This is a genomic window from Chitinophaga sp. 01L420 (assembly GCF_056399985.1).
Map to the genome: position 1 here is coordinate 1 of NZ_JBFTSK010000030.1, position 115,343 is coordinate 115,343.

94 protein-coding genes, 2 tRNA genes and 2 riboswitches (1 of these 98 running past the window's edge) are annotated in these 115,343 nt (G+C 44.9%); of the genes, 52 read left to right on the forward strand and 44 right to left on the reverse strand.

Annotated elements, in window-relative coordinates; all coding sequences use genetic code 11:
- Positions 1-456: 456 nt before the first annotated feature.
- From AC1DP6_RS24160 to AC1DP6_RS24170, 3 genes are read left to right on the forward strand one after another with little or no spacing between them, the layout of a single operon-like run.
- Complete coding sequence (locus AC1DP6_RS24160) at positions 457-1,557, forward strand: carboxylate-amine ligase (protein ID WP_477057140.1); 1,101 nt, start codon at positions 457-459, stop codon at positions 1,555-1,557.
- A gap of 26 nt (positions 1,558-1,583) precedes the next feature.
- Positions 1,584-2,480, forward strand: coding sequence for a type 1 glutamine amidotransferase (locus tag AC1DP6_RS24165; protein ID WP_477025343.1), 897 nt, complete (start codon positions 1,584-1,586; stop codon positions 2,478-2,480).
- A 12-nt stretch (positions 2,481-2,492) separates the two neighbouring features.
- Positions 2,493-3,701 carry a hypothetical protein gene (locus AC1DP6_RS24170; protein WP_477057141.1) on the forward strand — a complete coding sequence of 403 codons (1,209 nt, stop codon included), beginning with the start codon at positions 2,493-2,495 and terminating at the stop codon, positions 3,699-3,701.
- 90 nt (positions 3,702-3,791) lie between these two features.
- On the opposite strand, the gene AC1DP6_RS24175 is transcribed toward AC1DP6_RS24170, so the two are convergent.
- Complete coding sequence (locus AC1DP6_RS24175) at positions 3,792-4,289, reverse strand: hypothetical protein (RefSeq protein ID WP_477057142.1); 498 nt, start codon at positions 4,287-4,289, stop codon at positions 3,792-3,794.
- 174 nt (positions 4,290-4,463) lie between these two features.
- Here AC1DP6_RS24175 and AC1DP6_RS24180 point away from each other — a divergent pair, with 174 nt between their 5' ends.
- Together AC1DP6_RS24180 and AC1DP6_RS24185 are read left to right on the forward strand one after the other, a co-directional pair.
- Positions 4,464-5,654, forward strand: coding sequence for a hypothetical protein (locus tag AC1DP6_RS24180; protein ID WP_477057143.1), 1,191 nt, complete (start codon positions 4,464-4,466; stop codon positions 5,652-5,654).
- 49 nt (positions 5,655-5,703) lie between these two features.
- Positions 5,704-6,096, forward strand: a complete 393-nt coding sequence (locus AC1DP6_RS24185; protein ID WP_441574454.1) for a RidA family protein — start codon at positions 5,704-5,706, stop codon at positions 6,094-6,096.
- 103 nt (positions 6,097-6,199) lie between these two features.
- Here AC1DP6_RS24185 and AC1DP6_RS24190 read toward each other — a convergent pair whose 3' ends face one another.
- The 4 genes from AC1DP6_RS24190 to AC1DP6_RS24205 all read right to left on the reverse strand — a co-directional run bounded on the left by AC1DP6_RS24190 (position 6,200) and on the right by AC1DP6_RS24205 (position 8,872).
- On the reverse strand, positions 6,200-6,505 hold the full coding sequence (locus AC1DP6_RS24190) for a rhodanese-like domain-containing protein (RefSeq protein ID WP_441574455.1): 306 nt from the start codon (positions 6,503-6,505) through the stop codon (positions 6,200-6,202).
- A gap of 39 nt (positions 6,506-6,544) precedes the next feature.
- A complete protein-coding gene (locus AC1DP6_RS24195) occupies positions 6,545-7,363 on the reverse strand; it encodes a PASTA domain-containing protein (protein WP_477057144.1) in 819 nt (272 codons plus the stop codon).
- A gap of 26 nt (positions 7,364-7,389) precedes the next feature.
- A complete protein-coding gene (locus AC1DP6_RS24200) occupies positions 7,390-8,376 on the reverse strand; it encodes a D-alanine--D-alanine ligase (RefSeq protein WP_477057145.1) in 987 nt (328 codons plus the stop codon).
- Positions 8,377-8,524: 148 nt separating this feature from the next.
- Positions 8,525-8,872, reverse strand: a complete 348-nt coding sequence (locus tag AC1DP6_RS24205) for a 4Fe-4S dicluster domain-containing protein (protein WP_441574458.1) — start codon at positions 8,870-8,872, stop codon at positions 8,525-8,527.
- A 95-nt stretch (positions 8,873-8,967) separates the two neighbouring features.
- Between AC1DP6_RS24205 and AC1DP6_RS24210 the strand changes: the two genes are divergently transcribed.
- Together AC1DP6_RS24210 and AC1DP6_RS24215 are read left to right on the forward strand one after the other, a co-directional pair.
- Positions 8,968-9,966 (forward strand): acyl-CoA reductase, encoded by a 999-nt coding sequence (locus tag AC1DP6_RS24210; protein WP_477057146.1) that lies wholly within the window; start codon positions 8,968-8,970, stop codon positions 9,964-9,966.
- 309 nt (positions 9,967-10,275) lie between these two features.
- Positions 10,276-11,850 carry a trypsin-like peptidase domain-containing protein gene (locus AC1DP6_RS24215; protein WP_477057147.1) on the forward strand — a complete coding sequence of 525 codons (1,575 nt, stop codon included), beginning with the start codon at positions 10,276-10,278 and terminating at the stop codon, positions 11,848-11,850.
- Between the two features lie 393 nt (positions 11,851-12,243).
- On the opposite strand, the gene AC1DP6_RS24220 is transcribed toward AC1DP6_RS24215, so the two are convergent.
- From AC1DP6_RS24220 to proS, 3 genes are all read right to left on the reverse strand, one after another.
- Positions 12,244-13,005: a LytR/AlgR family response regulator transcription factor gene (locus AC1DP6_RS24220; RefSeq protein ID WP_441574461.1), complete on the reverse strand. Its 762-nt coding sequence runs from the start codon at positions 13,003-13,005 to the stop codon at positions 12,244-12,246.
- A complete protein-coding gene (locus AC1DP6_RS24225; RefSeq protein WP_477057148.1) occupies positions 13,002-15,929 on the reverse strand; it encodes a sensor histidine kinase in 2,928 nt (975 codons plus the stop codon). Before AC1DP6_RS24225 ends, AC1DP6_RS24220 begins: the two co-directional genes overlap by 4 nt.
- 147 nt (positions 15,930-16,076) lie before the next feature.
- Positions 16,077-17,552, reverse strand: a complete 1,476-nt coding sequence (gene proS / locus AC1DP6_RS24230) for a proline--tRNA ligase (RefSeq protein ID WP_477057149.1) — start codon at positions 17,550-17,552, stop codon at positions 16,077-16,079.
- A 283-nt stretch (positions 17,553-17,835) separates the two neighbouring features.
- On the opposite strand from proS, the gene AC1DP6_RS24235 reads away from it, so the two are divergent.
- The gene (locus AC1DP6_RS24235) at positions 17,836-18,885 is read left to right on the forward strand and encodes a hypothetical protein (protein ID WP_477057150.1); all 1,050 of its coding nucleotides are present in this window, start codon (positions 17,836-17,838) and stop codon (positions 18,883-18,885) included.
- 158 nt (positions 18,886-19,043) lie between these two features.
- Positions 19,044-20,597 (forward strand): OmpP1/FadL family transporter, encoded by a 1,554-nt coding sequence (locus AC1DP6_RS24240; protein WP_477057151.1) that lies wholly within the window; start codon positions 19,044-19,046, stop codon positions 20,595-20,597.
- Positions 20,598-20,670: 73 nt separating this feature from the next.
- Here AC1DP6_RS24240 and AC1DP6_RS24245 read toward each other — a convergent pair whose 3' ends face one another.
- The 6 genes from AC1DP6_RS24245 to AC1DP6_RS24270 form a co-directional block, all read right to left on the reverse strand.
- A complete protein-coding gene (locus tag AC1DP6_RS24245) occupies positions 20,671-23,037 on the reverse strand; it encodes an ABC transporter permease (RefSeq protein ID WP_477057152.1) in 2,367 nt (788 codons plus the stop codon).
- A gap of 215 nt (positions 23,038-23,252) precedes the next feature.
- Positions 23,253-24,155, reverse strand: a complete 903-nt coding sequence (gene miaA, locus AC1DP6_RS24250) for a tRNA (adenosine(37)-N6)-dimethylallyltransferase MiaA (protein ID WP_477025330.1) — start codon at positions 24,153-24,155, stop codon at positions 23,253-23,255.
- A gap of 132 nt (positions 24,156-24,287) precedes the next feature.
- Positions 24,288-24,866, reverse strand: a complete 579-nt coding sequence (locus AC1DP6_RS24255; protein ID WP_477025329.1) for an IS1096 element passenger TnpR family protein — start codon at positions 24,864-24,866, stop codon at positions 24,288-24,290.
- A 102-nt stretch (positions 24,867-24,968) separates the two neighbouring features.
- Positions 24,969-26,405, reverse strand: a complete 1,437-nt coding sequence (locus AC1DP6_RS24260; RefSeq protein ID WP_477057153.1) for a CCA tRNA nucleotidyltransferase — start codon at positions 26,403-26,405, stop codon at positions 24,969-24,971.
- Positions 26,406-26,474: 69 nt separating this feature from the next.
- Positions 26,475-27,041: an L-threonylcarbamoyladenylate synthase gene (locus AC1DP6_RS24265; RefSeq protein WP_477025327.1), complete on the reverse strand. Its 567-nt coding sequence runs from the start codon at positions 27,039-27,041 to the stop codon at positions 26,475-26,477.
- A gap of 16 nt (positions 27,042-27,057) precedes the next feature.
- Complete coding sequence (locus tag AC1DP6_RS24270; protein WP_477057154.1) at positions 27,058-28,194, reverse strand: glycosyltransferase family 4 protein; 1,137 nt, start codon at positions 28,192-28,194, stop codon at positions 27,058-27,060.
- Positions 28,195-28,335: 141 nt separating this feature from the next.
- Here AC1DP6_RS24270 and AC1DP6_RS24275 point away from each other — a divergent pair, with 141 nt between their 5' ends.
- On the forward strand, positions 28,336-29,148 hold the full coding sequence (locus AC1DP6_RS24275) for a 2,3,4,5-tetrahydropyridine-2,6-dicarboxylate N-succinyltransferase (RefSeq protein WP_477025325.1): 813 nt from the start codon (positions 28,336-28,338) through the stop codon (positions 29,146-29,148).
- Positions 29,149-29,278: 130 nt separating this feature from the next.
- Positions 29,279-29,362 (forward strand) — tRNA-Leu (locus AC1DP6_RS24280).
- Between the two features lie 641 nt (positions 29,363-30,003).
- Here the strand turns inward: AC1DP6_RS24280 and AC1DP6_RS24285 are convergent.
- Positions 30,004-32,616 carry a DUF7133 domain-containing protein gene (locus AC1DP6_RS24285; protein WP_477057155.1) on the reverse strand — a complete coding sequence of 871 codons (2,613 nt, stop codon included), beginning with the start codon at positions 32,614-32,616 and terminating at the stop codon, positions 30,004-30,006.
- A 272-nt stretch (positions 32,617-32,888) separates the two neighbouring features.
- Between AC1DP6_RS24285 and AC1DP6_RS24290 the strand changes: the two genes are divergently transcribed.
- The 4 genes from AC1DP6_RS24290 (at position 32,889) to AC1DP6_RS24305 (ending at position 39,725) form a co-directional block, all read left to right on the forward strand.
- Positions 32,889-33,473 carry an RNA polymerase sigma-70 factor gene (locus AC1DP6_RS24290; protein WP_477057156.1) on the forward strand — a complete coding sequence of 195 codons (585 nt, stop codon included), beginning with the start codon at positions 32,889-32,891 and terminating at the stop codon, positions 33,471-33,473.
- Positions 33,473-34,480 (forward strand): FecR family protein, encoded by a 1,008-nt coding sequence (locus tag AC1DP6_RS24295; RefSeq protein ID WP_477057157.1) that lies wholly within the window; start codon positions 33,473-33,475, stop codon positions 34,478-34,480. The genes AC1DP6_RS24290 and AC1DP6_RS24295 overlap by 1 nt, the downstream gene beginning before the upstream one ends.
- Before the next feature lie 203 nt (positions 34,481-34,683).
- A complete protein-coding gene (locus tag AC1DP6_RS24300; protein WP_477057158.1) occupies positions 34,684-38,250 on the forward strand; it encodes a SusC/RagA family TonB-linked outer membrane protein in 3,567 nt (1,188 codons plus the stop codon).
- A 2-nt stretch (positions 38,251-38,252) separates the two neighbouring features.
- On the forward strand, positions 38,253-39,725 hold the full coding sequence (locus AC1DP6_RS24305) for a RagB/SusD family nutrient uptake outer membrane protein (RefSeq protein WP_477057159.1): 1,473 nt from the start codon (positions 38,253-38,255) through the stop codon (positions 39,723-39,725).
- A 109-nt stretch (positions 39,726-39,834) separates the two neighbouring features.
- Here the strand turns inward: AC1DP6_RS24305 and AC1DP6_RS24310 are convergent, their stop codons facing one another.
- From AC1DP6_RS24310 to AC1DP6_RS24365, 12 genes are all read right to left on the reverse strand, one after another.
- Positions 39,835-40,746, reverse strand: coding sequence for a DUF4302 domain-containing protein (locus AC1DP6_RS24310; protein ID WP_477057160.1), 912 nt, complete (start codon positions 40,744-40,746; stop codon positions 39,835-39,837).
- Positions 40,747-40,781: 35 nt separating this feature from the next.
- Positions 40,782-41,669 (reverse strand): substrate import-associated zinc metallohydrolase lipoprotein, encoded by an 888-nt coding sequence (locus tag AC1DP6_RS24315; protein WP_477057161.1) that lies wholly within the window; start codon positions 41,667-41,669, stop codon positions 40,782-40,784.
- Between the two features lie 77 nt (positions 41,670-41,746).
- Entirely contained in the window at positions 41,747-43,222 is a 1,476-nt protein-coding gene (locus tag AC1DP6_RS24320; protein WP_477057162.1) for a RagB/SusD family nutrient uptake outer membrane protein, read from the reverse strand.
- A 21-nt stretch (positions 43,223-43,243) separates the two neighbouring features.
- Positions 43,244-46,693, reverse strand: a complete 3,450-nt coding sequence (locus AC1DP6_RS24325; RefSeq protein ID WP_477057163.1) for a SusC/RagA family TonB-linked outer membrane protein — start codon at positions 46,691-46,693, stop codon at positions 43,244-43,246.
- 294 nt (positions 46,694-46,987) lie between these two features.
- Entirely contained in the window at positions 46,988-47,320 is a 333-nt protein-coding gene (locus tag AC1DP6_RS24330) for a hypothetical protein (protein ID WP_477057164.1), read from the reverse strand.
- Positions 47,321-47,615: 295 nt separating this feature from the next.
- Positions 47,616-48,377, reverse strand: coding sequence for a DUF72 domain-containing protein (locus AC1DP6_RS24335; RefSeq protein ID WP_477057165.1), 762 nt, complete (start codon positions 48,375-48,377; stop codon positions 47,616-47,618).
- A gap of 10 nt (positions 48,378-48,387) precedes the next feature.
- Positions 48,388-49,098, reverse strand: coding sequence for a LytR/AlgR family response regulator transcription factor (locus AC1DP6_RS24340; RefSeq protein ID WP_477057166.1), 711 nt, complete (start codon positions 49,096-49,098; stop codon positions 48,388-48,390).
- Complete coding sequence (locus AC1DP6_RS24345; protein WP_477057167.1) at positions 49,098-50,123, reverse strand: sensor histidine kinase; 1,026 nt, start codon at positions 50,121-50,123, stop codon at positions 49,098-49,100. The genes AC1DP6_RS24340 and AC1DP6_RS24345 overlap by 1 nt, the downstream gene beginning before the upstream one ends.
- Positions 50,124-50,148: 25 nt before the next feature.
- Positions 50,149-51,372 (reverse strand): acyltransferase family protein, encoded by a 1,224-nt coding sequence (locus AC1DP6_RS24350; protein ID WP_477057168.1) that lies wholly within the window; start codon positions 51,370-51,372, stop codon positions 50,149-50,151.
- 93 nt (positions 51,373-51,465) lie between these two features.
- Positions 51,466-52,371 carry an ADP-ribosylglycohydrolase family protein gene (locus AC1DP6_RS24355; RefSeq protein ID WP_477057169.1) on the reverse strand — a complete coding sequence of 302 codons (906 nt, stop codon included), beginning with the start codon at positions 52,369-52,371 and terminating at the stop codon, positions 51,466-51,468.
- 5 nt (positions 52,372-52,376) lie between these two features.
- Complete coding sequence (locus AC1DP6_RS24360; RefSeq protein ID WP_477057170.1) at positions 52,377-52,985, reverse strand: hypothetical protein; 609 nt, start codon at positions 52,983-52,985, stop codon at positions 52,377-52,379.
- A gap of 41 nt (positions 52,986-53,026) precedes the next feature.
- Positions 53,027-53,671, reverse strand: a complete 645-nt coding sequence (locus AC1DP6_RS24365; protein ID WP_477057171.1) for an NADPH-dependent F420 reductase — start codon at positions 53,669-53,671, stop codon at positions 53,027-53,029.
- Positions 53,672-53,910: 239 nt separating this feature from the next.
- On the opposite strand from AC1DP6_RS24365, the gene AC1DP6_RS24370 reads away from it, so the two are divergent.
- The 10 genes from AC1DP6_RS24370 (at position 53,911) to tsaA (ending at position 69,792) form a co-directional block, all read left to right on the forward strand.
- A complete protein-coding gene (locus tag AC1DP6_RS24370; RefSeq protein ID WP_477057172.1) occupies positions 53,911-57,975 on the forward strand; it encodes a hybrid sensor histidine kinase/response regulator transcription factor in 4,065 nt (1,354 codons plus the stop codon).
- Positions 57,976-58,250: 275 nt separating this feature from the next.
- A complete protein-coding gene (locus AC1DP6_RS24375; RefSeq protein WP_477057173.1) occupies positions 58,251-61,328 on the forward strand; it encodes a SusC/RagA family TonB-linked outer membrane protein in 3,078 nt (1,025 codons plus the stop codon).
- Positions 61,329-61,356: 28 nt separating this feature from the next.
- Positions 61,357-62,856: a RagB/SusD family nutrient uptake outer membrane protein gene (locus tag AC1DP6_RS24380; protein ID WP_477057174.1), complete on the forward strand. Its 1,500-nt coding sequence runs from the start codon at positions 61,357-61,359 to the stop codon at positions 62,854-62,856.
- 121 nt (positions 62,857-62,977) lie between these two features.
- Positions 62,978-64,027, forward strand: a complete 1,050-nt coding sequence (locus AC1DP6_RS24385) for a glycoside hydrolase family 130 protein (RefSeq protein WP_477057175.1) — start codon at positions 62,978-62,980, stop codon at positions 64,025-64,027.
- A gap of 5 nt (positions 64,028-64,032) precedes the next feature.
- On the forward strand, positions 64,033-65,295 hold the full coding sequence (locus tag AC1DP6_RS24390) for an MFS transporter (RefSeq protein WP_477057176.1): 1,263 nt from the start codon (positions 64,033-64,035) through the stop codon (positions 65,293-65,295).
- Positions 65,296-65,306: 11 nt separating this feature from the next.
- Positions 65,307-67,013: a hypothetical protein gene (locus tag AC1DP6_RS24395; RefSeq protein ID WP_477057177.1), complete on the forward strand. Its 1,707-nt coding sequence runs from the start codon at positions 65,307-65,309 to the stop codon at positions 67,011-67,013.
- Between the two features lie 202 nt (positions 67,014-67,215).
- Positions 67,216-67,680: a carboxymuconolactone decarboxylase family protein gene (locus tag AC1DP6_RS24400; protein WP_477057178.1), complete on the forward strand. Its 465-nt coding sequence runs from the start codon at positions 67,216-67,218 to the stop codon at positions 67,678-67,680.
- Between the two features lie 66 nt (positions 67,681-67,746).
- The gene (locus tag AC1DP6_RS24405) at positions 67,747-68,082 is read left to right on the forward strand and encodes a YciI family protein (RefSeq protein WP_441574497.1); all 336 of its coding nucleotides are present in this window, start codon (positions 67,747-67,749) and stop codon (positions 68,080-68,082) included.
- A 58-nt stretch (positions 68,083-68,140) separates the two neighbouring features.
- Positions 68,141-69,376, forward strand: a complete 1,236-nt coding sequence (locus AC1DP6_RS24410) for an RNA polymerase sigma factor (RefSeq protein WP_477057179.1) — start codon at positions 68,141-68,143, stop codon at positions 69,374-69,376.
- 17 nt (positions 69,377-69,393) lie between these two features.
- Positions 69,394-69,792: a tRNA (N6-threonylcarbamoyladenosine(37)-N6)-methyltransferase TrmO gene (gene tsaA / locus AC1DP6_RS24415; RefSeq protein WP_477057180.1), complete on the forward strand. Its 399-nt coding sequence runs from the start codon at positions 69,394-69,396 to the stop codon at positions 69,790-69,792.
- 51 nt (positions 69,793-69,843) lie between these two features.
- Here tsaA and AC1DP6_RS24420 read toward each other — a convergent pair whose 3' ends face one another.
- From AC1DP6_RS24420 to AC1DP6_RS24450, 7 genes are all read right to left on the reverse strand, one after another.
- Positions 69,844-70,137 (reverse strand): DUF1330 domain-containing protein, encoded by a 294-nt coding sequence (locus AC1DP6_RS24420; protein WP_477057181.1) that lies wholly within the window; start codon positions 70,135-70,137, stop codon positions 69,844-69,846.
- An 18-nt stretch (positions 70,138-70,155) separates the two neighbouring features.
- Complete coding sequence (locus AC1DP6_RS24425; RefSeq protein ID WP_477057182.1) at positions 70,156-70,563, reverse strand: DinB family protein; 408 nt, start codon at positions 70,561-70,563, stop codon at positions 70,156-70,158.
- A gap of 67 nt (positions 70,564-70,630) precedes the next feature.
- The gene (locus AC1DP6_RS24430) at positions 70,631-71,470 is read right to left on the reverse strand and encodes a helix-turn-helix domain-containing protein (protein ID WP_477057183.1); all 840 of its coding nucleotides are present in this window, start codon (positions 71,468-71,470) and stop codon (positions 70,631-70,633) included.
- Positions 71,471-71,583: 113 nt separating this feature from the next.
- Positions 71,584-71,712, reverse strand: coding sequence for a hypothetical protein (locus AC1DP6_RS24435; RefSeq protein ID WP_477057184.1), 129 nt, complete (start codon positions 71,710-71,712; stop codon positions 71,584-71,586).
- A gap of 8 nt (positions 71,713-71,720) precedes the next feature.
- Complete coding sequence (locus tag AC1DP6_RS24440) at positions 71,721-72,497, reverse strand: hypothetical protein (RefSeq protein WP_477057185.1); 777 nt, start codon at positions 72,495-72,497, stop codon at positions 71,721-71,723.
- Positions 72,497-72,895 (reverse strand): hypothetical protein, encoded by a 399-nt coding sequence (locus AC1DP6_RS24445; RefSeq protein WP_477057186.1) that lies wholly within the window; start codon positions 72,893-72,895, stop codon positions 72,497-72,499. Before AC1DP6_RS24445 ends, AC1DP6_RS24440 begins: the two co-directional genes overlap by 1 nt.
- Positions 72,896-73,083: 188 nt before the next feature.
- Positions 73,084-73,488, reverse strand: a complete 405-nt coding sequence (locus AC1DP6_RS24450) for a DoxX family protein (protein ID WP_477057187.1) — start codon at positions 73,486-73,488, stop codon at positions 73,084-73,086.
- A gap of 201 nt (positions 73,489-73,689) precedes the next feature.
- Between AC1DP6_RS24450 and AC1DP6_RS24455 the strand changes: the two genes are divergently transcribed.
- Complete coding sequence (locus AC1DP6_RS24455; protein WP_477057188.1) at positions 73,690-75,525, forward strand: AAA domain-containing protein; 1,836 nt, start codon at positions 73,690-73,692, stop codon at positions 75,523-75,525.
- Here the strand turns inward: AC1DP6_RS24455 and AC1DP6_RS24460 are convergent.
- Both AC1DP6_RS24460 and AC1DP6_RS24465 read right to left on the reverse strand, forming a co-directional pair.
- The gene (locus tag AC1DP6_RS24460) at positions 75,512-76,438 is read right to left on the reverse strand and encodes an alpha/beta fold hydrolase (RefSeq protein ID WP_477057189.1); all 927 of its coding nucleotides are present in this window, start codon (positions 76,436-76,438) and stop codon (positions 75,512-75,514) included. The genes AC1DP6_RS24455 and AC1DP6_RS24460 overlap by 14 nt on opposite strands.
- Positions 76,439-76,499: 61 nt before the next feature.
- Positions 76,500-77,057, reverse strand: coding sequence for an RNA polymerase sigma factor (locus tag AC1DP6_RS24465; RefSeq protein ID WP_477057190.1), 558 nt, complete (start codon positions 77,055-77,057; stop codon positions 76,500-76,502).
- Between the two features lie 135 nt (positions 77,058-77,192).
- Between AC1DP6_RS24465 and AC1DP6_RS24470 the strand changes: the two genes are divergently transcribed.
- The 5 genes from AC1DP6_RS24470 (at position 77,193) to AC1DP6_RS24490 (ending at position 80,724) form a co-directional block, all read left to right on the forward strand.
- Positions 77,193-78,155, forward strand: coding sequence for a FecR family protein (locus AC1DP6_RS24470; RefSeq protein WP_477057191.1), 963 nt, complete (start codon positions 77,193-77,195; stop codon positions 78,153-78,155).
- A 144-nt stretch (positions 78,156-78,299) separates the two neighbouring features.
- A complete protein-coding gene (locus tag AC1DP6_RS24475; protein ID WP_441574508.1) occupies positions 78,300-78,935 on the forward strand; it encodes a LysE family translocator in 636 nt (211 codons plus the stop codon).
- Positions 78,936-79,042: 107 nt separating this feature from the next.
- Positions 79,043-79,492: a KTSC domain-containing protein gene (locus tag AC1DP6_RS24480; RefSeq protein WP_441574509.1), complete on the forward strand. Its 450-nt coding sequence runs from the start codon at positions 79,043-79,045 to the stop codon at positions 79,490-79,492.
- A 131-nt stretch (positions 79,493-79,623) separates the two neighbouring features.
- Positions 79,624-79,707 (forward strand) — tRNA-Leu (locus AC1DP6_RS24485).
- Positions 79,708-79,980: 273 nt separating this feature from the next.
- Positions 79,981-80,724: a hypothetical protein gene (locus AC1DP6_RS24490; RefSeq protein WP_477057192.1), complete on the forward strand. Its 744-nt coding sequence runs from the start codon at positions 79,981-79,983 to the stop codon at positions 80,722-80,724.
- A 444-nt stretch (positions 80,725-81,168) separates the two neighbouring features.
- On the opposite strand, the gene AC1DP6_RS24495 is transcribed toward AC1DP6_RS24490, so the two are convergent.
- Positions 81,169-82,155 carry a GlxA family transcriptional regulator gene (locus AC1DP6_RS24495; protein ID WP_477057193.1) on the reverse strand — a complete coding sequence of 329 codons (987 nt, stop codon included), beginning with the start codon at positions 82,153-82,155 and terminating at the stop codon, positions 81,169-81,171.
- 127 nt (positions 82,156-82,282) lie between these two features.
- Between AC1DP6_RS24495 and AC1DP6_RS24500 the strand changes: the two genes are divergently transcribed.
- Complete coding sequence (locus AC1DP6_RS24500) at positions 82,283-82,732, forward strand: DUF1569 domain-containing protein (RefSeq protein WP_477057194.1); 450 nt, start codon at positions 82,283-82,285, stop codon at positions 82,730-82,732.
- Positions 82,733-82,764: 32 nt separating this feature from the next.
- On the opposite strand, the gene AC1DP6_RS24505 is transcribed toward AC1DP6_RS24500, so the two are convergent.
- Positions 82,765-83,826, reverse strand: coding sequence for an alpha/beta hydrolase (locus tag AC1DP6_RS24505; protein ID WP_477057195.1), 1,062 nt, complete (start codon positions 83,824-83,826; stop codon positions 82,765-82,767).
- Between the two features lie 206 nt (positions 83,827-84,032).
- On the opposite strand from AC1DP6_RS24505, the gene AC1DP6_RS24510 reads away from it, so the two are divergent.
- The 3 genes from AC1DP6_RS24510 (at position 84,033) to AC1DP6_RS24520 (ending at position 84,794) form a co-directional block, all read left to right on the forward strand.
- Positions 84,033-84,275, forward strand: a complete 243-nt coding sequence (locus AC1DP6_RS24510; protein ID WP_477057196.1) for a hypothetical protein — start codon at positions 84,033-84,035, stop codon at positions 84,273-84,275.
- 263 nt (positions 84,276-84,538) lie between these two features.
- Entirely contained in the window at positions 84,539-84,712 is a 174-nt protein-coding gene (locus AC1DP6_RS24515) for an agmatine deiminase family protein (RefSeq protein WP_477057252.1), read from the forward strand.
- Complete coding sequence (locus AC1DP6_RS24520) at positions 84,657-84,794, forward strand: agmatine deiminase family protein (protein ID WP_477057197.1); 138 nt, start codon at positions 84,657-84,659, stop codon at positions 84,792-84,794. Before AC1DP6_RS24515 ends, AC1DP6_RS24520 begins: the two co-directional genes overlap by 56 nt.
- Positions 84,795-84,885: 91 nt before the next feature.
- Here AC1DP6_RS24520 and AC1DP6_RS24525 read toward each other — a convergent pair whose 3' ends face one another.
- Entirely contained in the window at positions 84,886-86,331 is a 1,446-nt protein-coding gene (locus AC1DP6_RS24525; protein ID WP_477057198.1) for a hypothetical protein, read from the reverse strand.
- Positions 86,332-86,934: 603 nt separating this feature from the next.
- On the opposite strand from AC1DP6_RS24525, the gene AC1DP6_RS24530 reads away from it, so the two are divergent.
- The 3 genes from AC1DP6_RS24530 (at position 86,935) to AC1DP6_RS24540 (ending at position 89,992) form a co-directional block, all read left to right on the forward strand.
- Positions 86,935-88,320 carry a serine hydrolase domain-containing protein gene (locus AC1DP6_RS24530; RefSeq protein ID WP_477057199.1) on the forward strand — a complete coding sequence of 462 codons (1,386 nt, stop codon included), beginning with the start codon at positions 86,935-86,937 and terminating at the stop codon, positions 88,318-88,320.
- An 80-nt stretch (positions 88,321-88,400) separates the two neighbouring features.
- Positions 88,401-89,411, forward strand: a complete 1,011-nt coding sequence (locus AC1DP6_RS24535; protein WP_477057200.1) for an efflux RND transporter permease subunit — start codon at positions 88,401-88,403, stop codon at positions 89,409-89,411.
- A gap of 35 nt (positions 89,412-89,446) precedes the next feature.
- Positions 89,447-89,992: a MepB family protein gene (locus tag AC1DP6_RS24540; RefSeq protein WP_477057201.1), complete on the forward strand. Its 546-nt coding sequence runs from the start codon at positions 89,447-89,449 to the stop codon at positions 89,990-89,992.
- A 26-nt stretch (positions 89,993-90,018) separates the two neighbouring features.
- Here the strand turns inward: AC1DP6_RS24540 and AC1DP6_RS24545 are convergent, their stop codons facing one another.
- Together AC1DP6_RS24545 and AC1DP6_RS24550 are read right to left on the reverse strand one after the other, a co-directional pair.
- Positions 90,019-91,005, reverse strand: coding sequence for an SUMF1/EgtB/PvdO family nonheme iron enzyme (locus AC1DP6_RS24545; protein ID WP_477057202.1), 987 nt, complete (start codon positions 91,003-91,005; stop codon positions 90,019-90,021).
- Positions 91,006-91,123: 118 nt separating this feature from the next.
- Complete coding sequence (locus AC1DP6_RS24550; RefSeq protein WP_477057203.1) at positions 91,124-93,964, reverse strand: hypothetical protein; 2,841 nt, start codon at positions 93,962-93,964, stop codon at positions 91,124-91,126.
- 456 nt (positions 93,965-94,420) lie between these two features.
- Here AC1DP6_RS24550 and AC1DP6_RS24555 point away from each other — a divergent pair, with 456 nt between their 5' ends.
- From AC1DP6_RS24555 to AC1DP6_RS24575, 5 genes are all read left to right on the forward strand, one after another.
- Complete coding sequence (locus AC1DP6_RS24555) at positions 94,421-95,155, forward strand: class I SAM-dependent methyltransferase (protein WP_477057204.1); 735 nt, start codon at positions 94,421-94,423, stop codon at positions 95,153-95,155.
- 117 nt (positions 95,156-95,272) lie between these two features.
- Positions 95,273-95,857, forward strand: coding sequence for a TetR/AcrR family transcriptional regulator (locus AC1DP6_RS24560; RefSeq protein ID WP_477057205.1), 585 nt, complete (start codon positions 95,273-95,275; stop codon positions 95,855-95,857).
- Between the two features lie 53 nt (positions 95,858-95,910).
- A complete protein-coding gene (locus AC1DP6_RS24565; RefSeq protein ID WP_477057206.1) occupies positions 95,911-96,654 on the forward strand; it encodes an SDR family oxidoreductase in 744 nt (247 codons plus the stop codon).
- A gap of 46 nt (positions 96,655-96,700) precedes the next feature.
- Positions 96,701-98,239, forward strand: a complete 1,539-nt coding sequence (locus AC1DP6_RS24570; RefSeq protein ID WP_477057207.1) for a DHA2 family efflux MFS transporter permease subunit — start codon at positions 96,701-96,703, stop codon at positions 98,237-98,239.
- 71 nt (positions 98,240-98,310) lie between these two features.
- Positions 98,311-98,766 carry a nuclear transport factor 2 family protein gene (locus tag AC1DP6_RS24575; RefSeq protein WP_477057208.1) on the forward strand — a complete coding sequence of 152 codons (456 nt, stop codon included), beginning with the start codon at positions 98,311-98,313 and terminating at the stop codon, positions 98,764-98,766.
- A 40-nt stretch (positions 98,767-98,806) separates the two neighbouring features.
- Here the strand turns inward: AC1DP6_RS24575 and AC1DP6_RS24580 are convergent, their stop codons facing one another.
- Complete coding sequence (locus AC1DP6_RS24580) at positions 98,807-99,706, reverse strand: AraC family transcriptional regulator (protein WP_477057209.1); 900 nt, start codon at positions 99,704-99,706, stop codon at positions 98,807-98,809.
- Between the two features lie 350 nt (positions 99,707-100,056).
- Here AC1DP6_RS24580 and AC1DP6_RS24585 point away from each other — a divergent pair, with 350 nt between their 5' ends.
- The 7 genes from AC1DP6_RS24585 (at position 100,057) to AC1DP6_RS24615 (ending at position 110,488) form a co-directional block, all read left to right on the forward strand.
- Positions 100,057-103,188: a glycosyl hydrolase gene (locus AC1DP6_RS24585; protein WP_477057210.1), complete on the forward strand. Its 3,132-nt coding sequence runs from the start codon at positions 100,057-100,059 to the stop codon at positions 103,186-103,188.
- A gap of 13 nt (positions 103,189-103,201) precedes the next feature.
- Complete coding sequence (locus AC1DP6_RS24590; protein WP_477057211.1) at positions 103,202-104,623, forward strand: arabinose isomerase; 1,422 nt, start codon at positions 103,202-103,204, stop codon at positions 104,621-104,623.
- A 54-nt stretch (positions 104,624-104,677) separates the two neighbouring features.
- Positions 104,678-104,885, forward strand: a riboswitch (cobalamin riboswitch).
- A 123-nt stretch (positions 104,886-105,008) separates the two neighbouring features.
- Positions 105,009-107,039: a TonB-dependent receptor gene (locus tag AC1DP6_RS24595; protein WP_477057212.1), complete on the forward strand. Its 2,031-nt coding sequence runs from the start codon at positions 105,009-105,011 to the stop codon at positions 107,037-107,039.
- 11 nt (positions 107,040-107,050) lie between these two features.
- Entirely contained in the window at positions 107,051-108,202 is a 1,152-nt protein-coding gene (locus tag AC1DP6_RS24600; protein ID WP_477057213.1) for a YncE family protein, read from the forward strand.
- An 18-nt stretch (positions 108,203-108,220) separates the two neighbouring features.
- Complete coding sequence (locus AC1DP6_RS24605; protein WP_477057214.1) at positions 108,221-109,165, forward strand: hypothetical protein; 945 nt, start codon at positions 108,221-108,223, stop codon at positions 109,163-109,165.
- A 292-nt stretch (positions 109,166-109,457) separates the two neighbouring features.
- The gene (locus AC1DP6_RS24610; RefSeq protein WP_477057215.1) at positions 109,458-109,913 is read left to right on the forward strand and encodes an excisionase family DNA-binding protein; all 456 of its coding nucleotides are present in this window, start codon (positions 109,458-109,460) and stop codon (positions 109,911-109,913) included.
- Positions 109,913-110,488 carry a PIN domain-containing protein gene (locus AC1DP6_RS24615; RefSeq protein ID WP_477057216.1) on the forward strand — a complete coding sequence of 192 codons (576 nt, stop codon included), beginning with the start codon at positions 109,913-109,915 and terminating at the stop codon, positions 110,486-110,488. Before AC1DP6_RS24610 ends, AC1DP6_RS24615 begins: the two co-directional genes overlap by 1 nt.
- 57 nt (positions 110,489-110,545) lie before the next feature.
- Here the strand turns inward: AC1DP6_RS24615 and AC1DP6_RS24620 are convergent, their stop codons facing one another.
- Together AC1DP6_RS24620 and metE are read right to left on the reverse strand one after the other, a co-directional pair.
- Positions 110,546-110,932, reverse strand: a complete 387-nt coding sequence (locus AC1DP6_RS24620; protein ID WP_441574538.1) for an acyl-CoA thioesterase — start codon at positions 110,930-110,932, stop codon at positions 110,546-110,548.
- A 22-nt stretch (positions 110,933-110,954) separates the two neighbouring features.
- The gene (gene metE / locus AC1DP6_RS24625) at positions 110,955-113,387 is read right to left on the reverse strand and encodes a 5-methyltetrahydropteroyltriglutamate--homocysteine S-methyltransferase (protein ID WP_477057217.1); all 2,433 of its coding nucleotides are present in this window, start codon (positions 113,385-113,387) and stop codon (positions 110,955-110,957) included.
- A 97-nt stretch (positions 113,388-113,484) separates the two neighbouring features.
- Positions 113,485-113,688, reverse strand: a riboswitch (cobalamin riboswitch).
- 144 nt (positions 113,689-113,832) lie between these two features.
- On the opposite strand from metE, the gene AC1DP6_RS24630 reads away from it, so the two are divergent.
- Together AC1DP6_RS24630 and AC1DP6_RS24635 are read left to right on the forward strand one after the other, a co-directional pair.
- Positions 113,833-114,705, forward strand: coding sequence for an SDR family oxidoreductase (locus tag AC1DP6_RS24630; protein ID WP_477057218.1), 873 nt, complete (start codon positions 113,833-113,835; stop codon positions 114,703-114,705).
- Between the two features lie 97 nt (positions 114,706-114,802).
- On the forward strand, positions 114,803-115,343 hold the 5' portion of the coding sequence (locus AC1DP6_RS24635) for an RNA polymerase sigma factor (protein ID WP_477057219.1). The gene runs 203 nt beyond the window's last position; the window shows 541 of its 744 coding nt (coding positions 1-541); it begins with the start codon at positions 114,803-114,805; its stop codon lies beyond the right edge, outside the window.

Genomic DNA, 115,343 nt, shown 5'->3' on the forward strand with positions numbered 1-115,343 from the left:
GTGCAACGCAGTCCGGCCAAAGCAAAAGCGAAACCTGCTGCTGCCAACGAAAAAAAGAAAGCAGGCAACGAGAAAACAAAGAAATCCACACCTGAAAAGGAGAAGAAAGCACCAGCTAAAAAAAGCACTGCTAAAAAGCAACAAAAAGAAAAGTGAAACTGAACCAGCTATTAGCCTTTAGCTATTAGCTATTAGTAAATGCAGCGGAGAACAACATTTGATTATCTTCGCTGTATTAAACCGGCTGTTAGCCATAGGGGGTTAGCTAAACAAATATTATCTACACGCTAAGCTAGCTATTAGCCTTTAGCTATTAGCTGTTAGTAAACGCAGCGGAGACCAACATTTGATTATCTTCGTTGTATTAAACCGGCTGTTAGTCATAGGGTGTTAGCTAGACAAATATTATCTACGTACTAAGCTAATGGCTAACTGCTAAAAGCTAAAAATCACCATATGTTTAAGGCGTTTACGCTGGGGATCGAAGAAGAGTACATGGTAATAGATCCCGTTACCCGGGAACTCAGGTCACATGAACAAAAAATAGTAGAGCAGGCGCATAAAGTCATCAGCGACCAGGTAAAAGCCGAGTTTCACCAGGCGGTAGTAGAAGTAGGTACCCGCATCTGTGCCAATGTACACGAAGCCAGAGCAGATGTAGCATTACTCCGCCGTACCATTGCACAAATAGCCGGCGACCTGGGATTCAATATAGGTGCTTCCGGCACACATCCCTTCAGCAAATGGGAAAAACAACTCATCACTGACCATCCCCGCTACTTTGAGATAGTCAACGAAATGCAGGATGCTGCCCGTTCCAACCTGATCTTCGGGTTACACGTACACGTAGGCATGGAAAACAGGGAAATGGCGATTCATATAGCCAACTCCGTTAGATATTTTCTGCCACATATTTTTGCACTCAGCACCAATTCACCTTTTTGGGAAGGCCGTAATACCGGCTTCAAATCCTTTCGTACCAAGGTGTTCGATAAATTTCCCCGCACTGGTATTCCTGATTATTTTGCCAGCATTGAAGAGTATGATAATTATATCAAGCTGTTGGTAAAAACAAATTGTATTGACAATGCCAAAAAAGTATGGTGGGATTTAAGGGTACATCCGTTTTTTAATACGGTAGAATTCCGGGTATGTGATGTGCCGCTGACAATTGATGATACCATTATGCTGGCGGGTCTTTTTCAGGCAGTATGCGCCAAAATTTACAAGCTGCGCATGCAGAATCTCAATTTCATTATCTATAACCGCGCCCTGATCAATGAAAACAAATGGAGAGCCTCCCGCTATGGTATTGACGGCTATCTCATTGATTTTGGGAAAGAAATGGAAGTAAATACCCGCGCCCTCATCTTCGAACTACTGGACTTTATTGACGATGTAGTGGATGAACTGGGTAGCCGGGAAGTGATTGAGGCCACCACCCGCCTCATGGAAACAGGTACCGGCGCTGATAAGCAACTACAGGTATTTGCAGACACCAATGACCTCGTGGCGGTGACAGACTTTATACATGAACAGTTCCTACGGGGATGCTAATCCGCGAATTTCGTAATTTTGCCATTATGCATCCAATAAAAAAGAGCTGGAAGGTAGCTGTGCTGGATATGTACGAGGGTGTTCCCAACGAAGGGATGCGCTGTATTCGCGAAATATTGGCGAAATATGCCAGTATGCACGCACTGGACCTGCAATTTGATGAATTTGAAGTACGGCAACAGATACAGGTTCCTGATACTTCCTATGATATTTATATCTCCACCGGAGGCCCTGGCAGCCCGGTAGACAGTGAAGGCAGCGCCTGGGAAACAGCTTATTTTTCCCTCATCGATGAATTACTCGAATGGAACAGGATACAGGAAGTAAAAAAACCGGTATTCTTTATCTGCCACTCTTACCAGATCATGTGCCGGTATTACAAACTGGGCAACGTATGCAAACGTAAATCGCCTGCTTTCGGTGTTTTTCCTGTACATAAAACCGCCGCAGGCATGCAGGAGAAAGTATTCAGTGCCCTCCCCGATCCTTTTTATATAGTGGATAGCCGCGACTGGCAGGTGATAGAACTGGATTACGAAAACCTGCAGGCAATGGGGGGACATGTACTGGCTTTGGAAAAAGAAAGACCACATGTACCGCTGGAACGTGCCACCATGGCCATCCGGTTTAATGAACATTTCATTGGTACCCAGTTCCACCCCGAAGCTGATGCTGCCGGGATGCATATGTACCTGCAACAGGAAGAAAAGAAAAAACAGGTGGTGAATAACCACGGCATAGAAAAATATAACAGCATGATCAGCCAGCTCACTGATCCGGATAAGATTATGCTCACACACGATCGGTTCATTACCGCTTTCCTGGATTATGCCATTTATGGCGGACTGTCCGAGCGACTGGCCGCTATTGAACGCCTGGTACAGGTAGCCGCACATACAGATAATGAGCACTCGTTCTTTTAATTAAAAGACACCATGATCCCTGCTATCAGAACATCTTATAATCAGCAATTCACGCCTGCCCGATACCAGGCTTTTTTAGATGGTATTGCCGCAGATACCGGCGTGGCACCGGCTTTCCGCATTGCCGAAACGCCCGTTTTTGTGCCGGCTGCACTTGGCAACAAACTGGTGCAGGCCTGTGAAGAAATAGTGAATGTATTATTACGCCCCGACTTCAAAACCATTACCCAGGACGCTATTCCACCGGCGCTGAAAGTACCGCATGAAAATGAGCATCCGCATTTTATTGTCATTGATTTTGCCGTTTGCAAAGCAGAAGATGACTCCCTGATCCCTCAGCTCATTGAATTACAGGGCTTTCCCACCATGCTGGCTTTCCAGGAAGTAATGGCCCGCCGGTTTAAAACGCATTTTCATATACCCGCTTCTTTCAGCAACTTTTTCAACGGACTGGATGAAGATTCCTACTATCAGTTGTTGCGCGAAATGATTATCGGTCCTTATGCGCCGGAAGAAGTTGTACTGCTGGAAGTGAAGCCTGATGAGCAGAAAACCCGGATTGATTTTTACAGTACGGAAAAAAATCTCGGTATTAGTACCGTTTGTTTAACCGCATTGATACAGGAAGGTAAAAAATTATTTTACCTGAAAGATGGCGTTAAAACGCCCATTCAACGCATTTATAACCGCATCATTTTCGATGATTTGCAACGGCAGTCGGATACGCTTGGTGAACATGTAAACCTGTTCCAGGATCTTGATGTGGAGTGGATCACACATCCCAACTGGTTTTACCGTATCAGCAAATACATGATGCCTTTTATTCACAGTGAATATGTACCTAAAAGCTGGTTCCTGCATGAATTGCCGGTTGTACCTGCCGACCTGGAAAATTATGTGTTAAAGCCGCTCTTCTCCTTTGCAGGACAGGGTGTACTGATAGAYGTTACGGCTGCAGATATTGATAATATCAAAGATCCCGAAAACTGGATCCTGCAGCATAAGGTAAAATATGCGCCTGCCATAGAAACCCCTACCGGCCCCGCTATCTGCGAAATAAGAATGATTTATATCTGGCTGGATGGCGCTGCGCGCCCCATGCTGGTACACAATCTTGCCCGGATCAGTAAAGGAAAGATGATCGGTGTAGGATTTAACAGCAAAGATACCTGGGTGGGAGGTAGCTGCTGCTTCTTTGAAGAGCAGAAGGCAGAAAGCTAAAAGCAAAAAGCTATTGAAGCGAATGATCTCAGCGACAATTACCTGCTCTCTTCATTTGCTTCAATAGCTTTTTGCTTTCCGCCTTACGCTCTATTGCAACTCAAACTCATCGACCAATGGTCCGTGTTCGTATTCATTCTTACTTCCCACGCCAATAGCCAATTCTACGTTCTCGCTATTTTTTACAATCAGGAAAGGTTGCCCGTACTTTTGTTTACCGGCAAAAATAACTGCAATATCTGTACAGGAAAAAACGTCTGCTTTATGCAGGGTAATTTCTTTGTTATCATCCAATACATTTTCTGTTTTACGATTGTCTTTCCGGAGATGTAATTGTTTACCTACATACTGCCGCTTCAGCCATTCATAGTTGCCATTAATAATAACCGGCGTATTAGCCAGGTTTTCCGCAGGCACCTGGAAAAGCAGGAGTTTACGTTCCTCGTCGCGTAGCGTAAATAGAAAAGCAATGCTGCTGTCGTAAGCTATTAAAGTTGGCTTCTTCTCTGTGTCCCTGTACTTTATCTGTGCCGAGGCGCTGCAAGCGGCTACCATCGCGAAACACAGGGATAAATGTTTCAATTTCATATGATCAAAATATGCGCAAATATATAATGTATTAAATGTTTTTCTCTTTTCTGCAGCGATCTGCAGATATAATAAAACATAACGGTGAGTTCACAAATACATTGCGTAGTGACTCCCTAACTTGGTAATAATAACATATTTTTATGTATATATGTCAACTTAATACCTATCCTTATGTTTAGTAACCTGGCCATAGATGTGGCCCTTGGCCTTATTTTTATTTACCTGCTGTATAGTTTGCTGGCCTCTGTAGTACAGGAACTGGTGGCCAGAATTTTTAATTCCCGGGCACGTTTGCTAACCAAAGGTTTGCGCCGGATGCTGGAAGATGATGACCACAGTGAAGACCTCGGCTGGTTCGGAAAGTTTACCTTCTTTAACTGGTTCTATGAGCTGGGCTGGAGTGTTGTCTATTTTTTTGAGCCTTTCCGTAGAAGCCCTTTTCTTGAAAAATTCTATACCTCCCCTTCCATCCGTAACCTGGGGGAGAACAGCGCTGCTGCAAGGCCGGCGTACATCAGTCCGCAGATTTTTTCACAAACAATGGTGCACCTGTTACGGAACAGTTCAAGAACCCGGCAGACATTGCCCAAAGAACAGGCAGCTGCAAAACAAACATTGCCCGGTGACCTGCTGACAGAACAGGCTCCCAAACTCACCGATGCACAAGCCATCAAAGCTGCGCTGACCCACAACTACCTGCACCTGGCCCCTACAGTACAGGAACACCTGCTGCAGCTGTTTGAAGATGCCCGGCACGATGTCAAAGCATTCCGCATCAACATGGAAAGCTGGTTCAATGAAACCATGACCCGCGCCAGTGGCTGGTACCGCAAACAAACCCAAACCTGGCTTTTATGTATAGGCATCGGCATTGCGGCTTTATTCAATGTAGATTCCATTGCCATTGCGCGTATTCTGATGAAAGACAAAAATGTAAGAACAGAGATGGTGCAACTGGCCACCAGCCGTGCGCCTGCCTATACAGCTATAACGGATACGCTTATACGCAAAAATGTATTACATAAAGACAGTGCCTTTTATCGCACAGATACTTCACTTCGTGTATTCGTGAACGATACCTCGCTGATAGGTGTATACGCTATGCTGCGCAACGATGCCGGCGATGCCAGGAATGTGCTGGGCATCAGCAGGGCATGTGTCACTGACAGCAGCAGCGGACATAAAATAATGCGTTGTGGTTATACCCATCCTTTCCAGCAAAACGGTGGACTCATCTTTGCCGGCTGGTGTATTACAGCCCTCGCCATATCACTCGGCGCACCTTTTTGGTTTGATTTGCTGGGTAAACTGGTGAAGTTCAGAACGGCGGCACCGCCAAATGACAGCACCACCACGCACTAAAGCAATTGTTGTAGATTTGTACATCTCCTCATCTCTTTAAAAAATACGTATGAAACGCACCAATTATTCCTCCGGGGCCATGTGGGAAAGTAAAGTAGGCTATTCCCGGGCAGTGAGAGTGGGCAATATCATTGAAGTATCCGGCACCGTGGCAACAGACAACGACAAAGTGGTAGCAGAAGGCGATGCTTACGAACAAACCAGGTTTGCGCTGGCCAAAATAGAATCTGCACTCATCAATGCCGGCGCTACCCTGCATGATGTGGTACGCACCCGTATGTTTGTAACGGATATATCAAGATGGGAGGAATATGGCCGGGCACATGGAGAATTCTTCAAAAGCATTAAACCCGCCACCACCATGGTAGAAGTAAGTAAACTGATAGATCCACGCTACCTGGTGGAAATAGAAGCGACCGCTATTATAGAGCAGAAGGCATAAAGCATAAAGGATAAAGCTATTGAAGCGAATGATCACAACAACGTACTATCCGCTGTGATCATTCGCTTCAATAGCTTTATCCTTTGTGCCTTACGCTTTGCGCTTATTTATACAGTTCTGTCCATTTCAGCATACCACCTACCAGGTTTTTGGTATTGCTGAAGCCCATAGAGTCCAGCAACATACAAGCCTGACCACTGCGGTTACCACTGCGGCAATAAACAATAATTTCCTTTTCTTTCCACTCTTCAATTTCATCTACCTGCATCTGCTGTACAAAGCCCAATGGAATATGTGTACCGCCAATGTTGAATTCTGCACGCTCATGCGGCTCTCTCACATCTAATATATAAAGCTCTTCGCCGTTGTCTATACGCTGTTTCAGCTCTTCCGCCGTAATGTTTTGCATAGTTATAAAGAATTTAAAATCAAATTACATCATTTTCAGTTATTCCTGTTCAACAGGCTTGGGAGCGGCAGCCGTGCTGTCTGTTACCGGTTTGGTAGCAGATAGCCAGAAGTCTACGCTTTCTCCTGCTCTCACCATATTAAAGTCGCCAATCTCATTCCTGCGGGTGGGCACCTGCTTAATAATATAAGCGTTTGCGGTGTCTTTTACACTCGGGTCAATGATGACCGTACCTGCACTGAGGCTGCTGGCGCTCAGTATTTCACGGGCTTCTGCATAAGTCAGTCCTATGAAGCTAGGCACCGGATTCTCTACATTACCGGTACCACTGCCAAGTATCAGGGTAATATTACTACCTTCTGCTACCAGGGTACCTGCTTTTATCTTTTTACCGTTTAATAGCTGTTGTAATACGGCATTAGTGGCAATATCGGGTCTGTAAATCGTATCTCCTACATTGAGACGCATGCTTTTCAGCATCATTTCAGCGCTACGGAAAGTCAATCCTTCCAGATCCGGCATCTTCACCATAGGCGCCACCATTTTATTGACAGTGAGGTAAATCGTTCTGCCCACTTTCACCTGTGCACCTTTATCGGGGGTTTGCGCATATACGGCCAGGGCCGGGATGGAATCCACATAAATGGAATCCCTTACATCTGCTTCAAAACCGGCTTTTTCCAGCAGGGCAATAGCTTCCTTTACATTTTTTCCGTGTACATCCGGTACGGTCAGCTGTTGTCCGTGTTTGGTGATAAAGCCCAGCATCGAAAAGAAAAGCAGGGCCAGCGCAAAAAACAAAGCGATAACAACTAACAGATTAAATCCAAATGAACGTTTGGTAATAAAGTCGAACACGATAATTATATTAAGTGTGATAATCCTTATTTCATGCTCTCTTCCAAAAGCAGGCCATAAAATTCCTGCAGGGTTTTACCTGCAGCCCTCACCTGCTGTGGTACCAGGCTGTTTTCAGATTGTCCGGGCATTGTATTTATCTCCAGGAAATATAATTTTCCGCTCTCTTCTTCATATATAAAGTCGGCACGCACGATTCCTTTACAGTTCAACTTATTATATAATGCAACAGATGCTTCCTGTACCTGCCTGGCAACATCGGTGGTGATGGGCGCCGGAGTTATTTCATTGGATACACCTGGGGTATATTTCGCTTCATAATCGAAGAACTCCTTGCTACTCACCACTTCCGTGATGGGCAACGTGGTAATGGCGCCATTGGAACGGAACAGTCCCATGGTCAGTTCCCTGCCTTTTATAAATTCTTCTATCAGTATCTGGGTATCTTCGTTAAAAGCCTTGTCTATGGCCGGCTGCAGCTCTTCTGCGGTCTTTACCTTTGACATCCCGATACTACTGCCGCCTTCTGCTGGTTTCACGAATACGGGTAAACGCAGTTGCTGCAGTATTTCTGCTGTATTATATGGCTGATTGCGGAAAATATGCACTGATTTGGATACATTCACTATCTGCAGGGCAGCTACCACCTTGTTACAATAACTTTTATTGAAAGTCAATGCAGAAGTTACCATGCCACAGCTGGTGAAAGGAATACCGAGCATTTCAAAATATCCCTGTAAACGGCCATCTTCACCAGGAGTACCGTGGATACCAATAAATACGGCGTCAAAAGTGATTTTATTTCCATGGATGGTTAAGGTAAAATCATTTTTATCCACTTCCGTCACTTGCCCGTCTGCACCGGTATGGCTCCAGCTCTCTTTGGTGATGATAATCTTGAAAACATTATATCTACTGCTATCCAGATTATTTTCAATTGTTACGGCACTCTGCACAGATATCACATATTCCCCGGAATATCCACCGGCTACTAAAGCTATGTTCTTCTTCATAAGATATTTTACAATAAGCGGGTAAAGTTAAAGGTTATTTGTTAATTGACAAGAGCCGCAGTCCTTCCGGTTGCTGGCGTTCAAATTACATAAAAAAAACCGTCTCCGCCAAGGCGGGAACGGTTTTTTAAGCTTCCTTAAGAATATTTTAAACGTGCAGTTTTGCTTTCTTACCCATCAGTTCATCTACTGTTTCCTGGTACATTTCGTCCGGAACGCAACAATCTACCGGGCAAACAGCAGCACATTGCGGTTCTTCATGAAATCCCTGGCATTCTGTACATTTGTTGGGAACAATATAGTAGGTATCTACGCTGACAGGTGCATTGCGCTGGTCAGCATCCATTACACTACCGTCCATCAATGTATAGGAGCCTTTTACAGTGGTACCATCGGCCAGGGCCCACTCTACACCGCCTTCATATATCGCATTGTTGGGGCATTCTGGTTCGCAGGCGCCACAGTTTATACATTCGTCTGTTATCTTAATTGCCATAGTGTAAACTTTTTGGTTAAGTAGTAAGCCATTAATTTTGTGTGACAAAAATAAAATTTTCCCGGTTTAATTAAGTCAATTATTTATACAGTTTCATGAACATAGCAGAAAAAGAAGCCGCATTGGTGCGCCTGGGGCAGTATCTGGCGGATAAAAGTCCGGAATTGGAAGCAGTAAAAGAGCGTGCTTATATTGCAAATGGATGGTTTATTCCCTCTTTTATCGACAACGCACTGGATAATATCTCCCAATATTTCCTCTCTCCTGCCCCTCTTCAGCAGTGGTTAGCCAATTATCCCAAAGCCGGGGAAACACGAACGCCCAAAACAGTAGGCATCGTGTCTGCCGGCAATATACCACTGGTAGGCTTCCACGACTGGCTTTGCGGGTTTGTGAGTGGCCATCAGGTAAAAATGAAACTTTCCGGTAAAGATGAGATCCTGATGAAACATATCCTGGAAAAGATCGGTGAATGGTATCCTGAGCAGGCCCGCCAAACCGAAATACAGGATATGCTGAAGCATTGTGATGCCTATATTGCCACCGGCAGCAACAACTCTGCCCGGTATTTTCATTACTACTTTGCCAAATATCCGCACATTATCCGTCGCAACCGCACTTCTGCCGCTATACTCACCGGAAAGGAAACACTGGCCGAGCTATCTGCACTGGCAGACGATATTATGCTGTACTTCGGATTAGGCTGCAGGAACGTTACCAAAGTATATGTACCGGCAAACTACGATTTTGTACCTCTCCTCAAAGCACTGGAGAAATACAACTACCTGGCAGATCATCATAAATACAAGAACAACTACGACTATAACCTCGCCCTGTTGCTGCTCAACGCCAACCCATATATGACCAACGGTAGTATACTGCTACAGGAAAACACCTCCCTGTTTTCCCCTATCAGCGTATTACACTACAGTAATTATATAGATATGGCCCAACTGCAACAGGAGCTTTCCGGTGAAGAAGCAGTGCAATGCCTGGTAGGTCAATCCTTTACCCCCTTCGGTTACGCACAACAGCCTTCCCTTAGCGACTATGCAGACGGAATAGATACCATGCGGTTCCTCCTGGAATTATAGCTTAAAGCAGCTGACATAAAGCAAAAAGATATTGACATGGAGGATTTCAGCGGATGTTACTCACGTCAATAGCTTTTTGCTTTATGCACTAACAAATTGTCGCATTTACTTGTTATATTGACATACAAGCTGACAGGCTTGTCAGTGGGATATTAAGCCGCGTTTAACGATTACGATAAAAATGTGTTAAAGTAAATCAGCCCTGTTGCGTTTCATTCTCCCCGCGAATTAAATTTGTAGTAAGGGCATGTAAATTGATCATATCCCGGCGTTATTATCTTATTAATTATCACGCAAACACACTATAATATGAAATTCAAGCAAATCGTTACAACTGTTGTTATCAGTGCTGTAACTGCCGCTGCCTCCATATTTGTGTATGGCAAATATATCCAGCCACGGCAGCCAATGGTTTTCCAGAATGGCACTGAAGTTCCCGTAAACTATGCACGCTACATGCCAGGCACAGAAGGCAATGCAAACGCTACTCCCCCATCAGACTTCACCACCGCAGCGAAAGCAGTCGTTCCGGGTGTAGTACACATCAAAACAAAGATTAACCCCCGTCAGGTCACGAATGGCAATAACCTGCAAAGAAAACGCAGTATCCTGCAGGACCTTTTCGGAGATGAATTTTTCGGAGATGAATTCAATGGCAGCGGTGATGGCCGCAGGTATTATGTTCCCGGCCAGATGGCTTCCGGTTCGGGCGTACTGATTTCTGCTGATGGGTTTATTGTGACCAACAACCACGTTATTGCCGATGCGGATGAAATCAGTGTCTCCCTCAGTAACTCCAACAAAACTTTCAAAGCAAAACTGGTAGGTACGGATCCCAGTACCGATCTGGCAGTCATTAAAATAGAAGCATCCGGCCTTCCTTACCTCATTTACGGTAACTCCGATAACGTGGAAATAGGTCAATGGGTGCTGGCAGTAGGTTATCCACTGAACCTGGATGCGACGGTCACCGCAGGTATTGTGAGTGCGAAATCCCGTTCTATTGGTATAAACAGAAGTGGTGGCAAAATAAACAGTGCGATCGAATCATTCATCCAAACCGATGCCGCTGTAAACCAGGGTAATAGTGGCGGTGCGCTGGTGAATACTGCCGGTGAACTGGTGGGTATCAACTCCGCTATTGCGTCTCCTACAGGCTCCTATGCGGGTTACTCTTACGCAATTCCGGTGAACCTGATCAAAAAGGTCGTAAACGATATCCTGAAATACGGCAATGTGCAAAGAGCTTACCTCGGCGTTAAATACGCTCCGTCTTCTCTCATTGGCAATATGAGCGATGAGCAGCTGAAGGATRCAGGTATCAAAAGAGATGTAAAYGGGGTGCAGGTAACAGAAGTATTGCCTAACAGCTCTGCCTCTATAGCCGGACTGCGTGCCGGTGATGTGATCACCGCTGTTAATGGCGTGAAAATCCCGACCACTTCCCAGCTCAGCGAGCAGGTAGCCCGTTACAAACCAGGTGATAAGATTTCATTAACCTATCTGCGCGACAATAAAGAGGTAACCGCAGAAAATGTGATCCTGAAAAACCTGAAAGGCAATACCGACCTGGTAAAGGTGACTACACTGGACCGTCTGGGCGCAGATTTATCTGAACTGGACAGGGATGAAGCAGCCAGACTGGGCATTAACGGAGGCATAGTAGTGAATGATATTGGTAACGGTATCCTGAAAAAACAAACCTCTATGGCGCCGGGCTTTGTGATCCTGAAAGCTGGTAATACGCCGGTAACCTCTGTAGATGCACTGAGCAGCGCGGTGGAAAAACAAAAGACCCTCAAACTGATAGGCTTCTATCCTGAAAAAGGTAGCAGTGTCTATTATTACAATATTACCACTGGCACTGGAAGCGAGAATCTCTGAGCTGCTGCCAGCTAAGATCGTTTTATAGGTCTTCAAAAAAAAGTCCCGTTCCCAGGTAAGCCCGGGGCGGGACTTTTCCATTAAGTCATACATGCGTTGCCTGGAAAGGCGTATCATGCAGTCAGCTATCTATGAAAACCTATTATGAAAATAATATAAGTATATGATACTCCTTCCCATTAATCCGTGAAAGCCGGGAATGGGTTAGCGAAAGCTTAAAAATGCATGTTAAGTGCAGAGACATGGTGGCAGAAATGGTGGTTATTCCACGGTGGGGCCTTCATTTTGCCTCATGCCGGGCTGGTTTTATGGCTTGTATGCCCATAAAAAAGCACAGGCCAGACACTCCAAGAGAAGCCTGACCTGCGTTAAATATGTTGCGAACGTATTGTCTTACAGATTGATCACCCCTTTCAGCTGGGTGAAGAATTCATCTTTTTTGCGGGAAGAGATAGGAATATTCTTCTGATCACTCATCACCACGGCTGTTCCCAAGCCTTTGATAATCTTTACAATGTGATGAATATTAATGAGGAAAGATTTATGTACCCGATAGAATCCTTTATCCGAGAGCATTTCCTCATACTCTTTCAGTGATTTTGAAATGAGATGAGAAACGTTGCTGATCAGCTGAATTTTGGTATAGCTATCAAATGCTTCACAATAGATAATATCCTTCAGATCGATCACATTATACCCGTCATTGACTGGTATAACGATCTTTGAGAAGGCATTATCGTTGTTTTTGACATAATCTTTCAGGATAGATGCCAATTCGTTGAGCCGGCCCTTCTTGCTCTTTTTTACCTTTTCAAGGGCGTCTTCTACCTCACTCACCTTGATTGGTTTCAACAGGTAGTCCAGCGCGGCAAATTTAATGGCCTGCAGTGCATACTCCTGAAACGCGGTGATAAAAATGACTTCGAAATTCAGCACCGGAAACATTTCCAATAGCTGAAACCCATTGTGTGGTGGCATCTCAATATCAAGAAACAGAACATCAATGGGGTTATTCTTAATCATTTCTGCCGCCTCATTGATATTTTGCGCTTCACCGACAACCGTTACATCTTTGCAGTAGTTCTCCAGTATGTTGCGTAAAATATGAATGTTGCGGACTTCATCGTCTACAATGGCAGCTTTTATATTACTCATAACATCTTAACAATGGGAATCAGTATTTCAACTAAGGTACCTTCCTTATTGCCGAAACCAGATTTAAATTTATCAATAATTTCTAACTTTCCAACACTTCCATTAAAAGATTTTATAATCTGCAAGCGCTCTTTAATCACGCTAAGTGCAGTAGACTCGTGTTTAATGAGCCTTGAACTTTTAATGCTATTTGACTTATCCCAGCCTATTCCATCATCATCTACAGAGCAATATAAGAGATCATCCACCATTTCCAATCTTATTTCTAAATAACCGCTGATATTCTTGGGGGCCAGCCCGTGTTTAATGGCGTTTTCTACGATCGGCTGAATAATCATGGGCGGAATGTAGATGGTATACTCTTTCAGCGCATCCTCCAGGATGAAATGATAGGTAAAGGAATGTGCAAACCGGATCTTTTCCAACTCCAGGTATCGTGTCAGAAAGGCGATTTCTTCTTCCAGTGAAATATATGATTTCCGGGAATTGTTGAGCATTTGCCGCATCAGGGTAGCAAAGTCCGCCAGGAAGTTGAGGGCTTGTTTCTCCTCTTTTTCCAGGATGAGGTGCTGTACCGAGTTCAGCGAATTGAAAATAAAATGCGGATTCATCTGGTTGGTGAGCGCTTTGGCTTCCAGTTCCGCGATGCGCCGGTTATATTCCGTTTTTCGCTTCTCTGCCTGCTTAATACGCCTGATAATGTAACGCAGGCCTACCAGTATCACCAGTAATGCCGCCAGCAGCAGGATGCCCCTTGCCCACCACTGCTGATACCATCTGGGCAGGATATCGACCTCCATGCTCAGGGCTCTGGACCAGTCGCTCTTATATTTGCGGGCTCTTACCAGCAGTTTATAACTACCTGGTTGTAAATCAGGGAATGGTATGATGTTCGACATGGTGGTAACCCAGCCGTTAGTGGTATCTCCCGAAAAATTATACTGGTACTCAACCATTTCCGGCAAATCAAAAACGATGGTTCCAAATTCCGCCTCAAAAGAAGCCTTTCTTTTATACAGGTGCACAAAACTATTGGCTGGCAGAAAAGTACTGTCGCCGTAGCGGATATTATTCAGGTAGATGACCGGTGGAATAGTGTCTACCGGAATATGATCTGCATTGAAATAGCACAGCCCATTGGAAGTAGCGATATACAGGATGTCATTGTCTGAATATACGCCACGGATATCGTCGGACATGAGTCCGTCGTTGGAAGTGATGTTACGGGTGATGGACTGTGTTTTCACATCAATCACCGATACACCGCGGTTGGTAGCCACATACAGGCGGCCAATGCCATCATAGTAGAGCTGCTGACAAATATCGCTGGCCAGGTTATTGGCGGACGACAGGTGTTTTACAATGGCATCATGCTGCATTACATAAATGCCCTGATCGCTGGTACCAATCCACAGGGCCCCATCTATCCATTTCAGGTCTTTGATGCTTACTTTGCGCAAGGTTTCTGCCCCGGCTGGTAATAGTTGCCGTTTCCCGTCTGTACAGAAATACAGGCCGGCGTTGGTACCCACATAGTAGGCAGAATCATTGATGCAGGCGATGGAGGTTGCCAGCATGTCCAGGTCACCGATGGTATAATCATCCAGCGCAATCACCTGATTTTTGGCCGCCAGCCTGATTTTGCCGGCAGGCGACATATCCACATTCTTCAGCATTTTTACTGCTTTCAGGAGAGATGATTTATGCGTGAGCGTATTAAAATCATACAGTCCATTGTCTGTGCCTATCAGCGCATGATCGTCTTTATGTGGTAAAATAGCCAGTACACTGTTACGGCCGGAAGTAGTATCGAGGGTAAACTGTGTACTGATGCGGTTATCGCTATCCATCATATTGAGGATGCCAGCATTTTGTCCGATCAGTAACAGGTCATTCTTCTTATCCTTGCTGATACTGAAAATAGAATGTGAGTACAGCCCATTGGTATTATCGAGATAGCTGAAATAAAAATTTTTGTAGGGGATATTATATACGCCATCGCCAAAAGTGGTAATCCAGATATTACCGTCTCTGTCTTTCAGCAGGGAAGTAATGAAGTGGTTGTCCAGCAATTTGATCACTCTTCTTTCTCCCTTAAAAAATCCTTTGAGGAAATACAATGCACGCTGGGTACCAACCCACAGGTTGTCATTGTCAATACACATATGACTGATATCGTCATGAATGCCCCATTCCGCACCATTAAAGAAGCAGATGGCAGCTCTGCTGGTAAAGGAGTAAATGGTATTGCGTACAATAACAATGGCACTGTCGTTAACAAGACTTCGTAGTGCAGGGTCATCTAACGGATACGGACATACGGGATCTATTTTCTGACCAGGATTACCAGGATCTTTCAGGTTGTCGAGGTGAAAAGAGGCTTGCAGCGGATGAAAGATGCTTTGATTGCGCATCATAAAAAACAGATCTACACCGGCCTTACCTAGCCTGTCGTAAATGGTTTCTTTGCCGTTGTACTGAACGATGCGGTTGTTGGTATTGAGGAACCATACCACTCCCTTTTTACCTTCAAAAGCGTATTGCATATAGTGGCTACGACTGTTGAAGATGAGGGAGGTATCGTTTTCTTCGTTATGTATAATTGATTTATCGTAGAAAGAAGGTTTTCCGTTGAGGGTAAAAAACCATACCCTGCCCTGGGAGTCGGCGGCCAGTTTTACGACGTCATTGTCGGTGAGACCATCTTTTTTGGCGTAGTTGCGAAATCGTTTTCCATCAAATTTACTGACACCGGTAGGAGTAGCAAACCATATGAAACCGTCTTTATCCTGCACAGCAGCATAAACAGTGGCGTTGGCAAGTCCGTCCTTCACATTGTAGTTACGGATCATCAGCCCCTGGGCCAGGGTTGTTGTAACAGTGCAAAAGAAGACCAACCCCCATAACATTATGTAACGGTTCAAGGGCATCGGATAAATTTAGTAAATATGATAGAAAGAATTACGAATTACAAATTACGAATTACGGATTTGTGGGTATATACCCGAAGATCATCTGCTATTATCTACCCACAAATCCGTAATTCGTAATTCGTAATTCGTAATTCTTTTCTAGTATGCTCTTGCGAACAACACCCTTTCTTTAGACGGCTTACCTGTCAGAATACAAGCACCGGCTTCCTGCGGATTGTCGAGCGGGATGCAGCGTATAGTAGCTTTTGTACGGTCTTTTATTTTTTCTTCTGTTTCGGCAGTACCATCCCAGTGAGCAGCAATAAAGCCGCCTTTTTCATCCAGCACTTTTTCAAATTCTTCAAAAGTGTCTACACGGGTAATGTGACTGTCGCGGTAAGCTTTCGCCTTGTTAAAGAGGTTGAGCTGTATTTCTTCAAGCAGTTCCTGAATGCGGGTGGGTAAACCATCCAGTGACAGGCTCATTTTTTCTTTGGTATCGCGGCGGGTAACTTCTGCCACGTTATTTTCGAGATCCCTCGCGCCAATGGCTATACGAACAGGTACGCCTTTCATTTCGTATTCTGCAAATTTCCAGCCTGGGCGGTTGTTGTCGGAATCATCGTATTTCACGCTGATACCGGCGCTTCTCAGTTCTTTTACGATGACGTTTACTTTTTCATCGAGACCAGCTTTCTGATCGGGGCCTTTATAGATAGGCACGATCACGACCTGTATAGGTGCAATTTTAGGTGGCATTACCAGTCCTTCGTCATCGCTGTGAACCATGATCAGTGCACCGATAAGGCGGGTAGATACGCCCCATGAGGTAGCCCATACATAGTCCAGTTTATTTTCCTTATTGGAGAATTGTACATCAAATGCCTTCGCGAAGTTTTGACCGAGGAAGTGGGAGGTTCCTGCCTGTAAGGCTTTACCATCCTGCATCATCGCTTCCACACAATAGGTTTCTACTGCGCCGGCGAATCTTTCGCTGGCGGATTTGATGCCACGTACCACGGGAACAGCCATGAAGTTTTCGGCGAAGTCAGCATAGATGTTCAGCATCTGTTCTGTTTCTGCGATGGCTTCAGCAGCAGTAGCGTGTGCGGTATGTCCTTCCTGCCAGAGGAATTCGGTGGTGCGGAGGAACAGGCGGGTACGCATTTCCCAACGCACTACGTTTGCCCACTGATTAATCAGGAGCGGTAAGTCGCGGTATGACTGTATCCAGTCTTTATATGTATTCCAGATAATTGTTTCGGAAGTAGGGCGAACGATGAGTTCCTCAGCTAATTTAGCTTCCGGGTCAACGATCACGCCGCCGCCATCGGGATCATTTTTCAGGCGGTAGTGGGTTACTACTGCGCATTCTTTGGCGAATCCTTCAATGTGGGCAGCTTCTTTGCTCAGAAAGCTTTTAGGGATGAACAGCGGGAAGTACGCATTCTGGTGGCCGGTTTCTTTGAATTTGCGATCCAGTACATCGCGCATGGCTTCCCACAATGCAAATCCGTATGGTTTTATCACCATACATCCTTTTACTGCGGAATAATCTGCCAGGCCGCCTTTCAATACCAGGTCATTATACCATTTTGAATAGTCTTCCGAACGGGCTGTAATCTCTTTACTCATAAAAATTATACCTTATTTATATATCGTTAGTTTCAAGCTTTTTCTGATTCAATTTGTCGTGTCAAAATTAAATACCCCATCCGGCTGCCGAAGGCTGAATTGGCTTAGTTTTTGTCACTATATGTAAGAAGAAAATGTCACAAACATAGATGAAAAACATAACTGTGCAAACACTTATCATAAAATAATATAACCTGGACTATGTTATTGTAACTTTCTTCCCATTAAATCCGTTAAAAAGGAGTAAATTTACTATACGAATCACGCTTAAAACATATTTCAAATGAAGCCTATATTATACATTGGACTGGCCGCATCGCTCGCACTGGGAGCGTGTTCCAGTACCTATAAAACGGCTCAGACTCCGGATGATGTATATTATTCTCCGCGTCAGCAGCAGCGTACCTATGCCTCCACCAATGGTTCGAACGGTAATAGCAAGCAGGATGAAAACGATGCAAACTATGTAGAGGGAGATCAAACGGATGGTGGCAACTATGTGACTTACCAGGATGAAGATCAGGGAGATTATCAACGTCGTCTGAACAGATTTGGCAATGGTGGCAGCAACTATTCCGGTGATTACTGGGATGGATATAATGCAGCATCCAGTCTGTATATGAATAGCTATGGCATGGGATACGGTGGATTTGGCATGGGTTACAGCCCATACAGCAGCTTCTATGGTCCTTCACTGAGCCTTGGTATCGGTTGGGGCATGGGTGGTTTCTATAGCCCATGGAACTCCGGTTTCTACGGTGGTGGATGGGGATATCCTTATGTAGGCAGCTACTGGCCTTCTTACTACTATCCATACTATGGTGGTGGCTATTATGGTGGCGGCGGATACTACGGACATGGCGGCTACTATGGTGGCGGTCATTACATCAGCCGTCCTTCCAACTCCTATGGTGCTGTAAGAGGCAATGGCGAAAGAGTACCAAGAGCCAATTATACCAACAGTAACGGTGGAGGCAGCGGTGGCGGCGGTTATAGCCGTCCTAACAGAACCGGTACTTTCCAACCTGCAAATGGTGGTGGTAATGGTGGTACAGTAAATCCAGGCAGCGGATCCGGTGACAGACCACGCCGGGTATTCCAGCAGTCCAGCTCTGAAAGACCAGTGACAAGACCTACTTATCAAGACAACAGCAACAGCGGAAGTAATAACGGTGGTTATTCCCGTCCGCAACGTGCAGAATACAGCAGACCAGCTCCTTCTCCTGCACCTAGCTATACCCCCAGCCCTAGTTCTGGTGGTGGTCGCAGCAGCGGTGGAAGCGGTGGCGGTGGCGGCGGTGGATACAGTCGTCCTTCCAGAGGTGGCCGTTAATAAAAACATTGACAAGATAAGCGTAGCCTAAAAACCTACGCTTATTTTTTATCTTCATACAAGGTTTTGCCCACATAACCGTTATACAACATATTGCAGAACACGTTAGCATCACTAGAATAGCCTGCAAGCAAATCTCATTTTTAAGTATACAGATCATGATTAAAAGACTTTATCCTCTTTTAGGCGGCTTGTTTATATCTGTAACAGCCATGGCCCAAAGTTCCAACGACGCACTACTTTACTCCCCCATGCAACCTCATGGTACTGCAAGAACCCAGGCACTGGGTGGTACAGGTGTGGGTCTTGGAGGAGATTATTCATCAGCACATATTAACCCGGCAGGTATTGCCATCTTTAAAACCGGTGAGTTTCACATCTCGGGTGGTGTAGGTATCTCTCAATTCACGGCTAATTACCTTGGTAATAATCAGCTTGATAATAAAGGCTCCCGCTCTAACTTCCAGATGCCTTCTATTGGTGTAGTGATGGCGACTAATAAAAACGATGGAGCAAGCACCTGGAATAACATCTCCTTTTCATTGGGAATGGAGCGCCTCGCCAATTATAACAACGAAATCACCATCGCAGGACGCAATAATAAATCCTCGCTGAGCGATGTATGGGTGGATGACTTTTTTGATGCCGGCGGCTCTACCCTCGCATTGGGTAGCGACCTTGCCAACGCTACCGGCCTGTTCGCTGATTATCAGCCGACCACCGGAAATAAGGAACTGATGACACTTGCTTCTCCATCCAGACAAATAGGTAATCTTGCGGGCATACAACAAAGAGGCACGCTGAAAACAGAAGGTGGACTGAATGAATATACTTTTGCGGTGGGCGGTAACTATGGTAATCGTCTTTATATCGGTGGTAGTATTAACCTTCCCAGTATTAACTATAAAGAAACCCTCAACTGGTCAGAAGATGATGCTACCGGCATCACTAACAACGAATTTAAATACATGGATTACAACAAATACCTGAAACGCACCGGTCTCGGATTTGGCGCTAAACTGGGTATTCTGTACAAAATATCTGATCACTTCAGATTAGGTAGTACTTTCGTTACACCTACCTGGTATTCTATTCATGATAGCTACACCTCAGAACTTTTCTCAGATGTAGAGAATGATAAAGGCGAACAGCAGGCATTTTCCCTGGACCAAACAAAAGGTTATCCGGTAGAATACGATTATAACTATACTGCACCATTACGTGCTGCTGCCGGCGCGTCTTATTTCTTTGGTGATCTGTCAGCACCTAAAACCACACAAGGTTTTATTACCGCTGATTACGAATTTGTAAACCAGGCTTCCGGTAAGTTTAAAATGAGCGATGACAGAAAAACACAAAATAGTCTGAACGGTAATATCAGCTCCATTTATAAATCTACTTCCAATATTCATGCAGGCGCCGAAGTTAAATTCCAGGCCATGTATGCGGTAAGACTAGGTTTTGCAGCGTATGGCAATCCTTACAGCAATGATGGCTATAACGCAGGTGTAGATGCTTCCCGTAAAGTTTACAGCGGTGGTATTGGTTTCCGTAATAAAGGTTTTTATGCGGATGCTACCTATAGCTATACACAGGGTAACGACAGATACCAGCCTTACACGGTTGTAACCAGCGCAGCAATGACGCCTAAAGCGGCTACACTGGATTATACCAGAAGTAATATTCTACTGACTTTAGGATTCAAATTCTAAACGATCATTCATATAAAAAAACGTCCGGATGTAATTACATCCGGACGTTTTTTTATATGGACCTATCCGATTACTACTCCATCTTCAAACTCTTTACCGGGTTTTCCAATGCTGCCCGTACTGCCTGAAAACTCACTGTCACCAAGGTGATCAACAGCATTGCAGCACCCACCACTAAAAATACATCAGCGCCTAAACGAATATGATAGGCGAAGCTACTCAGCCAGCGATCCATGCAATACCAGGCCAGCGGCAACCCTATCAATATGGCGATCAGCACCGCACGCAGGAATTGCCGCGAAAGCATCATCACTACATTTGCGGCGGTAGCACCTAATACTTTGCGGATACTGATTTCTTTACGTTTGCTTTCGGCGGTAAAGGCGGCTAGTCCAAACAGCCCAAGACAGGAGATCAGCACTGCCAGCGCGGTGAAATATTCAGATAGCGCCGCTACCCTTTTTTCTGCTGTGTATTGGGCCTGGTAATCATCATCCAGAAATTTATAGTCGAATGTAAAACCAGGGTTATAAGTGTTATAAAAAGCCGCCAACTGCGCCAGCACAGCCTTCGTTTGACCCGCTTTTATTTTCACCATTACTGTAGTGTTGCGAAAATCCAGCATAAAAAACAGTGGTTTGATGTTTTCATGCAGCGACTGAAAATGGAAATTCTTCACCACGCCGGCTATCTCCGTCTTTATACCAYTAAACTCAATCACTTTCCCTACAGGATCTGCAATCCCCAGGGCTTTAATAGCGGCTTCATTGAAAATTATTTTTGTATTGTCCGTACCAAAGTCGCGGGAGAACGGGCGGCCAGCGGTCATTTCAATTCCCAGTGTTTCAATCATGTCATAGTTTACCATCAAAGGGCGGCACAGGATGGTTTCCACCGTACCTCTCCCCTTCCAGTTATAGCCCATAGAAGGTGCGCCCAGCACATTTCCTACCATGCCGGAGGCATTTACTACGCCGGGTATTCTCTTCACCGCAGCTAAAAAGGCAGGCATGCTTTCCGGTACTTTTCCTTCTGCGTCAAAGTATACCACGTTATCCTTATCGTAACCGGTTTTTTGTGATTGTACATAAGCTATCTGACGGTAAAAGGTTATCACAGCTACCATAAATATAACCGACAACGTAAACTGAAATATCACCAATCCTTTGCGTGCCAGCAGCTGGCCGGTGGCCTGTTGTATCTTCCCTTTCAGCACAGTTAACGGGCTAAAACGGGAAAGATATAACGCCGGATAACTGCCTGCCAGCAGGCCTGTGATCAATGTGATAGCCAATATGCCCAAAAGCAATGCAGGACTCATATCCAATGTCAGCGTTTTGCCCGTAAGCTGATTGAAATGCGGTAACAGCACCATTACCATTATCAAAGCAATGATCAGTGACAGAAAGGTGAGCAACATTGACTCACTGAGATATTGCCCGATCAGTGAAATGCGATTGGCGCCCACTGCCTTGCGGATACCCATTTCCTTCATCCTGCCGGCGGCTTTGGCTGTAGAGAGATTTACGAAGTTGATTGCAGCAATCAGGATAATAAAGAGTGCGATCAGAGAAAACAATTTTACATAACTGATGCGGCCACCAACAGCTACTCCATTTTCATAATTGCCATACAGATAGTTATCGCTGTAATGCTGCAGGAACATATTTCGTGGGGTAGTAGCTCCTTTGGTGATGTTGGTCATGAAACTGCTCAACTTCGCATTGAAAGCAGGAATATGGGTGCCTTCTTTCATAACGAGATAGGTCAGGAAGGGCCCCTGCGGATCCATTCCCGTTATTCCCATAATGTCTTTGAAGGCATCAAAAGGCAATATAAAATCGAATTGTGTGGAAGAATTAGCGGGGGTTTCTTTAAAAACGCCGGTGACAATACTGCTTTTTTTGGTAAGATCGAACTGCCAGCTAATGGTTTTGCCGATTGCATTGTCCCCGTCGCGAAAAAGTTCCTTTGCCAGCTTAGCAGAAATCACAATACCATTTTTATCCTGTAGTACCTGTTGCGGATTCCCGGCTATCAACGGATATGAAAAAACGCGGAGATAGTCTTTCCCTGCAAAGATGCCGGCTGCCTTGCCATTTTTATCTCCTGCCGACACGGCTACTTTGGAGAACCAGGAAGGTGGCGTACTTACCACAGCGTATTCCACTTCCGGCATCGTTGTGACGAGTGTTTCTCCCAGTAATGCAGGGGTTTCAGCGGAAGTAGTAATCCCTTTTTCATGTGGCTTGTTTTCCATTACCAGAAAGAGCCGGTAGTCATTTTTGTGAAAATGATCAAATGACCATTCATCATGTACCCATAAATAGATGAGCAACGTACAGGCGAGACCGGTAGATAGACCGATGAGATTCAGGATAGTAAAGCGCCTGTTTTTGATGAGGTGGCGCCAGGCGATTTTCAGGTAATTTTTCAACATAAGCGGAAGTTTGCATGGGCGAAGCTGCTGTAAAAAGATACCACGCAGCGAACAAAATGCCATGATATCATCTCTATAAAAATAAATTATTTATATATAGCAGCTTAATTATAAATGTCCGGTTTTAGCACAACGGCTGTCCGTATTTATTTTTTGGAGAGATAAGTACCGCAGCAGATTTTCCGATGTTGAAAACATCTCACGGAACAGCTCATTTACAGCAGCTGTTGCTGTACATAGCTGATGATTTCTTCATCGTCGCGTGGATCGAACCATTGAAAAGCGGGATCTTTCCGGAACCAGGTCAATTGTCTTTTTGCGTATTGGCGGGTATGAGTTTTAATATCATCTATGGCCTGATCCAGGGAGATATATCCATCCAGGAAGCTGAAAATTTCCTGGTAGCCAACAGTGCGCAGTGCGTTGTGTTCGCGGTAAGGGATAACAGATCTGACTTCTTCTACCAGGCCGGCGTGTACCATATGATCTACCCGTTGGTGGATGCGCTGATGTAATATTTCTTTGGGAGGGGTAATCCCTATTTTAATGATGTTGAAATCGCGCTGCGAGCGGGTAGCACTGCGAAAAGTAGTGATTGATTGTCCGGTGGCATCTAATACCTCCAGAGCGCGGATCAGTCGTTGTGGGTTCTGGATTTCGGCGGTCGCATAAAATCCGGGGTCGCGTTCCTGGAGCTGTTGTTGTAGCCATGGCAGGCCGTGAAGGGCAAACTGTTCATTCAGGTGTGTACGGATGCCTGGGGCGATAGCGGGCATATCATCGATACCATCTGCAAAAGCCCTGATATAGAGGCCGGTGCCTCCGCACATCACGGCGATGTCATTGTTTTTGAATATATCGGCCGTATATCCCAGGGCAAGTTTTTCGTAGACGCCGGCATTTACTTCTTCCTGAATGCTGTGTGAGTCAATAAAATAGTGTGGTACCGCCGCCAGTTCTTCCGGGGAAGGCTTTGCGGTACCGATACTGATTTCGCGGTAGCATTGCCTGGAATCCGCAGAGATAACAGCTGTATGGAACAGTTGTGCCAGTTGAACGGACAATGCTGTTTTACCTGACGCTGTAGGCCCTGCGATAATGATGACGGTTTTTTGCATAAACGAGTAGTAAGATAGAATTACGAATTTCAAATTACGAATTACGGATTTGTGGCTAGATGGTAAAGCGAAGGCTATCCGCTGTTATCTATCCGCAAATCCGTAATTTGAAATTCGTAATTCGTAATTATTTTAAAAGCTATTATCTTCTTCTGTGCCGAATTCTTCAGCGCCATCGCCGCCCAGGGCATCACTTTCTTCCCCTTCTTCTCCAAATCCGTCTGCATCCATACCTTCTTTATTGAGGTCATATTTTTCCTCCATTTCCACGAGCTTGTCGCCAACGAGGCCTTTGGTGCCATATTGACTGGGTGCGAGGCCTTCTTTACGTACGCAGGCAGGATATACTATTTTACTGTTTTCGTCTTTTGACACGCCGATCAGTTCTACCAGGAAAGACCAGTTTTTGGCGAAGTCGTAGAGATAGATAAATTTCTGATTAGGATCTTTTACAGCAGCAGCTATCACCGTATCCACCATGAGCAGGGGTTCTGCTTTACGTGGCTGGTTATCGGCTTCCAGGATAATTTCCCGGCCGCGTTGCCAGTTATCGTTGCTACGGAAAAAGGTAGCCTTATGTTTTGAATCAAATTCGAATGCTTGCAAAATTGCTTGGTGAAATACTAAAAACGTCTGATTCGGCTTAATGGCAATGTCTCTGTAGACACTTTCATCTTCTTCCCAGTAAACTCTGAATTTCAAAACCGGCATGACAAAAAGGTTATAAGTTATGTAATGTTTAAACAGGCCGCAGTTAGCGGTAGGTTCTAAATGCTAGTGAATACTTATTATGGTTATGTAAAATTACCAATTTTATTTAACCGGGCTTAGATTCAATGCGCCGGCTTTTTCCAATAAAAAAGCATAAGCTGCATCGTAAGTATTTGGGATTTCGCCATCCAGGATGGCTTCTCTGATGGCGCTTTTCAGATCGCCTACGATCCTGCCGGGTTTCAGCCCAAATGTTTCCATGATCATTTCGCCGGTTATGGGTGGTTGCCAGTTGCGGATCCGGTCGCTCTCCTCTACTTCTTTCAACCGCCTGCGTACCAGTTCAAAATTTTCCAGGTAACGTTTTACCTTGGCTTTGTTTTTTGAGGTAATATCCGCTTCACAGAGCATCATGAGTCCTTCTATATCATCTCCGGCATCGAAGAGTAATCTGCGGATAGCCGAGTCTGTTATGTTCTCTTTAGTGAGACTGATGGGTCGCAGGTGTAGTTCTACCAATTTCTTTACCAGTTTCATTTTATCACTCAATGGTAATTTCATGCGGGTAAAAATACGCTGCACCATTTTACCTCCTACCGCATCGTGGCCATGAAAAGTCCAACCATGACCCGGTTCAAATTTTTTGGTAGCTGGTTTGCCAATATCGTGTAATAAAGCGGACCAGCGGAGCCACAGATCCCGGGTATTTACCGAGATATTATCTACTACCTGCAAGGTATGATAAAAATTATCTTTGTGCCCCTTCCCTTCGTTCATCTCTACGCCCACCATATCGATCATTTGGGGGAAAATGATTTTGAGCAGGCCGGCCTTGTATAAAAGATCCAGCCCTACAGAGGGTTTTGACGAGAGCATAATTTTATTAAACTCATCGGTAATTCTTTCCTGGGAAATGATACGGATGCGTTCTGCATTTTCCTGAATGGCCGTAAAGGCGGAGGCTTCGATGGTGAACTGCAGCTGTGATGCGAAGCGGATAGCGCGCATCATGCGCAGGGGATCATCACTGAAAGTTTGTGCCGGCGCCAGTGGGGTACGGATAATTTTCTTATCAAGATCGGCCAGTCCGTCGAAAGGATCGAGCAGGGAGCCATAATCTGCATCTTTCAGGCTAATAGCCATAGCATTGATGGTAAAATCACGGCGGTTCTGGTCGTCCTGCAGGGAACCGGCAGATACTTCCGGATTACGTGATTCCCGGCGGTAGCTTTCTTTGCGCGCGCCTACAAACTCCATTTCCAGCTCATTCCATTTTACCTGAGCAGTACCATAAGTTTTAAAGAAACTAACGGGAATGTTGTTGCCTAAGCTTTCTGCGACTTTATGTGCGAGGGTGATACCATCACCTACACACACAATGTCCATGTCTTTTGTTTTCCTTCCCAACAGTTTATCCCGCACAAAGCCACCGATCAGATAGGCAGGCACCCCCAATTCGTGGGCTGCTAATGCTATCTTTTCCAGCACTTTTCTTTCCTGCAGGGAGCAGGGTATGTCCAACGGCTTGCTGCTGATCATATTAAAATATTCCTGTTAAATTTATTCCTTTCGCTGAAACCAGGGCGCAAATGTAATAAATAAACGTTTTTAATCCCGGATTATCGCTATTGATCCGTCTTTGTTTATCCGGATGATCCTGGATGCGATGCTGTTGGCAGCTTCTTCCTGCCTGTGTTTCACGATATAATCCACACCATTCCTGATATCGTCCGTTACATCGGAAAAGCGGGCGGGAGAAGGTGCTCCGCTGATATTGGCAGAGGTAGACACCAATGGTTTACGCAGTCTTTTTATCAGATGGCGGCAAAAAGGATCTTTTACAATACGGATGGCGATACTGCCATCTTCGCTGATGACATTGGGGGCCAGGCCCAGCGCGCCTTCATAAATCACGGTAGTAGGACGGGTGAAACCGGCAATAATATCCGCGATATCGGGCCGGGGATTGGCGATAAAATGCAACAGGTCCTTCACATCTGCCAATAATATTACCAGGCTTTTGCTTTCGCTCCGCTTTTTCAGGTCAAAAACTTTCTGCACGGCTGCCTCATTGGTAGCATCGCAGCCAATGCCCCAGATTGTATCTGTCGGATAAAGGATCAGCCCTCCATTGCGCAGCACCGGCATCGCCGCACTGATATCATCTTCAAACATTTCGGTATGTGGTTATTTAGTTATTTAGTTGTTTGTATACTTTCATCATGGCCGCTGCACATTTTTGCGGTGTAAATTGTTGTGCATGCTGCCAGCCCTTTTCCTGCATCTGTTTTACCAGCGAGGGGTTATCCACCACCTGTTTCATAGCATGGGCAATGGTGCGGGGATCCAGGGGATCTACGTACAGGGCTGCATCTCCTGCTGTTTCTGCAAAACAGGAACCATGAGAGGTAATAACCGGTGTACGGCTCCACAATGCCTCCAGGATAGGAATACCAAAGCCTTCGAAAATGGAGGGATAAATCAGCGCCATCGCACCCTGGTAAAGCCCGGGCAGCTCATTGTTTTCCAGGCGGACATGCTCATTCAGAAAGATCACCTGCTGCGTAAGGCCGTTGGCCACCAGGTAATCCTTTACTTTCTTTTTATAACCGCTGCCATTGCCCAGCACCACCAACGGCAGGTCCATCGATCCTTTTAGTGTATTCATGGCCGTTACGATGCCCAACAGGTTTTTACGCTCAATCAGAGAGCCYACATACAGAAAATATTGGGAAGGCAGCTGGTATTTAGCACCTATAGCCGCAATTTCATCATCCGCCCAGGTAACGCCAAAAGCCGGATCACAGCTTTGGTATACCACCGCTATTTTATCGGCCGGCGTCTGGTAATAATTGATCAGGTCCTGCTTTGTTTGCTCGCTGATGGCCACCACCCTATCCGCATGCTGACAAGCGTAGCGGGCCTTGCGGCGATAGGTAAGCACATCTATCCAGTTGTATTGCTCCGGGTATCTTTCAAAAATAAGGTCATGCATGGTCACCACAGAACGGATACCGCTTTTGTGGATTCCAAAAGGTAACTCGTGGCTGAGGCCATGGTAAAGATCCATCTGATAACGCAACAGGTCCTTCACCACAAAGCGGCTGCGCCAGGCTGATTTAAGCCAGCGATGCAGCTGCTTTCCAGGCAACACTACCTGTAGTTCCGGCATAGCACTCAGGTCGTACATGGGCGTTTGCTTAGGGGCAAACAGGTAGTACTCATCTTCCGGAAAATCCTTTACGAGAGATGATATAAGGGTACGGCTATAGTTCCCTAAACCGGTGTCATTCTGGAACGCGCGCTTGGCATCGAATCCTATTTTCATGGGGTCAAAATTACGAATTACGGATTATGAATTACGGATTTGTGGGGAGAATACCCGTTATTATCTTATACAAATCCGTAATTCGTAATTTCCCATTCGTAATTTCCCATTCTAGGTATTATGTTTGCAAAAAAAACGACAATGGATTTACAACAACAAATACTGGCTGCCTGGGCTGATCGCAGCCTCTTACAGGAGACACAGTACACGGATGCAGTTAAAGCGGTAATAGAGGCGGTAGATAAAGGACATCTGAGAGTTGCAGCACCAACAGAAAACGGCTGGCAGGTGAATGAGTGGGTAAAACAAGCCATCTTACTGTATTTCTCCATACAACCCATGGAAACAATGGAAGTACCTCCGTTTGAGTTCTATGATAAAATGAGATTGAAGTCCAACTATAAAGAACTGGGCGTAAGAGTTGTTCCTCATGCGATAGCACGTTATGGCGCTTTTATCGCCAAAGGTTGCATCCTGATGCCGTCTTATGTAAACATCGGTGCATTTGTTGATGAAGGTACCATGGTTGATACCTGGGCCACCGTAGGATCCTGCGCACAAATCGGTAAACACGTACATCTGAGTGGTGGTGTGGGTATTGGTGGTGTACTGGAGCCATTACAGGCAAGTCCGGTGATCATTGAAGACGGTGTTTTTGTAGGCTCCCGTTGTATCGTAGTAGAGGGTGTAAGAGTAGAAAAAGAAGCGGTATTAGGCGCTAACGTAGTTCTGACACAGTCTACCAAAATCATTGACGTAAGCGGCAGCGAGCCGATTGAATATAAGGGCCGTGTACCTGCCCGCAGTGTGGTAATTCCTGGTACTTATACCAAGAAATTCCCTGCCGGCGAATACCAGGTTTCCTGTGCTCTGATTATTGGTCAGCGTAAAGCTTCCACTGATCTGAAAACAAGTTTAAATGATACGCTGCGTGAATTTAATGTAGCAGTATAAATATCACCTTCTTCGTGAATCGCGCAGGGCATTTTAGGGCTTTGCGCGATTTTTTTTGGGGCCGCGAAAAAAAATTTGGTGAATTTAAAAAAACGCTTACTTTTGCAATCCCTTAACGGGGACATGCGATGCCCAGATGGCGAAATTGGTAGACGCACTGTGTTCAGGTCGCAGCGTTCGCAAGGATGTGCTGGTTCGAATCCAGTTCTGGGCACAAAAAGGACAAACTTAGGTTTGTCCTTTTTTATTTTCAGGAAGCCCCCCGGTAATTATAGTCAACATTACCTTTTCATTATGTAGGCTCTGCCGATGCTATACTTAGCACCCGCTAAATACGTATAGTATCAGTGCAGTAGAGGTGGACTTGATGCGGACTTGATGTGGACTTGATGTGGACTTGACGCGGGGATGAATTCCAGATGTATAAATGGTAAGCATTGGTTGAATGGCATTTAGAGAATATTGAAAAAAGATATTCCTCAATTTTTTAACCTGATCCACTAACGGTAAGAACACCCATCATTATAGTCAGCATTACCTCTTCATTATGGTGACTCCGTCGATCCTATGCTTGAGATCCGCTATGTACATATAGAAGTACTGCAGCAGAGGTGGACTTGAGGTGGACTTGATGCGGGGGTGAGTTCCGGATGTATAACCCCGGTTTGTCAAGCTGATCCTAAAAAAAACCCTTCTCCCGGCATTATGCAACAGCATTAGCCGGATAAAAGATAAACTTCTGGCGCCTGGTATTTAAACACGCGTACCTGAAACTAAAAGCCCGCTCAAATGAGCGGGCTTTTAGTTTATATTATACTTAGCCCAATTATCGGGCATCAACTTCTAGCGGTTGCTTTATTTCTTTTGCTGAGACAGAAAAGTAACAAGCGATGCAAATTCGTCGTACGATAATGCATTAGCAAGACCAGTCGGCATCATAGATGTTTTCATTTCCTTACGGGTCAGGATATCTGCTGTTTTAACGGTGAATACGGTACCACTGATATCTCTCATGACTACCTTAGCAGCCGTTTCTTCTGTAACAAATCCCATATAAGACTTGTTACCTTTCGCCGTGATCATCACTGTGGCAAATCCCTGTGAAATAGATGCACTAGGTTTGAGAATGGATTCTGCGATCTGCTCCCGGTTCATGATAGATCCGATTTGTCCCATGAAGGGACCTTTCATGATCTCTCCCTTGTTAATACTGTGGCAGGCCACGCAGCCCTGGTTGGTAAACAATACTTTCCCTCTGACAGGATCTCCTTTTAATTTATTAACGGCCAACAAAACATCTTCGATAGATGATTTGCCCACCTGACCTTTTTTACTTTTAATTTTTTCCAGATCTATTTTAGGTTCTTTAGCTGCTACAGCTTCCACTTTTTTCGGCGCTGCGAATGCAGGAATATCCATTCTGTCGCGGGCGTCAAGATCTCTGAAAAAAGCTATGCCGGCAGGGCCTTTCTTCAGTGACTCCTGTTTGAGGAATTTTTCGATAGCTGGCGATGCTTCCCAGGTTACGCCTTTGTAATAGGGGCCATGCGAATCCGGTCTGGTACCCCACCACCAGGAGGCATCATAGGTATCTTCTTTTCTGTAGAGGCGTGCTAACGTGATAATGATCTGCTGTTTTAACTTCGCATCTTTCGACAGCTGGTAAGCACTTATTAAGCCACTCACTGCTTTCTGATCATGCATGTAACGTAAGGCCCACAATGCGAGGATGGCGTTTTCGCCGTTGATTCCTGCTACGRCGGCATCTACTGCATGAAGATTTACGAGGGACTGAACAGCCAGATGAGGCAGCACAATAGCTGAATTAGGCGTAGCGTGCGGTCCTTCCACATCTTTCACTGGTGCGACAAATGATGCAGGAACTTTTGTTTGCAATAAAGCATTGGCAGTTTCAATACGGCCTAAGCGTCCCAGTCCGATTATGGCAGCAGCCTGCACGCGCGGAGACGGATCTTTAAGGCCTTCCAGGAAAGGTTCAGTAGCAACATCTTTAATGATACCTTTTCGGTCTGCCAAAGCCCGCAATGCATGTTCCCTCATGGAAGCATCTTTAGTTAATGCTGTTAGGGCAGGGATGCCATCTGCACCGGCCGCCTGCGCATAAGTATAGATACCGGCCACACGGGCGTATAAAGGCAATTGAGCATCTGAAGCAATCTCCAATGCAGCAGCAATGGCTTGTTTATCCCCACGCGCAATTAATTCCTGGGAGGCGTTCAAACGGGCTACTGCACTGGCCGATTTAAGCAATCGTGCTAATTCCTCAACCGGGGCTTTGGCCACGTCAGGAAATGGCTGATAAGTCCAGTTGTTCGGTACTGCCCGAATCACATAACCTTTATCCGGACTGCCGGAATAGCCTGCGCCATCCCATGCGGAAAGGTAAAGTCTGCCGGATCCGTCCACATCCAGATCCGTGATCTGAGGAAGTCCTATAAACTCTTCTTCTTTTTGGGTGAATGTAGGGCCATCAGGTGTTACCCTGTGAATGTACAGCATGCTGCGTCCCCAATCCGCCATCATTGGAACGTTATTGTATTTCTCAGGCCAATTGGGTTCCGCCATAAATAAGGCGCCTGTACCGGAGCCACCGCCCAGATCCGCCAGGGCTGGCATTATTTCATCTGTAAAATGCTGAAACAATACCGGGTATCCATATTCCCCGGATTGGATATGGTGGGAAAACCGCACATTCCATCCACCGCCATCATTGGTATTTTCTCTCGTAAAAACATTCATATATGGATCAATAGCCACATCGTATACATTGCGTGTACCGTGGGTAAATATCTCCATTTCGGTACCATCAGGGCGTACCCGGACAATACCACCGCCCAGCATGGTCAGTTTCTTACCGGAACGATCTGTTGCGTTATGAAACCCAAAATCACCTACCGCAATATAGATCCAGCCATCAATACCCATTCTGATTCCATTAGTAGCATGATCTGTTCCACGCTCCTGTATGTATTTGGTATTGCTAAGATTTTCAACAAGTGGTTGAGGAGGTCCGTCTGCTTTTCCATCCCCGTCTTTGTCTTCAAAAACAACCAGGGCCATTCCCGTAGCTTTGCCGGTTTCACTGGAAAACGTGGTGTGCAATACAAAAACCCGGTTGCCCTGCACAATGATACCACGTGGGTTATCCACTGTTGCAAATTCAATGTGCTGGTCCATTTTACCATCGTTATCCTTATCGATCAGCTTAAGAATCCGGCCTTTACCCGGATCTTTCCCCAGTGAACCGATCATATCCACGCCTACAAACACTTCGCCGGTAGGCGCAACTGCGAGGCAGGCGGGGCTGGGCGTTACATCAGGACCAGCAAACCTGGTAATAGTTAATTCAGGAGGATTGGGAGAACCTGTTAAAGTGTCTCCAACGAATTGTTTTGCGCCAATAAATACTGCAAGAGAATAGATCAGGCCAATAGAAAATTTCATCATTTTTGTTCGCTGTATTAATATGTAGGATTATTCGATGCTTTATCAAAAGCACTGATCAATATAGAAAAAATAAATTTTCAGGTCGGAATTATTTGGGGAGCGGCATAAAAAACGATTGAATGGCTATCATCTTATAGTATAAATGGGGAGAACAAGGTTAGCAGCTCGGCTTTGATTTCATCGGCATCATATGTTTATATCACTTATATTTACTAATGAAAAGGTTACAATCAACACAGTAATTCCGACGCCATTTTAGTGTTAGCAATAATATGAGCAATTCAAGCCTTAGCCAGATCAGGTTGGAATATTTATTTAATAAGTATTACGAAGTACTGTGTCAGTTTTCTTATAGTATTGTGAAAAACAATGATGCAGCAAAGGATATCGTGCAGGATTTTTTTGTGAAATACTGGGAAAAATATATACTTCAGGAGCAGCCTGATAACTTTGAGTCTTATGCCTATACTTCCGTTAAAAACAGGAGCCTTAACTATCTTGAAAGTGAGCAGGTAAAACTCCGTCACCAGCAAGGAATTGAAAGATTGCTCTATAGTGAGGATGATCTGCAACCAGGCAACAAGGAAAATGAAAATTACAGTATAAGGCTTTTAAAAGCCATTAACCAATTACCGGAACAACGGCGCAAGATTTTTACGATGAGCGCTATGGAAGGATTAAAGTACCTGGAGATAGCTGCACAAATGAATATTTCCATCAATACCGTAAAAACACAAATCCGGAAAGCCTACCTATTCCTGAGACAAAACCGTGAAATTTTGTCCATCCTGATTTTGTCCACCTCTTATATGGGGAGTCACCCTTTTTTCCTTTTCAACTGTCTTAATACAATATAATGGGTAAGCATAGAAAAAACACGGAAATAGATTGGGAGAAGATCCATCATTTGCTCGATGAGCAAACCGGATTACCTGTATCTACCGGGCAAATGAGTGAGGAAGAACTTGAACTTTTAAAGGAAATAATTGCTATCCGTACACAGGCAGGTGAACTGAAGGGGTGGGAAGGCGTAAATACAGCGGAGGATCTTGCGAAACTCAAAGCCCGGTTATCACTGCCGGCTACTGCTGTTGTTCCCATATGGCGCAAGGTAATACGCTATGCTGCCGTTATTTTCATACCGCTTGCCATAGCCGCGTCGGCATGGTTGTTTTTTAAGCAAAGAAGCCTGCCTGCTACCGATGGGCTTAAGTATATCACCCGGGAAACACCGAAAAACAATACACAACCAGTTATCTTACCTGATGGCAGTAAAATATGGCTGAATGCTGGTTCCCGGTTACATTACTTACCGGCTTTTACCGGCAAACAAAGAATAGTGGAAATGAGTGGTGAGGCCTATTTCGAGATCGCCGCCAATACACAGCAACCATTCATCGTTAAAGTGAATAGCCAGATAGTACAGGTGTTGGGGACTTCGTTTAACATTAACGCCTATGGAAGACAGATCATCACGACCCTGACACAAGGTAAAATTGCTGTAGGAAGGGTAGATCAGCCTGCCACTAGACAATACCTCCAGCCTGGACAACAGGCAGCATATGATACCCTCACCGGTGCATTGCATGTAAGTACCGGCAGTACAGCAACCGCCCTTGCCTGGAAATCAGGACAAATTGCATTTACGGATGTTGCTTTTGATGATTTAATGAAACAATTGGGCTTACGTTATGACTACAGGATTATTTTTACAACCGAGCAATTCAACCGCCTGCATTATAATGTTCCGTTAATGCCCAGGCCTGAAAACATTCTCCCATTATTGGAGTTGATAAAAGCTACCACTGCTTCTCCTGTTAATTTTAATATCGATACCTTAAACCGCACCATTGAAATAAAATAATAATTATTTATCTTTCAGGATTGAGAGGAGTTTTTGCTTAGAGAAGTACAATGACAGGCCAAAGTTGATATCATTCTTTTGTTATCCATCATTATCGCATAAATTTGATGAACCAATCCAATTGTCTTTTGAAGGACTGGTTACATCTGTCCTTACCATCATACCTTAAATGTTCATTTTGCTTTGTCATTTGTTTACTCGCAGTGACTGCCAATGCCCAATCTCCGCGCATTTCAATTCACGTAAGGCACAAACATATCACATACGTTTTAGGACTGATTACAGAAAAAACAGGCACCGCTTTTTTTTACAACACGGAGGAAATTAAAAAGCTCCCTCCTGTAAGCCTGCAGGTTGATAACGAAACGGTCGACAACATATTACAGCTACTGTTAAAAGATCAGGCGCTGCGTATTGTTCATACAAATGGAATCATTGCCATCATACCCACCCATAGTGAAGACAAGCTCTTATCAGTAAATGAAGTGACGGGCCGTATATCAGACACAAATGGAAATCCTTTGCCACAGGCCACAATCATTGAAAAAGGGAGTAACAATTGTACAAAGAGTGATCCCGCCGGCATATTCCATCTTAGCGTGAAGCCCTATGCAATATTACAGGTAACCTACATTGGTATGCAAACGAAGCAGGTACCCATTAAAAGCCCTGCATTCCTGTCAATTTCTCTGCAACCCGTATTAACTGCTATTAACGAAGTGGTGATAAACGGGTATTCCAATATTAAACAAAAATATTCTGCCGCCTCGGTGACCAATATTGTAGCTGGTAGCCTGGATCGCAATGATCAGCTTTCTATAGACAACATGCTGCAGGGCCAGGCACCTGGCCTGTCTATCAATGTGAACAGTACCAATCCCGGAGCTGCTCCTAAAATAAGGCTACGCGGAACAGCCACACTACTGGGGAACCGGGAGCCTGTTTGGGTGATTGATGGTATTATCAGTAATCCGCCGGTGAAACTGGATGCTGCCAGTGTAAACTCACTGGACGATGTAAACCTGATGACCAGTCCGATCACCGGCCTGAATCCCAAAGACATCAAACAAATAGATGTATTGAAAGACGCAGCGGCAACGGCATTATACGGAGTCAATAGTGGTAATGGCGTGATCCTGATTACTACCCGTAACGGAATGTTGCATAAAGCACCGGCCATTACATTTTCGCAAATGACCAATATTACCTTCCGGCCCAGCTATCATCAATTGAACCGGATGAACGCCTCACAGAGGATGGCGTTGTCAAAAGAAATTATAGATGAAAAATTACCCTTTTCAAATGGCATCCTTCCCCAGGGATTTGAACGGGACTATACGGCCTTTCTTAACGGGAATATGAGCAAAGAAAAATTGGAGGAACTGGAAAGAGGCTACGAATCCATGAATACAGACTGGTTCGATATCCTGTTCAACAACGGTGTTGCGCAAAACTATCATTTATCTGTAAACGGAGGTGGGAGTAAAACTGCGTATTATTTGTCTATGGGCTATGCCACTCAGAAAGGACCTGCCATCTTCACACAAGCCAGGCAATATTCCGGGATGATCGGGCTTACTTATCATCCTATCCCCGGATTTCAGGCAGGGATCAAGTTATCCGGCTCTCAGCACGCAGGCACCTATCCTTACCGGACAAATCCTTACCAGTATGCCTATAATACATCCAGGAGCCTGCCCTATACCATAGGACAGCAGCGAATGTATTACAGCTCTTCTCCTTTTACTCCTAACTGGTCGCTGCCCAATTATGTAATGGACACTTCTCAGGTGGCATTGTCCAATATTGTTTCTGACATGGAGAACAGCCATACCAGGACGTTGGTGAACACCTACAAGGCAGTCATCTATGCAGACTGGACATTTCTTCGTTCATTTAAACTTCACGGATTATATGGCCTGGGGATGTCCGGGTCACGAAACAATAGTTATGCAGGAGAGACAACCGATTATATTGCCTCTAAATACCGATTGGGACTGGGGCCGGGTATGGTATACAGTGATGCTGCAAAACAAAATATCATTCTTCCGGCGGGAGGCGAATACCAGGAAGCAAATACCCAACAACGTGACTATACCATCCGTCATTCCATAGAATATAATTTCACTACCCCTTCGCACTATATACAATTGCTGGCCGGCAATGAATTAAGACAATCAAAATACGATATCAACAAGCTTTTTATACTTGGATATTATCCTGATAGTGGAAAGGTAGCTCATCCCCCATCAGCAAAGGAATATCCCTTGTACAACAATTTTTTTCCCTATTCAGGCATTCATCCTACGGAAGAAATCATCAATAAATACCGGCAGATGAGCTGGTACGGCATGCTGGTATACTCCTATAAAGACAGATATACACTTAATTTTAACATCCGGCAGGATGGGGCCAATTATTTTGCTCAATATGGCAATGAAACCTGGCAGCGGACCTGGTCTGCCGCCATCAAATGGAGCATCCTCGATGAACCCCGGATAAAAAAAACGATGCATGCGGATAACCTGCTCGCACTCCGGATATCTTACGGATACAATATCGGGTTACCTGAAATAAAATCACCGAATCTATCCATTTCCAATTCATCGCGGAATGTTATTTCCGGGGATGGCCAGGCAGCCGTGACCAATTTCTCTAACCCCGGATTGCGTTGGGAAAAAACATATGTATTCAATGTGGGCATAGACTTTTCTTTTTTTAACAACCGGTTTTACGGAACGGTGGAAGCCTATAATAAACGAAGCACCAATCTGCTGGCCAATATAGACCTGGCCGAAGAAAACGGCTTTAATTCAGGCATGTATAACAGTGCGGGTGTGGACAACAGCGGTATAGAAGCCGGTATGCAATGGCAAATCATCCGGCAACGCAACTGGAAATGGAATGTAGGCACCAATCTTTCATTTAACAAAACCCGCATACTGCAAACTAACTTCACGGACCCCGGCATCATAGGCAATCAGCAACAGTACCTGGATGGAAACATTATCAAATCAGGGACAGATCCCAATACGATGTATGCCTACAGATTCACAGGACTCAACAACAAGGGAGTTCCAACTTTCCGGGGAATTTATGATAAAGACTATGCGGTTCAACCAACGGTCGCAGAATACTACGCCAATGTTTTCGTTCCTGTAGGCAGTCGTATCCCTTTAATAGATGGTAGCTTCTCCACGAATGTCAGGTACCGTAACTGGAATCTTAGTGCCGTTTTCCGGATAAAGCTGGGCTATAAACAACGACTGATCAACCTTTACGGAAGCGGAGGATTTATACCTAACCCGGCTGAAAATACTTCTACCGCCATTGAGAACCGCTGGAAGCAACCCGGCGATGAAAAAACAACTGATATCCCCCGCATGGGTAACCAATCCGGACTTTATCTCGTTGATCCCATTACGATGTCTCCTGTACAATATTATCGCTTTGATGCTGCTACCATGCAATACTTTAATGGAACACTCCCACTTTACCTGATGTCTACATTCCCATCTGAGATGTATAACAATAGTGATATCCGGACTGTCAATGCCAGCCATGTGAGCCTCTCTACACTTTCCCTGCAGTACACTATTCATTCCCGCAAAGCCGGCAAGCAACTGTTTAAGGATATTTCCTGTTACACACAGGTGCATGATGTATTGTTACTGGCGAGTAAAAAACTGCATGGTCAGGACCCGGAACTGCCCGCAGGAACAATGCCCAGGCGGCCATCTCTGACACTTGGTATGGACGTAAATTTTTAGCAATGATGAAAATTAACTACTTAAAATATATCATCTGCCTGCTTACCTCCATATGTATCTTCAGTGGATGTAAAAAGTACCTGGATACCCCGGCCGATAATCTGCGTACCCCAAAAACAGTGACAGATTATACCGAAATGCTGAATGGTGAAGGATGGAGCAGGAATCTGTCGGCCAATAGCGACTTGTCTCTTTACTTTCTGGATATGATGACCGCTGATGTAACAGAAAGTACAGGTCCCACTCCTCCGGTAGATGAGAGAGGTGCTTACTCCGCGTTTTACACCTGGCAAAATATATACGATGCCCAATATGATGAAAGACGTTCTCCCTCTGCTATCCTGAATAACACCTGGCTGGGACTATATAGAATTATAAAGGTTTGCAACATTATTACCGATGAAGGAGAAAACATCCAGGGAGATATTTCTTCCAGACAATTTTTACTGGGGGAAGCACATTTTTCCAGAGCGCTGGCTTATTATTATCTTATAAATATCTGGGGGACACCTTATGATCCGGCAAATATTGCCGACTCTATGGGAGTACCACTGCAAACAAGCAGTACTTTAGTAAATACTTATCTCCCGAGAAGTTCGGTACATGCTGTTTATGATCAAATACTGGAAGATCTCAACAATGCGCTTGTTTATGTACAGGCATCCGGGAAAGCGGGAAGCATTTATCACTATTCTCCTGCTGCTGTATACCTGTTGCTGTCAAGGATACACCTCTATCTTCAACACTGGGAACTGGCCGCCACATTTGCAGGAAAATGTCTTGAAATCAAATCTGTCTTAAATGATATCACTACCCAAAACAATGTCCGGTCTGATTTTTATTCCAGTCTTTTGGGGGTGGATAATCCCGAGGTGATATATACCTTTTATAATGATTTAAATCCCAATGTCTTTAATATTTTCGGAGATGGAAATAGTTATGGCTTTAGTGTTTCCAGGGAACTCCTGCAGCTGTACGCCGGAGCTGATCAACGGTTAGGCGGCTATTTTTATGACAATAATGCAACGATTATTCCAAAAACATTTAACACTTACGGCAATATTTATTGCTTTTCCTTCCGTACGGCAGAAGCCTATCTTAACAGGGCGGAAGCGAATGCGCACCTGGGAGAAACCGGTAAAGCACTAGCGGATATTTACCTGTTAAAAAACAATCGCGTAAAGGGTGGTGCCTCCTATCCCCTGATGAATCAGCCAAACCCGTTACCCGAAATACTGACGGAGCGGAGAAAAGAACTGGCGTTTCAATTGCATAACTGGTTTGATCTCAGACGAACAAACAGTCCGGCTATTATCCACTATTTTACGCCGGTAGTAAACGGGCAGGTCCATGCCATGCAACAATTTGTACTTCGAAAAAACGATCCCGGTTATACACTGGAGATACCAGCCAAAGCTTTACAGGTTAACCCGGCATTAAGACCACTTGGCCTTAATGCCAGGATACCTGAGTGAATGGTTAACAGCTGCATCTTCATTACAAAATTTAAATTGCAGCAGTAATAATACTGCCGCCTCTGTTATCAACCAAAGTCGCTATTACGAGGACTTATATCTCCAGACATTACTGCCGGACAAGTGTTTCTTCGGTAACACGATCTGCTCCTGCTGAATTAGTATAAAATGTTTTTAAGTATATGCGCCCGCTCACCGGATCATAAGATTTATCCAGCACTTTAAAGGAACCTTCTTTTATTCCCTGCTGCATCGTTTTATTAATAGTGACTGTTATTTCCTTATCCGCAGCACTTTTTACAAAGATGTTGTACTGCCAGCCAGACGCCCCCAGATCACTGTAGTCTACACTCACAGTACCTGCATATTTAATTGGATTGGCTGTCTTAATTCCRGAAATCTTCACAGTGTTTGCAATTGTTCCATTTGCCTGCGTTGTCTTGTAGAGGATACGTACAGAAGTATCCAGGTAATTAGCTGCCAACGGATATCCCGGAATAACAACACTGCCGGAAGTATCTTTCACCGTGGCTCTTGACATAGTAACATCTGATCCGTTGTACTTGCCTTTTAAAACAAAGCTGTCTGCCGTACCGGAAATAATTTCCAGTTCGAAATCAGACTTCAGTCCTGTACCAGGCTGCGCACCAGGTACTTTAGCTTCTGCATCCGCCAGCAAATGCAGGTAAGTATAAGTATCAAATATTAATTCCGGTTGCTGTAATGCTTTAAGGCGGTAACTGCTGGTCAATGATGGCTGGTCTTTCCATCGCGAAGCCACCCGATTGCTGTCGTTGAACTTAAACCAGAATGCATATACGTTGTCGTTTTCTTCCGGATTGGGGACCACCGTTGCTACCCAGCCATAAGGAGCTGCTACCAGGATAGACTGATAATTCGCCAGCACAGCATTCAGCCGTTGGTCTGCAGATTTGTCAAAAACCGATGAATGAAGGTCCTTTTTACAGGAAACAAAAACCACCGCAGCCAATAGTAAAATATATACCAGATATTTAATCATTTCTGTAAAATTTATAGTGAAATAACTGCCTGCACCTATCGATGCAACACATTATGGATCTGCTGTTGAACGGAGGTTTGTAAGCTATAGAAATCAAGGTTATAAGCATCTCTAAAGTAACCCACCACTATTTTTTCTTTTTCTCTCAGCAACCTGATACCATCGGGATTATTAAGACTGTCAGGATAGTCCGGGAAGGGATGATAAAGCGTATAATCATACCGGGCACGGCCCATTACCAACATAGTGGATACCAGCTCGGCAATGTCTTCACCTGGCTCCTTTCGTGCGTAATTAGTTACGAATCCATGCGTCCATGGATTATCATTGTCGTCCAAAGCGCTCCAGTTACCAGTATAACCGTCCGGTGTTACCTGGTTAAAAGCTATTGGATAAGCTTTCTTCTGGTTCAGGATATGTGTATACTCATGATGGATCAGATGCGCCATATCGGCCACTCTCCCACTATCCTGCCTGCTATAGGAATTAATACCGAACAACAGTATTTTAAGTCCGCCTTCTGCCAGGCCGGCTACAGCATTACCGTTACTTTGCAATGCAATACTTCCTGAGAGCATAATTTGCTTCGGCGTATTTAACTTCATAAAAGTAGAATCGCCTGCGGTCTGATTATAAGGTGCAATCCATATGCTGATAATATCCTGTGTTACCGGGACTACTCTATTCTCGATCGGAGGTACCAGTATCAGGCTCTTATCAAATTCCGACTGATCCCATTTATATTTCATTTCTATATTATAGGGCTTTATCATAGAATCATATAACCACTTATCAACGGAGCTCTGTATCCATGAATCACCGCCCAATCCGGTAATATCCTTATCCAGCGTTTCTTTCTTGTTACAGGAAATAACAGCACCTGCAATTATTACCAGTAACAGGAATGATTTTAAATATTTCATTCTTAAAGATTTAAATCAGTTGTATATATTATTTCAACACGCATGATCTACCATGCAAACATGAATCAATACCACCGCTACCTGGGATTGGGAGCCAATCCATTTGCCTGTGCCACCTGTGGTATTTGTAACACTTTCCTTGGATCATCTGCAGTAATATTGATAATAACGCCTTTGTCATCTTTGTGTGTAACCGGGAGTTTATTTCTCAGGATATCCATCCAACGCATTCCTTCCTGCATAAACTCAGATCTGCGTGTATCGAGAATTGCCTGAATGGTAGCATCCAGAGGATCTGTGGCCTTATTATAATAACTGGTAATTTTATCTAAAGTAATACCGTTAATAACCGGATCATAATTACTAACCCTCGTGCTATAGTAGGTGTTCAAATCTGCGATAGCCGCATTGAAATTTCCCGTCCGCGCACTTGCCTCTGCATGATTAAATAATACTTCTTCAGCAGTAAACAACGGTACATAGATATAGGGATTACCAATATCTGCGCTGGTATGCACAAAATTTTCCAGCCACTTTTCGATGCCCTGATCGTTGTTATTGGAACCATAATAAAACACATTATAGGCCAATGATCCTCTGGTGATATTCCCGGAAAAAAACACACTCCTGGAAATAGCTGCGTTTAATCCATACTGGTACCCAATCCAGGCTCTTGCCCATACAGAGTTAGCGGTAGCAAGCAACAGATTTGATTTTGTATCAGGACTTGTAAATCCAGCCTGTCTTTCTGCACGGGTGGCAGTACTAAAAGTAGTATTAAGTGGACGCAGGTAGTCCCCGAAATTATTGCCAGGGAAAACCCGGCTGGTATAATTTAGTACCTTGGTATAGTCTTTCTTAAACAGGTAGAAGCGGGCAGCAAAGGCATTTGCTGCAGCTTTGTTGAAATGAAAAGAAGGTACTTTATAAGCGCTGTTGTTGATTAACGGTAATCCATCCGTTAAATCCTTTTCAATCATTTCATACACATACTTCACCGTTTTCCTTTCATATTTTGGATTGATGGTTTTTTCCGGTGCCAACACATATGGAATACCGGGTTCAGTGGCTGCAGTGGCTGCATCATAAGCCTTCGAGAAAAAAGTCACCAGCATAAAATGTGCATAAGCCCTTGCCAGCAAAGCTTCTCCTTTATAAGGACTATAGGCAGTTTGGTTAGTCGCCTTATTAATAGCATCCAATGCCTGGTTTGCTGCAGCGATTGCCTTATAACAACTTTGCCAGTAAACATCCGGAGAGCCCTGTTCCGTACTCGCATAATCTATAAACTTATACGCATTAATGTTTACACGGAGATCACCACTGTATTGATCACCCGAATGCCCTCTGTCACCTGCATTATCAGACATAGACTCGCTAAAACAGATATAGTCCTGATCCGGGTAGGCCGAGGTAAGCATTTGCGCCACCTTGTCGGGCGTATCCAGGGTGGTTCTGTTATCAGGATCTACTTCCAGATACTTATTGCACGCGGTTAATAGCAACGCACCAGTACCTATCAATACACTTACTTTTATAATATTTTTCATCATGATAGTTCTTTTAAAATATCCTTACAAACCAACTTTTAATGACATCACCAACTGGCGTTGCAGTGGTTGAGCAACACCTCCGGCGTTAAAGAATTCGGGGTCCTGTCCTCTTAGTTTACTATCGGAATACAACAACCAGAGATTGCTGGCCGAAGCTGTCAGCGACAGATTATTTAACCCTATATTCTTAATCATACGAGGAGGTAATACATAACTGAGTGCTATATATTTAACCCGTATAAATCCTCCGTCTGCCACCCTTGCGGAAGAATAGTTGTAGTTATTGTAAGGATATGCATCCGTCATTCTGTAATTGGTGAGGGCGTCAAGAATAGAAGGCACATTGGTTACCTTTTGGTCGCCCGTCAATGACCAACGATCCAGGAACTCCCTTGGAAATGCGTCGAGGTCGGAGTAATTGGATTTAAATACAGGATTGAGCCTTATTTTATTTCCTGCCTGGTAGGTAAGCAATACATTCAGGGATAAATTCTTGTAGCGGAATGTATTGGAAAAACCTCCGGTAACAGGTGGATCAACAGGCCCTTCGTATACCAGGTATTTTGTTTCTATATCCTGTAAATTCACTTTACGGGAAAGTTCTCCTTTTTCATTTACAAACAACGGAATCCCTGTATTACTTTCCAGTCCTTTGTAGTCAAGTGAGAAAAGACTGCTTACAGGATAACCATCTTTGTTTCCTCCTTCTGGTTTTACCTGGTCAAATATAATAGGGGTATTTTTTGCGTTGGTAATTTTATTCTTGTTGTAACCAAAAGTCACATTGGTCTTCCATCCTATATCTGTACGACGAATAACATCGGCACCGATGGTTACTTCTATTCCATGTGAGCTCAGGTTGGCATAATTGGCGACTCTCACGTCCTGGCCGCCTATGCCGGAAGTTTTGATCCCTGCAATGAGATCGAATCCTTTTTTTCTATAGAGATCAATGCTCGTGGTGAGCCTGTTGTTAAAAAGTGCGACATCTACCCCAACGTTTAATGAGTATTGCTTTTCCCAGGTAAGATCCGCATTCTCCAGGTCAATGATCTGAATACCTGATTCGATTACCCGTGCATATTGACGGTAAGTATTCTGCGCTTTCAGTACTGCGGCCGAATTGGTAGCGGAGCCTAAATCTGCCGTCAATCCGTAACTGGCCCGCAACTTCAGCATGTTTAATTTTCCTGCATCTTTCAGGAAATTTTCCTGATCCAGGTTCCAGGCACCACTCAAACTCCAGGTAGGCAACCAGCGGGCAGATGGTGATTTTCCCATACGATTGGAACCATCTGTACGTACTGCTCCGGTAAAGTTATAGCGGTTATTGTAAGTGTATCCGGCAGTGGCATAAAAGGCGGCGTAACGATCATATGTTTGCTGCATACCGAAATAGGGAAGATTGGCTTCACTGGCTTGTTTAAATGCGAGGTAGTAAGGAATTACACTACCGCCATAACCATATTGATAACCATAACCGGTATTCAATGCATCTTGCCTGTTAGCGTATTTAACTTCCTGTCCTACCAATACATTCAGATCATGTTTACCAAATGTTTCTGTATAGTTCAGGCTATTCCTGAAGTTATAATTGGTCAGGGAATTTTCGTTCCTGTTATAAAAGCCTCCTACTGGTAATACAATCTGTGGGAAGGCATTTGGATTATCCGGATCCTTATAAAGGAAGCGGTTCGCATTGGCGATAACAGAATTGGTAGCTGCCCGGTATGCCTGTGCTTTATTGGAGCTTTCATTCACCAGGTCTTCCTGGCTGGTTTTAGCATACCTGATAGCTCCCAGGAAATCGTACCGGAGATGTTTGGTAATTTTGTAAGATAGATTACCCTGTAACTTGAGGTCTATGACGGAGAGTTTTAACTTGTTATTCTGCAGCTCATTGAGAATATTAAATGGCGCATAGTTCCTTGTAAAATACTCCAGGTCACCATTCTCATCATAAGCCGTCAATGCGCGGCTGGTATTTAATGCGTAGTTATATGGGTTAATGTCAAAGTCCCTGCTCATTTTCCCATAAAAAGCGTCAGTGCTGCGTGATACTGTACCGGGAGCTTCCTGTTGTCTGACAGATCCGGTAGCAATTAGTCCGGCAGATAATTTATCGGAAAAAGTATAATTATTCTGGGAGTTAAAGGTGAAACGTTTGACTTTATCTGCCACTGTCCAGCCGTTGTCATTATAAAATCCGGCAGAAAAATAAGACTGCATTTTTTCTGAACCGCCGGAAAGACTGATCGTATGTTCCTGTATCAGCGAGTTGCGGAATAAGATATTAAACCAGTTGGTATTCGCGAGTGCGTAACGTTGTAAAAACGCTTTTCTGCCTTCCTGTGTATTCTCCAGCAGGAACTTCCCCGTGGCAGGATCATAAGTTTGTAGCTCGTCATACATTTTACCATATACGCCCTTGTCGGCACGGTTGCCAATATCAGAAAGATTCATCAGCCCTTTCCTGGCTATCTCTGCATCAACAGACATCTGTTCTGCCGAGTTCATGATATTGAAGTTGTTATAGCTGGGTCTTAATTGTGTGCTGAAATTGCCTGTATAGTTAGTGGTCATTTTTCCGGAACGGCCTTTCTTTGTATTGATAACCACCACACCGTTCATAGCCCTGGCTCCATACAAAGAAGTAGCCGCCGCATCTTTCAGGATATAAATATCTTCCACATCATTCATATTCAGTCCGGCAACAGAGGATGCGAGTAACGTAGATGGATCTCCACTGGACAACTGATCATTAGAGACATCAATTACATCTTCCAATGCAATACCATCCACTACCCATAAAGGTTTGTTCTCGCCGGTAAGGGAAGTAACACCCCTGATACGTACCTTGGGTGCAGATCCAAAAGTGGCGGATACACTTTGTATACTTACCCCGGCTGCTTTTCCTTCCAGGGCACGGCTGATATCTGTGGTTCCATCCATCCGGATATCCTCTGCTTTCAGCCGGGTAGAAGCACCCGCAAATTTTCTTTTATCAATTTCCTGGAAACCGGTTACAATGACTTCATTCAAGCCTTTTGCCCCCTGCTTCATGATTATATCCAGGTGTTTGCTGCCATTAACATTTTTCACAACAGCAGCATAGCCTAAAAAAGTAAAAGCCAGTTTATCGTCTGGAGTGGCCGCAATGCTGAATTCGCCCAGGTTACCGGTCACGGCTGCCTTTTTACTGTTTGCCGCTCTCACCACTACGCCGGGTAATGCGTTTCCTTTTTCGTCCGCTACTTTGCCGGAAACGATGATGGACGAATCGCTGGCCCTGGATGCTGATACTCCCTTTACCGGATTTTGCTGCGCTGTGGCATCTCCGGCGCCCGTTACAACTAATATAAGACCAGTGACGATGACCAGTGATAACTGTTTGATCATGAAGACTGGCCCGACAAATGATTTGGTTGACACGCACAGGTTCCCTATACGGAACGCTCTGTAAAAGTCCATATTCATACTGTTATAAAATTAATTAATCCCCTACCTGGTGGTCAGGAGCGGGTCAGGTTTAGTCTTTCGTTGTAACAGTGGGCCCACTGTCTGATTTTAGCCGATTTTGTCTTATTACATTTGGTTGCAAATGAAATTACTGTTCATACGACAGGCGAGAAATGAAAAAGGGTGACTGGGAGGAAAAAAAATCTCAAAGAAAGTGGGACAGGATAAATTCCAAGGTAATAGGCAAATCATTTATTATAGAAAAAGCCGTATAAACCTCACAGTCTACACGGCTTCCGGCAACATTTAATTAATCCTGATACGGGATATCTTTCCATCCAGGCCATTATTCCGGATGAAAGTTACCCTCACGAATTCATCCTCATAAGTCCGTTCAAACGAACCCACAATATACTCGGGAGACACCCGCTTTACGTTAACGATGCAAAAATCATCATTAGTACCTCCATCGGGGGAGTCATACACCCGGATCTCTGCGCCGGGGCGTACGCCATAGAGTTTGGCTGACCTGATCTCATCATTCTTTACTGGTTTAAAATCCTGCCCTGGATTGTCTTCCACGGTTTGAACAATGTTCTGGGTGGCGTTGTTGCCTTCATAAAATGCAATGATTCCCATAAAATGGTGATTTGAGGTGAAGAAAAATTAGCAATAAAAGCTTCTTTATAAGACATAGCAAAGCCTAAGGAATTGTCCTTATACATCTGTGCAAAGATGCTACAGATATTACTTTACATAGAAAATATATGTTTGATTGAAAAATAATAAAGTTCATTCATGGATAGTTATTTTGAGTAACATTCAATTCTGTAACAAAACAATCAATTAAAGGGAATGTGAAGTTAAGTAACTTTTGAGATAAAAAAAAGTTCCGTTAAATATTCCCTCATCAGTAATATGGAAGGAGTACTTACTACTTATGAGGGGCATTCTCCACATAAGACTTTAGTAACTCCAGATCGTTTAAGGCAGCTCCAATTGTATTATTAAAATAGACATACACTTCTTTTCGGGCCGCCAGCCATTCCCTGATGTACCCGGCATATTCGTAGAGAAAGCCATCGTCATAACTACCTTTATAATCACCGGCGGGACCATGAAATCTTACATATACAAATGGAAGTTCCATCTCTTCCAAAGGCGATGCTGAATTTGTTTTATCATGAATCACCATCCCCGCTTCACAACTGCTTAACAGCCGGTGGGTTTCTTCCCGGTACCAGGAAGCATGCCGGAATTCTACTGCCAGCTTCCATTCCCGGTGTGGATCTGCGTTGATGATGGTGGCCAGTATTTTTTTAACATGGGAGATTTGGTTGTAACGCAATCCTGGTGGGAACTGTATTAGTAAACAGCCTTTCTTTGATCCGGCAACTGCAATGATGTCCATAAACTTCCTGACATCTTCCGCATTAACATGCAGTTCTTTTTGGTGGGTTATTTCTCTCCATAGCTTAAAAGTAAATTTAAAATGTGCTGGTACGCTATCTGCCCATTTCTGAATAGTGCTTTGCATAGGCAGCTTATAAAACGTGCTGTTGATTTCTATGCTATTAAACAATGCGCCATAAACGGACAATCTGCTTTTACCCTGAAACGCAGCAGGGTAAAATTGCTGATTTTTATAGGGCAACAATAATCCGCTGGTGCCTGTGTAATAGGTTCCCTTCTTCATCGATAGCTATTTACTTCTTAAGTAACTTATTATTGACTATTCTTTCCAGTACCTCTTCCTTCTGATATTTGCTGATGGGTACTTCATATTTACCAACATGTAGTATATTCCCTTCAATGGCACTGATATGATTGATGTTAACCAGGTAGGATTTATGTGGCTGCAAAAACTGCCGCGGGTGCAGCTTTTCCTGTACGGCCTTCAATGTAGCATGGGTTACTATTTTTTTGTCTGCCGTATAAAAGGCTACATAGTTGCCCAGGGCTTCGGCAAACAGGATGTCGTTGAATAATACCTTTTCCAGTTTGGTATCTGACTTAATAAAAATATATTGCTGATCACCGGTTTGCTGAGCAGAAAAATAATCATAGGCTTTATTTGCCGCCTTTAAAAATCGTTCAAAAGAAACGGGCTTTACCAGGTAATCCAGTACATCCAGTTCAAAGCCCTGTATAGCATATTGCTCATAAGCAGTGGTGAAGATCACCTTGGGGGGATTAGGATAACTTTTAAGAAATTCGATGCCTGTCATATAAGGCATCTCAATATCCAGGAACAACAGGTCCACCTGTTGTTCCTTCAGCACGGTATTCAGCTCAATAGCATCTTCACATACGGCCACAACCTGTAAGAAACCAATTTTGGAAGCATATCCCTGTAACCCTTTTCCAGCAAGTGGTTCATCATCGGTGATAACGCATTTTATGGTAACGTGATCCATCAGTTTAATGTCAGTTTTAACTCAGCTAAATAACTATCCTCTTTTTTCTGCATCGTTAATGCGTGCATGCCGGGATATAATAATTCCAGTCTTCTTTTCAGGTTATCTAATCCAATACCGCCTTTCTGCGTAAAAGGAATATGATCAGGTATTGAATTCTCCACCAAAAAACAGACTTCATTGGCTTGTTTTGTCATTTGCATACGAATATGAAAGCTGCCACCTACATATTTAAACGCATTTTCTACCAGCGGTAAAAATAGCAGCGGATACACCTTTTCTTCGTGCAGTTCTTTATCAAAACACACGCAGAGCTGCAGTTTTGCAGAAGACCTTATTTTCTGCAGGTCAATAAAGTTTTGCAGATATTGTATTTCCTGCAAGATGCTTACGGTTTGTTGCTGGTCATATAACTGATACCGCAGCAGTTCAGAAAAGCTTTCCACTGTTTTCTTTGCCGCCGTTACATCTTCATCCATCTGAAAATAAATGGTATTTAAAGCATTAAACAGAAAATGCGGATGGTATTGTGCCCTTAAAAATTTCAGTTCCGTTTGCAACTGGTCATTGGCTATTTTTTCCAGTTGTAACCTGTTTTGCACATATGCCTGCAGGAAGATGTTACTACGCCGCACGCCATAGTATATCAGGGAATATAACAAAGGGATTACATTGATATCTGCCACATCCATCCATTGCAGACCATCATCTGTAAAGGCCGCCATCGGAAGCATCGTGGCATTCTGTACCACCAGGTTTACCACAAAAACATATAATAGTTCCTGCGCTATTCTTTTATAGGACAAGTCGGTGGCTCTTTTTTCATCAAAATGCCGGAACAACTGATTAAATGCCCACATGAAAAAGTAGCCCATGATGATACTACAAACTACTTCTATTGTATTTAACAACAGCGGCCGATACCAGAATCGCATACCGGAGGAACTATCTGCCAGCAGGCGAATGGTATAATATACCAGCATGCCGTAAATAGCGGGGAAAATATATTTCCAGAATACTTTCATAATAATTACCGGAAGTTACAATTAATTATGCGGTTGCAGATTCAACAGGTAATGCCACCGGCATTTCCTCTTTTTCCCGAGCCTTCTTTCCTACCCACTGACGAGACCTCATACCAAACAGGAAACGCATCACTCCAAATGGCCGGATAAACAAATGAAAGATACCCATAGAAAGAACAAAAGTAACGATGACAGTGAAAAAATATTTCAATCCAACTTCATCGGGAGTTTGCACCAGGTAGTACGTGAGTATTACAATCACCGTTTGATGCAAAATATAAAAAGGATATACTGCCTCATTCAGGTAAGGCAACACCGGGCTTTTCCTGTTGAGATATTTTTTACCATATCCCACAATGGCGAATACCCACATCCAGGCGCCAACAGCGGATACGGCCAGGAATAAATAGGTGCCCGGAGCATGTTTAAAATCTGTAAATACGAGCCAGGGCTCCAGCTTATTCCAGCGCAGGTAATTGATGAGCAGGGTGGTTGTAAAGGCAATAGTCAGCGAGGTGCGGCGGTTTCGCTGCAGGCTATCCATAAATACCGGGTTGGCAATACAGATAAAACCGGCAAGTACGTAAAACAACCAATACAACAAAAAGGCATAGTCATTTACCAGGGTATTGGTTTCAGGAAACTTCAATACCATAAAAGTATAAACCAGCACACCCGGTATCAGCAGCAGGTAAATAAATTCACCCCTCGCTATCCAATCTGCTTTCCGCAGGAAGGCTTTCCCTTTAGCAGAAATAAGCCATACAAACAGCGGCGCAAAAACGATATCATACAACAGGAGATAGCATATAAACCACAGGTGATGCCAGCTCAGGTTTCCTTTGGGATAGGCACCCGTAGTAAACATATTCGTATAAAAGTCCCAGAAATTGCCTTTAAAGCCCTGCGTCAGCCGTTCCATATATACCTGGGGAGGTACTATCACCAATATTCCCAGGAGCAGGGGAATAAACAGCCGTCTGAAGCGGAGGCCGACGAAGCCGCCGCCTGTTCTGCGCTGCAGCATATAATAACTTACGGTACCGGAAATAAAGAACAGCAGGGGCATACGGAAACGGTGGGTAAAATCATTGAACTCCAGCAGCATATTGCTGGTTTCCTTATTTTTTATGTGCCAGGACCATTCGGCTACATAAGGCATAGCTGAATGAAAAAACAATACACAAAGGATGGCCAGAATGCGTAGCCAATCCAGATAAGCCTGCCTGGGAGGTGATTGTGGTTGCATAAAATATATTTTTATACAAACCTATCCGTAGCAGGGGGTATGGTAAAAGATATTTGATATCAGGGCATATTCCGGTGGTGAAAAGACGGTTCCTTATCCTTTGAAAAAGGGACTGCTGTCAAATCGTTCTGTTTGCACCATCCATTGTGTTGGAATAGTATGTTCACCGGCAGATAGCACCACAATACTCCCTACTATGGCAGCAATCGTATCTCTGTCGCCCAAACCGCTCACAGCTTTCCACAAGGCGGCTTCCACATCACCGGTGTGATGAGCCGCACACCACAGGGCAAAAGGAACGGTATCCTGGGCGGTAAGCTGCATGCCATTGCCTAAAACAGACACAATGGTTCTGATATCATAACTCAGCGGCAGCGTAGCAGCTTTTTTAATTTTATACTTCACATCGCTTTCCGGCGTATGTTGCACGATAAATTTAAAAAACTGTTCAGCGGGTAAAGGCCCTGTCTCTGCGCAAATACTGGCGGCCAATGCTACTGCCACTGCGCCTGCCACTGCTTCGGAATGAAAGTGGGTTACCGCCGCAGCCAACGAAGCCTGCTCTATCAACTTCTCCACGTTGGCATCAAAGTACGCACCGATAGGACCGGAGCGCATAGCGGCACCATTGCCCATAGAACCCATACCATCAAAAACACTGCTGCTGACTTCCTGCCAGTGTTTACCGGCAGCTATGTCTTTTAGTATGGCATGTGCAGTACCGCCATAACCGCGGTAGTCATCCAGCAAATAATTAGCTGCAAATGCTTTGGCAAGTTGGTCCTGCTTTATTTCTCCATACTCAGCCAGGATGTTATACACCCCAATCCCCATCACAGTATCATCTGTAAAAAGCCATTCGCCGGTCTGTAACTCCTTATTACGGATCCGGTCGGCAATGATATCTTCTTTACCAAAAAATGTTTCACCAAAAGCATCTCCGATGGACAAGCCTAACAGAGATTTCTTTGCGGATAAAAGTGGGTTGTTGGCGGGCATATAACTCAGCGGGGTTTATGTTGCTTTGCCTTTATTTTTTTGATCTCATCCATCATGAAACGATGCGGATCTTCTACGTCATGTCCCATCTCAATGAAAAATTTCTTCAGCAAATCATAGGTTTCATAATCGCCGTTGAGATAGTGGTCGGGGGTTGTTTCCATATGCGCACAGCTAAGACAAATATTCAGGCAGGACACAATAGTGCCGTCCGCACGATAAAAGACTATAGCATCTCGATAGTCCGGTCCACATAACATACGGGGTATGTCCGTGACCGTGGTGTTTAAAATCTGCTTTAGCCAATCTACCTGTGGAGCATCCCGCTGGAAAGTATGGGTCTTTGTGCTGGAAGCATGAAAGGTGCCTCGTTTGTCGATCAGGCTTTGCGTATATGCTACTAATGGAGTTAGTTCAGTGAGCCTGACTTCTTCCTCCAAAGACAAATCATCTCTTTTCTGTTTCCGCTCGTTTAGTCGCATATACTCCTCAGTCAGCTCTTTAGCCACTGCTTCATACGCGGTTCCCCGCTGCAAAGAATAGGTTTCTATATAATCAAAATCAAGTTGATTGATATAATCTGCTGTATTAGGGCGTTGACTAATAGTGGTCATAGGCGGATATTTGACGCCAAATATACGTTACCCTTTCCTTACTACTTCAACAACTTAAACGCGTGGTTCCAGTCGTTATGCGCCAACCCTGGTATACACCACAAGATACACAGTGGCTCAATCGCACGTGCAGCTGCTGCCACGCCCATGTCTTCCGTTTCCCAGCCAAAAGCTGTTAAGATATCCGTCACGGTTTTCTTAGCGGCAGCATCGTTGCCGCAAATAAACATGGTAGGCGTACCACCCGAAAACTGTGGCTTGTACATCAGCGGGCTTCCCACGCTGTTAAAAGCTTTTACCACACTGGCATCCGGGATCCGCTGTTGAATTTTTTCCAACAGGGATTCATTCTGGTCTGTGAAAAATTTCAACACACCATCTTCCGGAGGTGCGCTGGCAATGGGGTTAGTGGTATCTATCACTATTTTGCCCGCGAAGTGCGTTACTCCCGCCTGTTCTACTGCTGATACAGCAGCGCCGCCGGCGACAGCTAATATCAGTAGTTCCCCAAATTGTGCGGTAGTATCCAAGGTGCCTGTTTGTCCATTTGCATTTTTGCTTTTCCATTGCTGTACTTCTTCTTTTTCCGGAGTCCGGCTACCCAACATGACTTCGTAACCCTCTGTTAAGAAAGCGGTTCCCAGCGCTTGCCCTACGTTGCTGGAACCAATAATACCTATTTTCATGGTGTTATTTTTTTTGAGAGAATGATTGCAATGGTTAATGGTCTTATTGCTGAGGTGCTGAAAAAATCCGGTCTATGATAAAAAGATGATTGTACAAGGAAGATACAAATTAGTGCCGATAATCAATACCCATACGAGTTAAGTTTACACTATCTGCCGGAAAGCCGTACTCCTGCCACAAGCAGAAATTCAGTACCTTTCGTAATGGCAGCGGAAATGCCATCGTAAACCAGCACGTTATGAAGCGATTGTCCCTGATCTGTTCCTTGCTGATCTATATTTTCACGGGTGTGCCAGCTGTTTTTGCAGGGGACACCGCGTCTTACTATACACAACAACTTGACAACCGTAACGGACTTTCTAATAGTGCAGTCAACTCCCTGTTTCTTGATTCAGATAAGTTATTATGGGCCGCCACCTGGGATGGGCTCAACATGTACGATGGTACGGCCTTTCATGTGTTCAACTATAGTAAGGATAATCCATTACACAGTATCGGTAACAATGTAGTACTGCAGGTAATAGAAGATGGAGACCGGCGGATCTGGCTCAGCACCATTGAAGGAGTATCCCGTTATGATAAGCAAAGCGGTAAGTTCTATAATTATTTTTACAGCCGGCAACAGCGCAGTCGTATCAGCGAGCAGGAATACAGATTGATCGCCGATACCGCAGGACAGTTGTATTGCCTGAGCCGTCAGGAGGGGCTGACCCGGTATAATGCCCGGGCAGACTCGTTTGTGGTATGTCCATTGCCTGCTGGCAATAACCGGATCAGCAAAGCCGTTTTTGATGCCGCCAATCACCTGTGGGTGCTTCGTGGCGACGGTAGCCTGGAGATATACGCCGACTGGCAGGCACAATGGCCGCTGTTGCAGCGCTACACCAACGTACAGGCATTGTTTTCACTGGAAGGCAGCATCTTTTTCACGACTACCGCACATGAGCTGATGACCGTCTCCCCCGGCACACACCAGGTGCAACTGCGGGCACTGCTCCCTCATGCGGTGACTGCGATGACCCGCTATGGGGCCGATTATTTGCTGGCATGGACGACTCAAGGCTTTGGTGTATACGATGCACAATTCCAGCCGGCACATCTGCTACCTGAAGTAACGCGGCAGTTGCAGGACATGAAGATCATATCATGGGCAACCAGCAGTGAGCAGATATTGTGGTGTGGCACTGATGGCAATGGTATCATCAAGGTGTATCCGCAGACAAAATACTTCGGCACTGTTACCCGCAGTACTGGTGGTCCGGTCTTCAATAAACCTATCCGTGCTTTTTGTGATAATGGCAACGATCTATGGGTAGGCACCAAAGGCAGCGGTATTATCTGTTTACCGGGCTTTACGAGGCAACCTGCCATTACACCGCAACAACTGTTTACGGCAGAACTGGATGATAATTCCGTGTTTGCCCTTTGCCACGCACCCGATAGCATGATCTATATTGGCACCGATGGCAAAGGCTTGTCTATATATGATCAATTGCATAAACGCTTCTTACGGTGGCAAGAAGTGATCGGTAGCAGCCAGCTACCTGTTTTCGGGTCTGTATATGCCATTCAGCCGGATGCAGATGGTTCACTGTGGCTGGGTACCAGCGGCTATGGCCTCGTTCACCTGCGTATTCAACGACAGCAGCGGAACATGGTTGTTACCGGATTTGAACAATACACCTTTAACGGTACTGACAGCGGACCTGCCAACGATATTATTTATTCCCTTGCCTCCGGCCCGGGCAATACCCTCTGGGTGGGCTGCCGCTATGGCGGGCTTAACCTGTTCAACAAAGCACAAAAGAAATTCCTGGCCTTTAAAGCCTTCAGCTATGAGGGTGGACTATCCCACAATGATGTGCTGGCACTTTACCGCGATACGCGGCAACGGCTGTGGATAGGCACCAGCTATGGACTGAACTGTATTGCGGAAGCAGATATCAAACAAGTACACCCGGAATTTATCCGATATAATACAGGCAACGGGCTGCCGAATAATACCATTCATGCCATCACACAGGATAACGATGGCCTGATCTGGGTAAGTACCAACAAAGGACTCGCACGTATCAATCCGGCGACATCGGAGATATCACATTTCCAGGAGGCAGACGGACTGCAAAGCAATGAATTCAGCGATGGGGCCGTATGGAAAGATGCCGGCGGCAGACTTTACTTCGGTGGCATCTATGGCTTCAATTATTTTGTGCCGGGTAATATCCAGGAGCGCCGGGTGTATCCGAACCTGCTGATATCCGGGCTGCAGCTGGCCGGCAAAACAAACGAAAACGGATTGCAGGTGCTTAAGCCAGGGCAGTATAACCCTGCCGCCTATACGTTATCCAGGCGCGATAACTTTTTTGAACTGCAAGGCAAGGCTGTCAGTTTTTTGCATGCCGAAAAATGTGAATATGCCTGGTTCCTGGAAGGCTACGACAAAAGCTGGCAATACACTGGTGGCAATGGTAAAATTGCCTACAGCAATGTACCTCCCGGCCGGTATGTGCTGAAAGTAAAATGGAGTAATGGCGAAGGCGTATGGACGCCTCCCAGTGTATTACTTTCACTCACCATCCAACAATATTTCTGGCTTACCTGGCCAGCATTTGGATTATATGGATTACTGCTGATCAGCGCTGGCACTGCCTTCTGGTTGTACCGTAGAAATAAACTGGAGATGAAACACCAGTTGGAAATGGAACATCTGCTGCGTAAAAAAGAGGAAGAAGTCCACGAAGAACAACTCCGCTTTTTTACCAACATAGCCCATGAACTACAAACACCACTTACGCTGATTGTAGGCGCAGCCGAACGCAGCAGGGAACAACCCGGTGATACGTATCATCAGGCGTTGGTGCATCAGCATGCATCCAGACTTACCTATCTTGTACAACAGCTACTCGAATTCCGCCGGGCAGAAGCTGGTTTTCTGAAAAATTATTATTCTCCACTGAATATTTCTGCGCTGCTGGAAAATATTGCGGCACTATTCAAACCGATGTGTCAGCAAAAAGCACTTCACTTCAAAACGGCGATTGCACCTGCTATAATGGCGGCAATGGACAAAGACAAACTGGAAAAGATCCTGTTTAATTTACTGAGCAATGCCTTCAAGTATACCGGCCGGGACCAGTCCATCGTTTTCAATGCCCAACAGGAAAAGGATTGCCTGGAGATTTATGTGTACAATTCAGGCGCACATATTCCGGCAACGCAGCTGGATAGTCTCTTTACCCGTTTTTTTACCACCGGCGCCCATACACAGGAAAAGTTCGGTACCGGCATCGGACTGGCTTTTACCCAGCAGATGGTGCTGCTGCTGAATGGCAGTATCCGCGCCGTGAATGAAAATGAGGGGGTCGCCTTTTATGTGAAACTGCCGCTGATAGAAGCAGGTATCAGCACCATGGAAGCACCGGCTAATCCTGCTCCCTCCTACCTGTTGCAATCTATTACCGCCAACCTGTCCTCATCCGGGGCACCAGCCATTGATCCCAATAAGCTATCCCGCATTCAAAGTCTGCAGGAAGCTGGTAAAAAAAGTATACTGCTGGTGGAAGATGAATACGCCATCCGGCAACTATTAAAAGATCAGCTTTCCGGTCAGTATATTATATATGAAGCCAATAATGGCAGCGAAGCGCTGGAGCTGATCCGGCAAACCCTCCCCGATCTGATCATCAGTGATATTATGATGCCAGACATGAATGGCCTGGAGCTTTGTAGTAAAATAAAGAATGCGGCCAGCACCTGTCATATTCCTTTTATTATCTTATCTGCCCGTGGCACCATGGATCAGCAAACGGAAGGTTATGAAGCTGGTGCAGATGCATACCTGCCCAAACCCTTTTATGCTTCACATTTACAGGTACGCGTACGTAAACTGCTGGAATACCGCGAACGCCTGCACGAAATTTTCAGAAGAGATCACGGACTGGGACAACTGGAGGAAACAGATATGGCAGATGAGGATAAACAATTTCTGCAGGAACTGGTGCGCGTAATAGAAGAACGTATAGATGAGGAAAGCCTCAATGCAGAAATATTGGAAAAGCATCTGCTCCTCAGCAAAATGCAGTTGTATCGTAAACTGAAAACGATTTCCAATATGACACCGGCAGAGTTTATCCGTTACATCCGGTTAAAGCATGCGGCACAGCTGTTAGTAAAAACCCAGCTAACGGTAGCCGAAATCTTTTATAAAACAGGTTTCAATAACCAGTCGTACTTCTTCAGGGAATTTAAAAAGATGTATCGCTGTTCCCCAAATGAATACCGGGAACAACAAACCGCTGTGTAACACACTACGCATAAGCACAAGACAAGTAAAAATTCAACGCATTGATTTACAACAAATACCAATCATTTATTTTTACGATTGTACAGTGCTTTGTAACTATAGTACAGCATCTTCATACTGCTTCCACCTATCTTTAGACCATCCAAATCAATCCAAAAAGAATTCACGTATGAAGAAGCAGGGATATGTACTGCTGTAGTTCCATTCAAATCCAACATTAATTACTTTTTTAAAACGGGTTCCTCCAGGGGGACGGAACCATTAAATTCTTACGAATGAAAAACTGGACACAACTAATGTCAGCGGTGTTATTGCTGCTGCTTGGCGGGGCTACCTATGCCCAGGTTAAAGTAAGTGGCCGTGTAAGCGATGAACAGGGTGGCGCACTCCCGGGCGTTACCGTGATACAGCCCAACACCCGGAATGGTGCTGTTTCCGCTGTTGATGGCAGCTATACCGTTACGCTTACTGCCAGCGAAACACCCACACTGCAATTCTCCTTTATGGGTTATCTCACCAAAACGATCCGCTATTCCGGCAGCGGTGCACTGAATATTGCACTGCAAAGAGATGAGGTAGCGTTGAAAGACGTCATCGTAATTGGTTATGGTACACAGCGCAGAAGCCAGGTAACAGGCGCCATCTCTTCTATAGATGGAAAAAGTCTGGCTAAAACACAGGCTGTAGATCTTAGCACCGCTTTACAGGGACAGGCGGCCGGTGTATCTGTCACCTCTCCTACCGGCGCGCCGGGAATGGAGGCAGTGGTACGTATAAGAGGTATTGGTTCGCTTAGCCAAAGCAGCAACCCACTCTATATCATAGATGGTGTACCGATGACTACAGGACTGAACACTATTTCGCCCAACGATATCGCCTCCATTGAAGTATTGAAAGATGCTGCCGCTGCCGCCATCTATGGTTCCCGTGGCGCCAATGGGGTGATACTGGTGACCACCAAGTCTGGGCAGGCGGGCAAAAATGAAATAGGGCTGGACATCGCTTATGGTTTGGCCAAAGCCAGCGGCTTGCCCAATATGCTCAGCACCAGCCAGTTTATAGAACTGCAGAATGAAGCTTTTGCCAGCGATGGCGCTACCGCCCGCAACCAGGACGATCCATCCAAATTGCCCAATACCAACTGGCTGGATGCCGTATTCCGTCAGGCGCTTACCCAACGTTATAGCCTGAACTTCTCAGGAGGTTCTGATAAAACACGCTACTACCTGGCGGGCAACGTGGTAAACCAAGATGGTACTATTGTGAACTCCAATTTCAAGAGATATGGTTTGCGCTCGAATGTGAGCAGCGATGTAAAAAGCTGGTTAAAGGTGGGTGAGAACATGAATATCACTTACGACAGAACCCAGGAAATAGGCGCCTCCGGCGATGGCGCCAGACCCGGTAGCTTACCCGGTGTAGTACGCTATGCACTCATCAGACCCAATGCATTACCGCTCTACGATGATAAAACCGGTTTTTATACCGACCTCCCGCCTGCGAATCTCTATAAAAATGCGTTGCTATATGGTGACGGTAAAAATCCATTGGCCATTGCCGATTACCGTACCCGTACTGCCAGCAAGTATCGCATCTTGGGTAATGTGTTCGCAGAAGCTCACTTCCTGAAAGATTTTAAGCTACGCACCGATCTGGGTACTGATTTCTATATTGCGGAACAACAACAATACAGCGGACAGATACCCGGTGATCGTACCCTGATGCAGGATAAAGACAAGGGGCTCGATAAATACCGTAACCGTTATACTACCTACAACTGGACCAATGTGCTCAGTTATAATCATACGTTTAATGAGAAACATGCAGTAGGTGTAACTCTTGGTTCAGAATATATTTCCTCTAAAGTAGATTACCTGGCTGCTTCCCGCAACGGCTACGACAACCGCGCGGATGGCTCTCCCAGTTTACAATACCTCGATTACGGTTCCGGTCAGCAGTTCAATAGCGGTACTATGGAAGAATGGGGCCTGATGTCTTACTTCGGCAGGGTTACCTATGCGTACGACAATAAATACATGGTGAACGCCAACATGCGGGCGGATGCGTCTACCCGTTTTGGTGCTTCCAACCGCTGGGGTTATTTCCCTTCTTTCTCTGCCGGCTGGAATGTAGCCCATGAAAATTTCATGAAAGATGTGACCTGGCTCAATGATCTGAAAATCCGCGGTGGCTGGGGACAGCTGGGTAACCAGGACATTGGCCTCTATCCTTTTGCAACCATCTACTCTACCACCAATAATATCTTACAGGTGATCAGTCGTGGTAACCCTGATGTAAAATGGGAAACCACTACCCAGTCGAACATTGGTGTAGACGCGGGTTTCCTGAAAGGTGCATTGACACTCAGTGTAGATTATTTCAATAAGCAGTCTTCCGACATTCTCATACAACTGCCATCTTCCTATACCAACGGAGATGCTACACCACCGTATGTAAACGGCGCTAAAATGAGTAATAAAGGACTGGAAATTACCGCTGCTTACCGGCAATCCATTCAGAAAGATCTCTCTTTTAATATAACCGCTAACGTTACCACGCTGCGTAATAAGGTAGTATCTCTTTACAAGGGTCGTGAGCAGATTTTCTCCGCAGGATCCGGTCGTGTTATATTGCGGGAAGGCGAGCCTATCAGCTCTTTCTATGGTTATAAAACCAATGGATTGTTCCAGAATGACCAGGACGTAGCGCAATATAAAAACAGTAAGGGAGAAGTGTATCAGCCTAATGCCAAACCCGGTGATATCCGCTTTGTAGACGTTAACAACGATGGAAAAATTGATGATGCAGATCGTACTATTATCGGTAATCCCAATCCGAAATTATTATATAGTCTGAATGTAGGCGTCAACTACAAACAGTTTGATCTTACCCTGTTCTTCAACGGCGTACAGGGCAACCAGATTTATAATGAAGTAGACAATATCATTAACAGTTTTGACGGGCGCGGATTTAATAATAAAGAAGATTTCTACACTAACCGTTGGCATGGTGAAGGTACGAGCAACAAGACGCCCAGGGCCACTTTCCTCGATCCTAATAATAACCGCCGCACCTCCGACAGATATGTAGAAAACGGCAGTTATGTGCGATTAAAAAACCTGATGCTGGGTTATACATTGGCGCCTTCATTGTTACAACGCGTTGGCTTCAGCAATGCCCGCATCTACGTCAGTGCACAAAACCTGTTTACCATTACCAAATACGGTGGCATGGATCCGGAACTATATACCAATGAAAACCTCGCCAACTATGGCGATATGGCCGTGGGCATAGATATGGGTACTTATCCGCCTTCACGCACCTATACATTTGGTTTACAATTCGGTTTCTAGGAATGCCAATTATTTAAAACAACACACCATGAAAAAACTAGTTGTTATAATAGCTGTTGCCGTTAGCATGTTGAGTTGCTCCAAGCGACTGGAAAAGTTCCCACAGGGAAAGCTAACAGCAGGCAATGTATTTACAGAAGCCAATGATTTTGTGATGGCTACTGATGCGGCGTATCTGCCTGTTACCAATCGTTTCCGCGGTGACTGGGGCTGGGATGATGGCAGCAGTATACCACGTGACTGGGTAGTAGGTGACCTGATGAGTGATGATGCCGTAAAAGGCGGCGGTAGTTTGGGTGACCAGGAAGACATGCGCCGGATGCAAACATTCGGCATTTTCCCGGAGAACAATAATGTGCTGGGAATCTGGCGCTTTAACTACAAAGGGGTGGATGCGTGCAATACGCTGCTGGCACAGGATGGCGCAGGTGTTCCTGGTCTTGACCCGGCGTTACTGAAACGTATGAAAGGCGAAGTGTATTTCCTTCGCGCATTCTACTATTTCCGGCTGGTAGTGAATTTCGGTGATATCCCTTTGCTGATACCGGAAAAGAAGCTGATAGATAATACCGTGCGTACACCAGCGGCACAGGTATATGAACAGATAGAAAGTGATCTGACACAGGCCATCAGTATGCTGCCTGCCAGTTATGACGCAGATAATTACCAGCGCGCTACCACGGGTGCCGCACATGCACTGCTCGCAAAGACTTACCTGTACAGGCAGCGCTGGCAGGATTGTTTGAACCAGATAGCAGAAGTAGAGAAAGGCAGCTACGCGTTGCTCGATAAATTTGAAGATAATTTCAACGGCGTTGGAGAGAAAGCAGGTGAAATCATTTTTGCGGCGCGTCATGATGCCGGCAAAACGCCTTCGCAGGGAGCGGTGCTGAATGCCGTATTCGCGCCACAGGGTAAAGGCTGGGGTTTTGAAATTCCTACCAAAGACCTCGTGGATGCCTTTGAAACCGGCGATCCACGCAGGACGGCCACCCTTTTCCAGGCAGGTGATAAATATGTGGATGGTACCAATTATGATCCGGCCTGGTCACCAATTACCGGTTTTAATGTGCGCAAGTTTATGAGTAATGTCAACCCCATAGATGATGGTGGTATTGACTTTGTATACATCCGTCTCGGTGACGTCATACTCTGGAAAGCAGAATGCCATGCTAATCTCGGCGYATTGCCCGAAGCTCGCACCGACCTCGAAAGGATCCGGGCACGGGCACGCAAGTACGCAGTTAATCCTGCCACTGCACTGCCACCTGTAACAGCTACCAATAAAAACGCGCTTCTTTCCGCCATTCAACATGAAAGACGGGTGGAACTGGCCATGGAAGGTCATCGCTACTATGACCTGGTAAGATGGAACCTGGCACAGACCGTACTTGCCAAAGCGCCCGATGCAGATCCGCTGAAAGGCTATAAGGATTACGGCAACGGCTGGAAGCCATTAAATAAGCTGTTACCTATTCCTCAACGCGAAGCAGATCTGTTGAAGCTGCCGCAGAATACAGGATATTAACATCCTGCTGGCAGATATCAAATGCCTGCCTGTAAAGGAATATACGGAAACCTGACTGTTGCCCCATAAGGTGCAGTAAGCATCTTATGGGACAGTCAGTAACATTATCAAGCCATTCAATATGAGACTAGTAACTGCCAACCGTTTTACCGAAAATCCATTGCTAAGGCCCGCAGATGTGCGGCCGAGCCGACCTGGCCTGGAAGTGGCCTGTTTGCTGAACCCGGGTGTTTTCGAATTTGATAATAAAATATGGCTCATTATCCGCGTAGCGGAAAGGCCACAGCAACAGCACGATATCATTTCTTTCCCGATCCTGCAAAATGGCGGTATTGAAATCCTGGAGATTTCAAAAAATGATCCACACCTGGATGCCAGCGACCCGCGGGTACTGCGTTACAAAGGTGATGACTACCTGACTACGCTGTCGCACCTACGACTTTTTTGTAGTGACGACGGTATTCATTTCCAGGAACCGGAAGGCTATCCGCAACTGCATGGAGAAGGTCCACTGGAAACATTTGGTGTAGAAGATTGTCGCGTAACAAAAATAGCCGACCTCTATTATCTCACCTTCACCGCCGTATCGCCCAATGGCGTAGGCGTAGGCATGCGTACTACCCGCAACTGGAAAACCTTTTCGGACCAGAGCATGATCATCCCACCGCATAACAAAGATTGCGCACTCTTTGATGAAAAAATAAATGGCAGCTACTATGCCCTGCACCGGCCCAGCAGCGTAGATTTGGGCGGCAACTACATCTGGCTGGCACAATCGCCTGATGGGGTGCATTGGGGTAAACATCAGTGCCTCATTAAAACGCGGCCGGGGTACTGGGACAGCGTACGGGTGGGCGCAGGCGCCGCACCTATTAAAACAACAGAAGGGTGGCTGGAAATTTATCATGGCGCCAATGAAAAGCACCAATACGGATTAGGCGCGCTGCTGCTGGATTTGCAGGACCCATCCAAAGTGCTGGCGCGTAGCGATGACCCTATTATGATTCCCGAAGCACCTTATGAGCTTACCGGCTTTTTCGGACATGTGGTTTTCACTAACGGGCATATTGTAAGAGGTAATGAACTCACGATCTATTACGGCGCGGCTGATGAAGTGGTGTGCGCTGCCCGGTTTTCCATCGGGGAAATACTTTCATCCTTAAAACGGTAAAACTTATGTTCAGCAAGCTTTCTGCAGAAATAAAACATTTCAACCGGCAGCCCCATGATTTTCGCATACTCGTGCTCACCAATATGATTTATGCACTGGTATTACCGGTGATCGACATTTTTGTGGCGGCGTATGTGATGCGTAACTCTAACGACCCTACGAAAGTCGTGATCTATCAACTGACAATTTACACGGGCATACCGCTTACCTTTTTGATCAACGGCTTTTTGTTGAGCCGGTTTAGTATTAAAACATTGTATTCCGCCGGCATGTTGCTGAGTGGTGTATCCATGATCGTGATGATGTCGTTGAAAACGCTGGACCTCACCGGCATTGGTATTGCAGGGATTATTATGGGCATGTCTTTCGGCTTCTACTGGGCCAACCGCGACTACCTCGCATTATCCATCACCAATGATGAAAACCGTAACTATTACTATGGCCTGGAAACATTTTTTTACACCATCATTGCCGTTGTTATACCGATTTGTATTGGCTGGTTTATAGAATCCGGTGGTGAAATGAATGTGAACAATGCCTATCGCATCATCACCGGGCTGGTTTTTGTGATTACTATTTTTGCTTCCGTGGTTTGTTTCCGCGGGCATTTCCGTAATCCGGATCAGAAAACATTTATCTACCTGCGCTTTCATCCTTACTGGCGGAAGCTGTTGATGCTGGCTTCACTGAAAGGATTAGCACAGGGGTATCTTGTTACAGCTCCTGCCATGCTGATTATGTTATTGCTGGGAAAAGAAGGCGCATTAGGCACCGCGCAATCGGTAGGTGCCATCATTGCTGCGGTGCTGATGTATATTATTGGCAGGGCGGCCAAGCCGGAACACCGGTTGTCTATTTTTGCGGGCGGCCTGGTATGTTTTGCGCTGGCGGCTATTTTCAATGGCACTTTCTACAATGCCACGGGAGTAGTCATCTTTATGCTGTTCCTGTTGCTGGCAAAACCATTGCTCGACATGGCTTATTTCCCTATTCAGTTTAGTGTAATTGATATTCTCTCTAAAAAAGAAAAACGCAATGAATACGCTTATATTCTGAATCATGAAGTAGGACTGTATGCCGGCCGTTTCCTGGGTGCGGGCACCTTTATTTTCCTGGCGTATTATTTTTCTAACGAAGTGGCGTTGCGTTATGCCATCATCATTATTGCGGTGCTGCAACTCCTTTCCATTGTGGTGGGGAAAAGTATTATTAAAGAAGGAAAAACACTGATTAAAGAAACTAAAGAAAAAACATCCGTAGTGATATAAATTGTATAAGCATGGTAAAATTGACAACAACGGGGATAGCACTCTGCCTGGTATGGATGGCCTGCAAAACGCCGGCGCCACAGCCGGTGGTGCAGCAACACCTGGCTCGCCTGGATTCCATGGCAGATGTGCCGCAGCCGTTACAAATCATAGACTGGTATGCCCTGGCCCGGCAATTTGATAGTACGGCCTACAACTTTAACACGCCAGGACCTCACTGGCCGCTGGTATGGTGGGATAGCAGCCGTCATAATTTTGATCAACCGGTAGTAGGATTATATACGGCGATGGATGATCAGCGGCAGGGACCTGCACACAACAAAGGGATCTTTCACGAAGCACTGGCCACCATGGGAGCTACTTTGGGAGCTACCCTGGTCGGCGTAGATAAAAGTCAGCAACAGGGCCTTAACTATGTGGCCATGTTAAAAAACTATTTTAACCGGGAAACAGGATGGGATATTATGATGAATAATACCTGTCCGGAGGTAGCACAGTTGGGCGGAGGCTATGGGCGCGACTGGTGGTATGACGTATATCCTAATGTACTCTTTTATGGCATCTATGATCACTATCCGGCCACAACAGGTTTTGATACGCTGGCACATCGCATCGCTGAAAAGTTCTGTGCAGCAGACTCTGTGCTGAATGGCAATTATGATCATTCGTTTTTTGATTATGCACAACTGCAGCCAAAAGATAACTGGATCTGCAAACAGCAGGATGCTGCGGCTGGCCATGCTTATGTATTATATGCTGCCTACCGGAAGTTCGGCGATCCCCGATACCTGCAACATGCGGTACAGGCACTGCAAACACTGGAAAAACAACCACATAATACCAACTATGAAGTGCTGATGCCTTTCGGGGCTTATATGGCAGCAAGACTGAATGCCGAGCAAGGCAAACAATTCAACGTACAAAAATTCCTGGAATGGAGTTTTAATGGCGACCCCGCATGCCGTCTTGGCTGGGGCGTACTGGCTGGCAACTGGAACGGTATTGACATATCCGGCATTGTGGGCAGCACCACCGACAGAGGGGGTTACGGCTTCCTGATGAACACCTATGATGCGGCCTGGCCGCTGGTGCCATTGGTACGCTATGATCCCTCCTATGCGGCGGCTATTGGCAAATGGATGCTGAATGCAGCCAATGCAGCCAGGTTTTTCTATACGCAGTATATGCCCGATGATCATGAAACCATTCCTGAAAAAGCAGCCATTACCAAAGGCGTGATTGGCTATGAAGGCATTATCCATACCTCTTCTTACCCCGAATACGCCCACCTGAAGGCTCCCGTAGCACAAGGAGATGGACCACAATGGGCAAAAGGAAATCCCGATGTATCACAGTTCAGCGTATATGGCAGCGGACATGTGGGGATTTTTGGCAGCATCATCCGCACCACCAGTGTGCCCGGCATATTGCAACTGAATTTACTGGCTACTGATTTTTTCAGAGATAGTGCTTATCCTTCCTATCTCTATTATAACCCCTATACGGAAGAAAAAACAGTGAAGGTAAATGTAGGAGATGTACCGGTAGATATTTATGATACTGTTAGCAGGCGTTTTATAGCGCGACAGGTGAAGCAACAATACGACCTGGTAATGCCGGGTCGCAGTCCGGCCGTGCTTGTGTTTACACCTGCGGGCGGAAAAGTGAGTAAAGTGGGTAACCGGCTGCTGGTGAATGAGGTAGTGGTGAGTTATTAGCGAAAAGCCGAAAGGGAAAAGCAAAAAGCTATTGTATGGGAGATAAACATATATATTATGTTCTCCATTACAATAGCTTTTTGCTTTTCCCTTTCGGCTTTCTGCCTTTTTTTAATTTTTTTTTCCAGAGATGTCCAATTTGATTTAAGTCAGTCCTTATTGAAGTATAAACACAAATATTCAACAATAAAATAAACACATCATGGAACAGAGAATTAACTATTACGAAAAAGGTCAGGGCGCATTCAAAGCATTAAATGGTATTGGAGCCTATCTGGCAAAATCTATTATTGAGCAACCACTTTTGCACCTGATTTATTTCCGGGTATCACAGATCAACGGCTGTGCTTATTGCCTGGATATGCATTCCAAAGATCTTCGTGCCATCGGGGAAACAGAGCAGCGTCTTTACATGCTGAATGCATGGCGCGATGCTCCGGTTTATACGGAACGGGAACGTGCCGCTTTTGCCTGGGTAGAAGCTGTTACCAAAGCACAGGTACCGGATGATGTATATGCTGCCAGCCGGGAGGTATTTTCTGAAGAAGAGCTGATAGACCTTACCATGGCCACTCTTGCCATCAACAGTTATAATCGCTTGAACGCTGCATTTCTGCCTGTAGCAGGCGGTTACAAGCCTGGCATGTTTACTGCGAAAGCAAATTAGTGCCTGATAATTTTGTCATATCTATCAAATTCGTACATTCATTTATCTATCAAAATATAATACACCATGAAAGAGTTCATGTTAATATTTCGTCAACCTAGTTATGATTACAGCAATGCTACACCAGAAGAAATGCAGGCCCTTTCCAAGAAATGGGGAGACTGGGCAGGTGGTATCGCTGCACAGGGAAAAGTAGTTGCTCCCGGCCGCCGGCTGGATACCACAGGTAAAGTATTAAAAGCAGGCGGTGTAATTACCGATGGTCCCTTTGTTGAAATCAGGGAACGCCTGGGTAGTTTTCTCATTGTGAAAGCAGACAGCATAGAAGAAGCCACCACCCTGGCTCATGGCTGTCCTGCGCTGGATGCCAACGGCAGCGTTGAAATCAGGGCTATCTTATAATTTATCAATATCATCAAACAAAGCCACTCTTTCGCGAGGGTGGTTTTGCTATTTATATATGGAAAAGGGACACACGGCTTTAAAGCATTTATTCCAGCAGGAATTTTCCAAAATGGTAGCTGTCATCAGCCACCTTTATGGCTTACAGCATATTGAAATAGCAGAAGATATTGTCAGCGAAACATTTTTGCTGGCAACAGAAACCTGGGAAGCGAAAGGTATTCCTCCAAATCCTACTGCCTGGTTATACACCGTTGCCAAACAAAAAACCTTGTATCATTTCAGGAGAAATAAAATATATGAAAAGAAGGTGATGCCGGAATTAACTGCCAGAGAAGAACGCAGCGTGGAAACGGAAGACTTTAGTTTCTCTCCCCAGCAAATTAAAGATAGCCAGCTACAAATGCTTTTTGCGGTGTGCACACCTGCTATCGCCAGCGAAGCCCAGATCGGACTGGCTTTGCGTATTCTTTGCGGCTTTGGCATCGATGAAATTGCCGAAGCCTTTTTATCCAATAAAGAAACCATCAACAAAAGATTATTCAGGGCCAAAGAAAAACTGCGGACTGAAAATATAAAGATGGAACTGCCACCGGAACATGAAATCGTGAACAGGCTCGATAATGTGCTACACATTATTTACCTTCTTTTCAGCGAAGGCTACTACTCACAAACGCAGAACCAGATCCTTCAGAAAGACCTGTGCATAGAAGCATTGCGCCTGGGCTTAATGCTGACGGAATATGACCTCACCAATCTGCCTAAAACAAATGCCTTAATTGCGCTCATGTGTTTTCATGCCTCCCGGTTTAATGCGCGACAATCCAACGACAACACCGTGGTGCTTTATGAAGAACAAAACGAAGCATTATGGGATCAGGCGTTGATCAACCAGGGGCAACATTTCCTGGCGCTGTCTGCACAAGGCGACGAAGTCAGCTCTTATCATCTCGAAGCCAGGATTGCTTACTGGCATTGCATAAAGGAAGATACTCCTGAAAAATGGGAGGATATTCTGCAGTTATACAACGCCCTGCTGATGATCAACTACTCCCCCAGCGTAGCCCTCAACAGGACATTTGCATTATATAAAGCCAATGGGAAAAAAGCGGCTTTGGCAGAAGCAGAAAAATTAAAGCTGGAGAATAATCATTTTTATTTTCTGTTGCTGGGTGAGTTATATAAAGATATTGATAACAAAAAAGCGTTGATGCATCTTCAGAAAGCGTATGACCTGGCTAAAACACAGGTGGAGCGGCAGGGAATCAAAGAAAAGATGGATAGCATCCGCTAATAAATACTGATATACACATGGAAGCCAATATAAAATTTATCGGTAAAATCGATTCCATTCTAACGGCGCTCGAAGAATGTCCGTTGCAGGAAAGTGAAAATGCACCGGCCGCAATGATCACCATCTTCCCGGAATTTATAACAGGTATCCAGCACATTACCGAGGGAACAGACCTGCTTTTATTTACCTGGCTGCATCAGGCCAACAGAACAGTATTGGCGTGCCAGCCCAGGAATAATCCGACAGCTCCGCTTACCGGTGTATTTTCCACCAGGTCACCTGACCGGCCTAATCCTATTGGTATGCATGAAGTGAAAGTATTGGCGGTTTCTCCTGATGGCGTCATTTGCGTATCTGGCCTGGAAGCATTAGATCAAACACCTGTAGTGGATATTAAACCGGTCATCCGGAAATAAAGCGAAATATCCGGTTGCTGCAAAAAATGCAACAACCGGAGCAGATGGTATTTACTCCCCAAACCCGTGCACCAACGTCATGGTACAATTATCCGTAGACGCCCACCGTATGGCCTTTAACGGCTGATACGCCGGATCATTATAGCATTGCAATGCCGCCGCTTCAGACGGAAATTTAATCACTGCATTCATTTTCTTTACTGCGCCCTCTACTCCGATGGCTTCCCAGTCGGATGCCAATACTTCCGCGCCATATCTATGCAGTAACGCTATTACCGGCGGACCGTATTTGCGGTATTCTTCCATATTGGTGATATCGTAGCTATTGATATAATATACTGGCATAAGTGATGCTTTTAAACATTAGTAAATATATTCCGGTGGTACGACTTCATTGATGCGGAGGTACACGGTCGCCTGTCCGCGGTGATGCGTGATGTGATCAATCGTAGCATAAAAGCCGGCTACCGCCTGATCAGACAGTTGAATATGCTCCATGCTTTTTGTCAGGTTGGAGAAAGCATGATCCAGGTAGGCGATGGTAGCATCTTTGCCGGTGGTGGCTGCAGGAGGATCCCAGTCAGAAGGCTGTTGTCTTATAAAATTTTCTTCCCACCAGCCAATGCCGTAGCCTATATGATGCATTAGTTCTCCAAATGTCCACACGGCTGCAGTGGGTTTAAAATCGAAGTTCTCTGCGGGCATGGCGGCGGCTACGCTCAACGTGTAATCCTTTGCATTGCCGAGCGTTGTTAATAATTGTGCTTTCATAATATTCAATTTGATAAGCCAAAATTAACCTGCCCGGATAGCATCTATTTAAGGAAAATTGCTGTTTTTATACCCGTGTAGCGGAAGGAGATTTCCCAAACTGTTTTTTATAAGCTGCAGAAAAATGTTCGAGACTGTTAAAGCCGGAGGAGAAGGCAATATCTGTAACAGGCAGCTGTGTATTACAAAGCTGCAGGTGTGCCTGTTTAAGTCTTACCTGCAACATATAGTTGTATGGGGCTGCTGCTGTAATTTGCTTGAACAGGCGGTTAAAATGAAACGGGCTCATATTACCCAGTGCAGCTAATTGTGGCAGGGTAACATCATCTGCATAATTTTCGTTGATAAATTCCTTCACTTGTTCAATTACCGGAAGATAATTTCTCTTTTGCTTGTCATTCAACACCGGCAAAGGCTGCTGCGGGTTGCCGGCGGCCAGTACCAGCAGAAAAAGCTCCSTCATCAGTTGTTCCGCCCATAGCCGGGAGTAGCGTGATTGTTGCAGCAAAGTGAATATACGCTGGTGCAGAAACTCCATTTCAGGAGTGGCTTTCACTAGTATCGACTGTATATCCGGATTATCAAAAAACCAGGCGAAGGCAGCAGCATGTGCCATTAAGCCGGCTGTACTTTCCTCCGGAAACGAAAAAATGGTGCATTGATCCGGAATATCATGCACATGGGCTACCTGGTGTTCATAGCCCGGTTTACAGAGCAGGAATAAGCCACTGTAAGCATCTAAATCATTTCTGAAAACTTTAAACCGGAAATTGCCTTTGCGGATATAGGCCATAGAAAAAGTAGCCTGATACTCTTTTTCAGATACGGCGCACTCCCTGCACTGGCACAAAAAATTATGTACCGTACAAATAGGTGAATCATAAAGTGTTTGTATATCCGCCTGCATATGTATAAAGTTAGTCTTTGTGAGAGAATAATGACCAAATTTAATGCGGTATACTGACAGCCTTATGTCAGGAGTATTACACTTTATTTCCGGCTGGCAGCTTTATTCTACGCTTACGGCATCGCAGGCAACTTACTCATATCAATTTTCTCATTCCCAAATCCAAACGTTACACCGAACATGGCCAGTATCCGCGATTTATCCAATCCAAAATCGTTGCCAAAGGCGCCGTTGATGTACATATCTTTTGCTATCCGGTAACCCTGCCGGCCTTCCAGGCAGTATCAGCAATACCATAGGTAGCGTAGGCGCCGGCCACGTCCCATTGAAAAAGAGGTTTTTCTGTCAGCTGACTTTTTACCCGGGTCATTAAAGCTGACAGGGCTTCGTTTTTACGGGCGGTGTATTGTCTGAAGATCCTGGCAATAGTGGCGGTATCACCATTTTGGACAGCGGTGCCATATGCAGGATCTGAGTTCACAGCATCCAGTATATCCGCTTGTTGCTTTTGGGTGAGCGTGTCCACGGTGGCGTGTAAGCGTTCCGCATACCCTTTGCGGTAAGCCCGGAGCAGTGTGCTCCGGAAACCGGCAGAGAAAACTTTCTGTGCGGTGCCGGCACTATCCGGGATCATATCTTTCCTGATGAAAGCGATAGAAATAGTGGTGAATTTAAGGGCGGAAAAAGGCTGCGTTTTCCATACTTCCGGCGCGGTGCCTGTTTTATAGCGTTTAATGCCGATGAACCGAAACACGTCGCGGTTTTTCGGGAGTGCCCACCAATAGGGGGTAAACTGAGCGGCATAATTCTGTGGCCAGCCATCTCCGTTAAAGTTTTGCAGTACACTTAACCCAAAAGCTTTGGGCGTAGTGGGTGATTCAATTAAGGTGGGCGAAATATCTACCAGCTTAAAAGCACTGGATTGCGGTACACTGAGTTTTTCTGCAGGTGCTTCCTGTGCATAAAGCTGCTGGCGGCTCAGCAGCAATAACAGCAACGACAGCCAACAGATAAGTTGCTTTATCATTAGTCCAGTTTTACGGTCATCAATAAATAAACAGTACTGAAATCGCCACTGGCGTTGATTACCTGGTCAGGTATAGTGAATTCCTTATGACCTTCCGTGCCGGCATCAAACACATAACGGGCGCCTATCTTCCCAAATTCAATTTTTCGGGTGGCCAGGTCTTCCCAGAATAATTCTATTTTGGTAACGATGTGAATACTTCTGCGCTGCAAACTCATGGCCCTTCCCAGCGCCATTTGCCGGATATCGCCGGATGCATCGGATACGCCATCGGGAACAGGGAATTTGCTGCCATCGTCCAGCATCGTAAATATTCTCGTCCACGCAAATCCATTGGTAGTAATATCAACAGCCAGCTTGAGCTGCTGATCGCCGTTTCCGGCTACGTAATGGTTCATAGGATTGTTGATTAAAGCATGATTTAAATTCTGGCAATGACATACTCCCGGTGGTTTTCCGCATAGGCTTATTCATTCCGGGCGTATAGGTTAATACGAATGCAAAATAATAAATCTCCCTTGTGCTGTCAAAATAAAAATGCGGGTGTATTGCTTTGCAATACACCCGCATTTTTATTTTGTTTATCTTATTTGTTCAGGGGAAAAACAGCACGCAGTGCGGGAAAGCGTAAGTATACACCTGCCCATACCAGGACACCGAAAATAACAGGGAACCAGTAGGATACATTTACCCGGGACATCACCGCTACTGCTCCACCCAGATAGCAACTCAGGAAGATAGCTCCCAGTATAGCCGTGCGAGGTATCGCGTATAAAAGGGTGCAGAGCAGCAGTACCACACCAAGGCCCTGTACCTGTTGTTCCGGCCAGCCCAGATCCACGCTACCTTTAACAGATACTGCGGCATTGGCTACTTTCATACCTGCATCTACCAGGAGAAAAAGCAGTACGAGAATAGTGATCACCCAACCGGTAATACGGGTGCTTTTAGAAGGAGCTACTGGTTTCATAGAGATTGTTTGCGTTTCCATATACTTTAGTTTTTTAGATTGTTTGTTTAACGATACAAACTTATACCGATTCATCATTTTTTGCCGAGGGCGAATACGACATTCTTAATGGCCGATTGCGACAAAAGCAGAACATCTTACCTTTGCGCCATGGATTATTTCAAAAAGCAGCTTGATTTACTCAAAATAGAACGGGAAACGGACCAAAAATCGTATCAGCAAATGACAGAAACCTCGTCCGTAGCAGATCGCAGGGCGAATGGACTTACCTGGTACCCCATTGCTATCCGGGGTTCTGAAATGAGCCGGGGCGACTACCTGACCGTGGAAGTAGAGCGTACCACCCACCAGGATATTCCTCATCAACTGCGTTTTGGCGCTTCTGCGATGCTATTTTCCAACCACGACCGGAAACAGGACCATCTGGAAGGCACCATCTCCTACCAGGGCGGCAACCGCCTGAAAATAACCCTGCGCACCGATGAACTGCCGGAATGGGCCAGTGACGGCAAGCTGGGAATTGATGTATTATTCGATGACAACAGCTATGATGAAATGCAGAATGCCCTCAAACAGGCAGACGCATTACAGGATAAAGAACCGGAAGGCAGACTGATAAAAATACTGACCGGAGAAAAAAAGCCCACCTTTCACAGGGAACAGACGCCTTACGTGAATCCAAAATTAAATGCATTCCAGCAATCAGCTGTTACCAATATATTATCTGCCAACGATCTGGCGATTGTACATGGACCTCCCGGCACCGGTAAAACAACCACACTGGTACAGGCCATCAAAGCATTGATACAACAGGACCGTAAACAAATACTGGTAGTGGCCCCCAGTAATACCGCAGTAGATCTGCTCAGCGAAAAACTATCGGATGAAGGTTTGAATGTGCTCCGTGTAGGTAACCCCGCCCGGGTTTCCGAAAGACTCATGTCACTTACGCTCGATAGCAAAGTGTCTGAACACAGCAGCATCAAGGAAATCAAGCGACTGAAGAAACAGGCCAATGAATTCCGGGATATGGCGCATAAATACAAACGTAATTTCGGCAAGGCCGAAAGAGAACAACGAAAAGCGCTGTTTGATGAAGCCCGTAAGATCATGAAAGAAGTAGGCAACACCGAACAATATATCATTGACGACCTGATAACCAAAGCACAGGTGATTACCGCTACACTGGTAGGCGCCAATCATTATACCGTTAAAAATCGGCAATACCATACCGTGGTGATAGACGAAGCCGGGCAAGCACTGGAGCCCGCGTGCTGGATTCCCATTCTGAAAGCGCAAAAGGTGGTGCTGGCAGGTGATCATTGCCAGTTGTCGCCCACCGTTAAATCAGAAGAAGCAGCCAGAAAAGGGTTGAGCACTACCTTGCTGGAAAAATGTACGGCCCTRCATCCGGAAAGTGTGACGCTGCTGGAAGAACAATACCGCATGCACGAAACCATCATGGGATATTCTTCCAGCATTTTTTATGAAGATAAACTGAAAGCACATGCATCTGTTGCGCACCACCTGCTATTTTCAGCAGATAATCCGCTTTCCTTTGTAGATACTGCCGGCTGCGGGTTTGATGAAAAATCAGAAGGCACCAGCACCACCAATCCGGAGGAAGCTGCCTTTTTATTTAAACATCTTACCTTGCTGGTAGCTGACCTGAGTACACATTACCAGCCGAAAGATTTTCCAACAGTAGCGGTGATATCTCCCTATAAACAACAAATACAACTGCTGAAAGAACAGCTGCTGCATTCACCGGCATTACAGCCTTATGCAGACAAAATTTCTGTGAATACCATAGATAGTTTCCAGGGGCAGGAGCGCGATATTGTATACATAAGCATGACGCGCAGCAATACCGAAAACAAGATTGGATTCTTATCTGATATCCGGCGTATGAATGTGGCCATGACGAGGGCGCGTAAAAAACTGGTGGTGATAGGTGACAGTGGAACGCTTTCCCAGCTTGGATTCTATGCGGACTTTATCACCTATGCAGAAAATAAAAATGCCTATCAGAGCGCCTGGGAATTTATGGATATTTAACTGCCGTACTCATAACGGACAATAGCTGCTGATTAAATGCGGGCTGTTGTTCAAACATCGGAAAATGGCCGGCGCCTTGTATCCAATATAACTTTATATCCGGGCGGATGATTTTCAGCTCATAGGTGTAAAAGGCCAATGGATCCTGGTTGCCGGCGATGATGGTGATGGGACCTTTATAGTGAAATAAATTTTTACTCAGATCATAGTGTACCCGCCGCAGATCACTCACCATGAGTTGTTGCATCAGCAAATTCGTTTTCGCTCCATTCATCTTCACCATCATGCTATCGATCAGCGATTTGTTATATATATAGGCCAGTCGTACGGTTCTGGTATACAACGCAGAATCGGCCTTATTTCCATGACCCGCTTCCATTTTTTTATCCAGTGAATCCATCAGCACCACATCTGATGCGCCCAGGCGGGCACGCAGGTTATTGACATGTGTTGTCAGCAGGTCGGCAGAAAACTTGTAATATCCCGGATCAGCGAGTACCAGTGCACTTACTTTGTCCGGGTAATTGGCCGCAAAACTCATTGCCAGCATGGCTCCCCAGGAATGACCATAGAAAACAGCCCGTTTTACATGCAGGTGTTGCAACAGCCGGTTTAAATCATCCATGGCCGCCTTGAGATTGATGGTAGTTGAATCGAATGGAACTGGAACAGACAATCCTGTCCCCCGTTGTTCCAGCAAAATACTACGGTATTGTTTACTGAGTGCAATGGCTACTTCTTCCTGCTGTAAACAGGAATTTCCGGGACCACCGGATAAAACAATTACCGGTGTTCCGCTGCCGTAAGTATGATAATAAAGATAGCCATTGGGATATCTGATAGAGTCCAGTTGCTGTGCGTAGCCTGTTAATGCGCAAAACAGCAGCATGGTTAACAACACGGGTATTTTCATATAAGATCAGGTTGAAAAAGTAAACAGGTATTTCTACTATTAAAGTAGTGCAATTTCCCGATTACAACAATTTATTTACCGCTACAATGACCAGCAGCAGTTCGCAGTTGGTGAGCAAGTCATGTTTAAGTAAACGGATAGCTTTACTCATGTGTTTTTCCACCATACTAACTGAAATGGACATACGAAAAGAAATATCACGGTAAGACAAGCCTTCTTCGCGGTGCAGTAGGTACACCTGCCGGCAGTTATCGGGGAGTTGTGCTATTGCGGTATCGAGTGCCTGCAGGGAAGTACGGGAGCTTTCTGCCGGCATCACCAGCAGCTGGTCTACTTCTTCCTGCACTGTTTCCAGCCATGCGGTATCTTCTTTCATGCGTTTGCGGATCACATCAATCAGTTGATGGCGGGCAATAGTTTTGAGCAGGGGCAATGCATTTTCTATGTCGTAGATTTCTTCCCTTCGCTCCCATATTTTCAGGTAGCATTGCTGCATGAGGTCTTTCAGCAAATGGGTGTCCTGTGTATAATTATGCAGGTAGTTATACAGCCTGTCGCGGGAGGCATGATATAACCGGGTAAAGACAAGTTCCTTATCATACGTAGCTGTATCCGACATAAGTACTACAAAGATAGGGGGCTCCTCAGGGAAATTCAGTATTACCAAATTGTTAATTGCCGTTTAAATAGCCTTTCTGTATTGAGGTAGATCCTTGTTTTTACGTGCTGATAGTAGCATGTAAACTGATGCCTTATGATCGACCCACATACCTGGCAAAGATATATAGACAATACCTGTACAACAGCCGAACGAAAAACGGTAGTACGCTGGCTGCAAACGCAGGAGGATCCGGCGCTGGAAACATTGCTGGATGAAGCATGGGAGGATGCAGCCCCTCCTATGCCTGCAGAAATGGCCAGCATGCTGGATCAGCAGCTTTCACACCTGTTAAAGCCGGTGCGTCACCGTGGCCTGTTTTACATAAAATGGCTGGCAGCTGCAGGTATTGCCCTGTTGCTGGGTAGTTTATTATGGTTGCAGCATCCGGCCAAAACAGTGGTCCCTCTTGTGCATAACAGAACGATCACAAATACGTCCACGTATGTACGCCGACTGACCCTTACGGATGGCAGTCAGTTGTGGCTTACGCCGGGATCGGTTGTCACCATTCCTGATGATTATAATGTGCTCGTAAGGAAGGTGATACTTTCGGGAGAAGCCTACTTTGAGGTGGCAGCACAAGCCGCTCCTTTCCAGGTGCATGCAAGCGGGCTGCAAGCTACCGTACTTGGTACGCATTTCAACATAGAAGCCTATCCGGGCGAAACTACCACAGGCATTGCTTTATCCGCCGGCAAAATTGCAGTACGCCTGTCGCTGCTACATCAACCGGATAGTATCCTGATATTAACACCGGGTCTGAAACTCTCTTATAAAAAATCAACACAAAGCTTTAATACCAGACGTTTTTTACCGGAGAAAGAGGCCGACTGGAAACGGGGCGCACTGGTATTGGAAGATGTGCCGCTGGAAGCAGCTTTCAGCCGTCTGGAAGGCCGGTATCATAAAAAGTTTTCCGTCTCCAGAAAACTTTTTAAAGGCACCCGTTTTACGGCCACCTACGGTCCTGAAACGTTAACGGCTATACTCCGCAACATGGCCTTTATTTATGGGTTCCACTACACTGAAACGCGCGATACTGTATACATTCATTAATTATCAAAAATATGCGGGGAGAATTAACGAAGAAAAATTAATCATTCAAAGGTGGGTAGTCCTCCTGGTCATTATCACCGGGAGGACTTTTTATTTTTCAGAATGTTTTATCTTGTGCCATCTTTCTCCTTTAATCCAATAACGATGATACCGATCAGCCAACTATTGCTTTTTGCATTTACTGCATTGCTCATGGTATTAGTACCGGGGCCGAATATGATTTACCTGATTTCCCGGTCTGTTACGCAGGGGAAAAGGGCAGGATTTATTTCGCTTTGCGGGGTGGCCTGTGGATTCCTGTTTCACATCACCCTGGTATCTTTTGGGTTAACCGCTGTTTTAATGGCCGTTCCTTACGCCTATACGGTGCTAAAAATGACCGGAAGCCTGTATTTGCTGTACCTAGCCTGGCAAACGCTTAAACCGGGCGGAAAAGGCATGTTTGACACCGACAAACAGCTACAGGCGGATAAGCCGCTTAAATTATTCAGTATGGGTCTTTTCACCAATCTGCTGAATCCTAAGGTAGCGGTGTTTTACCTGTCTTTTTTTCCGCAGTTTATCAAGCCGGCGTACGGGTCTGTGCTGGCACAGAGCTTCCTGTTGGGCCTTACGCAGATAACGGTTAGCTTCACAGTTAATTTTTTTATCATATTTTCTGCGGCGAAGGTAACACGTTGGTTTTCCGCTAATCCGAAGTGGGTACGCCTGCAAAAGTGGGTAATGGGCGGTGTTTTCGGCGGATTGGCCATCAAAATGGCGCTGGACAAGGGTAAATAAATCCTTGGCGGGAGCTTAAAAAAGCGTAACTTTGCCGGTTTTTCGGGTAAGATAAATGGTAGCCTGCTCATAGTGATCAGCCTGTTTATTTTTTGAACAAATACATTATGAGTAAAATAGTTGATTACAGGAAGTTGCTGGGCGTTACCAAAACTACTGAGTTAAAAGAATTAAAAACGATTTACAGGAATTTAATGAAGGAGTGGCATCCGGATAAATTTGAAGGAGTAGAGGAAGAGAAAAAGCTGGAAGCCGAAACGAAGAGTAAAGAATTGATTGAAGCATATCATTTCCTGGTGAGTATTGCGCCTGAAACCATTGAGGCTGCACTTCCACAGTATACAGAAACGATATCTGCCTCTACAATGGTAGATTTCAGTTATACCAAACAAACATTGCAACTTCATTTCCAGGATGGCAGCAGCTATGAATACCTGGATGTTCCGAAGGCATTATACGTGAAGCTGATTAACTCAGATACACCGGGTAGATTCTGCCGCAGGCATATCTATCATGAGTTTGTGTATCGTAAAGTGAGCAAGGCGGTTGAGGCTTAAACAAGCCCGGGCAAGGGGTTCCAGCGCATAACTATTATTTATGTGCTGAAGTTTTTTTCAAAAAAGTCTGGAAAAAATTTGGTGAAATGCTTTGTCTGCTTATCTTTGCAACCCCTGACACGATATCAGTTGCCCAGATGGCGAAATTGGTAGACGCACTGTGTTCAGGTCGCAGCGCTCGCAAGGGTGTGCTGGTTCGAATCCAGTTCTGGGCACTTCACTGGCCAAACGGTTTAAACACTGTTTGGCCAGTTTTATTTTAGGGCTGTCATGTCAACCTCAAGGGGATCAAGTTGAAAGTTGGGGAATATCTTTTTTCAATATTCTCTAAATGCCCATACACTCCCGTTTGCTATTCTCAAATCCCCATCAAACTATCTTTAAATATTATACAATACGCACTACACTCCCTTTAGCTAAGCTTCCATCTGTCCCCCAAACACGTTCCCCGAATTATGTTATATTTATAGTAATCAAAATAATCTCCCATGGCAAAACAAATGTCTGTCATTTCTTTTACGGGAAAACTCGGGAATCTCATAGGGTATAAGCGTAATGGCAACTACTTCCTGCGCAGCATGCCGGGAAGCGTGCAGCAAACGGCTGCTACCCGTCGCGCATCCCGGCGCTTTGGCATCGCCAGCAGGAAAGGCGCTTTTATCCGTCATGCTTTTTACGGCAACCTGGATATCCATTGTGATGGCGGCCACATCAATCGGCTCAACAAACTGCTCATTGCTGCCGGCGATCATCACGAGGCCCTGACAGGCTTCCGTTTCAATCAGCATACCGGAGTAGATCGTTTCTTTACGGTGGCTCCCCGGCTGCTGAGCAACGGAATATTAAATATTCCCGCACAAACCATCGATGGGTATAAAGGTATTGCTGCACTGGAAGTAAAAGTGATCGCAACGCGTATTGATTTTATATCACGTCAGGTGGCGGGTAGCGAAACGGTTACACTAATGATAGATACGGATACCACTTTCCAGGAAACAAATGTTTCACTGGAGGTACCCGGGCAGGGTTCACTGGTAGTTGTTTTCCAGGTAAGAGCCCTATACAAAGACGGCCCATCCAACAGCAGACAATACATGGCTGCCGATATTATTGCGGTGGCAGCGCCACAAGTACCCAAATCTGCTAATAAACGTACCTACCCAAAGCGGAAGATATTGCTTCCCAACCTTACCTATACACACGCATATCCAGCTATCATTCAACTGGAATAAAGCGATCTTGCCTCCGGAGATATTTTGATGAATAAACCTTTTATACCTGCTTCTTTTCAATAGTAAATCTCTTTCCGCAGCTATAGTCTCGTACTGAAGCGGCACTGCTATGGCCACTTCTGACCTCCATCCATTTGCTGATTCAATTTCATTCCGGTTACACATCCGGACCTCATTTCCGCATCAAGTCCACCTCTGCTGCACTGCTTCTATATGCACTTAGCGGGTGCTAAACATAAGCTAGACGGAGCCTACATAATGAAAAGGTAATGCTGACTATAATGATGGAGGTTCTTAATGCACTATATCTTAAAAGCGTATTTAAGGACAATGAAGATAAAGTCTCTTCTAAAACATCCGTGATGATGGCTTTCGGGCAACTGGCAGGTTTGGATCTGTAGCATTCATTCTTTCAGGTTTTCAACTTGAGCCTATATCACGAACCTAAGCTACCGTTCTCGTTTTATACTTATTCCTGTATTCAACAGGTGTTGTCCCGGTAATCTTTTTAAATACCATCCTGAATGTTTTCAGGTCATTATAACCAACACTATACGTAACAGCAGCAATATTCATTTCGCCGGCTTCAAATGCTTTCTTGGCAGCTTCTACTTTTACCCTGTGAATAAATTCTATCGGATTCAGCGAGGTGGCACTTTTAAACCGGCGGATAAAGTTCCGTTTGCTCATATTTACCTGCCTGGCAATCTGATCTACGGAGATATCAAAATTAAATTTCTTCTCAATAAAGCTCTGGGCAATATGTATCTCATCGTCATTGTGCATGCGCTGTCCTGAAAAGACAGTGAAGATGCTTTGTGAAGTCCGCCCATAGTCCAGGGCGTAGTATTTGCTTAGCTCTACCGCTATCTCTTTCCCACAGTCCTTTTCTATGAAATACAATAGGGCATTTAATGCTGAAAATCCTCCGCCACCAGTAATAATAGCTTTAGAATGGGTAACAACATGGTCGGGTTTGAAATCTATTAACGGGTATCTTTTCTGCAGGTCTTCGATAGCGCCCCAGTGGGATGTAGCTGGCATGCCATCCAACAGGCCGCATTCTGCCACGAAATAGGCGCCGGTACAAAGACTGATGATCTGCGCGTTCTCCTGATATTTCTCTTTTATCCAATCAACCAGGATGTTGTTCCTGGAAAGCATTGAATCGATGTCCTCCGGGTTGGAACTCATAGGAGGGATCACAATAATATCTGTATCAAAGTCGTCAGATATGGTCTTGCTGCACTGAAACTGTATGGGAAGGCTTAGCTGCACATTCCTGAGATGTACCCCTACCAGCTCTATCTGAAAAGGAGCAGGCATGCCTTTTCTTACGGCCACTTCATTGGCACTCGTTAATAACGCTACAGTGGTAGAAGCCGCCGATAACAAGACCTCTTCATATATTATAACTGAAATATGTTTCATCCTATCTAAATATGGTGCATTCAAAATATAAGGAAAAAATGGCACAAAATCCACTCCTTAATGTCATTTTTGAGTAGTGACCCTGTCTTAGCACCGAGATACCTTTACATCAGAAAACAACAAGGATATGAAAACGATATTTGACAATGCAACCAGAGAAGAATTAATTGACAGGATCAATTCCCTTACAAAAAGCAATACAGCCCAATGGGGCAAGATGAATGTTTACCAGATGACCAAACATTGTACAACATGGAACAACTGGATCCTGGGTAATAGCCAGTATGTTTATAAGCAGGAATTCCTGGGAAAGATCTTCGGAAAAATGGCGTTGAAAAGCATGGTAAAAAGTGATGCTCCAATGAAAAAAAATATGCCGGCAGGCATTTTCGCCATAAAGGCAAAAAACGGCGATGTTGAACAGGAAAAAAAGACCTGGGTGGAACAGATTAGGCAATACGGACATTACTCAAATCCGGATTTTATTCACGACTTCTTTGGCAAGATGAAGGTAGACGAAATTGGCATCTTTGTGTATAAACATTTCGACCATCACCTGCGGCAGTTTAATGTATAGCACTCATCGTTTCCATGAAAAATCGGAGATGCTCACAACGTTTTTATACGCTTAAACACTTTATACTGCGTTTCCAATACCGCACCGTTATATCCATGCGCAGCTGTTGGCAATAAAAAATATTCTTTTTTTGGTGCCTGTAGTTTATTGAAATAATTGGTCGTTTTTTCTTTTGATGTTAAAAGATCGTGTTCGCCCTGAATGAAATATACCGGGATTTTAAATTGAAGGTTGTTTTGCAGGAAATGAATGGTAGCTCGCATAGATTTAACACCCAACTGCTTGTCGCCAACAAAATTTACAAACGAATAGTCGTCTCCGAGTTCCCTGTTCAGGCTATCTTTTGCATTATTATAGTCCGGAGCCTCTACAAACCAGCCGGAGGGCGCAGGGGTTGAATTTGCTTTTTCGTATTTTTTCACCACCCTGAACAACTTGCCTACAGAACGGGCTTTATCATAGGGAGGTATGCCAAGGTCGTCCAGTATCTTTAAAGATTCCTGGTCATTATTTTGCTTTGCCAGTTTATAAACATTGTTATAAAGCAACAAGTCATCATCAGGAGTAACGAGTTGTGAATGCCCAACATAAGCGTAGTAAAGGTCGGGACGTTTTGTAGCCATAGTAACACCAAGCACAGATCCCCATGAAGTGCCGAAAAGAATAATTTTCTGCTTCCCAAGATGTTTAATCAGATATTCCGACACCTGGATGCCATCCGATGCCATCTGCTCAACGGTTAAAGGATTAGCTTGTAAATAAGATGGGGTCAATTCATCCGGGGCATGTTGTCCGAAAGTCCTTGCAGCCCCTCGTTGATCCCAATTGACAACAACGAAATCTTTTTCCAGGTCTTTGTAGAGATTATCTGAATACGGACTCATAACACTGCCTGGCCCGCCATGAAGAAACAATATAACAGGCTTCGAGCGTGCGCCTTTAATAGTTATCCATTGTTCCAATCCGTTTATGGAAATAAATTGTGCTTCGGAGATCCATTGCGATGATATAGTGTCTTTGCTTTGTGCATTGGTAGTAAAGGTGCATGTAAGCAAAAGGGCGGTAAGGGAAAGGGCTGAAAAGATCGTTTTCAAGATTATTTTTTTTAAAGAAAAGAAAATATTACAAATATGGTAATTAAAAATCAGGAATCCATAGAGGCAAAATACCGATCGGTTGCGGGTAATACACCCGGTAATCAAAAAAACGAATACATGACCGGAGTAGTGAAATCTCTTTTGATAATGATGGTTTCGCCAGTGGCCACTTTGGTTACAAAACATGACAAATTATTATAAATTTGCCAGAAACAGCTGAAATGGAAGATTTTGTAATCATTGTGAATCAAATAGAAGAACTACAGTCAATTCAGGACCGCCAGAAACTGGAACTGATATTTGAAAAAGCCAAACGAACCATCATCGGAGGCCAGAACGTAATACTGGTAAGAGAAGATAGAAACGGCAGGCAGGAAAAATTTGAGACCTTTACCAATGAGCATGATTTTGAAGAATACAGGAAGCAGGTCTTCCGCTTGCTTTGAAATGAATCATAACCGGCAGATTATAAACCTGGTTTAATGACAACAGGGTAATTACAATTATTCAAACACCTGTCAGCTATATTCTTTTTGATAATTGCCGTTATTTTAGCTACCTTAAAATCAGCTAAAACCAGTTAGAATGAACGGAAATAGCTCATCAAATCTATATTGCGTTTATAATATTATTCACTTTATAGAGAATAACTATGACCAGGAGGTTTCAATAAAACAGCTGGAAGAAGTTTCTCATTACTCCTACCGAAATATTCAACGGATTTTCAAATACACCTGCAAAGAAACCATCGCACTTATCCGAAAAGGCTAAATCCTCCTACATCAACTATCATATCGCCAACAGCAGCGTGCTGGTACCCAAATATAATGACTCCAACGATGCAGTTGGCCCTGAATATTATTCAGCAGCTGTATCCGGGTAAAAAAGTGGTTGGAATCGGCTGTCGCAACCTGTTCGCCAATGGAGCAATGATCCATTGTGTTACCCGGCAACAGCCGAGATAATAAGAAAGAATATACCCGGGCGTACTAAAAAATGGACAAACCGACATCTACTGCGGTTTGTCCATTTTCATTTCCCGGGAAATGCGCAGCTTTATTTTTTCAGGATAGTATTGCTACGCGCCTCCATTGCTTTGATTTCTTTTATATACTTGTTTAATTTGTTCTCGGGAGAACTGATATCCGGCGCTTTAACCGGCTCAAATCCACTAAGCAAAAAAGAGAAGTCCGTTCCTAATTTTGTTTGTGCCACTCCATGACACCCCTGGCAACCGCTGATGCTAAGCTTTCTACCTTTGTAAAAGGTGTTTACCCCACCATTGCGGGGTGAATCCAAACCACTCCCCTTGAAAAGTCCTAATGAAGAATCGGATTCAATCACATAGTTTGCCAGGTACTTACTTATCAATGCCTCGTCTTTCTCCGGATCCGACTGAATACCTATTAACCGGTAGTGACTGAGTGGAGAATTAGGATTTTTTGCTTTAATAAGTGCCTGCGCATAATCGTTTCCCTGCTTAATAACAAACGGGATATTCCGCAGGCGGGGATAATCCGTATGGAATGGCCCAATTTCATGGCCATTGGTGGTGGAATCCAATAATCTGTAAGAATAGTGAGGTTGGCCCTGGGGAGGGTTTTGCAGGTCTTCATGCTCAAAAGTTGCAAAAATAAAATCAGGGTAGCTGACGGTTTTATGAATGATATGCATCCCCAGCAGCACATACCTTTGGTTGTGATAAAACGTTCCTCCGGGGCGCTTTGAATAAGTGATCACATTACGGGTAATATAATGGGTAACATCATCTGAGCTGTTATAAGGCCTCCAAGCGGTCTTTACTTCGATAGTTCCGGTGACGGGATTCCCATCACTTCCAATGGCGCCTCCACAGGGTAATGTAATAATCATCTTTCCAGGCATGGGGTTACATGAATTATAGTTTGCAGGCGCATTCCCGATAAGCAACAAGGTGCTGTCTCTTGCCTTTCTTAAGCTGTCTTTGGTAGGATAGTTGGTTAAAATATATTGATATTCGTCTCTGTTTACCTTGGCCTGGTAAAGCACCCGTAAATCCTTATCCGCATATACATTACAGGAACCTATCTCATTACCTTCATCCAGGTTATTAAAGAGTGTAAAAACTGCCCCTCCGGATGGTCGTATCGGGATACCATAAGTATAATGGGGAGGTTTGTCAAAGGGCAGCATTTTATCAGTATTAGGTCTCAGTTCTGTCCGGTGAGCATAGGTTTCCCATACAGTGAGGTCAGGAAAATTAAGATTATACGACCAGGTGGTGTCCGGGTAATCGCGTTTCCCGTTTTCATAGTAGGAAGATTTCCAGTTCAACGACAAAAATTCATTCCATGCAAAAGATACCAGTTGATCAGGGGTAGCACTGGAGATCAAATCTTTGGGAGGATGCGGACTAAATATGATATTGAAAGATCGCCTTTCGATAGGAGAAAAATAATTCCAACGTATGAAGATAACCGCGCCTAATAAAATTATGGCGATGACTAAAACCGTTTTTTTCATAAGATGTAAGATTATTGGTAAATGTGATAAGGGTTGTCTTGCCTCATTTCCAGATGATGAATTTACTTTCCACGAGTGTTTTCAAAAGATGACCACCAACATCCGCATTCTTAAAGCATGGCAACTCCTGCAAAAGCGGTTGCTTCTGAATGGTGCATACAATGAACGCAGCCTGCCTGCCTGATGGCCTGACGTGCAGATTCATCCGGTGAACCGATACCTGAATAAATGCGAATTGTGTTTTGCTGTTGTAGTCAGATGCTGTTAACGCATCCTGTTAAATAAATAATGGGATTAAAGTGTTATTTGAGGGTTTGATAATAGACCTTAAACTGATACAAGTCTTTTGGTTTAACATCCGTACTGGGTTTCATTAGGAAAAACTTATCTTATACTGAAAGTACTTTCAAAAAAGGTAAAACTAAACTATTGAAACTTTTTCAAAGTAAGAGAATATTTTTTATATGTATATGAATAGGATGTTACGTGAACAATGTTGTTACCATCTCATTCAATTGTACTCAAATCCGGATTTGAACAAGCCAGGACAGGCCACGAAAGCAATTTTACCCTAAATTGACATCCATAAAAAAAATCATCCTGATGAAATTTACTGCTTGCCTGTTGTTCATAACACTATGCTTTTCCGATTCGGTTTTTGCCCAGATCCAACGGCGACAATTTGTTAAAAGCGCCGATTCCCTGATCTCTCTCAGACTGCCGGATATTGCACCGGGTGCTGTTGTACTGGTAGCTGAAAAAGATAAAGTGATTTATAAAAAGGCTTTCGGTCAGTCAGATATCAAAAGCAGGAAAGCGATGAAAACAACGGACATTTTCAGGATCGGTTCTGTCGGGAAACAGTTTACCGCAGTAGCGATCCTGCAGTTGATCGAACAGGGAATGCTTGGCCTTAATGATAGTATACAACGTTTTCTGCCTGACTATCCCTGGAAAGGATATACCATTACGATCGCTCACCTGCTCAGTCAGACCTCAGGGATCAGGAATTACCTGGAACTGGAAACGGATGCAAAACCCGAAGAAATCAACCATTATAGCCCTAAACAGGTCATAGATGTTTTCAGTAAAGAGCCGCTGCTGTTTGTGCCAGGAACTACATTTCAGTATAGTAACTCCAATTATTTTTTACTGGGATACATTATAGAAAAAGTCAGCGGGCTTCCCTATAAAGACTACCTGCTTGAGCAGTTGATCAGGAAGGCCGAATTAAAAACCACGTTTTACATTGATCCCGAAAGGACAGATTCCAGGAGACCTACCCCCTACTCCAGGTTCAACGGGAAACTGGAAGATGCAGCACTTCAACCTGTCAACCTGACTTATGGTGCAGGTGCGCTGGAATCAACTGCAAATGATTTGCTGACATGGCATCAGGCATTATACAGCGGCAAACTAATCAAGCCGGAAACCTTAAAGCTGGCAGTTACTGCTTACAAGCTGGCAGATGGCAGCGACTCCGAATATGGCTTTGGCTGGTTTATCAAAAAACTGGAGGAAGCACCCACCGTGGAACACAATGGCTCTACTGATGGATATCAAACGGATATAGTTTACCTTCCTGCACAGGATATTTATGTGGTCGCGCTGTTCAACTGCTATGAATCAGATATGGATTGGCAGGTGCTCACCAATGACCTGTCCAGGCTGGCGATGGGGAAAAGCATAGCTGCCATGCTGCAATTGACAGCAAAACAGCTCCAGCCTTTTACCGGTACTTATGAAGTTTTTACAGGAACAGTGAATCACCAGATCCGGATAACCCAGGAAGGGAATACGCTGTTTGCTGAGGCGCTTAATCCTGACGACAGGCTACCTAAAGTAACATTGTATGCAGAGAAGGAGAATAAATTCTATATGAAGGAAGCCCCTCTCAGGTTTGAGTTCGTGAAAGACGAGGCGACAGGAGTATATAAACTGGTCACCTACAATAACAGGGGTAAGGATGCGGAATGGAAGAAGCTTTAAGCAGCCACCTTACAATTCGTGTTTTATTCCTATCTTCCGATTACTTGTTTTTTCACCCGTTGCGCTAATTGCAAAAAAAGATGTTCAGAAACCATTCGAAATGGCTGGTAATAGTCACCCTTATTTATGCGATGCTGATTAGTTGTGGCGGACTCGCATCTACCAAACAACCCACACAGCAGTTACCTCCTTCTATACAGGTAAGGGCGCTTTATTCCGGAGCCGATGTGAACACGGTATTAAATTCAGTAGCTATTCCATTGAAAGAGTCCATCTTTCAGCATGTTGAAGACATGGATCACATGAGCTATACGGCCAGTAGTGATGGTTCATTGGTGATGACCGTTTACTTTAAACCAGGTACAAATCCGGATGCGGCGGCGCTGAATATTTCAAATCTCGCTGCTGTAATAACCAGCCAATTGCCTGCACAGATGGCCGGGCCGGGCATTACCGTCTCCAGGCAACATGGGCCCATAGTGATGGCGATTGATCTGTACGCTGAAAAAGACGGACCTTACGACGATACATTCCTGGCCAAGTATGCCGCCACCAATATTATTCCTGATCTGCAACGGACTCCCGGCGTCAGTCAAGTAGTTACTGCTGACCACAATAAAGACTCGCTGACGCGTATCTGCCTAAACAAACAGCAGATGAGCACTTTTAATTTAACATTGCAGGAAGTATTAGCCGCTATTCCTGCGAAGCAATTGGAAGCAGTAACAGGGGTATTATTCAAGGATGGCAAACAGCCTTTTGATTATATCATTAAGTGCAAAAGTGAACATCATCAACCTGTTACTTACGGAGATATGAAGATTCGTACGAATGCCGATACCGTATTGCGGTTAAAGGACGTAGCAGCGAAAATGGAATTTGGCCCTTATACTCACGGAAATTTTACCCGTATAAGAGGTGACCAACCTGGCGTCAGCATGATAGTGATGCAGCAAACTGATTCAAACAATGAAGGAATACAAGCAGCTATTAAAAAGTTGATGGAAACAGTTTCGAAGAATCTTCCTACCGGCATAAAATATTCGATATTATATAACCCAAAAGACTCCTTATATATTTCAATGGAGTAGGTTATGACGGATAATAAATTGACAGACACTAAACGATGACAGCTAAAGATTATTCGACAATAATAAAATCATTTCATAATGACTTAGAAATTGTGAAGGAATTGGTTTACGATAAATGTGGTTTCGTATTAACAAACCCAATACTGAATTCAGAGAGTTTGGAATATGGTGCCTGCTCATTTAAACTTAACGGAAAGACAATTCAATACCGGGTTGCCAAAGTTACGCCGACAAAAACAGGACAATTTGTAACCATCTGGAAAAGAAATGACGACGGAATAACAGCACCTTTCGACATTTTGGATAATATCGACTTTATAGTTATTACAACAAAAAGTGGCAATCATTTGGGGCAGTTTGTCTTTCCAAAATCTGTTTTAGCAAATAACGGAATTATTTCGCAAAATGGGAAAGGAGGAAAACGTGGAATCAGAGTTTATTCACCTTGGGATACAATTACCAGTAAACAGGCTGAGAAAACTCAACATTGGCAAAGAAAATACTTCTTAACAATTAAGCACGACCACACCAGTGACTTTCAGCTGGCGAAAAAATTATTTGCCGACACAGACCATTACTAATAGTTTCAATAAACAATTGCTATAGTTTACAGTAATCTTTTTATTCTTCTTACAAAAGTATAATCTCCAGTGACTTCTTCTTTATAATCCATCTCTTCATCAAAGATATTCACATCTCTGTAATAAGTAGCCGTACTCAGGTAACCGATCTCCAATCCGCCACCACCACAAATATTACAACCACCATCTCCGGCTTTTAGAAACCACTCGCTATCCATCATGATCTCATAGTGATAGGGATTATTAGCGATCACTATGCCGAAATGATTATAGGTATCTAAAAAATAGGGCGTGTTCTTATCATGATCTGCTGCAAAATGATGATATTTTTTCGTGCGATCCAGCTCATCTCCCCATGGGTACATAGTGCGGGAACCACCACCACATAAATATTCCCATTCATCTTCCGTGGGCAAACGGAAGCCAGTATCAACGATATTCTTTACCAGCTCATCATAAGAAGAAGATTCATACAGGAATGCTTTGATCTCTTCTCCATTTTTCGCGAGGCGAAAGCTGTCATTTACGGTATACTTATATTTTTCCTTTGGTGTGCTACGTAAGTCCACCAGGGCTTTTTCAAAATAATCATCCGCTACCAGCCGTTCATCATCCAGGGCCACCGGGAAGTAACCTGTTTCCTGCACATGGCGCTCTACAACCATCGGACCTATAGTAACTGTTCGTACCGGCGACAGGCGTTCCTCGATATAGGCATCCACTTCGGTTACCTCTATTCCTGTTAATTCGGCGATGTTTATTTTGTTCTCCGCTGCCGTTGTGTAATGATCTAAGCCAATGGTGACCGTGTCACCTGGAACAAAAACAAATTCGCTTCCCTTATACTCCAATACCGCGGTAAATGTGCTTTGATTAAACTTATTGAATTGTTCAAAAGATTTGATCGTAAATCCAGGCAGTTGCGTTTCTATTAAAAAAGATAAAATTGCTTTCGCTTCCGTTTCCGGGAGCGCATTCCAACTTTTACGTTGGTATATCCGGGTTATATCCATGGTGTAGTTTACGTTGATAATACCAAACAAAAATACACCATCTGTTCTAAATATTCTTTTTCTTCATCTGATCTTATACCTTCTGCATGTGGGTTCTACAGACACCAGGAGTTAAAGATTACTCTTCTTCCGCTGTTTCTTTCGCCTTCTCCCTCTTTCCAAACTTCCGCGGAAACCACGACACTGTCGCCATAAAATACTGTTGCAGCACATTTACTGTACCATAGGTCAGTATGTTGTTATATCCGTAGTTGATAATGCTGGTATTCTGGTGCAACAAATCCATAGCGGATAACTTCAACTCGAAATTATTTCCCTTCATAAAGCGATAAGCTGCACTGGCATTCCAGATGGTGTAATTAATACCACCCGAACTCGTAGAGGTATTATGGTTAAAATTCACGTTGCTGCTAACGGAGAGTCGCCGGGTACAATTAGCGCTGGCGCTGAACGCCGTCACATAGGTACGGTTGCTGAGATCATTGCCCTCAATTCCCTGTTGCCTGGATTTATACCAGTTAAAGCCCTGGTTGAAGCTGGCATTAAAAATATCCTTGTAGGAATAATAAAGACGGAGATTATTATAGCTGTTAATATTATCTGATTTATTCCATACACCGCCAATACTATTAGGGGTACGGGTAAAATTGGTAAAAGTATTCACACTGAGTTGCAACTGATGCTGCCTTAACTTAAATGCTTTGTTCAGGTTACCGGATATACTCAAAAACTGATGGCCATCTGCATTCACCACATAATAGCTGCTGCGTCCTTCTTTATCTGTCATACTGCTATCTGCAAAACTATTATTAATGATGCCGGCAGACACACTCCCATTGTAGTTGAAATCTCTGTTTGTCCTCATTGTGTAATGGCTCATGCTGAACGTCAATGCTCTTTTTTCAGCAGGCTTCAGGGTAGCATTACCATTTCGTATGTAATACTGATTGGAACTATCCACCAGTGGCGCCAGCTGATAAACAGCCGGAAAATCATTGGTAGCGGCAAAATTCAGGCTATAGGTATCATAGAAGTCGCCAGACTGATTGTTTTGATAGCTGATGCCCGCACTCGGTACAAACTTCAGGTAACTACGGCTGAGGTTTTGAAAAGCATGATCAGAATGGTTTTGCAGCTGGTAAAATTGTGCCTGCGCACTGGCATCTATGGTAACCGACTTGTTATAACGATTCACCAGCCCTTTATTGAATGTCCGGCTGAAATTCAATGCCGGCTTTTCATCTATCGTAGTATACCTGCTGTCGTTGGTTAAATACTGATTCAATACATAATTGTCTTTTGCAGGATCCTTATCCATGACCCCGTTCTTTTCCCGGTGTGTATTTACGTCCAGGTTATTTTGCAGCTGGATGCTTAACCGGGATAAGTTACCACTAAACATCCAGCGAGATAAATCGCCCCACTTCAGCGACAGGTGTTGTTTGATGTCATTGCTGCGGGTATTATAACGCCGGTCAAACAATTTATTTTGTGCAGGATTGTCGATGGAATTAAATGTTGTTTGCTGCCACCGGTCGTTGTTGTTGTTGGCGGCAATAAAGGAATAATTAATTTCATAATCGCGTGGCCGCCGGCTTTGATACATCCGTGAGCGGTGTGATGTACCAATTTCCAGCGTCATATTTTTCCCGTCACTGTTATTATCATTCACGGACTGATTGGTACTTTGCAACACCCGGGCTGTATTAAATACGCTACTTTCATTACGGCTGTTGCTGTGCATAGTGTTACTGTTGAAGGACGCACCGGCGTAAAAGCGATTATTGTCCTGACGTTTATCATACCTCGACTGGAAGTGCTGAGCCGTGTTGTTAGTCCGGCTGTTGTTTCGATCATCCCGTATCAGGCTACTATCACCGCCGAGCGAGGTAACCGTTTGGGTATTACGTACCTGGTCGTTGATATTATTCTTCAGGAAATAACTCGCATTCAGGCGATTCTCCTTATTATAATCCGGATCTGGTATGAAGTCATGCTGAAATACAAATCCACCCGATTTGGACCTGTTAATGCCCTGCGTCGAGAAATCCGATTGGTACTCCGTCCCGGCCCCTACTCCTTTAAAGGTGCTGTTGCGCAGCAGCTGGTTGGCATCTGCGGCATCTTTGTTAATGTTATTGCTGGCAGCCACAAACCCGATCTGGGTCTTTGGCGAAAAAAAGTTGATGCTGGCATCTGCCTCATAACGTTCCCTGGAGCCATAGCCCGCAGACATTTTTCCAAAGTGGCCCATCCGCTTATTTGCTTTCAGCTTGATATTCACTTCCGTCACGGAATCCAGCGGATTGTCCCGGTTCTTGTTTTGCTGATACACCTGAATTTTATCTACCGCATCTTTGGGAATATTCTGGGTAGCCACGCGCTTATCACCTCCGAAAAAAGGTTTGCCATCCACTAATACACTGCGTACTTCCTTGCCGTTGACAGTAATGGTACCATCGCCCCAAAGGGTTACGCCGGGCAATACCCGTAGCAGGTCTTCTGTTTGCGCATTGGGATCCAGCCGGAAAGCATCGGCATTAAATTCAAGGGTATCTCCATTCATTTGCACTGGTGGTACTGCGATCACCTCAATGCCTTTCAAACTGTTTTCTCCACGTTCCAGGTTGAGTTGCTTTAAATCGATCTCATTACCGCTGATTGTAAACTTTTTCGCCAAACTCCGGTAGCCCATATAGCTGACCACAATTCTTAACGACTGGTTTACCGGCAGGTCTTTAAAATGAAACTCCCCGAAGTTGTCGGATAACTGGTAACTGATCAAACTTGAATCTTTCACCAGGTACACCGCCAGCGTAGCTGCAGGTAAAGCGTAGTTATGAACGGAATCCCGTACAATCCCATTGGCAGCACCTTTCCAGGTACTATCTTTTTTTTGTGAGAAGGCAACAGCAGCAGTGCATATGAAAATAATCAGTAGTAGGAACAGTCGTTTCATTATCCTATAAATTGTCTTTGGGTGTTAGCTGAACAATCACTGGATTGCTTTTACAATGCGCTGTAGTAAAGTAGCGGGTTAAAGAATTATTGTATACAGGCGACCTGTTTGCGGTCCTTTCCTGCGAAAATCCGGTCATAGAAAAAAAGGTAAACAGGGAAGATACTTTGCGCATCTGAGTATTTTACGTGGATTCAAAAATTTGAGGCAAACAGCACTGCATAGGACTTATCACGATAATCAACTTTTCATGTAAGACATTTGCGATTCTCTTGTGCTTAAATGTAATTTATAATTTCAAATTTTTTTTTAGAATTCCGGAGATGAATACTTTAGCGGATATAAAAGGCTGTCGCAGGCTGTAGCAAGTTGACATCATCCACTTTCTATTGCATATTTCATTAATTTTAATTTTCAGGTGATCCTGATAAGTTCCCCACTTTAAATGATGGTGATATGAAAGAGAACAAATACGATGATCCTGCTTTTTTTGAAAGTTATAGTCAGATGCCCCGCTCTGTAGATGGGTTGAATGCCGCAGGTGAATGGCAAACTTTCCGCGCCATGCTGCCGGATCTGCGCGATAAAAAAGTACTGGACCTGGGTTGTGGCTTCGGGTGGCATTGCCGGTATGCAGGGGAGCAACAGGCCGCGGCAGTGGTAGGCGTAGATATTTCTGAAAAAATGCTGGAACGTGCCAGAAATACGACTCATGATCCGGCTATCACCTATATACAACAAGCCATAGAAGATATTGACTTTGCAGCAGGCTCCTTCGACGTAGTCATTAGTTCCCTGGCATTACATTACGTGGCCGCTTATGATGTGGTTTGCCACAAAGTATATGATTGCCTGAAATCCGGCGGCACCTTTGCGCTTTCTGTGGAGCATCCTGTTTTTACGGCCAATGCCGCGCAGGACTGGTACTACGATGCAACCGGCACACGACTGCACTGGCCGGTAGATCATTATCAGGCGGAAGGATTAAGGAAGACAAGATTCCTGGATACCGATGTGATCAAATACCACCGCACGGTAGCTACCCTGTTAAATACGCTGCTGACAACCGGTTTCAGTATCCGCCATATCTCAGAACCCCAGCCCTCCCCCGAAATAATAGAACAGTACCCCGAAATGCGGGACGAAACACGCCGGCCTATTTTCCTGATGATGTCGGTGGTGAAACCATGAATCAACTAAAAGCCTTACCAGATGCGATTCCGTAAGGCACTCATCCTTTCCTTCAAAAATAAATTTGCCAATTTAATACCAAATGGTATATTTTTGTGTCGGCAAAGATCATAGGATATGAACAAAGCAGAGAAAACAAAACAGTTTATTGTGGAAATGACGGCGCCCGTATTCAATGAAAAGGGCTATACCGGCACCTCTTTGAATGACATGACCAATGCTACCGGGTTAACAAAAGGTAGTATCTATGGCAACTTCGCCAATAAGGATGAAGTGGCCCTGGCAGCCTTTGATCACAACATTCAGAAAGTAGGCGTAATCATCAGGCAGGAAATGGACAAAAAGACCACCTGCAAAGATAAGTTGATGGTATATGTACATGTGTATGAAAACTTCCTGAAACACCCGTTTCCCGTAGGTGGCTGTCCGATTCTTAACACCGCCATCGAAGCGGATGATACCCACCCTTTATTAAAACAGAAAGCAGTCGATGCGGTACATAACTGGAAAGACATTATCACCGGCCTGATTGAAAAAGGTATACGGCAGGGAGAATTCAGCAAACATGCAAATGTGGAACAAACGGCGCTCACCATGATCGCTATGATTGAAGGCTGTATTATGATCACCAAGTTAACAGGCAAAATGAATTACCGGAAAACCATTATGCAATCCGTAGAAAAGATCATCAACGAGTTATAATCAAAATTTTTTCTCTATAAATATACCGATTGGTATAAAATAAAAACTAAAAAATGAAAACATCCGGAAATACGGTGCTGATCACCGGCGGTAGTGCAGGCATAGGCCTGGCGATAGCGAGATTATTATCTCAGCAAAACAATAAAGTAATTATTACCGGCAGAACCCCGGAAAGACTGGCAGAAGCGGCCCGGCAGATACCCGGTGTGACCACCATCGTCAGCGATGTCAGCAACGGACAGGACGTAGCGAAACTGGTAAAGACCCTGGAACAGGATTTCCCTGAACTGAATATGGTCATCAATAATGCCGGCAAAGCGCATGCTTACGAATTGTCTGCCACCGCCAATGCAGCGGATAAAGCAACGGAAGAAATGGTGACCAATTATTTTGCAGTGATCCGGCTCACAGAACAACTGCTGCCTTTACTGCTCCGTCAGCAGGAAGCTGCCATTGTAAACGTGACCTCTATTGTAGTATTTGCACCATCCGCACGCATTTCTACTTACTCGGCCACTAAAGCGGCATTACATTCCTACACACAGTCACTGCGCCACAGCATAGCACCACTGCATGTGTTCGACCTGATGCCACCACTGGTAAATACTGAATTCTCAGAGGGAATCGGCGGTGCTAATGGCATTCCTCCACAACAGGTAGCGGAAGAATTCTTTGCAGCACTCGGCAAAAATCAATATGAAATTCATGTAGGCAATACAGAAGATATCTACCAGCTGATGTTGACTTCTCCTGATGCCGCTTTTGCAGCGATGAATGGTGGCGGCGTAACGGCATAAAAAAATTTCTCTTAAAATATACCAACTGGTATATTAAAATACAGTAATGAAACGGACAGTATTGATCCTGGCGGTGATTACAGCGGCCATCATGGAGCTGATAGACACTTCTATTGTAAATGTGGCATTATCGCACATGAGCGGTAACCTGGGCTCCACCCTGGAAGACACCTCCTGGGTCATTACTGCCTACGCCATCGCCAACGTCATCATCATCCCCATCACGGGCTTTCTGGCGGGCAAACTGGGCAGACGCAATTATTATATTGGCTCCATTATCGCCTTCACCTTCTTTTCGATGATGTGCGGACAAGCCAGCAACATATGGGTACTGGTGATTTTCCGCTTCCTGCAGGGCATAGGTGGCGGCGCCCTCCTATCTGTATCCCAGGTAATTATATTTGAACAGTTCCCTAAAGAAAAACGTAATGTGGCCAGCGCACTCTTTGGAGTGGGCGTGTTTATTGGTCCTACTATAGGACCTACCCTTGGCGGTTACATCACAGAGTTCTATTCATGGCCCTGGATATTTTACATCAATATCCCCATTGGTATAGTAGTCGCATCCATCTGTTATGTACTGCTACGGGAACCCGGCGAAGTAGCTCCCGATCGTAAAATCGACTGGACCGGCATCCTCCTGCTGGCAGTAGGTGTGAGCGCCTTGCAAACCGTGCTGGAACGCGGCGAAACAGACGACTGGTTTGAAGCCCCTTATATCACCTGGCTCGCAGTAATAGCTACCTTCTCTATTATACTCTTCATCTGGTGGGAACTCCGGATCAAATACCCGGTCGTGAATCTGCGGGTACTGAAAAGCAGGAATCTCAGCATCGCCGCCATCCTTACGTTCGTATCCGGCATGGGCATTTTCAGCTCTGTATTCCTGACACCCGTATTTGCACAGCGACTCCTCAATTTCAYGCCCCTGCAAACCGGTATGCTGTTGCTACCCGGTGCCTGTCTGGCGATAGGTGGACTCATCATCTCCGCACGGCTGCTGCAACGCGGCGTATCACCGGTATTCCTGATTGTGGCTGGCATGGGCTTATTTGTGCTGTTTAGCTGGCAAATGTCGCAGCTTAACCAAAACGCCAGTGCCGCCGATATTACGGTGTCCCTCATCTGGCGTGGTGTTGGACTGGCGCTCGTAACCGTGCCGCTTACTACGCTGGCCGTATCTTCTTTATCGGCAACAGATATCCCGCAGGGCGCCGCACTCAATAACATGATGCGGCAGTTAGGCGGTTCCTTCGGTATTGCCATGGTAAACACCTATCTCGCTAACCGCAATGCCCAGCACCGCTCCGACCTGGTCAGCAATCTGCAGACAGATAATCCTGCTTTAACCACCCGGCTAACCGGATACACGCATTTCTTCTTAAATAAAGGGGCCACCATTACTGATGCACATGACAAAGCATTAAAACTACTGGATAACACCGTCATCCGCCAAACCACCATTTTAAGCTTCAGTGACGCATTTCTATTGGTAGGCATCATATTCCTCGCAGCATTGCCCCTGCTCTTCATTGCGTCCACCAAACAAAAGGCAGCCGCTAATGTAGTTGTACTGGATCACTGATTTTTCTACTGCAGCAGGATCGCATGATAAGTGCCGTGCATCACAAAAGCATTATCTTAGTACAAAAAAAAATGCATCGGCTATTCTACCTCACCCTGTTTATCATGATCCCTGCATTTGTGCATGCACAAACACCCACAGATGCGATCAAAGCTTCTATCAATCAACTATTTACCGCCATGCGGAATGCAGACAGCGTGGCMATCAAAGCTTGTTTTGCACCCGATGCCCGGCTGCAATCTGTATCCAAAGACAAACCCCTGCAAACAATAGCCATTGATGAATTTGCAGGCCACATTGGTAAACTCCCCACGAATGCGGCAGACGAACGGATTGTGTTTGAGCAGATCCATATAGACGGCACACTGGCATCCGTATGGACTCCTTATCGCTTTTATTTTAATCAACAGTTTAACCATTGCGGCGTAAACTCCTTTCAAATGGTACAATTGGATGGGGTATGGAAAATACAGTACGTGATTGATACCAGACGCAAAGATGATTGCGCAGAAGAACCTGGTAAATAACTTAAACAGCGGTATATGAATCGGACTGCCTCACCGCTCCTCACGATACCGGTTTACGACTTCTTTTACGAAATACGGCTGGTGTAAAACCAGCCTTTTGTTTAAAGAAAGCCGTGAAATAATTGGCCGACTCAAAGTTCAGCTCATAGGCAATTGCTTTGATCGTTTTCCCGGAACTCACCAGCAGGTCCTTCGCCTGCTGCAGCCTGATCTGCTGCTGGTATTGGGTAGGCGACAAACCTGTGTATTGCTTAAACATACGCCGGAACCAGGAATAGCCCATGTTCAGCCTCCGCGCCAGCTCTTCCGGCGAAATACTGCCATCCGGATGTTCCCGCATCAGCAGTCTCGCTTTCTCAATTTTTGTGACAATCTCTTTATCCTGGAACTGATTATTTTTTGTGGTGAAGTATACCGCTCCCAGCATATGCATGGCAATACCGGATATAGCCTGCTGAAAACCGGCACGCTCCTCTGCCGCCAACGCTATTACCTGTTTAAAAAGATCCAGCAACTGCTCATTAAATCCAATATGATGCAACGGTGCGTCCCTGTTGAAGAAATTATGCCGGATAACCTGGTCTGCTACTGCCCCTTTGAATCCTATCCAGTAAGTATCCCAGCCACTGTCTGTTTTAGGCCGGTAGCTATGCCATTCATTCGGAAAAAGCAACAGCATACTGCCTTCATCAACGTCTTCATTTTTCAGTTGCCGGGAGCTGAAGTGACCCGCCCCACGGGTAATATAGATCAACTGGTATTCCTGTAAAACACGACCGGTATCAGGATTGAACCAATAACGGGAAGGATGATCTTTCGATGGATACCTGCTGTCAGGTGATACCGACTGGTAGCCAACCGTAGTAACGGTGAGCCCCCAGTTAATGTCATCTTCATTAACAGTCAAATACTTAATAGGTGAATCCTGGTATTTTTTCATGGTACAAACAGCGTTTCATGCAATGGAATAGACGGTGGATACAACTGAATCAAAAATAATGATAATCGGGGTAATTTCGTCTGTTTAAATTTCCCTTCATCCAGCGTGCAAGCATCCTTTTTCCTTTATTATACAGCAATACGGGCAAATACCGGCAAAAACAGCTACCTAAAGTATATACCCTGTTGATTGTGTCAGAAAACGTACTTTTTAAGTCAGATCCAGTACCTCATTCCTTTACTTTCTGAATAGATTTGTACAGTTGCCGCTCCATTACTGCCGCAATGCACGTTGTAGAAAAATCATCAGCTTATTACCAGAGAAATACTCCCTGGTTTAAATGTATACTTATGTACCTGAAATTACTTCGTAGTCTTTGGTTACCCATTATAGCCGCCAGTTTCCTACTCCTCCTTTCCTGGAAAACCGGTATAAAGTCACCGCCTCCCGGCGAACATAGTTTTCGTTTCCTCCAACAACAATTTGTATCACCCGATAAACAATTTGGCAGTGCCCCTCTATGGGTATGGAACACAAAAGTAACCCGCCCTATTATTGACTCCATGATGGCCGGATTTAAAAGCCATGGCTTTGGCGGCGTGTTTGTGCATCCACGGCCGGGCCTTGTGACGGAATACCTCTCGAACGACTGGTTTGATATGTGGAGCTATGCCGTAAAAAAAGGAAAACAACTGGGACTGGATGTATGGATATACGATGAAAACTCTTACCCCAGCGGTTTTGCAGGCGGACATGTTCCCGCTGATATGCCTTCTTCCTATAACCAGGGACAGATGTTGCATCTGGAAAAAATAAGCCAACTACCGGAAACGGATACACGATATTTTATTTGTCTGAAAGAAGAAGGTGGAAAGTTTGAAGACATCACCGGCAAACAAGCCGCAGAAAAGGGTAAGAAAGGTAACTACTATGGTTTCAGCAAAGCTTATTACCATAGGTCCGACTGGTATGGAGGCTACTCCTATGTAGACCTGATGGCCTCCGGTGTTACTGAGAAATTTATTGAAGTTACCATGAAAGGTTATGAAAAAAGTGTAGGCGCCGACTTTGGTAAAACAGTACCCGGCATTTTTTCAGATGAACCGAACATAGAAGTACAGGGCGGCGGCAATATCCGCTGGACACCAGATCTCTTCTCCCACTTCCGGGCAACATGGGGGTATGACCTGGCGCCACATTTACCCGAACTATTTGAAGAAACCGGTGAATGGAAAAAAACAAGGCATCACTATTTTCAAACATTACTACAGCTCTTTATTGATCGCTGGTCAAAACCAATGCACGCCTATACGGAGCAAAAAGGATTGCAGTGGACCGGCCACTACTGGGAACATGGATGGCCCAACCCTAATAGTGGTCCCGACAATATGGCCATGTACGCATGGCATCAGCGCCCAGCCATTGACATGCTGTTTAACCAGTTTAATGAGCAAAGTCCAAATGCACAATTCGGGAATATCCGCTCCGTAAAAGAGCTGGCCAGTGTAGCCAATCAACTCGGCAAAAAAAGAACGCTCTGTGAAACCTATGGTGGTGGCGGATGGGAACTCACCCTCATGGACATGAAGCGACTGGGCGATTGGGAATATGCACTTGGCATCAACACCCTGAATCAACACCTCGCTACCATGACGCTCACCGGCGCGCGCAAATATGATTATCCACAATCATTCTCCTATCAGAATCCGATGTGGCCTTACTATACGCAGCAAAACCAGTACTTCGCCCGTTTATCGCTTGCCCTCTCCAGGGGACAACAACAAAACGATGTGCTCATACTGGAGCCTACTACCAGCGCCTGGATGTATTTTAATTACGACAGATCCAATCCGCGAATCACAGCAATTGGCAACCAGTTCCAGGCATTCATTACACGCATGGAAAAAGCACAGACAGAATATGACCTGGGCTCTGAAAATATTATCCGGGATCATGGCAAAATATTGCAGGATCAATTCATAATAGGAGAACGCGCCTATCGTACCGTCATCATTCCACCGGGCATGGAAAACCTCGACAACAGCACCTTTCAGCTATTGCAACAATATACCACAGGTGGTGGAAAGGTACTGGTGTTTGAAAAGCTGCAATATATTGATGGCGCATCCAATGCCGCCCTTGACAAATGGTTGCAGCAACCAACAGTTACGCATATACAGGAACTGAACCAATCGGTGATACAACAATATATTCCTTCTCCCGTGATCAGTTTTCCGGAGATAGATACCACACAGGGTGATCTTTATCATCATCGCCGCCGCATGGATGACGGACAACTGTTATTCCTCTCTAATGCCAGTATACATGAAAATGCCAGCGGACAGGTGCGGATAAAAGGCAAAGATGTTGTACTGATGGACCTGCACACCGGCCGCATACTGGATTATCCTGCTACCGCAGATAACGGCTATCTCACTATTCACTACGACCTGCCGCCAGCCGGCAGTATGCTGTTATTTGCGGGAGACCAACCCATGCATAACGGCACCGCCTACACGGCGCCCTGGACCGGTACACCGGTAAAAGCCACCCCGCTCAGTATTCAGCGCCTTTTGCCCAATGTACTCAATATCGATTTCTGCGACCTCCACATCGGCGACAGCACCTACAACGATATACATGTGCTGAAAGCAGCAGACCTTACGTTCAAACATTACGGATTCCATAATGGCAATCCCTGGAATACCTCCGTACAATACAAACGAAACATCGTACAGCGGGATACTTTTCCTGCCGGTAGCAAGGTGAACGCCGTGTATCATTTCACCATCAACGATGCAGACAGAAGTCATATGCAGGCAGTAGTAGAAAGACCGGACATATGGAAAGTAAAGCTGAACGGGAAACTGCTGGCACCTGTAAAAGGCCGCTGGTGGCTGGACAAAGACTTTGCTGTGTACGACATCAGCAATAGTAAACCCGGAGAAAACCAACTGGAAATAATCGCTGCTCCCATGCGTGTTTTTGCAGAGATAGAACCGGTATATATCATCGGAAATTTCAACCTGGCACCCGTGGCTAAAGGCTGGGAAATTGCTAAAGCCGCCCCGCTTTCGCTCGGCAGCTGGCGGAACATGGGCATGCCATTGTATGGTCACAGTGTAGCCTATACGAAACATTTCCGCGGCTCAGCCGGTACCAACTACCAGGTAAGACTAAAAGAATGGAAAGGCACTGCTGCTGCTATAAAAGTAAATGGTAAAGCCGCAGGGGTCATAGATATTCCTCCTTATACCGCCGACATTTCTTCGTATATGCGGGAGGGTGATAACACTGTGGAAGTGACCATCACCGGTAGTTTAAAAAACACGCTCGGGCCGCATCACAATAACCCTCAACCAGGAATAGTGTCGCCCTGGCATTTCGGGAATGTGAAACAGCATCCCCCCGGAAATGCCTATGACACCTATGACTACGGTATGATGACTGACTTTGACATTGAACAACGTGCCCGGCACTAAATAACGGAAGGATATGGTAAATATTAAAGTGGGATTATTTGGAATTGGCCTCGCTACCTACTGGTCGCAGTTTGAAGGATTAAAGGAAAGACTGGAATCCTATCAGCTCCAAATAGCGAGGCAGCTGGAAAGTGATACCGTTACGGTACTGGATGCAGGCCTGGTAGACTCTGTAGAAAACGCCAGAGCAGCAGCAACACTTTTTAAAACCAACGATGTCAGCATCATCTTTTTATATGTATCTACTTATGCACTATCAGCCACTGTATTGCCAGTAGTGCAAAAAGCCAAAGTACCCGTAGTGATCCTCAACCTGCAACCGGTGGCCGCCATCGATTACGAGTGGTTCAACGGATTAGGCGACAGGGGCCTCATGACCGGTGAATGGCTCGCCAACTGCCAGGCATGCGCTGTTCCGGAAATCGCCAACGTATTTAACCGCGCCGGCATTCCTTTTTACCAGGTAACCGGCACACTGGACGATGCGGAAGCATGGCAGGAAATAGCCGACTGGAAAGAAGCTGCTGCAGTAGCCGCCGGCATGCGGAACAACCGTCTGGGTGTGTTAGGCCACTACTATAACGGTATGCTGGACATCTATTCCGACCTTACCCTGCAGGCAACCACCTTTGGCGGACATATCCAACATCTTGAAATGTGCGACCTCGCCGCCTTTCACCAACAGGTAACACCCACCGAAATAGAACATAAAATACAACAGATCCACCAGGAAATGGAAGTACTGGAGGAATGTCCGCCGCAGGAGATTGTACGCGCCGCTCATACTGCGGTAGCCCTGGATAAGATGGTAGCACATCATCAGCTCGGCTCCCTCTGCTACTACTACGAAGGCACTCCCGATGGTGAATATGAAGATCTCATTGCTTCCGTTATCACCGGCAACTCCTTACTCACCGCTCACCAGGTACCGGTAGCGGGTGAATATGAAGTGAAGAATGCACAGGCCATGAAGATCCTCGACCTTTTCCAGGCGGGTGGCTCCTTCACAGAATTCTACGGTCTGGATTTTAATGCCGGCATTATCCTCATGGGACATGATGGTCCCGGTCACCTGGCAATTGCCGAAGGCCGCCCCCTGCTGAAACCATTAGGCGTATACCATGGCAAACCCGGTAAGGGCTTGTCTATTGAGATGAAAGTAAAACATGGCCCGGTCACTTTACTATCTGTAGTAGAAACCCACGACGGCAAATTAAAATTGCTGGTGGCACAAGGCGATTCGGTACCGGGCCCTATTTTGAAGATCGGTAATACCAATAGCCGGTACCGGTTTTCACTGGATGTAAAAACATTTGTCAACAACTGGAGTAAAGAAGGCCCCGCGCATCACTGCGCCATTGGCATCGGGCATATAGCCGGTAAGATTGAAAAGCTGGGAAATATACTGGACATTGCTACCGTAAAGGTATGCTAACGAAGCAGATACCACCCCTCGCCCCCTTTCGTTTTGAATCAACAGAATAATAGCCTACTTTTGCTCCGTTATGGTTTATCCATGTCCACTCCGGACATGAATAATTAAAAGGGAACATGGGTGAAAATCCCGGACAGTCCCRCTGCTGTAAGTCTCATACAATGCTAAGGCAACACCACTCAAGGCCACTGTTGATCATTCAATGGGAAGGTCGCCGAAAGCAGAGATAAGTCAGAATACCTGCCATACAACTGATTTTTGAGCTTTCGTGGAATGAAGCTTAGGGATAAATGCAAGCTATAGGATGTTCCTGTACACGTGCGCTTTCCTAATTATTTTTTCTCCTGTCGAAGGCTGTTGATGGAATATTAACAGGTTTAAAATTATGCGTTTCACTGAACAAGCCTGTTCACTGACTAAGGTATGCTTGTATGTGATGATCTTCATCATCTGGCCGGCAACAACCATTAAAGCACAGCAGGCAGATACGATTACCACCAAAGATCTCCGGGAGGTGTCCGTCACCGCTTCGCGGACAGGCAAAGAAATAAGCCCCGGGCAAAAATTGCAGGCAAAAGAACTCAACAGACTGGGCAGCCATTCTGTGGCAGATGCGCTCCGCTTCTTCTCCGGCGTGCAGATCAAAGATTACGGTGGCATAGGAGGCCTGCAAACAGTGGATATCCGCAGTATGGGATCCAACCATACCGGTGTATTCTATGATGGCATTGAACTCGGCAACGCCCAAAACGGACAGGTAGATCTGGGTAAATTTTCCCTGGACAACATGGAAGAAATCGCCCTGTATAACGGACAAAAAAGTAACATCTTTCAACCGGCCAAAGACTTCGGATCTGCCGGCTCCATTTATCTGACTTCTCTCAAACCTAAATTCGCTCCAGGTGAAAAAACACATGTGAGAGCGACTGTTAAAACAGGCTCCTTTGGCCTGTTCAACCCTTCCCTGCTCTGGCAACAAAAAATCAACGACAAAATATCCGCCTCCTTCAGCAGCGAGTGGACCAGCGCTACCGGCCGTTATAAATACAGTTATGCCAAATTCGACTCACTCAAAAATCTGGCTTACGACACCAGCGCCTATCGCAAAAACGGCGATGTCAACGCTGTACGGATAGAAGGCGGGCTCAATGGCGTTATGAAAGGCGGCGAATGGAGTACCAAAATATATTATTATAATGCTGAAAGAGGATTACCCGGCTTTATTGTCAACAATGTATTCGGGCATATTGACCGCCTTTGGGATCGCAACCTGTTCATCCAATCTTCTTTCCGTAAAGAAATTACCAAACGTTACAGCATCCTGCTCAATGCCAAATATGCATATGACTATACGCATTATCTGGCCCTCGATACCGCACAGTTTCGGGCAAACAATCATTACCGCCAATACGAAATGTATTTTTCTATGGCGCAGCAGTATGCACTGACTAGCTGGTGGACCGTCTCTCTTTCCAGCGATTTTCAATGGAATAAACTGGATGCCGACCTGAGAGAATTCAGCTATCCTACCAGGTACACCACCCTCGTAGCAGGTGCTTCTGCTGTCAACTTTAAGCGATTCAGTGCGCAGGCCAGCCTGTTGGGAACTTTTGTGAGTGAAACTGTAAAACTAAACGCCGCGGCACCTTATCAGCAGAAATTTACCCCTGCTGTATTTGTTTCCTGGCAACCATTACCAACACCCGATATACGCCTGCGTGCCTTTTATAAACGCATCTTCCGCATGCCTACGTTCAACGATCTCTATTATACCGAAATCGGTAACCGCTTTCTGCAACCAGAGTTCGCCACACAATATGATGCAGGCGTCACCTGGAATAAATCGTTCATTGGTAAATGGTTTACACAAGCCGGCGTAGAAGTGGATGGATACTATAACGAGATAACCGACAAGATTGTAGCCATACCCGGACAAAATCAATTTGCATGGACCATGATGAACCTGGGCAAAGTAAAAATTAATGGCCTCGATGTAAAAGCAAATGCAGGCTGGCGCATCAAACAGCAACTGAATATGCTGTTAAGAGCCACCTATACTTTCCAACAGGCATTGGATTATACCAATCCAACAAAGACGTTCTATCGTCAGCAGATTGCCTACATTCCCCGTCATAGCGGCTCACTCATACTGGGCGCCGATTTTAAAAACTGGGAAGCCAACTACAGCTTTATTTATACAGGAGAAAGATATAACGGCAAGGATAATATACCGGAAAACTATGTACAACCATGGTATACCAGCGACTTATCCCTTGGCAAACAATTCAACTATAAACGTACCCACGTTCACGTAACTGCACAGGTAAATAACCTGGCCAACCAGTTCTATGAAGTGGTGCAAAGCTACCCGATGCCGGGTAGAAATTACCGCTTCATTTTAGCGGTCAATATTTAATCTGAAATGCCATGATGAAACAATTAAAGAATACATGTTTACTGGTTGCAGCCATTGGTATGATCAACAGTGGTTGCAGAAAAGACGCCACCATTGTACCGCCGGTACTCACGCCTGTTACCACACCAGATCCTAATGCACCCTACGTTGGCATCTATATGCTTAATGAAGGCAATATGGGCAGCAACAAAGCTTCCCTGGATTACTTCGACTACACCACCGGCTTTTATAAAAAAAATATCTACGCAGAAAAAAACCCTACGGTGGTGAAAGAGCTGGGCGATGTAGGTAATGACATTCAGATGTATGGCAGTAAACTATACGCCGTCATCAACGTATCCAACAAGGTAGAAGTGATGGATGTAGCCACCACCAAGCGCCTGGGAAAAATTGATATCCTCAACTGCCGCTATATTGCCTTTGCTAACGGTAAAGCCTATGTGAGTTCTTATGCCGGCCCTGTAAAAGTGGATGAAAACGCGCCCATCGGATTTGTGGCAGAAGTAGATACCAGCACCCTGCAAGTTACCCGTAAAGTAATTGTAGGTTATCAGCCGGAAGAAATGGCAGTAGTAGGCAACAAGTTATATGTGGCCAATTCAGGCGGTTACCGCGTACCCAACTACGACCGCACCGTATCAGTGATTGACCTGCTTACCTTCACCGAAACTAAAAAAATTGATGTAGCCATTAACCTCGACCGGCTAAAGGTAGACGGCGATGGCGATATATACGTGACCTCCCGTGGTGATTACCGGAAAACTTCCTCTAAGCTGTTTGTGATTGATACCAAAACAGACGCAGTAAAGAAAACATTCGACATAGGCGCCAGCAATCTCTGCATCTCCGGCGACACTGCTTATGTATATGGCTCTGTATTCAGCTATAATACCGGCAAATGGACGATCACCTATAACATGATCAATGTAAAAACGGAAACGGTACTCAACACGAATTTTATTACAGATGGTACTGAAAAGAATATCGAAATGCCTTATGGCGTTATCGTTAATCCAGCCACCAAAGAAATTTTTGTAACAGACGCCAAAGACTACGTTTCCTCCGGTACCTTATACTGCTTTGATAAAACAGGAAAAAAGAAATGGTCTGCCATCACCGGAGATATTCCGGGACATATGGTATTCGTAAAATCCAGTAAATAATCACACTAATTTTATATTATGAAAAGAAAATTTCTACTCGCAGGTATCATGGTGGCTGTAATCATCAGCAGTTGTTCCAAGAGCAAAGATGAAGTAGTGACGCCCGATCCGGAACCAACCGGCCCTTTTTTAAACAAGGTTACAAAAGTATTTGAATATTTCCCTGCACCCGGACAATTCACCAATGGCCTTCCTGTATGGAAGACAGGTGATGACGCCCAAAAAATGGCTGACTATGCGCTGACAGCCCTCGCCAAAGAAGACATGATTTCCCTCGGTGGTTTTGGTGGCTTCGTAGTAATGGGCTTTGATCATACCATCAAAAATGTACCCGGCGAATATTCTTTCATCGTACTGGGTAATGCATTTAACAATTTCGCAGAACCAGGCGTGATCTCCGTTTCAGTAGATGCCAATAAAAACGGCCTGCCGGATGATGAATGGTATGAAATTGCCGGATCTGAATACAACAGCTCTAAAACCATTAAAAATTACCAGATCACCTACTATAAACCAGATGAAGGTAAAGTTCGTACTACTGATCCTGCGGATCCGTATACCAGCGACAATACTTACATTAAATGGAAAGATAATCAGGGACAAAGCGGATACATTGTCAGGAATACATTCCATGACCAACCTTACTACCCTCAATGGAAAGGCGATAGCATTACCTTCACCGGCACGCGGCTGACTGATAGCAATATCAAAAATACCTCCAGTGATCCTGAGTCGCCTTATTATGTATGTCCTGCATTTTCGTGGGGTTATGCAGACAATGCACTCAATGACGATAACGACGCAAAAATAAAGCTGGACTGGGCTGTAGATAAAAAAGGTACACCAGTTAAACTGACAGGTATCAACTTCATTAAAGTGCATACCAGTCAACGTGCAGAAGCTGGCTGGCTGGGCGAAATATCCACAGAAGTGTTGGGTGTAAGAGATCTGAATTTAAAATAACGGAATACCATACTCCTATTCTAAGAGAAGTCATCCCGGAATAATGGGATGGCTTCTTTTTTTGCAACAATATTTTACATCCAATTATTTAATTATCATAACGAGAATCCATATATAATCCCCCCTAAAGATTGCGATCTTATATTCGTGAATCTCAATAAAAATTCATTATTCATAGAATTAACAATAAATAATTAATTAATAATCAATTACTTACAATCACTATTGCAATAGTTATTGTTTCGTTTATTTCGTTTGCGTATATTTGGATATAAACAAAACAAACAGCGTAATGGAAGCCATCATAGAGAAAACCACCAAAAAAGATCAGCAGATAGCCAGATTTCTTATTGATGAAATGCATGAATTTTCCAAAGAAATATTTGGTACCAGAAATAAAAGTATTGCGATCAGAATAGATAATAAAAAGAAAACGTTGGAGATCCCGGCGAAGGCGTTTAAATTATTCTACGCGATACTCGATAATATGGCAGATGGAAAGTCAATTACCATGTTTTCCAGTGATGCAGAAATCAGCACCCAACAAGCGGCAGACCTTTTAAACGTATCACGGCCACATGTGGTAAGTCTTCTAACTAAAGGAGAAATTCCATTTACCAAGACGGGCACGCATCGGAGAATTCTGCTAAACGACATTATTGCATATGATAAAAAGCTACAAAAAACCCGAAACAGTAAGCTGAATTTTTTAGCGAAACAGGCGCAGGAACTTAATATGGGATACTAATGATCAATTCAACTGGATTGGTAGCTGTGCTAGATGCGAATGTGTTGTACCCGGCTTCCGTGCGGGATATTTTATTAAATCTGGCAGCTGTTAAGCTATATCAACCGAAATGGACAAACCAGATACAGGAAGAGTGGATGAGAAACCTGTTAATAAACAGCCCCAACATTGCACACAAAAGCCTCAAAAGTGCCCAGACCGCCATGGACAAGGCATTTCCGGACGCGACTGTGTCTTCTTATGAATCACTCATCGCTGATATAGTATTACCGGATAAAGGCGACAGACATGTACTGGCTGCTGCGATCAAAGGTGAGGCGAAGATCATTGTTACTAATAACATGAAACACTTTCCTGTAAAATACCTGAAGCTGCATCATATTGAAGGGCAGACACCCGACAAATTCATCAAACATCTGCTCTCGTTGGATAAAACCAGGGTACTTGACGCATTCCATGCGCAGGTGAGCAGATTAAAAAACCCACCCCTGTCAGCCGGCCAGGTACTTGCTTCCCTTGAAAGGTGTGGACTAAAGAGCAGTGTGGGCATAATAAAGTCTTTGCTAAAACTTTAGATTATCTAAATATAAAAAGGCGTCTCACTATACATGAGACGCCTTTCCACTTTCCGACTAACTATTTACCGGTACCGGATGCTTATCATCCCCTATCGCCACCAGGCTGAAAGTGCCTGAAATAGCCTTCTCCCGGCTGTCCGAATACATTTCTTCGATATACAGTTCTACCAATACTTTCAGGCTGGTATTGCCTACTTCTGTTACCTTGCCGATCAACTCCACAATGGTACCTGCAGGAATGGGCCGGGTAAAATCTATTTGCCCGGATGATACCGTCACCATTTTTTTGCGTGCAAAACGGGTAGCGGTAATAAATGCTACTTCGTCCATCAGCGACATTGCCGTGCCTCCGAAGAGTGTATCGTAATGATTGGTAGTACTGGGAAATACCGCTTTGAATATTCTTGTCTCCGAGTGAAGAATCTTTTCCTCCATAGTCATAATCGTTCCGTTTTAATTGTTTTTACAAAGCGGCCTTTTCTCTCATCACCACAGCAGCTTTTACCATATTCGTTAAAGCTGCTTTGGTTTCCGGCCATTTACGCGTTTTTAATCCACAGTCAGGATTCACCCACAGATTCCTTGCCGGCAATGCTTCCACCGCTTTTTCCAGCAACGAAATCATTTCTTCTGCAGAAGGTTGTCTGGGTGAATGTATATCATATACGCCAGGGCCAATTTCATTCGGATATTTAAAATGCGCGAAGGCATCCAGTAATTCCATTTGTGACCTTGATGTTTCAATTGTGATCACGTCAGCATCCATCGCAGCAATGTGTTCAATGATATCATTAAATTCACTGTAGCACATATGCGTATGAATTTGTGTTTCGTCTTTCACGCCACTGGCAGCAATACGGAACGCCTGTACTGCCCATTCCAGGTATGCTGCCCAGTTTTCCCGGCGTAAGGGTAACCCTTCCCGGATGGCTGGTTCATCGATCTGTATCACTTTAATACCTGCATTTTCCAGTGCCACCACTTCATCACGAATAGCCCAGGCAATCTGGTTGGCGGTAGTGGATCTTGGCTGGTCATCTCTCACAAAAGACCATTGTAAAATAGTAACAGGACCGGTGAGCATACCTTTCATCAACTTGTCGGTATTGGCTTGTGCAAAGCTGCTCCAACGCACCGTCATGTCTGCAGGACGGCTTACATCACCAAAAATAACCGGTGGTTTTACACAACGGCTGCCATAACTCTGTACCCAGCCATTTTTAGTAAACAGGAATCCATCTAACTGTTCGCCAAAATACTCCACCATGTCGTTGCGCTCAAATTCGCCGTGCACGAGTACATCCAGGCCAATTTCTTCCTGCCAGCGGATCACTTCTATGGTTGCCTTTTCTATGGCGGCATCATATTGTGCTACTGTCAGTTCTCCTTTTTTCAATCTTGCTCTTAACTGCCGGATATCATCCGTTTGTGGGAAGGAGCCAATGGTAGTGGTCGGGAATAATGGCAGGCCAAACTGCTCCTGCTGTATGGCCTGACGAACCGTAAAGGCACTTTTCCTGCTGGCATCACTCAATGTAAATGCTGCGACCCTGTCTTTTACGGCTTTACGGTGAATAAGCCCTGATGCTGCACGGTTGCGAATCGCGTCCTCATTGGCAGCCAGTAGTGCTGTATTTCCTTTTACAATATCCCGCAGCTCCTTTAATTCCTGCAGCTTTTGTTTGGCGAAGGCCATCCAGTTTTTTATTTCGGGAGATATCGCTGTTTCGTAATCCAGATCACAAGGAACATGTAAGAGCGAGCAGGAAGGTGCAATGGCGATGCTGTCTTCCCCTAAAACTTTAATAGCCCTATGTATAAATGCTAATGATTTTGTGTAGTCATTCTTCCAGATATTTCTGCCATCAACTACCCCCAGAGAGAGTTGCAATTTGCTGTTGGCGATCCTTGTCTGCAATACATCTTCCAGTTGCGATGGACAACGTACCAGGTCCAGGTGCAGCGTCTGCACCGGCAATGCCAGTATTGCCGGCAGGTGCTGGCCATAACATTCAAAGTAGGAAGCCAGCACAATATGCAACTGCGGGAAGGCAGCATGTATTTGCGCATATGAATCGGTAAGTACCTGCAATGCTTCCGCAGAAAGATTGAGTGATAAGCAGGGCTCATCCAGTTGTACCACGGTGGCTCCTGCCTTAGTTAAAAGGTCAAATATTTCCAGGTACACCGGCAGCAATTTATCTATCAATGATAACCGGTTAAATCCTGCTTCTTTTTCTTTACCCAGTAACAGGAAGGAAACGGGGCCCAGTAATACCGGCTTGGCAGCATAGCCTGCATTCTTTGCTTCCAGGAACTGGTCCACCACTTTGCGGGAAAACAGGTGGAAGTCCTGGCTGGCGGTAAATTCAGGAACAATATAGTGGTAGTTGGTATCAAACCATTTCGTCATTTCCATGGCGGTGATATCATCTCCATCCCGCTGATAACCTCTGGCCATCGCAAACAACAGGTCTGTTTCAGATAACTGTTTTGCAGTGAGGGTCTGGTATCTGGCTGGTATAGCGCCCATCATCAGCGAGGTATCCAGTACCTGGTCATAATAGGAAAAATCGTTACAGGGAATCCAGTCGATCCCCGCCTGCTTTTGCAGTTCCCAGTTTTGCAACCGGATGCCGGCGGCAACTTCCTGTAGAGCAGAAATAGTAATGCTGCCTGTCCAGTAGCTTTCGCAGGCCTTCTTCAATTCACGCTGGCTACCTATCCTCGGATAGCCTAAGTTGTGGATAATCATTGCTGATTGTTTAAAAGGTGATACATGATGTTCACGCTCTTGTACATACCATAGCAATGCTTTAACAGGAGAAAGTGTAAGAGAGGAGAAGATAGTACGTAATTGTTGCTGACAGGCATGATCCCGGATGCAATACAGCATTGGTAGACGGACCTTTTAAAAAGCGTCCATCTGTCATACCTGTTCTTGAAAAATTACTACATACCAAAACCTGACCTGCTTCAATCCCCGAAAGCAGTGTCAAAGTGAAATAAAGGCAGGTCTCCTGGCTCGTTTCACTGTTAAACACCTTCCCATTCCTCCAACGGAACAGTGGTATATTGTTTACCAGTTGCAGATAAATTATCTGCGCAAAACTTACAGTTGCGGGACAGCCTGTGATTTACACACAGTTCCCTTTTAATCCCGCTTTTCAGCGGGAACCATTACTTGCTTCGATTGTAATACGTAAAGAACCGGGGGCGAAGATAATAAATCCCGGCAACTATCAAATTTAAGTTCCCGGCCGTTTTACAGCGGGATTTCGTTTTCTTACAATGTGGCGCAATAACAAAAAGTGAGTTTTACATCATAAAACGAACAAAAAATGAAACAAGCTAACATCCTGATTACAGGCGCCACCGGCAACATTGGTACAACACTGGCCAAACAGTTATCCGCACAAGGAATTCCTTTTCGTGCCATGGTAAGAACTACAGACGATCAGGCCCGCGCACTCCACGCGTTACCGGGAGCAGAAGCCGTGATCGGAGATTTTAATAATCCCGACAGCGTAGCCAGGGCTTTACAGGGAATAGAAAAAGCTTTCCTCCTCACGAACTCTTCTGAGCAAGCCGAAAAGTTACAAAGTGATTTCGTAGACGTTGCAAGCCATGCCGGAGTACAACATATTGTAAAACTCTCCCAGTTGCATGCCGCACCGCAATCGCCGGTACGTTTTCTCCGGTATCATGCTGCCGTGGAACAAAAGATCCGCGAATCCGGTATTGACTACACTTTCCTGCGACCTAATTTATTTATGCAGGGACTGCTGGGCTTCCGGGATCCCATCATACAACAGGGGAAGTTTTTCGCCACCGCCGGAGAGGCGCCGATTAGCCTGGTAGACATCCGGGATATTGCCGAAATAGCAGCCTTCGCACTCTCCACTCCCGGCCATGCAGGCAAAATATATGATATTACCGGGCCCGAATCCCTCACACACCAGGAATTGGCAACCAAACTGTCTATCGCCCTGGGACGTACCATCAGCTATGTCAATGTTTCATCGGATCAGTTACTCCAGGCCTTGTTACAGGTAGGATTCCCCTTGTGGCAGGCAGAAGGCCTGATCGAAGATTATGCCCACTATGCCCGCGGAGAAGCAGCCGCCATCTCACCGGCAGTGCAGCAGGTGACAGGTCATGCGCCCCGCAATTTTGACCACTTTATACAGGAATATGCAGCACTGTTTGCCTAGCCGCAACATGCCATCGTTTTCTTCTTTTACTGACATAAGAAAAAAACGATGGCATTTTATTGCCAAATTCTTATTTTAGCATTAAATAACGAATCCAGTGGGCAATGAAGAAGCTGTTCTGTTGAAGAAACTGCAGCAAGGGGATGCAGAAGCTTACATAACATTATACAACCAATACTACCCCTCACTTTATACCTACATACTCCACTTTATCAATGTTCCGGAATTTGCGGAAGACGCACTACAGGAAGTATTCATAAAGATTTGGGAGATAAGGGAGCGGATCAATCCTGAACTGTCCTTTAGCGGCTACTTATACCGTATTACCCGTAATCATGTCTTTAAATCATTAAAGAAAATAACCGCCGACGAAGCACTCCGCCTGCAGGTCATGCAGGAATTACAACGGCAAACAGAAGATGCAGATACCAAACTGATATGGAAGGAATATGAAGCGTTATTGCACCAGGCAATCCGTCAACTCCCTCCTCAACGGCAAAAAGTGTTCAGGCTATGTCGCGAAGAAAGCAAAAGCTATGAAGAGGTAGCGCAGGAATTAGGCATTTCCCGGAATACCGTCAAAGAACATATGGTCCTCGCCATGAAAAGCATCCGGTTTTTCTTCTATACCAATAGTG

Excerpts from the sequence above, each read along its gene's own strand:
- AC1DP6_RS24160 (WP_477057140.1), top strand. The coding sequence starts at position 457 with ATGTTTAAGGCGTTTACGCTGGGGATCGAAGAAGAGTACATGGTAATA.
- AC1DP6_RS24165 (WP_477025343.1), top strand. The coding sequence starts at position 1,584 with ATGCATCCAATAAAAAAGAGCTGGAAGGTAGCTGTGCTGGATATGTAC.
- AC1DP6_RS24175 (WP_477057142.1), bottom strand. The coding sequence starts at position 4,289 with ATGAAATTGAAACATTTATCCCTGTGTTTCGCGATGGTAGCCGCTTGC.
- AC1DP6_RS24180 (WP_477057143.1), top strand. The coding sequence starts at position 4,464 with ATGTTTAGTAACCTGGCCATAGATGTGGCCCTTGGCCTTATTTTTATT.
- AC1DP6_RS24185 (WP_441574454.1), top strand. The coding sequence starts at position 5,704 with ATGAAACGCACCAATTATTCCTCCGGGGCCATGTGGGAAAGTAAAGTA.
- AC1DP6_RS24190 (WP_441574455.1), bottom strand. The coding sequence starts at position 6,505 with ATGCAAAACATTACGGCGGAAGAGCTGAAACAGCGTATAGACAACGGC.
- AC1DP6_RS24200 (WP_477057145.1), bottom strand. The coding sequence starts at position 8,376 with ATGAAGAAGAACATAGCTTTAGTAGCCGGTGGATATTCCGGGGAATAT.
- AC1DP6_RS24205 (WP_441574458.1), bottom strand. The coding sequence starts at position 8,872 with ATGGCAATTAAGATAACAGACGAATGTATAAACTGTGGCGCCTGCGAA.
- AC1DP6_RS24210 (WP_477057146.1), top strand. The coding sequence starts at position 8,968 with ATGAACATAGCAGAAAAAGAAGCCGCATTGGTGCGCCTGGGGCAGTAT.
- AC1DP6_RS24220 (WP_441574461.1), bottom strand. The coding sequence starts at position 13,005 with ATGAGTAATATAAAAGCTGCCATTGTAGACGATGAAGTCCGCAACATT.
- proS (WP_477057149.1), bottom strand. The coding sequence starts at position 17,552 with ATGAGTAAAGAGATTACAGCCCGTTCGGAAGACTATTCAAAATGGTAT.
- AC1DP6_RS24235 (WP_477057150.1), top strand. The coding sequence starts at position 17,836 with ATGAAGCCTATATTATACATTGGACTGGCCGCATCGCTCGCACTGGGA.
- AC1DP6_RS24240 (WP_477057151.1), top strand. The coding sequence starts at position 19,044 with ATGATTAAAAGACTTTATCCTCTTTTAGGCGGCTTGTTTATATCTGTA.
- miaA (WP_477025330.1), bottom strand. The coding sequence starts at position 24,155 with ATGCAAAAAACCGTCATCATTATCGCAGGGCCTACAGCGTCAGGTAAA.
- AC1DP6_RS24255 (WP_477025329.1), bottom strand. The coding sequence starts at position 24,866 with ATGCCGGTTTTGAAATTCAGAGTTTACTGGGAAGAAGATGAAAGTGTC.
- AC1DP6_RS24260 (WP_477057153.1), bottom strand. The coding sequence starts at position 26,405 with ATGATCAGCAGCAAGCCGTTGGACATACCCTGCTCCCTGCAGGAAAGA.
- AC1DP6_RS24265 (WP_477025327.1), bottom strand. The coding sequence starts at position 27,041 with ATGTTTGAAGATGATATCAGTGCGGCGATGCCGGTGCTGCGCAATGGA.
- AC1DP6_RS24275 (WP_477025325.1), top strand. The coding sequence starts at position 28,336 with ATGGATTTACAACAACAAATACTGGCTGCCTGGGCTGATCGCAGCCTC.
- AC1DP6_RS24290 (WP_477057156.1), top strand. The coding sequence starts at position 32,889 with ATGAGCAATTCAAGCCTTAGCCAGATCAGGTTGGAATATTTATTTAAT.
- AC1DP6_RS24295 (WP_477057157.1), top strand. The coding sequence starts at position 33,473 with ATGGGTAAGCATAGAAAAAACACGGAAATAGATTGGGAGAAGATCCAT.
- AC1DP6_RS24305 (WP_477057159.1), top strand. The coding sequence starts at position 38,253 with ATGATGAAAATTAACTACTTAAAATATATCATCTGCCTGCTTACCTCC.
- AC1DP6_RS24315 (WP_477057161.1), bottom strand. The coding sequence starts at position 41,669 with ATGAAATATTTAAAATCATTCCTGTTACTGGTAATAATTGCAGGTGCT.
- AC1DP6_RS24320 (WP_477057162.1), bottom strand. The coding sequence starts at position 43,222 with ATGATGAAAAATATTATAAAAGTAAGTGTATTGATAGGTACTGGTGCG.
- AC1DP6_RS24325 (WP_477057163.1), bottom strand. The coding sequence starts at position 46,693 with ATGGACTTTTACAGAGCGTTCCGTATAGGGAACCTGTGCGTGTCAACC.
- AC1DP6_RS24330 (WP_477057164.1), bottom strand. The coding sequence starts at position 47,320 with ATGGGAATCATTGCATTTTATGAAGGCAACAACGCCACCCAGAACATT.
- AC1DP6_RS24335 (WP_477057165.1), bottom strand. The coding sequence starts at position 48,377 with ATGAAGAAGGGAACCTATTACACAGGCACCAGCGGATTATTGTTGCCC.
- AC1DP6_RS24340 (WP_477057166.1), bottom strand. The coding sequence starts at position 49,098 with ATGGATCACGTTACCATAAAATGCGTTATCACCGATGATGAACCACTT.
- AC1DP6_RS24345 (WP_477057167.1), bottom strand. The coding sequence starts at position 50,123 with ATGAAAGTATTCTGGAAATATATTTTCCCCGCTATTTACGGCATGCTG.
- AC1DP6_RS24350 (WP_477057168.1), bottom strand. The coding sequence starts at position 51,372 with ATGCAACCACAATCACCTCCCAGGCAGGCTTATCTGGATTGGCTACGC.
- AC1DP6_RS24355 (WP_477057169.1), bottom strand. The coding sequence starts at position 52,371 with ATGCCCGCCAACAACCCACTTTTATCCGCAAAGAAATCTCTGTTAGGC.
- AC1DP6_RS24360 (WP_477057170.1), bottom strand. The coding sequence starts at position 52,985 with ATGACCACTATTAGTCAACGCCCTAATACAGCAGATTATATCAATCAA.
- AC1DP6_RS24365 (WP_477057171.1), bottom strand. The coding sequence starts at position 53,671 with ATGAAAATAGGTATTATTGGTTCCAGCAACGTAGGGCAAGCGCTGGGA.
- AC1DP6_RS24370 (WP_477057172.1), top strand. The coding sequence starts at position 53,911 with ATGAAGCGATTGTCCCTGATCTGTTCCTTGCTGATCTATATTTTCACG.
- AC1DP6_RS24375 (WP_477057173.1), top strand. The coding sequence starts at position 58,251 with ATGAAAAACTGGACACAACTAATGTCAGCGGTGTTATTGCTGCTGCTT.
- AC1DP6_RS24385 (WP_477057175.1), top strand. The coding sequence starts at position 62,978 with ATGAGACTAGTAACTGCCAACCGTTTTACCGAAAATCCATTGCTAAGG.
- AC1DP6_RS24390 (WP_477057176.1), top strand. The coding sequence starts at position 64,033 with ATGTTCAGCAAGCTTTCTGCAGAAATAAAACATTTCAACCGGCAGCCC.
- AC1DP6_RS24395 (WP_477057177.1), top strand. The coding sequence starts at position 65,307 with ATGGTAAAATTGACAACAACGGGGATAGCACTCTGCCTGGTATGGATG.
- AC1DP6_RS24400 (WP_477057178.1), top strand. The coding sequence starts at position 67,216 with ATGGAACAGAGAATTAACTATTACGAAAAAGGTCAGGGCGCATTCAAA.
- AC1DP6_RS24405 (WP_441574497.1), top strand. The coding sequence starts at position 67,747 with ATGAAAGAGTTCATGTTAATATTTCGTCAACCTAGTTATGATTACAGC.
- AC1DP6_RS24410 (WP_477057179.1), top strand. The coding sequence starts at position 68,141 with ATGGAAAAGGGACACACGGCTTTAAAGCATTTATTCCAGCAGGAATTT.
- tsaA (WP_477057180.1), top strand. The coding sequence starts at position 69,394 with ATGGAAGCCAATATAAAATTTATCGGTAAAATCGATTCCATTCTAACG.
- AC1DP6_RS24420 (WP_477057181.1), bottom strand. The coding sequence starts at position 70,137 with ATGCCAGTATATTATATCAATAGCTACGATATCACCAATATGGAAGAA.
- AC1DP6_RS24425 (WP_477057182.1), bottom strand. The coding sequence starts at position 70,563 with ATGAAAGCACAATTATTAACAACGCTCGGCAATGCAAAGGATTACACG.
- AC1DP6_RS24435 (WP_477057184.1), bottom strand. The coding sequence starts at position 71,712 with ATGTACATCAACGGCGCCTTTGGCAACGATTTTGGATTGGATAAATCG.
- AC1DP6_RS24440 (WP_477057185.1), bottom strand. The coding sequence starts at position 72,497 with ATGATAAAGCAACTTATCTGTTGGCTGTCGTTGCTGTTATTGCTGCTG.
- AC1DP6_RS24445 (WP_477057186.1), bottom strand. The coding sequence starts at position 72,895 with ATGAACCATTACGTAGCCGGAAACGGCGATCAGCAGCTCAAGCTGGCT.
- AC1DP6_RS24450 (WP_477057187.1), bottom strand. The coding sequence starts at position 73,488 with ATGGAAACGCAAACAATCTCTATGAAACCAGTAGCTCCTTCTAAAAGC.
- AC1DP6_RS24460 (WP_477057189.1), bottom strand. The coding sequence starts at position 76,438 with ATGAAAATACCCGTGTTGTTAACCATGCTGCTGTTTTGCGCATTAACA.
- AC1DP6_RS24465 (WP_477057190.1), bottom strand. The coding sequence starts at position 77,057 with ATGTCGGATACAGCTACGTATGATAAGGAACTTGTCTTTACCCGGTTA.
- AC1DP6_RS24470 (WP_477057191.1), top strand. The coding sequence starts at position 77,193 with ATGATCGACCCACATACCTGGCAAAGATATATAGACAATACCTGTACA.
- AC1DP6_RS24475 (WP_441574508.1), top strand. The coding sequence starts at position 78,300 with ATGATACCGATCAGCCAACTATTGCTTTTTGCATTTACTGCATTGCTC.
- AC1DP6_RS24480 (WP_441574509.1), top strand. The coding sequence starts at position 79,043 with ATGAGTAAAATAGTTGATTACAGGAAGTTGCTGGGCGTTACCAAAACT.
- AC1DP6_RS24490 (WP_477057192.1), top strand. The coding sequence starts at position 79,981 with ATGGCAAAACAAATGTCTGTCATTTCTTTTACGGGAAAACTCGGGAAT.
- AC1DP6_RS24495 (WP_477057193.1), bottom strand. The coding sequence starts at position 82,155 with ATGAAACATATTTCAGTTATAATATATGAAGAGGTCTTGTTATCGGCG.
- AC1DP6_RS24500 (WP_477057194.1), top strand. The coding sequence starts at position 82,283 with ATGAAAACGATATTTGACAATGCAACCAGAGAAGAATTAATTGACAGG.
- AC1DP6_RS24520 (WP_477057197.1), top strand. The coding sequence starts at position 84,657 with ATGACTCCAACGATGCAGTTGGCCCTGAATATTATTCAGCAGCTGTAT.
- AC1DP6_RS24525 (WP_477057198.1), bottom strand. The coding sequence starts at position 86,331 with ATGAAAAAAACGGTTTTAGTCATCGCCATAATTTTATTAGGCGCGGTT.
- AC1DP6_RS24530 (WP_477057199.1), top strand. The coding sequence starts at position 86,935 with ATGAAATTTACTGCTTGCCTGTTGTTCATAACACTATGCTTTTCCGAT.
- AC1DP6_RS24535 (WP_477057200.1), top strand. The coding sequence starts at position 88,401 with ATGTTCAGAAACCATTCGAAATGGCTGGTAATAGTCACCCTTATTTAT.
- AC1DP6_RS24540 (WP_477057201.1), top strand. The coding sequence starts at position 89,447 with ATGACAGCTAAAGATTATTCGACAATAATAAAATCATTTCATAATGAC.
- AC1DP6_RS24545 (WP_477057202.1), bottom strand. The coding sequence starts at position 91,005 with ATGGATATAACCCGGATATACCAACGTAAAAGTTGGAATGCGCTCCCG.
- AC1DP6_RS24550 (WP_477057203.1), bottom strand. The coding sequence starts at position 93,964 with ATGAAACGACTGTTCCTACTACTGATTATTTTCATATGCACTGCTGCT.
- AC1DP6_RS24555 (WP_477057204.1), top strand. The coding sequence starts at position 94,421 with ATGAAAGAGAACAAATACGATGATCCTGCTTTTTTTGAAAGTTATAGT.
- AC1DP6_RS24560 (WP_477057205.1), top strand. The coding sequence starts at position 95,273 with ATGAACAAAGCAGAGAAAACAAAACAGTTTATTGTGGAAATGACGGCG.
- AC1DP6_RS24565 (WP_477057206.1), top strand. The coding sequence starts at position 95,911 with ATGAAAACATCCGGAAATACGGTGCTGATCACCGGCGGTAGTGCAGGC.
- AC1DP6_RS24580 (WP_477057209.1), bottom strand. The coding sequence starts at position 99,706 with ATGAAAAAATACCAGGATTCACCTATTAAGTATTTGACTGTTAATGAA.
- AC1DP6_RS24585 (WP_477057210.1), top strand. The coding sequence starts at position 100,057 with ATGTACCTGAAATTACTTCGTAGTCTTTGGTTACCCATTATAGCCGCC.
- AC1DP6_RS24590 (WP_477057211.1), top strand. The coding sequence starts at position 103,202 with ATGGTAAATATTAAAGTGGGATTATTTGGAATTGGCCTCGCTACCTAC.
- AC1DP6_RS24595 (WP_477057212.1), top strand. The coding sequence starts at position 105,009 with ATGCGTTTCACTGAACAAGCCTGTTCACTGACTAAGGTATGCTTGTAT.
- AC1DP6_RS24600 (WP_477057213.1), top strand. The coding sequence starts at position 107,051 with ATGATGAAACAATTAAAGAATACATGTTTACTGGTTGCAGCCATTGGT.
- AC1DP6_RS24605 (WP_477057214.1), top strand. The coding sequence starts at position 108,221 with ATGAAAAGAAAATTTCTACTCGCAGGTATCATGGTGGCTGTAATCATC.
- AC1DP6_RS24610 (WP_477057215.1), top strand. The coding sequence starts at position 109,458 with ATGGAAGCCATCATAGAGAAAACCACCAAAAAAGATCAGCAGATAGCC.
- AC1DP6_RS24615 (WP_477057216.1), top strand. The coding sequence starts at position 109,913 with ATGATCAATTCAACTGGATTGGTAGCTGTGCTAGATGCGAATGTGTTG.
- AC1DP6_RS24620 (WP_441574538.1), bottom strand. The coding sequence starts at position 110,932 with ATGACTATGGAGGAAAAGATTCTTCACTCGGAGACAAGAATATTCAAA.
- metE (WP_477057217.1), bottom strand. The coding sequence starts at position 113,387 with ATGCTGTATTGCATCCGGGATCATGCCTGTCAGCAACAATTACGTACT.
- AC1DP6_RS24630 (WP_477057218.1), top strand. The coding sequence starts at position 113,833 with ATGAAACAAGCTAACATCCTGATTACAGGCGCCACCGGCAACATTGGT.